Source organism: Granulosicoccus sp. 3-233, assembly GCF_052681095.1.
The window spans coordinates 257,765-348,390 of record NZ_JBQYLE010000004.1; the positions used below are offsets into that span (position 1 = coordinate 257,765).

Genomic DNA, 90,626 nt, shown 5'->3' on the forward strand with positions numbered 1-90,626 from the left:
CTGCCGAAGCTGCCGAAGCTGCCGAAGCTGCCGAAGCTGCCGAAGCTGCCGAAGCTGCCGAAGCTGCCGAAGCTGCCGAAGCTGCCGCCAATGATGTGCTGCCCGATAACACGACGCAAGCCATCATCGAGCCCGAGCGCGTGGACGATGTAGCTACCGTAACCACTTTCCCAACGGTTGACACCAACAGTGCCACCCCGGTGAACATCGACGACGCACCCCAGCCAAACGCCGCAGAAGCTTTGGAAGAACCGGAAAGTGTGCCCGGCAACAGCGCGCAGGACATGCTGGTGCGCATCAAGAGCAGCTTTGCCGACATGAGCGGCATGAATCGTCTGATGACATTGGCAGCTGTTGCCTTGCCTCTGCTGTTGACAGGCTTCTGGCTGTTGATGCGGAATCGTGACAATGAATCGCAGGATGACTACCCGGCGCGTTCATACCCTCTTCGCGAACGTATCGCCTCCTCGGGCCATTCCCATTCATCATGGTCCGAACAGTTCGATGCGGACCCGGAGGGTGAAGCAACGACCATGCGCACGCAACGTGGCGACGCCCGTACAAGAGCCGCAGAAGAGCGCACACGACGTCGATTCAGCCAGGAGGCCGACGAATTGTTCGAGGTTGATCTGTCTGCCGTCAGGCCGACCCGAACGTCGGCACAGGCCAAGGCTGTTCCCGACACCCAGCTTCCCGACACAACATCGGGCGAGCAGCTCCCTGCTCGATCAGTGAAAAGGGTCAGCACGCGGCCATCCGATGCACAAAACGCACAAAACGCACAAAACGCACAAAACGTTAAAACAACCAATACATCAACCGAAAAACCAACTGATACAACTGCCAACACAACTGCCGAACAGCCTGATGCAAGACCACCGCAGCCGGTTCCGGAGACCACACCTGAACCGGAAATGACGACGGATACAGGCTCCGACCCGACTCTCGAAACCGAGACCTCGACAACATCCGATCAGGCTGCGGCAAGCAGCAACCCGCCAACACCCGAGTCGAACATCGACCTTTCTTCCGAAGCCCCTTCCCTGCCCTCGCCCGATCAGTCGATGGCAGAATCCCTATCCACCACAGCCGAAAACCCGCCATCGACGTCGGTGTCAGACCGGCCTACCGTCCAGACAACCGAAAGCACACTCAAGGCAGCCACCGAACGTGATGGCTATCTTGCCTGGTTGAGCGTTCAGGACGAAACTCGACAGCAGACACTGGCGGTCGAGTTCTTCATTTACTGGATGGCCTATGTCGATGAGCGGTTCGAGCCCAGTCTGCGACAGAGGATATTCCAGCAGAAGAATCCCAAGGATCATGATCTGATCAAACGCTGGGCACTCAAACAGGATGTGCATGCCTTTGCCGCCAATGTGCAGTGGGTACAGCAGAATCTGGATTCACGGCAGCATGAGCAGATCATCAGATTGCTGATGGCATTGCTGGTCAGCGAAAACGCACTGACACCGGCGCAGAACACGCTGCTTCGATTTCTGGCCGACGCCTTCGGCTTCGGACCCGACTGGCTGGCCAGATACTACGAATCCGCCTTCGGACAGCCATTACCCCGCTTGCCAAGACCCGACAAACCCCAATGGTGGCAGCAGCAATCGGCCGACAGTCTCAAACGCTGGGACGGTCGATCCGTGGCGCGTCAGACAGTGGACATCCAGTATCGCGTCAAACTGGGTCTGCCCTTTGGTATCGAGCTGGATGAAAAAGCGATTCTCGACAGCTATCACCGTGCCGCGAACCGCTGCAATCCGGAACATTTCGACCGACTCTCGCCACGAGTCCGCACCCTGGTCGAAAATCAACTGGAACGTTTCAGACAAGCCGCCGAATCACTGCTGGAGGTATCGGCATGAAAAATCTTCTGCAAAGAATCGGACTCCCGCGAAGAGCGTCGGAAGCCCAGATTACCGATGCCATTGCCGATGCCCTGGATGACGGCGGCGACAGGCAATCGGTGCTTGACGCCGAGATCGTGCTGACAAAAAGAACGACCCGTGCCTATTACGAACGTACCCATCTGCAATACGAAGCCATCAACGCCGCTGTTGACTGCCTGAAGGCGCCAATTGCGGTGGATTCTCATCATTGGCGAGAGCGGCTGGAAGAATTCGAAACAGACCGGGATCACGATCTGCTCTGACAGATTCCGACTGCTGGCCATCGGCGCGGGGAACCGCGCATCATCCAGGCAACTGCGCGCGTCGGCGCTGACTCAGTCTGATTCGGAAAGCTTGAACGGTTTCGGCGTGTGGGCCTGGCAACGCGACTCAACGGCCAGCACACTCAGACGTGAACCCAGTAGAGAGAACCTCACCGGCTCTGTCGCCGGATCATCTTCCTGTGTAATCAGGTCTTCAGCGATATCAGCCCGCTGAATCTGTAAACGGGATGAGCGATCCAGCAACAAGCGCATGTCCTGCTGTCCGTCATGGCCTGCCAGATAGGAATATTCGAGCGTCGACGAATCGCCATCGATCAAGGCCGGCATATCAAATGGCTCACCGTCAACCACTAGCCTCATCAGTTCCTGACCGGAAGCCGGTACAGGGCCCTGCTCAGGCAAAGTGATGCGCAGCAACGGTGTACACCCGAAGCGAGGGATGAATGTCACTTCAAGAACCGCCCCCTGCCTGTCACGGGAGTACGTGCGGGCACTGTATTCACTGAGAACGGATTGATCGCTCAGTGCCGTCTCGCTGAGAACGCCGTTCCAATCCTGAAAATCGGTGTCGACCAGAGGGGATGCCTGTACGTCAGCAGCACTGGCAGTCAAGGGTGCCAACACAACCGCAAGCCCCGCCAGAGCAGTCCAACGACTGTACATATCTACCTCTATGGAAACATCAATGCCGCAGTGTAGCTGCATTCGGCCGCATGACCACGGACAGATATGCACTTTAATCTGACTAAACAGTAATGGTCAAGGATCAAATCTGTTACAGGTTACGTTCTCTGGCACCTGTTACAAACATGCTGGATCTGCGGGTCAGTCAACACGGATCACTGAACAGGGCATTCATTTTGCTAACAGCTTCTCATTGATTCTGTCGTTTCCGGATACGCCCAATGATCCTGTACCTCTTCAAATACTGCTTGCCCCTACTGCTCGGCTACACCTTGTTCATCGGTCTGGCTGGGCGCATGAACCCGTTCACCAAACCAGAGTATCCGGAGGAGCGACCGTCCTGGTTTCTCGGTATCTGGACCGGTGTGACCGTTGCCCTGGTGCTCGGTGTGGGAATGCACATGGCCTACTCGATAACGCTGGAAAGCGCAAAGGCATTGCTCCCTTCCACAGCCTTTTTCATGGGTGTCTTGTCTCTGCCGGGGATTGCGGGGTATTCCCTGTATCGCAGGCATGTCTCGCGCGAACTGCGTGAGGCCTCGGTGGCGCCGGCAGCGGAACACCAAAGCCTGAAACAGCGCGTGACAGAGGATTATCCCTGGCGCGCGTACGAAGAGGCGTCCCGCGAGGCCGGTAACAGCGATGCGACACCCATACCATTCGCGACAGAGAACTCCGACCCGATTGGCGACCGGAACACGGAGGAAGAGCGACATGCCCCCATCGTCGCAACCTTCCTCGACTCGGCAGAACTGCAGGTATTGGACACCCATGAACACCCGGCAGCCAACGGCGAACCGGAGGAAGCCTTCGAAGCCTATCTCGGCCCCGACTTCGATCTCGACAACGAAACGTCGCTGAACGATTATCTTGACAACACCGTGTTCGAGGAATTTCATTATTCCGACCTGGATCTCGATGACACCCAGCTGGATGCAACCAGGCTGATCGACATGTCGGACATTGCCGGCGCGCAGATCTCCGATGCTGCCGACCACGAAGATGCCGAGCTCAGCCTGTTCGATGAAACGGCATTCGTGCAATCCGCCGAGTTTGCAGACTACGACGACGACCTCGAGACCGAGCCCGCCATTGCCGCCATGGATGCGAGCGACGATGAATTCGCGCTTGCAGAGGAAGCGTCTTCATCATTGCAGGACAGTCCGGTCGATGCATCACTGCCGCAGACTGACGTCAGTCCGACAGCCGACGATGCTGATGCCGAAGCACCGCTGGAGCACTTCGAACAACAGCAAGTCCAGGAGACTGCCGACGCGCACACGCCCGTCACCGGTAGCCACGCAACATCCCTCACCAGCCTCGACCTGAGCAAGCGCCTGTCCGAAGAACTGGCCGCGCATGAAGAGACTTCGCGACAACTGCGCATCACCCGCAAGGTCTTGGCCAGGCTGACCCCATCGGCGCAGGACAACGCGGCAACGCAGACTGCCGATGCCGAAGACAAGGACTCACTGATCAGACTCAAGGAGGAGCTGGCGGCCAGTCTTGCCACGCAGGCATCCACCCTGGCAGACGCGAACAGCGAGAAGGAAAGGCGGCTGCAGTCCGAGGAAGCCTGCGCTCACATGCGTCAGGAACTGATCCAGGCGAAACAGGATATCCGCCGCAGCTCGGCAGCTCGTGCCAAGGCGTTGAGTACGGCCAACAAGGCCATCGCCTTTGCTCGGCAAACCCTTCAGGTTCGCGCCTTGCTCGAAGAAGAGCTGCAGATGGTCAAGAACACCCTGTCCAAACGCCAGGATACGATCAGCAGCGTGATCAGGGAGCTGGAGAACGAAAAGGAAAGAACTCAGGAAGAAGTCGCCTGCATGGCGCGACAACTGGTCTCTCATGACCGACAGGCCATACTGCCGCGCACTGAGGAGACGCAGCACGATGAACTGGAGAAGAATCTACCAACAGCTGCCAATGACAAGATTGCGGAAATGCACCGGATCGGTCCCGAGCTGTAATCCCCTGATGTACTCCCCCTGCCCTGAACAGTCAGCTGTCACAGGGCAAGGGGCCTGGGTACAACACGTGTCAATCGACAGCAAGCTTTGATCTAGATACGAATCTGGCCTACTCTCTTGACTTCGACAGTATTCGAAACCTGGAGATCATTCGCACGTACACGACCGATGAGCGGCTCACGTTCACTGTAATGTGACCCGAAATCCCTTCGCGCTTCAAAGCTCTCCCTTGCTCGTCGCTGCATGCCCAACATGCACCACACAGCGAAAAGGTACACTCCCAGAAACGCCAGCAGAATGTGCACACCCTGCATGGTGAGAAGCGTCACTACCCCCGCAAATACAATCGTACAACACGCGATGATTCCCATGACTTGATAAGGACTCATGGCATCGCTCTTTATTATGACTTCAGTCCGAATATACTCGCCGATATCTAGCATGGCAAGGGTGTAACATTTGTGATTTCCCGGCGAATCCCTTGTTCGCTGAATGCGTGTGTGTTACTTCACGTTTCGCGGCTTGCACTCGACCAAAGACTCGGACGAACGAGGCGATTGCCCAGGCCTCCAGGCGTGAACGAACAGACCCGACAGGGAGTCGGGTCTCATGAAACCAGACGAATCGCGCGGCCTTGCGCTCCGCTTGCAAGACCGACTCTCAGGTCAGCCCCTCTCCTCTCTCAGTCGCCTGCAGACCGCTCCGCATCATCAGCGGTGGCTGACGACTTCCTGCGATGTTCGTGTATCAGGAAGTCATAGGCCACCAGCAAGAGTGTCGCCCCGATGATCAGCCCCAGATCGAGTCGCGGCACATAGACCACCAGAATCACCAGATAGGCCGTCAGTACAGCCAGCGCCAGCAATGCCATCAGCTTGTCAGTCATATCGCTATCCTCGGTTGGCGTCGGCAATCTGCGCTGCCAGCCAGCGCGCGGTTCGCAGCAGTCGCCCATCCTGATGTCGCCTGCCGACCAGCTGCACGCCCATCGGCAGACCCTGTTCGTTGTCGAATACCGGCAGGGTGATGCAGGGATTTCCACACAGCGTCCACAAGCCATTGAAAATGGAATTGCCGGTCGAGGCCAGTCCGGCAGGCGCAGCACCGGGCGCGGCCACTGTCAGGATGACATCACAGCGTTCGAACACCTCTTCCAGCCCGGCATTGAGTACCTGCGGAATATCCATCGCCGACAGATAGTCCCGCGCCGGTATGCGATTGCCTCGCTGCAAAGCGTCCTGCATCTGGCTTGAAAGCCGATCGACTCCGCGTGCTTCATAATGGTGGTAGTTTCTCGCCATCTCGGCAAGATTGATACGCTCTCGAACGCTGCTGGCTTCGGCAAACAGGCCGGCCAACGGCACCTCGAAACACTGTTCGCCCAGAAACTCGACAAGTTCCTCCAGCGCCTGCTGCATATCGGCATCCGCCTGATCCCAGAACGGGGTTTTCACGAAGGCAAAGGTCGGTGTGACCGGCACCTGGGCAGATGCGGTTTCCAGCAGTCGTGGAAACGGTGCCAGTGATGTCGCCGGATCGCCCTCATCGTGGCCGTACAGAACCTCGGCCAGCATCGCCGCATCCTCACTGGTTCGCGCAAACACGCCTATCGTGTCAAGCGATGGCGACTGTCGCAACACACCGCTGCGCGGTATGCAACCGAAGGTGGGTTTGAATCCGACAACGCCACAGAAGGCAGCAGGACGAATGATCGATCCTCCGGTCTGGGTACCCACAGCCAGCGGCACCATGCCGGCCGCCACCGCGGCCGCAGAACCGGAGGAAGAGCCGCCCGGCGTATGCTCGGGGTTGACCGGATTCCGCGTCTTGCCAGGCCCCAGATAAGCCAACTCCGCGCTGACCGTCTTGCCCATGACAAGAGCGCCCGCAGCCTTGAGCCGGGCCACGAGAAAGGCATCGCGTTCAGGCACCCTGCCCTCGTCCAGCACCGTGCCGTTCGCGGTGGGGATACGCGCCGTGTCGATGACGTCCTTCAAGGCCACCGGCAGACCGTGCAAGGGACCGATGGGCGCGCCCGACAGTCTGCGCTGATCCAACTGTCGCGCCTCGGCCAGTACCTGCTCGGCATCCAGCCAGGCCCAGGCCTGAACATCGGGCTCGCGCGCCGCGATCTGCTCGAGATACAGGCGTGCCAGCGCTTCGGCCGACGAGGCGCCACTGGCCAGCCGATCGCGCAGCTCCAGCGCGCTCACCTCATTCAATGCCTTGTTGTTCATCTGTACAGGAGTCACCGATCAGCCGCCGTAGAACAGTTCAGGCAGGTGGAAAACAATCTGAGGGAACTGGTACATCAACAGCATGCAGACGATGACCATGAACAGAAATGGCATGACGCCGCGGAAGATCTGCGTGAGCTGCAACTCCGGCGGTGCTATCCCCTTCAGATAATAGGCCGACATCGCCATCGGCGGCGTCAGGAACGAGGTCTGCAGATTGAGCGCCACCAGAATGCCGAAGAACAGGGGATCGATGCCGAACATGGGCAACAGCGGCAGAAAGATCGGCACAAAGATGATGATGATCTCGGACCACTCCAGCGGCCAGCCCAGCAGGAAGATGATGAGCTGCGCCAGCAGCAGGAACTGCAGCGGCGTCAGATCGAGGCTGGTCACGAACTCGGCGATCACCTGTTCTCCGCCAAGATAGGAAAAGACCGAGCTGAAGGTGTAGGAGCCGACAAACAGCCAGCACACCATGGCCGTGGTGCGCACCGTCAGGTAGACCGATTCACGCAGGCGCTGGAACGACATGGCGCGGTAGATGACCGCCAGCACCATGCCTCCCAGCGCGCCGATGGCTGCCGCCTCGGTTGGTGTCGCCAGACCGAAGAGAATCGAACCCAGCACGGAAAGGATCAGGACCGCCAGCGGAAAGAACGAGGTCAGCAGCATCATGAACAGCTTGCCTCTGGGCACATGTGGCACTTCTTCGAGTGTCGGCTTGGGTGCGGCGCCGGGCTGCAGCAGTGCGCGACCGACGATGTAGAGCAGATACAGTCCGACCAGCGTCAGGCCCGGCAGCAGGGCGGCCGCATACAGTCGCACGATGGACACGCCGGACGAGGCCGCGTAGACGATCAGCATGATCGATGGCGGTATCAGGATACCCAGGGTGCCACCGGCGCAGATGATGCCGGCCGCAAAGCTGGGGTTGTAGCGCGCCTTGAGCATCGCCGGCAGAGCCAGCAATCCCATCAGCGTCACCACGGCACCCACAATGCCCGTTGCGGTGGCAAATAGCGCACAGGTGATCAGCGCAGCCACCCCCATGGAGCCTGGCATGTTGCGCGAGGCAATGTTGAGTGTGCTGAACAGGCGACTGACAATGTTGGCCCGTTCCACCACATACCCCATGAACAGGAACAGCGGTACTGCCGTCAGCACCTCGTTGGACATGACCGTGTAGGTCTGATTGATGAAGAGATCGAAGATCCGGTTGTTGAACAGCCCCTCGATCCACAGCGATATCTGATCCGACAGGGCAGCGTCTTCGGCCAGACGGTTGAATCCACGCCACATGCGACCCGCGTCGAAATAGGCGTAATAGCCGAAACCGATGCCCATGGCCATCAGCGTGAAGGCAATGGGAAATCCGAGAAATACCAGGCCGATGAACAGCCCCAGCATCATGAGTGCAATTTGCGGTTCAGTCATGGGTGTGCATCCTTCTCGGCCTTGGCAGCTTCGGCCATCAACAGGTCTTCGGTCTCGACAACGTCTTCTTCTGCCGTGCGCCAATAGCCTTCGCGGATGCACAGAATGCAACGAAAGACCTGGGCTACGCCCTGTATGAACAACAGGATGCCGGCCAGCACGAGGATGCTCTTGAACTGGAAGATGGGAATGCCGGCCGGGCTGTTGACGCTGACTTCGGTGTAGCCCCACGAACGTGAGGAATACTTCCATCCGGAGAGCACCAGGGCGGTGATGCCGGGAAAGAAAAACAGGATATACAGCAGCAGGTCGACCTTGGCCTGAGTCTGTGGCTTCCACAGGCGATACAGGAAATCGCCTCTTACATGACCGTTGCGTGACAGCGTGTAGGCCCCGCCCACCATGAACAGCGTGCCATACATGATGTAGGAGACATCCAGCGACCATGGCGTCGGCGAATTGAAGACATAACGCACCAGCACCTCGTAGCTGACCCCGAAGGTCATCAGCACAATGAGCCAGGCGAAGGCCTTGCCGAACCAGGCGGACAACTTGTCTGCAAACGTGATGAATCCGATCATGATCACTCTTGTCGATTCAGTGAAAACGAAGGCATCGGGCAAGCAATGCTTTGCCCGCCAATCATCGGGAGCGACACTCGTCGCTCCCGAACACGGCCAGTGTTCGCCGGCAACCGACCGGTAACCGGCGACGAGTGAACTACAGTTTCAGTTTTCCGGGGAAATAATGATCGTAGGCCAGACCGTAGTCCGGTGAATTCATCAGTTCGTAGTAGGTCACACGCTCTACCCAGGCACGCTGGCTGTCCAGCACCTTCTTCATGAAGGCATCCTTTTCCAGTTCCGGAATCAGCGCATCCCAGGCACTGATCTGGGCATCCAGAATATCCTTGGAGGTGCGATGTACCGTAACGCCTTCCTCTTCCTGCAAGGATTTGAGGTCGGCCGAATAGTTGTCCATGGCACTGGCCGTATTGGCGGTGGATGCCGCTTCCACCCCATGTTTCAGGATGGCCTGCAGATCGGGCTCCAGGTCTTCGAAGAAATCCCGGTTGAAGATGAACTCGAACGACTCGGAAGCCTGATGGTAGGAAGACAGGTAGTAGTTCTTCGCCACATCCTGCGCACCGAACCGTTTATCGGAGGAAGGATTGTTGAACTCGAAGGCATCGATGACGCCACGTTCCATGGCCGGCACGATTTCTCCACCGGGCAGCTGGGCCACGGACATGCCCATCGATTGCAGCAGATCGGCTGCCAGACCAACCGTGCGGTACTTGAGGCCATCGACATCGGCAACGGTATTGACCTCCTCCTTGAACCAGCCGAAGGGCTGCGCGAACATCGGAAAGCCCAGATAACCGATGACATTCATGCCCAGGATGTCCTGAGTCAGCTCACGATAGAACTCCTGACCGCCACCGGCATAGAACCACGACAGCATGGTGGTGGCCGAGCCCCCGAATACCGGCCCGGTACCAAACAGGGAGGCAGCCTTGGATTTGCCGTACCAGTACACGGGCACCGAATGGGCGGCATCGATGATGCCGTCGTTGCAGGCATCGATCACCTGAAAGGCCGCGACCACAGCGCCTGCGGGCAGCAGATCGACCTTCAGGCGCCCACCCGACATGGCTTCGACGCGTTCGGTGTACTGGCGGGCAAAGTCCATCCAGATATCCGATGCCGGCCATGAAGTCTGCATCTTGACCACCAGTGGTGCCTGCCCGATGACAGCAGGAGCTGCAAAGGTGCCTGCCGCAGCAACCGTGCCGACAGCCGCGCCTTTTTTCAAGAACGAGCGCCGCGTGGCGCCTTCCTCTTTTTTCACGTCCATAACGATGTGTCTCCAAATGACAAGGTTTCGTCGGCCAGCGAAGTACGATCGGATCGCGAATCAGTGACCGGTGGTGTAAGCCACGGAATGAGACTCTTATTATTTCTGTTGAATCATGACGTCTATTCCCTCAGCTCGAAAGATAGTACATCCGTTAACTGACAGGAACAACTCGGGAAATCCTCAGGAGCGCAATCGGTCTCTGGCACGTATGCCCCAATGGGTCAGCAGATCACTGCTGAAGCATGTGCCGCTGGTAGGTTTCGAAGTCGATATTGCTGCCGCAGGCGATCAGGGCCACACGCCGGCCGGACAACTCTTCAGCCAGTGGACCACGCAGGGCGGCCAGTGCCGCGGCACAGGCCGGCTCGGCTGCCAGCTTCATGTCGTTGAACAGGATGCGCATGCCCTGCCGCAACTCGTCGTCGGAGACGCTGACCACACGATGCACGTATTGCTGAATCACCGAGAAGGTGAACGGTGCGTGCATCGGAGCCCCGAGACTGTCAGCGATGGTATCCACCTCGATCTGCGGCAGTGCCTGCCCTGCTCGCAGAGACTGTTGCATGCCATCAGCGCCTTGCGGCTCCACCCCATAGACCTTGCAATCCGGCTGACAGTGATGAATGGCCGCCGCAATGCCCGAAATCAGGCCTCCGCCCCCGACCGGAACGATGACCGCATCCAGACCGGGCACATCATCACTGAGTTCCAGACCTGCAGTGGCACAACCTTCCACGGTCCGCGGCCCCTCGAAGGGGTGTACCAGGACACGCCCCTCCTCCTGCCGGATCTGCTCGACCAGGGCATACAGATCACTGATCGTATCGCCGAATACCAGCTCGGCTCCCAGAGCCCGAACGCGCTCGACTCGCACAGGATTGGCCGTTCGCGGCATGACCACCTTGGCCGTGGTTCCCAGTCGGGCGGCAGCATAGGCCGTGGCAATCGCATGATTGCCCGCCGAGAAAGCCGTGACACCGGGATGAGGTCCGGGCCCTTCATGCTCGGCCAGAATCTGCATGATCGTGTTGATGGCGCCACGAGGCTTGAAGCTCCCGGTGCGCTGCAACAGCTCGAGCTTGACGAAGCACTCACCGCTGGCATCACTCGGTGCAGGCCAGCTGACAGTCGGCGTGCGCAGCACATGAGCCCCGATCCGCTCGGCCACCTCACGCAAGCCCTGCTCTCCCCTCACCCCCGCAAAATCCGACATCCCACCCATCCAGTATCAATAACAGGCGCGCACGATACCAGACACCCATGAATCATCGCACCACGAATGCCCCCCATCCCCTTCCCCGGTGAGACCAGACACCCATATACCAAGACCAGACACCCACACACCGAAGACCAGACACCCACGAACACGCCAACTCCACACCACACCAGACACCCATATACGCCTCTCCCGCAACATACCCGTCACCCACTATTCATACCTATCCCCTACTCTGTCGCCCCCCGCACCGCTGACGGCAAGCCATGAGTTTTTCTGCCGCATTCGTCAACCAAGCGGCCCCATTCCTCGGCCAAAGTCAGGAAGTGCCGACACGCACACACATCAATTCGTACTATTCTTTCACCCGCCCCTGCTTCTTCACCTCGCGTGTCTGACAACGACGCCGCGGCAGCACAGTTAAAACTGATGAAAAAACGAATAGCCCTCTCTCTGTTAGGCCTGCTGGTCGTGATCGGAATACTGGGTGGCGTGAAAGCGCTGCAAATCAAGGAGCTGATCGCAGCCGGTGCGGAAGCCGTTCCCCCCAAGACTGCCGTGACTGCCGTTGACGTCAGCAACACGAGCTGGGAAACCACCTTCAAGGCCATCGGCACCCTCGAAGCGGCACAGGGGGTGGTCATCACCGCCGACCTGCCAGGCCGAGTCTCGCAATTGTTCTTCGATGGCGGTGAGCGCGTCTCTGCGGGCGATGTGCTGGTGCAGCAGGAAACCAGCACCGAAGATGCCCAGATGAAGGCTGCCGAATCGGATCTGGTGCTGGCCAACAGCAACCTTGACCGAGTCAACCGCTTGTTCAACAGCAAGGTCGTGTCGCGCTCGGAGTACGACTCTGCACGTTCCCAGGCCAGTGCGGCACAGGCCCAGCTGGACAACATCAAGGCAAGTCTGGCCAAGAAGCGCATCGTGGCCCCTTTCGACGGACGACTTGGCCTACGCCTGGTCGACATCGGTCAGGATCTGGCACAAGGCGTCGGGATCGTCTCGCTGCAGGCCTTCGACCCCATGCGCGTGAACTTCTCCTTGCCGCAGCAGGCATTGGCCAGCATTGCAGACGGCCTGCAGGTGCGTGTCACCACCGATGCCGTCCCTGACCGGGTCTTCAACGGCAGGATCACGGCCATCAACACCGAGATCGACAGCTCGACCCGAACGGTTCGCACCCAGGCGACGCTGGATGTCACAGCCGATGACGGCACCTCGGCACCCGCCTTGCTGCCGGGCATGTACGCCAGCGTGGAAGTGGTGCTGCCGGCCACCCGAGAAGTGCTGACCGTCCCATTGACCTCCGTGAGCTTTGCCACGTATGGCGACTCGGTCTTCATCGTGGAAAACGACGAAAACGAGCAGACCGTCGTCCGCCAGCAGTTCGTGCAGTTGGGTGAACGACGCGGGGACTTCGTGGAAGTCACCAAAGGCCTGGAAGCCGGCCTGCAGGTGGCCAATGATGGTGTCTTCAAGTTGCGCAATGGCGCCCCCGTGAATGTCATGGAAGGAGGCTCCGAAGCGAGCACCAAGCCGCAACCCGACAACTCCTGAGAACAGCGATGCGATTCACCGACCTTTTCGTCAAGCGTCCGGTGCTGGCCATCGTGGTCAGCCTGTTGATACTGATAGCCGGCATCCAGGCCATCAGCAGCCTGAGTGTGCGGCAATACCCTCGGAACGACAATGCGGTGGTCACCGTGACCACCGCCTATGTGGGTGCCAGCGCGGATCTGGTCCGCGGCTTCATCTCGACACCACTGGAGCGTGCCGTATCAGGCGCCGATGGCGTCGATTATGTCGAATCCTCCAGCCAGTTGGGCCTGTCCACCGTGCGGGTGCGGCTGGAACTCAACTATGACCCCATCAAGGCTCTGTCCGAAATCAGCGCGAAGGTGAACCAGGTGCGTGGGGATCTGCCCCCGGAAGCCGAGATACCGGTCATCAACGTCGAATCGGCAGACAGCGCCTTTGCCTCGGCCTACCTGAGCTTTACCTCCGACATTCTGCAGCCGAACCAGATCACCGACTTCCTGACTCGTGTGGTGCAACCTCGCCTCAGCGCGCTCGACGGCGTGCAGCGTGCCGATATCCTCGGTGGCCGCAATTTCGCCATGCGCATCTGGCTGGACCCGGAACTGCTGGCAGCCCATGGCATCACGCCGCTACAGGTTCGTCAGGCGCTGACTGCCAACAACTATCTCGCCGCTCTGGGCAAGACCAAGGGCGCCCTGATCGAAGTCAACCTGGCCGCCAATACCGATCTGTCCACGGTCGAGGAATTCGAAAACCTCGTCTTGCGTGCCGCCGATGACGCCGTCATCCGCATCCGCGACGTCGCCACGGTCGAACTCGGTGCCGACAATTACGACATGGAGGTTCGCTACAACGGTGCCGAGTCGATCTTCATGGGCATCTTCCCGCTGCCCAACGCCAATACGCTGGACGTGATCAAACTGGTCCGCGCCGAACTCGATGACATCAAGAGCGCGCTGCCGACCGGCATGACGGCCAATGTTGCCTACGATGCATCCGAATACATCGCCAGCTCCATTCGCGAAGTCATCTCCACCCTGACCGAAACCCTGATCATCGTGATGCTGGTGATCTACCTGTTCATGGGCTCCGTGCGATCTGTCATCGTGCCCATCGTCTCCATCCCCATCTCGCTCATCGGCGCCGTATTCCTGATGCAGATGTTCGGCTTCAGTGTCAATCTGCTCACCTTGCTGGCGGTGGTGCTCTCGGTCGGTCTGGTGGTCGACGATGCCATCGTGGTGGTGGAGAACGTCGAGCGACACATCAGTGAAGGGCTGTCGCGCATGGAAGCGGCCCTGCTGGGTGCCAGGGAACTGGTGGGCCCGGTCATTGCCATGACTGCAACCCTGGTCGCCGTGTACCTGCCCATCGGGTTGCAGGGCGGTTTGACAGGCTCCCTGTTTCAGGAATTTGCCTTCACCCTGGCAGGAGCCGTGACCATTTCAGGCGTTGTGGCACTGACACTCTCACCGATGCTCTCCGGCACTCTGCTGCGTGAAGGTGCCGCGGAACGTGGCTTCCAGAAGAAGGTCAACACCGTCTTCTTCGCGGTGCGACATCGCTATACCCGGCTGCTCGATGGCACTCTCAAGGCTCGGCCAGCGGTCTATATGGTGTGGATCGTGATCACATTGCTGTGCATCCCCATGTTCAGCATGTCGGCCAAGGAACTGGCCCCCACCGAAGATCAGGGGGTACTGTTCGGTATCGTCGATGGCGCCGGTAACACCACCATGGACAATGCCAGCCGCTTCGCGGCACAGGCCGACGAGGCCTTTCGCAGTGTCGATGAAACCACCTTCACCTTCCAGCTGACCTTCCCCTCCTCGGGCTTCGGCGGCATGGTGCTCGAGGACTGGGACGCACGCGAACGATCGGTGTTCGAGATCAAGCCCGAGATTGCACAGAAGCTCAATGACATTCCCGGCATCAGCATGATCCCGGTCACGCCACCGGCCTTGCCGGGTGGTGGGCAGTTCCCGGTGGAATTCATCCTCGCCTCCACCGCCGAACCGGACGCCATCCTGGAATTTGCCCAGCAGATCCAGATGCGCGCCATGCAGTCCGGCCTGTTTGCCTTCCCGCCCATCATCGACACCAAGATCGACAAGGCGCAGTCGGAACTGATCATCGACCGCGACAAGGTCGCCGATATGGGACTCACCATGCAGCAGGTCGGCGCCGATGTCGGCACCTTGCTCGGCGGGGGCTTCGTCAATCGCTTCAACATCGACGGGCGCAGCTACAAGGTCATCCCGCAAGCCAACCGGGTGGATCGTCTGAATCCGGAACAACTCGAGGAACTCTATGTCACCGGACCAGAAGGAGAGATGATCCAGCTCGGCTCGGTGGCCAGCATCGAAGACAGTACGGTGCCACGTACCCTGAACCGATTTCAGCAACTCAATGCCGTCAAGCTCAGTGGCGTGACCATCTCGACCCTCGACGAAGCGCTGAGCTTTCTGGAAACCACGGCCGCGGAAATCCTGCCATCGGGCTATACCGTGGATTACACCGGAGAATCCCGGCAGTTGCGCCTGGAAGGCAACAAGTTCCTGCCGGCCTTCGGCCTGGCCGTTGTCCTGATCTACCTGACTCTGGCCGCTCAGTTCAACAGCTTTCGCGACCCTCTGGTCATCCTCGCAGGCTCGGTACCGCTGGCCATGTTCGGCGCGCTCATCTTCACCTTCCTGAAGATGCCGAACCCGGAGATGCCCTACTGGACCAACAGCTTCACCACCACCCTCAACATCTACTCGCAAGTGGGTCTGGTGACACTGGTCGGACTGGTCGCCAAGAACGGCATCCTGCTGGTGGAGTTTGCCAAGCACATGCAGGAACAGGGCTTGCACAAACTGGCTGCGGTCAGAGCAGCGGCCTCAACCCGCTTTCGCCCGATCCTGATGACCACCGTTGCCACGGTTGCCGGTCACTTTCCGCTGGTTCTGGTTTCCGGCCCGGGAGCCGAAGCGCGTAATTCCATCGGCCTGGTTCTGGTGGGTGGCATGGGAATCGGCACCTTGTTCACCCTGTTTGTCATCCCGTCCATCTACATGCTGATTGCCCGAGACCTGGGAGGCAGCCTGGAGGAACTCCCCGCTCAGCAGCCAGCGTGATCAGCGGCTGAGGACATCGTACGGCTGTGTGTCCTGCCTGCCGAACATCTCCGTCAGCAGGCAGGGCAAGCAGACTGACTGACTGACTGTCAGTATGGTCAGCGGCGGGTGAAATCGAACAGGCCGGTGTAATGGCCCTTGACCAGCTGACCATCCTCCAGCGTCACACTGAAATGCAGTTCGATGTACGGCAGGGTGCCGGTGAAGTCGATGGTGCCACCAACAACCATCCGTTTTTCATCATCCTCGACATCGCCGCTCAGGTCCTCATCCACGCCGACATGGGCATCGGCGAAAAAGGCATTGCCGGCCAGCACGCCGCCCCCATCTCCAAACGGCGAGTAGCTGTAGGTGACCAGTGAGAACTGGTCGCCGGGGCTGTACATCCTGGCGTAGAACAGAGCGCTGGTTGCCACCGGCGTCAGCACATCGTACTGGCGTCCGCTCACCTCCAGCACGTCCGGCTGATACATGCCGTTGGCAAGCGTGAAGTTGACATTGAAGTGCTCACCGGTCTCCCCCCAGATATCCCCCAGCGCCGACTTCAACGGGTAGAGCCGACCATCGACGGACAGATTGCTGTCTCCTTCCGGCCCGACACTCTCAACCGGAACCGGGTCTTCATCGGGCAGGCCATCCACAAGAGGTGCGACCCCCTCCCCGCGCTGTGATCCATCGCCGTCATCCGCCGGCGCACCGGGCTCACTGACGGGATCAAGAGCTTCACTGTTACCATCCGTGGCCGAGGAATTCTGGCAGCCTTGCACCGTCACTGCGCAAAACAGAATAGCCAGGCTTTGATGTCTGAGGCTCACTACACATTCAACCAGTAGGACGTTTGGGAGAACAACTTACCGGAACAGAGAATTTGCTGCCACCTTTCTGTGGCTACATGGAGGAAAACAGGTTTCAGTAGCTACTGCAGTGTGCGGTAACCGAAGTAGATCCGATTGATGGCCGTGATCAGACAGATCGCGGCAAAACTCCAGGCAATGGGCGCAAACCAGGCCGGTAGCAAGCACATCAAGACAAAGCAGAGAATCGTTTCGGTACCCTCGGCCAGGCCGTTGAGATAGTACAGGCTCTTGTACGCAAAATCGGGACTCTCCAGGGAGTGCTTCTGCGCCTGCGTGGCGAAGGCCAGAAAACTGGCCCCGGTACCGACAAAGCTGGCGATCAATACGGCGGCTGGCAGAGCAAAGGCTGCCGGATCCGCCAGGGCAAAGCCCAGCGGAAACACGGCATAGAAGATGAAATCCAGAGTGATATCCAGATAACCTCCGGCATCGCTCGGCTCATCCAGTCTCGCCAGCTCCCCATCGAGCCCATCCGCCAGGCGATTGAGCAACAGACAGATCAGGGCCAACCCGTTGTGACCGGTCGCCAGCAGCGGCACACAGGCCAGACCGGCCACAAATCCGGCGACCGTGAGATGGTCCGCCTTCACCCCGCGCCGTTGCAACTGCCGGGCAACGCCGCGCAACGCCGGTTTCAAGCGCGGCACCAGATATTTGTCCAGCATGTCAGGCCTTCCTCCTCATTGTGCATGGCCCAGATTCAGGATATTCGCCTGCGGTGGAATATCCGCCTCATCATGTGTCACCAACACCACCGGCAGCTCTTTCGCCGATTGCCAGGTGAACTGCCTGATCTGTTCTCTCAAGGTGGCGTCGAGACCGGAGAAGGGCTCATCGAGCAACAGGGCGCAGGGATCGGACAACAGGGTTCTGATCAAGCTGACCCGCGCACGCTGTCCGCCCGAAAGTGTGGCCGGATCGCGATGTTCCATGCCGGCCAGGGAAGCCTCGGCCAGAGTCTGGCTGATACGCAGACGACGCTCCTCCCGACTGCCGCCGCGCAGACCGAAACGCAGATTGTCGCCAACACTCATGTGAGGAAACAGGTAATCCTGCTGCAGCATCAGACCCAGACGCCGCTTCTCGGTTGGCAGACAGGTCAGTTCTCGTGGCCCGAGCCAGACCTCGCCCGTGGCGCACAGTTTCGGCGCGATGGTGCCGGTCAGCCAGCTCAACAGACTCGATTTGCCACAACCACTGGGTCCCATCAGGGCCAGTACCTGCCCGGGTTCCACATTGAATGACAGATTGCGTACCAGCCATTTGCCATTGGGCAATTGCAGGCTCAAGTCTCTTACGCAGAGTTCGTGCATCAGCGATCAGGGGCTCGTGAAGATGAAGGCACTGCCTCGCGGGACACGCGGGAAGAGCGCCAGACAGGATAGATCAGGGCCAGGACAAAGGCCATCAGGGGCAGCAGGCTCTGCAATACCGCCAGTGCCGCTATCACGCGCCGGTCGACCCCGCCGAAACTGGTGACCAGTTCGGTTGCCAGGGTCGAATGGCGTCCCGCCCCCATCAGCAGCGTGGGCAGATACTGCGCCACACTGACCGCCACCGCCACGGCAGCGGCCTGACACAGCGGGCGCCGCAACAGTGGCAGACGGATGTGCAGCAGCACTCGCCAGTAACCGGCGCCCAGAACATGCGCCGCCTGCCCCCACTGCGGAGCCAGCTCACGCCAGGCTACCGCCAGAATCAGAATCACATACGGCAGGGTATACAGCCAGTGGGTGTAGACCACGCTCCACCATTGCCCGTCGATGCCTGCCCAGAGCGCAACCGCCTGCCAGCCGAACAACAGACTGACCTGAGGAATGAGCAAGGGAACAAACCAGATACTGTCCATTCGCGGCACGATGGCACGACGCTCGAATTCCAGCCAGATGATGGCGGACAGCAGCGACAATACCGTCACGGTCACCGCAATGCCAAGCGTGGTCATCGCAGGTTGCAGCAGCATATCGCTTCTGGCTGTCCAGTTGGCCAGCGTCCACTGGCTCGGCAGCGCATCGGGAAAACGCCAGCGACGCGTGAAACTCCAGAGCAGCAGCAACAGCAGTGACGACATGCTGGCCATCAGGATCACCATCACCGCGCTCATGCCAAGGCGGCGGAACAGTTTCATGCCATGGCCTCGCTCACCACTTTGTCGACGCCTTGCCGCAATGCGTGCAACAGCCCACTCCACAACCATCATGGCGATGAAACACAGGGCCACCAGCACCCCCAACAGCACAGCGCCAGCCGATGCTGCAGCCCGCGACCCCGGATCATTCACCAGCGACATCAGCAGGACAGCCAGGGTCGGCGGATTGCCTGGTCCCAGCAGGATGGCCATGTCCACCACGGTCAGGTTGAAAGCCAGAATGATCAGCAGGGTCAGACGGATGCGAGGATACAGTCGCGGCAGGATCAGACGGCTCCAGCAGCGCGCCGGGGCATAGCCGAGGGTGCGTCCGATGCGCAGGGAGGCCGAGACATTCAGGGCCGACAATTGCGACACCGCGGCCAGCAGCAGAAAGGGCGTTTCCTTGATGACCAGACCGATGATCAGCGACCAGCCGACGCTGTCCGGCACCACCCAGGCCTGCGGAGGACGTTCCCAGCCGCTGAGGCCCGGGGAGATCAGACGCACCAGTTCGCCACTGGGCGCCAGCAGAAAAATCAGACCGATGGCCAGAGCTGCGTGCGGCACGGCAAGAACCGGTGGCATGAGAGCGCTCATCCACGACCACCAGCGCGTGCCATGCACACAGACCAGTGTCAGTAGCGTCATCGCCAGAATCAGCACCGTCGAGACAATGCCGGTGAAGACACTGAATGACAGGGCTGGCACGAACCGCGGGTCGTTCAGTATCTGTGCGAAGCCGTTACCCGGTGCCAGCTCGGGAGTCAGCCCGAGGGCCGGCAGCAAGGTGCCCCCCAGACCCAGTACCACTGGCAGCAGGAACAGGACCATCAGGCACAACGCCAGGATTCGCTGCCCCCAGCGACTTGTCGGACTCATGCAACCCGCTCAGGCATACGGCATTCCTGCCGCTTGCAGCTGACTATTGACCGTATCGCTCCAGCCAGGCCGCTTCCAGCGCCTGAGCCCAGGACGCGTGTGGTTCGGGCAGGACCTTGCCCGTGCCGATGGGCAATGCCCAGACACCCGGATCCACCGTATCGAACAAGGCTCGCTGTTCATCGTCCAGGCGTTGCAAATCCAGTACCGTCGGCTCGCCCCAGTATTCCGGATCTGCCTTGCGAGCCTGAGCTTCGGGGGAAATCAGGAAATCGGCGACAACCATCGCACCGGCACTGGCGCTGGCATTCCAGGGTATCGAGACAAAATGCGTATTGCCGATCGTGCCGTTGTCGAACACATAGGTACGTACCGATTCCGGCAGCTGCCCACCTTTGACTGCGGCACTGGCCTCATTCGGATTGAACGATATGGCAATATCCAGTTCACCATCATCCAGCAGCTGACGGGTCATTTCACCACTGGTGGGCCAGCTCTTGCCGGCACCACGCAGCCGAGGATGCAGCTGATCCAGATAAGCCCACAGGGGTGCCGTGACGACGTCGAAATCTGCCTCCTCGACCGGAACGGACAATGCGCTCTCGGTCTCACTACCCGCCAGCAGTTCGATCAGCAATTGCTTGACGAAGGTGGTGCCATGAAAGGCAGGAGGCGCCGGGTAGGCAAAGCGTCCATCCCCATTCACGAACTCCAGCAGGGCCTGCGCGGAACGCGGTGGCTCGGCGACCGTATCCGTATCATGAATGAAGACCAGCTGCGCACCACCCCAGGGGGACTCCAGCCCCTCTACCGGCACGGAAAAATCGTACTTCACTGAGGCCGAATCCTTCAACAATCGGGCGTTCGGCAGATTGTTCGCGAAACTGCCCCACAGCAGCCCGGCTCGTTTCAGCGCAGCGAAGTTCTCGCCGTTGATCCACATCAGGTCGACATTGCCGTTCTCATCGCGTCCTACCAGCTTGGCTGCTTCCAACTGGCCCACGACCTCGGCGATGTCTGCCACCTTGACGTGCTCCAGAGTGACGCCATGCGCTGCCTTCACTTGCTCCCCGACCCAGCCCAGGTAGCCGTTGATGCGATCACTGCCGCCCCAGGCATTGAAGTAGACCGTCTGGCCGCGTGCCTCTTCCAGAACCTCACTCCATTCGCTATCCGGCTCCACCGCAAACGAGCGGCTGACGGCGGCGAACAGCAGAATGCCGACGGCGAATGGCATGCCCTTTCTCGCCCGTCGTTGCGCGCGCCGTTGCACTCGTTCTTGCACTCGTTCTTGCACTCGTTCTTGCACTCGCCCTTGCTGGCGCCCTTGCACTCGCTGATTCACACATTGCATGATCGGCTGAAGCCAGCTGGCGGCAGTGGAACAGGGATTGCGTGGCTGACCGCCATCAGCAGACGAGTCAATGGAATGCGAGTCAAGGATCGACATGCGGTAGAGCGCTCCATGGTTGCGAGGGTGAGAAGGATTCTGATGCACCGGACAGGTGCAAACCATCAGGCAGATACTGCAAACGGTCAATGCGGCGCTATTCTGGCATTGAATTTCGGAAAAGGTTCCAGTATGACTCCGGAGAGGCCTCGTGACAGGTTACGGCGACCCGGTAGCCATTGCTCGCAACCATCGACAGCTGAATCGTACTGCTAGACTCATCACAGAATCGCTGACAATCGTGGAGTATCAATGCTCGACATGACCATGAAATTTCCTTCCTCTCCTGCCATCACTCGCCTGAGCACTGCAGCAGTCCTGCTCCTGGCAGCGGTGGCTCAGCCGCTGCTCTCCACGGCCTGGGCGAACGAGCAATCAGGCGACATCACCCGCAGCTGGAGCATGGCGGAATTCGGAGAACCACTGTACGACGAGAGCATGACGCACTGGCCCTATGCCAACCCGGAGGCGCCTGCCGGCGGGAATATCGTACTGGGCGCTTTCGGCAGTTTCGACAGCCTCAATTCCTACATCCTCAAGGGTGAATTTCCACGCAGCCTCGGACTGGCCAGCGACACGCTGATGGTCGGCTCCGGTGATGAACTGGCATCGGCCTACGGCCTGCTGGCCAGCAGCGTCGAATACCCGGCCGACAAGAGCTGGATCCTGTTCACGCTGCGCCCCGAAGCCCGCTTCGATAACGGTCAACCGATCACGGCAGCCGATATCGAATTCAGCTTCAGGACCATCCGAGAACATGGACGCCCCTTCCTGAAATCCTTCTACAGCGAGGTGGACAGTGTGGAGCTTGTCGATGACCACCAGATCCGCTTCAATTTCAATACCACCAACACCATGAAGCCGCTGATGAAGGTGGCCGGCCTGTCGCCACTGTCGGTCGACTACTGGAAGGACAAGGACATCAGCAAGACCTACCTGACACCCGGACCATCCAGCGGGGCCTACTACATCAGCAATATCGATGCGGGGCGCTCGCTGACCTACACGCGAGTGGAGGATTACTGGGGCAAGGACCTGGCAATGAACAAGGGGCTGAACAACTTCGATTCGATCCGTTATGACTACTATCGTGACCTGGAGGTCATGCTCGAGGCGTTCAAGGCAGGAGAAATCGATTTCCGCGCCGAGAACAGCTCCAAGCGCTGGGCCACGGCTTACCAGATCGAGGAGGTGGACAATGGCGAGATCGTGCTCGATACCCCACCGGACAATACGCCCGGCGCCATTCAGGGTTACTTCTTCAATCTGCGGCGTGAGCCCTTTGGCGATCACCGCGTTCGTCAGGCCATCAACCTGCTCTACGACTTCGAGACCATCAAGCGCACGATTCTCTACAACCAGTACGAACGCATCAACAGTTACTTTCCCAACTCTGACTACGGCAGCTCCGGGGCACCCACTGCCGAGGAGATCGCGGTGCTCGAACCGTTTCGCGAGCGACTGGCCCCCGAGGTAGTGAGTCAGGAATTTCGCGCACCGGTCACCGACGGCAGCGGCCGCAATCGGCGCGAGATGCGCCAGGCTCTGGGCCTGTTCAACGAGGCCGGCTGGCAACTGCAGGAAGGCAAACTGATGAAGGATGGACAACAGATGCGCATGGAGCTGTTGCTGGTCCAACCCGATGGACAGCGTACCGCTGCGCCCTTCATCCAGAATCTGAAGAAGGCGGGTATCGATGCCACGATTCGTATCGTGGACAGCGCACAATATCAGGTACGTGTCGATGACTTCGATTTCGATCTGATCTCGGTACGGCTGAACTTCTTCCCACCTCCCGGCCCGGAACTGCGTTCCTACTACGGCAGTGCTGCAGCCGATGAGCGGGGGTCTGCCAACATGGCTGGTATCAAGGACCCGGTGGTCGATGCTCTGGTGGAACAGATCGTGGCGGCGGAGTCGCTGGAAAAACTGCAAGTCACCACACGCGCCCTGGACCGGGTATTGCTGTGGAACCATTACGTCATTCCGCAGTTCTACAACGCCGAGCACCGCATTGCCTACTGGAATCGCTTTGGTCAACCCGACACGCTGCCCCGCTACATCAGTTTCACGGCCACCGGCTTTCCGACAGGCTGGTGGCTCGACCCGGCGCTGGACGGCAAACTCGACCTGGATCGTTGAAGCGGTTTTCCGCGATGTCGGAGAGCCGTATCCGGCAGTCCGGCAGTCCGGTACTCCGGTACTCCGGTACTCCGGCGGTTCGGCGGTTCGGCGGTTCGGCGGTTCGGCGGTTCGGCGGTTCGGCGGTTCGGCGGTTCGGCAGGATGATTGCTCCTCGCCCGACATGGATCGCCTGATGTACCGTGCTGCTGCGAAGCGCCTGCGCCTGGCCCGCGAATTGTTCGAGAGCCGGCAGCGCGCCCTGTCCGGCACAAACCACTCGGGAGCACGTCGCCTCTGATGCTGGCCTATATTCTCAGACGCCTGCTGCTGATCATCCCGACCCTGCTGGGCATCATGATCATCAACTTCGTGGTCATCCAGTTCGCCCCGGGCGGGCCGGTCGAACAGGTACTGGCCGAAATGCAGGGCAACGCCGCCGATGCTACCTCGGCCTTCTCCGGCCAGGCCGGTGACTTGCAGGAAAATACCCAGAGTGGTGGCAGCCTGCAGTCCGGCAATACCAGCAAATACCGCGGCGCCCAGGGGCTGGATCCGGCCATCATCGAGGAAATCGAAAAACAGTTCGGATTCGACAAGCCGGTGCACGAACGCTTTTTCAGCATGCTGTGGGACTATGCGCGTTTCGATTTCGGCAGCAGCTACTTTCGCGACGAGACCGTGATCAATCTGGTGCTGGAAAAGATGCCCGTATCGATCAGCCTGGGCTTGTGGACCACCTTGTTCGTCTATCTGATTTCCATCCCGCTGGGCATTCGCAAGGCCGTCAAGGACGGCTCGAAGTTCGACATCTGGAGCAGTGGTGCCATCGTTGTCGGCTACGCCATTCCCAGCTTCCTGTTTGCCATCCTGCTGATCATCCTGTTCGCCGGCGGACGTTATCTGGACCTGTTCCCGCTGCGCGGACTGACGTCTCCAGGCTGGGAACAGTTGAGTGCCGTGGAACGCGTACTCGACTATCTGTGGCACATCACGCTACCGGTGACCGCCATGGTCATCAGTGGCTTTGCCAGCCTGACCATGCTGACCAAGAACTCCTTTCTTGACCAGATCGGCATGCAGTATGTACAGACGGCACGAGCCAAGGGGCTCAACGAGCGCCAGGTGCTCTACGGTCACGTGTTTCGCAATGCCATGCTGATCGTCATTGCCGGCTTTCCCAGTGCTTTCATCTCTATCCTGTTTACCGGCTCCATCCTGATCGAAGTCATCTTCTCACTGGACGGGCTGGGCCTGCTGGGTTGGGAGGCGACAATCAACCGCGACTATCCAGTGGTCTTCGCCACTCTCTACTTCTTCACGCTGCTCGGCCTGATACTGCAACTGGTGGGCGATGTGATGTACCACCTGATCGACCCTCGCATCGACTTTGAACGCCGTGACTTCTGACATGCGACTCAGCCCCCTCAATCAGCGCCGCCTGCAAAGCTTCAAACGAAACAGGCGTGGCTTCTGGGCCTTCTGGATCTTTCTGCTCCTGTTTACTCTGTCCCTGGGTGCCGAACTGATTGCCAATGACAAACCCATAGCCGTGCACCATGACGGTGCCTGGTATTTTCCGGTCTTCAAGACCTATCCGGAAACAACCTTTGGTGGCGATCTGGCCTTCGATGCGGACTATACCGATCCCTACATCACCGAGCTGATCGAGGAAAAGGGATCACTGTACTGGCCGCTCATTCCCTTCTCGTATCAGAGCATCGATTTCGAACTGAGCACCAGCCCTCCCAGTGCGCCGACTGCCAGGCACTGGCTGGGCACCGATGATCAGGGCCGCGATGTGCTGGCACGCATCATCTACGGTTTTCGCGTGTCCGTGAGTTTCGGTCTGCTGCTGACGCTGTTCAGCACCGTCATCGGTGTCGCAGCCGGTGCTGTCCAGGGCTACTTCGGCGGGTTGCTGGACCTGCTCGCACAACGCTTCATCGAGATCTGGCAAGGACTTCCGGTGCTGTACCTGTTGATCATCATGGCCAGCGTCATCCAGCCGGGCTTCGTCTCCCTGCTGGTCCTGATGACCCTGTTCAGCTGGACCTCTCTGGTCGGCGTGGTACGGGCCGAATTCCTGCGCGCCCGCAATTTCGAATACATACGCGCCGCCAGGGCACTGGGCGTGGGCGATACCGCCATCATGATCCGGCACACCCTGCCCAATGCCATGGTGGCGACAGTGACCTTTCTGCCCTTCATCCTCAGTGGCTCCGTGACCACACTCACCGGGCTGGATTTTCTGGGACTGGGCTTGCCGCCCGGCTCGGCTTCGCTGGGCGAGATGCTGAAACAGGGCCGTGACAATCTGCATGCCCCCTGGCTGGGACTGACCGCATTCATCGTGCTGGCGGTCATGCTGAGCCTGCTGGTATTCATCGGCGAGGCCGTGCGTGACGCACTGGATCCGCGCAAGACCTTTTCCGGCGGTACGACCCATGACTGAACGTCTGTTGGAGATCGAGAATCTGCAGGTTGCCTTCGGCCAGGGCCCGGACCAGGCACTGGCGGTGGATGGCGTCTCATTGCATATCGACAAGGGGCAGACGGTAGCACTGGTGGGTGAAAGCGGCTCTGGCAAGTCGGTAACGGCCCTGTCCATATTGCAACTACTGCCCTACCCCTTTGCGCACCATCCCGCCGGACGTGTGAATTACCGTGGACAGGAGATGATGGGAGCCGGCCCGAGTGTGTTGCGAGCCGTTCGTGGCAACGAGATCAGCATGATCTTCCAGGAACCCATGACGTCCCTGAACCCGCTGCACAGCATCGAACGTCAGGTGGGTGAATCCCTGAAACTGCACCGTGGCTTGACCGGTGCTGCCGCACGAACTCGCATACTCGAGTTGCTGGAACTGGTGGGCATTCGCAACGCAGCCAGTCGATTGGGCGCCTATCCGCATGAGCTGTCCGGTGGCCAGCGACAACGCGTCATGATTGCCATGGCGTTGGCCAACGAGCCGGACCTGCTGATCGCCGACGAACCCACTACCGCCCTGGATGTGACCATTCAGGCACAGATTCTCGAACTGCTGGCGGAGCTGCAGACTCGCCTGGGCATGTCGCTGCTGCTGATAACCCACGATCTGGGGATCGTGCGCAAGATGGCAGACGAGATTCATGTGATGAAGGCCGGCAAGGTAGTGGAACGCAATCGAAGCGAAGCACTGTTCGCCTCTCCCGAGCACCCCTACACCCGGCAGCTGCTGTCGGCAGAACCCGGACAACTGCCGAAGCGCGCACTCGATGACACCGAACTCATTCTGCAGGGCCAACAGGTCAGTGTGCGTTTTCCGATCAAGGGCGGGTTGTTCGGTCGGGTCATCGATCATGTCGATGCCTGTGTCGATATCGACGTCGAATTGCGAGCCGGTCGCACCGTGGGTGTGGTGGGTGAGTCCGGCTCAGGCAAGACAACATTGGGCCTGGCACTGTTGCGTCTGATCGCCAGTGAAGGCGAAATCCGCTTCAGAGGGGCGCCGATCCATGACAGGTCCGGCAGCGATCTGCGCAGCCTTCGACAATCCATGCAGATTGTCTTTCAGGACCCCTTTGGCAGCCTGAGCCCGCGCATGTCCATCCTGCAGATCATCGAAGAAGGACTCAAGGTACATCAGACGACCATGAGTGCCGATGAACGACGTCAACGGGTCAGTGAGGCACTGCAGGAAGTCGGCCTGGAGCTCTCTGCCCTGCATCGCTACCCGCATGAATTCTCGGGAGGTCAACGTCAGCGCATCGCGATAGCGCGCGCCATGGTGCTCAAGCCCGCACTGGTCGTGCTGGATGAACCGACGTCGGCACTGGACATGTCCGTTCAGGCGCAGATCGTTCAGTTGCTGCAGGATCTGCAGGAGAAGCACGGCCTGGCCTATCTGTTCATCAGTCATGATCTGAAAGTGGTCAGGGCATTGAGTGACGACATCATTGTCATGCAGGCCGGCAAGGTAGTGGAAAGCGGTCCGGCGCAGCAGATTCTGGATCAGCCCCGGGAACCCTATACCCAGGCCCTGATGCGGGCAGCATTCGACATCGAGTCCGTGAACCGAGGTGTGAGTCAGTAACAACAGGCGTGACCGCGTGGCGGTCTCTGTTTCACTCGTCGATCATTGCGGTATGGAGAACCGGGGAACTTGTCAACAGATCGGGCTCTAAGTGGCCTCAATCCATTACCCCCTGGAGTCCATCCCATGTCCAGTGCCCTGATCAAAGGAGCCATCCTCTGTACCAGCATGGCCACCGCCTTCATCAGTGGCTGCAGCAGCGACGACGATGCTGATACAGACACCACAGGCGGTGCAACCGCCTCTGTTGACGGCCTGGTCGCATTCGATAGCGCACGCCCCGTCGGCGAAGCCATGGGCGCCTTGCTGACAGCACTGAACAACAATGACGCGATCACGGCCTTGCCACTGATCGATCATCAGGCCAATGCCGCCGGTATCGGTGAGACTCTGCGCCCCACCTCCGTCCAGCTGTTTGGCAATCCGGCTCTGGGAACACCCCTGATGCAAGTCAACCAGCTGGCAGGTCTCGACCTGCCGCAGAAGATTCTGGCCTGGGAAAACGAAGAGGGTGACACGCAGATCGCCTACAACTCGGCCGATTATCTGCAACAGCGACACGCCATCGTTGGCGATGACTCGGCTGATGCTGCGCTGCAGACGATAGCCGGTGCCCTCGATGCGCTGTCTTTCAACGCATCAGGCAATACCGAAGAAGACAGCGATGCGGAACCGCTTGCCAGCACGAACGTCAGCGCCGGCGAAGGCATCATCACCGTCACCAGTACCCAGGACATGGACAGCACTTACAACACACTGGTGAGCGCCATTCAGAACGCCGAGCCGCTGCTGCTGGTACGGGAACTGGACCACGCCGCCAATGCCGAGAGTGTCGAGATGGATCTGAACCCCACCCGCCTGGTCATCTTCGGCAACCCGAATGCCGGCACACCACTGATGCAGATCGAGCAGAGTATCGGTATTGATCTGCCGCAGAAAATGCTGGTATTCGAAGATGACGGTGGTGTCGTGACCATTGCCTATAACGACCCTGCCTACCTGGCGGAACGCCACGGCATTGAAGGTGAAGACGCACGACTGGCCACGATCAGTGCGGCACTGGCAGGGCTTGCCAGCACTGCGGCAGGCACAGCTACCGCCGAGTAGTCTGCCTGTCTCTCCGGCCTGTCACCAACGGTGTCGCCGAACGACACCGACGTCAGGGCAGGATCACGCTCGGCGGCGCACGAAGCTGCGCTGCCGAGCAGGTTTCGCTGGCAGCTTCCTGCCAATCATGAGCGCTTCAGCTGCACCAGCACTCTGCCAGCCTCGACCTTGACTGGATAGGTTTTCAGGGGCCGGGTCACCGGCGCGAACAGAGCGCGCCCGTCACGGATGTCGAATCCGCCCTGATGCAGCGGGCATTCGATGACATGTCCGTCGAAATAGCCATCGCACAATGGCGCACCGGCATGTGTGCACAAGGCCGCCGTGGCGTACAGACCATCACTGGCATCGTAAATGGCCAGTTTCAGCCGGCCGTGTTGAACCGGCGTGACATCACCGGGCTCCAGCTCCTCGACCGCCAGCAGGTCAACCCACTCACTCATGAGACGGGCTGCCTCTGAGGGGCTGCCGCCATGCTGTCGAGAATGCTGCGATGAGCGTGCAGATAACCCTGCTCTTCCACGTATACATGATCCTTGATGCGCTCATGCAACTGACCCAGTGCATGAAAGGGCACCGATGACGCAAAGTGATGCTCCGCGTGATAGTTCATGTTCCAGGCCAGAAAACGCCACAGGGGAGAAACCTGATTGCTGCGTGTATTGACCCCGCGATCAGTCACCATCGGACGACCGACATGCTCGGTCATGCGAACGAAGCGCATGACCGGCTCGGCCAGCAGCATCGGCAACCACCAGTAGAACACCGGTGCCAGGGAACCACTCAGCCACATCAACAGAACAACCAGGCCATACCCTGCCAGCATCAGACGCGACTCCCGTACCACGGCAGCCTGTTCGACACCCGGAATGAAGCGCTTTTCCTCCTTCAGGATTCTGCCCGTGGCGCGGCGCAGCAGACCACTGAACTGTGAATACCAGTAGGGCAAGGCCGAGAGATACCACAGATACTGCCAGCGGTTTTCCGGCAGCGGAATCAGTTCGGGATCACGCCCTTCGAGATTGGTATAGGTGTGATGGTCGCAGTGCTCGTAGCGAAAGAAGCGTGGCGGGATGAACAACAGGAATCCGCAGACGGTAGCCAGCACATTGCACAGACGACGCGAGCGAAAAGCCGTGTAATGGCTGCACTCATGCTGGAGCGCGAAGTGGTGCACCATGACGATGCCGTGCATGAACATGGCAGGCAGCAGCAACCAGAGAGTCTCCCGGCTGAGCCAGACCAGTGTTGCGGTGAACCCCAGCAACAGGATCCACAGGGCCAGATGGATCAGTCCCGGACGATTGCTGCGTTTCATGAGGGCCTTGAGTTCGCGACGGCTGATGATGGCGGTGCCATCGGCAAGGACGTCGCTCATGGGAGTCAGAACTTCGGACATTGTCAGTACTCGAAAAGCCGGTGCAAAGAGCCGTTATACCCGAGCATTCGTTGTCGGGCTCGGTATGCAGTGTAAACCGAAAACCGGGTCGATTCTGCATACCGACAGCCGCCAGCGGCCGACTGACGAGCAGGCAGGCACCGCTGCTTCGGCGGCGGCGACATCGACATCGACATCGACATCGACATCGACATCGGCATCGGCAGCGGCAGCGGCAGCGGCAGCGGCGACGGTGACGGTGACTTACATTACAGCGTCAACCGCACAGATAGGGTATGGTCACTGCGATCATGAAAGACATCACTCTGGCCACCATCAATGCCCGCTATATCCATGCCTCCCTGGGGCTGCGATATCTGTACGCAAACATGGGCGAGCTGCAAGCACGCACCCGTCTGCTCGAATTCACCCTGCAGCAGCGACCGGAAGACATCGTCGAACTGCTGTTGTCGGCGGAAACGAGGATTCTGGGATTCGGGGTGTACATATGGAACGTGCTGGAGACCACGGAAGTCATGCGGCTGATCCGGATTCTGCGACCGGACATCACGCTGGTGGTGGGAGGCCCGGAGGTCAGCTACGAAATCGACCAGCAGCCCATCTGCAAACTGGCCAATCACGTCATAACCGGCGCTGCCGATACCGCCTTTGCCGAGCTTTGCCGGGAGCTGGACCGAGGGGAACGTCCGCATCAGCTGGTATCCCCCCTGCCCCTGAAACTCGGCGAACTGGCCTCTCCCTATGGCTACTACAGTGACGAGGATGTCGCCCATCGCGTCATCTATGTTGAAGCGTCTCGCGGCTGTCCGTTCAAATGCGAATTCTGCCTGTCATCACTCGACAAGACAGCGGTCGCCTTCGATTTGCCCGCTTTTCTGCAGGAAATGCAGTTGCTGATCGATCGTGGCGCGCGGCAGTTCAAGTTTGTCGACCGGACCTTCAACCTCAAAGCCGATACCAGCCGCCAGATTCTGGAATTCTTTCTTGCACATATCGACAAGGGCCTGTTTCTGCATTTCGAACTGATTCCGGATCGGCTGCCGGACGTGCTGCTGGATCTGCTGCCACGCTTCCCCGAAAATTCCCTGCAATTCGAGATCGGCATTCAGTCGTTCAATCCGGAGGTGCAGAAGCGTATCAGTCGGCGTCAGCAGCATGAGCGCACCTGTAGCAACATGAAGTGGCTGCGCGAACACACTACCGCACATGTGCACGCCGACCTGATCTTCGGCCTGCCGGGGGAAGACCTGCAGAGCTTTGGCGAAGGCTTCGATCTGCTGCATTCTCTCGGACCGCAGGAAATACAGGTAGGCATTCTCAAGCGTCTGCGAGGCACCCCCATTGCCAGACATACAACCGACTACGACATGCGCTACATGAGCACCCCGCCGTACCGCATCCTGGCACACAAGGATGCGGATTTCGACACCGTACAGCGCATGGTGCGATTTGCACGCTACTGGGACCTGGTCGGAAACTCCGGGCGTTTTCCAGCCACTCTGCCACTGCTGCTCGGCACCTCGCCGTTCAAGCACTTCATGGGCTTGAGTGACTGGTTGTTTCGTACCACCGCGCAGACACACCGTATTGCGCTGCCCAGACTGTTCGAGCTGCTGCGCAGCCACATGGTGTCAGAGCTGCATCTGGATGATGAGAAAGTGGAAGCGCAGCTGCTCTCCGACTTCAGGCACAACCGCCTGAAGGGACTACCGGCCTTCGCTCGAAAGCCGGACCCGCTGGTGGTCGGAAGCGCCCGTCGAGACAACGCTGCGGTTGCACAGCGCCAGCAACGACATCTGTAGATCTGGCCTGTCAGGCTTGGCTGGTTTTTGCGGGGAACGGTTCGTGGTGATCGTGGTCATTCGCAGTGATTCGCAGTGATTCGCAGTGATTCGCAGTGATTCGCAGTGACTCGTAGTGACTCGTAGTGACTCGTAGTGACTCGTAGTGACTCGTAGTGACTCGTAGTGACTCGCGGTGACTCGCGGTGACTCGCGGTGACTCGCGGTGACTCGCGGTGATTCTCAGTGACCAAGGTGAGCACGAGCTGATGACACGACTCCGAGCTCGCTCAGGCAAACCACTGACCTCTGCAGACAGACACCGCAGACTTTGCCTGCTCAGTACCCCAGACCTCTGCCTATGCCGCTGGAAAAACTGCCACCGATCCCGTCCAGCCCACCGGAACCCTGCATGACCGTCAATGCGACGATCAATAGCGCAATACCGGCAATGGCGGCCAATGCGATCTTGATCATACTGTAGGGGCGCTCACCTTGAACCTTGCCGGTTCGTCCATTGACCACGAAACGATAGGTCTTGCCACGGAACTGGAAGCCGGCGGTCCACAGTGGTAGCAGTACATGCTTGAAGGTGGTATCGCTGTGTCGAGTACTGATGCGAGAGATGCGCTGCTGGTCGCCGCCAATGGCATGTCGCACATCACTGCGTATCACCTTGTCCATGATCTGCTGTGCGATATTGAAGCCTTCGTCCAGATCCACCTGATAGACCTCGCTGCTGAATCCCGCCAGATAATCTTCCGTATAGGGCACCAGGTTCTCCAGATCCCAGGGTGCCAGCCAGTCGGTTATCTTGCGTGGCAGCGTCCGGCTGGCACCAACCAGAACATCATCGAAATGCCGGGATGTGCGACCACTGGCGGGATACCAACGTATCTTGGGCACTTGCCGACTGCGCGTGACACGACGCCCGTTGACGGTCGTGGAATAGCGCTGCGTCACGTAATAGATTTCACCCCGTTGTCCACTGTATGCCGTCGCGGTATCGCTGTCATAAGTCCAGTACGGGATGTACACACCGTTGAGGGACGCGTCGCTGCGTGCATATTTCTTCAGTGCATTCGGTGCGAACCAGCGACGCTTCAACCAGTTGCGATAGGATTCACGGGCTTCGTCATCACTGATGGAGAACGGCAGAAGCCCCTTTGGCTTCAAGGGTCTGGAATGACTGGTTTCTGTGACCACACTGGTGCCGCAGAAGGGGCAGTCACCCGCATGAATGTGTGCATCAAGAGCAAACTGCGCCGCGCAGTTCGGGCAACTGATGATATTGGTTTCGGGCTTGACGGTAGGGGAATCTTGCAGCTGCTTCAGAACGCTGTGAAAATCCAGTTCTTCCAGCTGCTCGGCACTCTGCTCGATGGCATTGCTGTGACCGCAGTACTGACATTCCATGGAACGAGTCCCAATGGCATACTGCAAGACGGCACCACACTGTTCGCAAGGGAAACGCTTCTCGGTCAAGGCACGTGTCGTGGCTTCCCCGATGCCTCGTGCCGGCGATGATTCATCCGGCCAGTGGTAGCTTTCCACCGCCGGTGAATCGGCATCCTGCCTGGCCAGTCGCTCATTCAACCGAGACTGCAAGCGCTCAACGAGACTCATGCCTGCTCCGCTTGTCGCTGTGCTGCGAAATCAGGATAATGCAAGTCTGAGGTCACCATGATACACCTGAGTGAATTGTCGTTAATCGTCACGGCAGTCTGCCATGGCGTCTTGATCCGCGGACTGTGGTCAGGCGCCCGGGATGGGCGGCGGCGAGGCAGCCGACTGTTCCCACAATTCGGACAGCGCTGCCACACTGGCGGCCGGCTGCCATTCCGCCATACCCTGGGTCCATACCAGCGTATCCTGATCAAGCGTACCACTGGCTTTCTGCTGTTTCAGAAGGTCAAGCGAATACGGCCCACGAGAGGTACCGTCTATCGCCAGATGATAGACAGCATTGACAGCCCCCGGCAGCGGAGGCGGGCTTGCATTGGAAGCTGATGACAGATTATCATTCATGCGATTGGCCATGGCCAGACCAATCCCCATACCGATGCCATCGGAGGCCCCGCCTCCGGGATTGCTGGCTCCCGCCTCCATCGCTGCACCGGTCTGATACTGCAGATAGCGATCGAGATTGCCAGTCATTCCCATGCTGGTACGCTTGTCCAGCGCTTCGGATACCGCCGGCGGCAGAGAGATGTTTTCCACCAGGATACGGGTCAGTTCCAGACCGTATTCACCGAACTCCGGTGCAATGCGGCGCGTCAGAAATTCGCCCAGTTGATCGTAGTTGCCGGCCATGTCCAGCACCGGTATGTTGGCACTGCCAATGATGGTGGCAAAGCGTGACGTGATCAGATTGCGCAACTGCGAGCTGATCTCATCGGTCGTGAACACACCGTCGGTTCCCACGATCTCCCGGATGAATGTCAGGGCATCGGTAATGCGGACACCGTAGGTCCCGAAGGCACGAATACGCAACCCTCCGAACTCACTGTCCCGCAGCATCAAGGGGTGCTTGGTCCCCCATTTCATATCGGTGAAGCGCCGGGCATTGCAGAAATACACCTCGGCCTTGAACGGACTCTGGAAACCGTGATGCCAGTTCTGCAAGGTCGTGAGGATAGGCAGATTCTTCGTTTGCAGCTCATAGGTGCCGGGACCGAGCACATCGGCCACTTGTCCCTCATTGACGAATACCGCAATCTGCGCTTCACGCACGATCAGCTTGGCACCGTACTTGATCTCGTTGCCATAGCGCTCGAAGCGATACACCATGGTGTTGCTGCTGTCATCCACCCACTCGATGACATCGACGAACTCATGGAAGAGCTTGCTGAACAGTCCCATGATCAGACTCCGGCAACCGGGGCGCTCTGCGTACGAGCCGAGGCCGCTTTCAGGGTCTCCTTCAGTTCGGCTTCCATGCTGGCCAGCTGCACTTCTGCCTCGGCACGCCTACGCTTGCCTTCATCGGCAATCTGCAGACTCTCCTCGACGGTTGCGATGAGGTTTTCATTCGCCCGTCGCACGGCATTGACGTCGAACACTCCGCGTTCCAGCTCCTCGCGAACTGTCTTGTTTGCCGTTCGCAGGTTCTCGGCGTTCTTCTCCAGCAGCTCATTGGTCAGGTCACTTGCAGCCCTGACGCTTTTCGCCGCTTCCGCCGAGCGGAAGATGGTCACGGCCTGCGCCAGTTGCTGACGCCACAACGGAACGGTGTTGACCAATGTCGAATTGATCTTGTTGACCAGGCCCTTGTCGTTCTCCTGAATGAGGCGAATACTGGGCAGTCCCTGCATCGCCACCTGGCGCGTCAGGCGCAGGTCGTGAATGCGTCGCTCCAGATCATCGCGACCACTTCGCAGGTCTCGCAGTTCCTGAGCCTGCAGGACATCATCGGCATTGGCTGCCTTCTGCTCTGCAGCCGGCACCATGTGCTCATCGATGTGCTTCAGCTTCTGCTCACCGGCCTGAATGTAGGCTTCCAGATTATGAAAATAATCCAGATTGGCACTGTAGAGTTTGTCCAGCGATTTGATATCTCGCAGCAGCAGGGTCTTGTGCTTTTCCAGGTCATCGGTCACGGCATCGACCTGACGTCTGACGCCTTCGTATTGCTGGATGAACTTCGCCACGGGTGTCACACCGCCGAACAGTTTTCGGATCAGCCGCATCAGGAAACCGGGGCGATTGTCGGGGTCGAAATCCTCTACCTCGAAACCACGCAGTACCGACACCATCTGATTCAGGGAAGCACCGGCCGACCCCAGATCCTTGTTGCGTACGCCTTCGAGCATATTGTCCGATATGCTGGTCAGCTCCTGCTGCGCCTTGCTACCGAAGAAGATGATCGAGTTGCTGTCACCCAGGTCGATCTCGCTCATCAGCTTGTCGATACGGGCACGTTCCGCCGGTTCGACTTCTTCATAGGTCGCAATATCATGCTTCAGGTCTGGCAGCAGCTCGGTACCTGGCAGCACATCCAGTTCAGTGGCAACATCAGTGGTATTCGCGGGCATCAGTAGTCTCCGTCATTTGAAATCGGTACAGGCCGTCTACCGGCTTCGGCAGTGGCGGTCGGGTGTCATGCCCGGGCACGGTCGGCAAGGTCTTGCCAGGTGTCGCGGATCAGGTGACACCCTCTTTCTCGATCTGCATCTGCAGCACTTCGATAGTGACATCAAGGTCGGACAGATTGTTTTCCCTGAGCTTCACTTGCTGCTCTGCAATCACCGTCTCTATGGTGGTCAGCACTCGCCGGAAGTTGTCTTCCAGTGCATGTTCTTCACCCTCCTGGTGAGTCCTGGCATAGCCTTCGGTAACCTGTTGAGCACCGTCGAGATAGACTTTCAGAAACTTGCGCGCCCGTCTTGCATCCACCGGGTCATTCTCGATGGTATCCAGAATCACCCGAGCCTCCTTGACGATGCGGCGCAATCTGTCCCTGAATTCGACATTGTTGATGCGGCGACTGGCACTTTCGATACTCTGCAGGCGGCCTTCGGCCTCGTCCAGCAGATCGACAAGTTCCTCCGTGGTTATGCCCACTGCTGCAATGTCCGGGTCCTTGCGCGCCGGATCGAAGTCGTAGTACAAGTAGCAACCAAGCAGCACCGCCAACGCCCAGAGTATGCTTTCGAACAGACCGTACTGATTGGACACGCCCAGCCAGGCAACCAGAAACATGCCGACCGATACCAGCACCGCACCGATCATGCGGTACTGGATGGTACTTGCGCGACGGCGCAGTCGACGTCTGCGTGCCTCGTTGTCCAGGCGAATGCCCTTGCGGATGAGTGTTGCAGCGGTCATGGTCAGCACCAGGCCGGCACCGCGAGCAATTGCCTGCAAGGGGTTGCCATCCATGAGTGACAGGAAGGTGGCCGGCAACAGCGGCAATGCCAGCACATACAACAGGAATCCGCGCCACAGTACCTTGGGCTTGGCGTTCGGATCGATGCGAGTAACGGCAGCCATGATCAGTTCAGCAGTGCCTGGCAGGACACCATTCCGACCGCAATCAGCAAAATGAAGAAACCGATGACTCGTTGCAGGGCTTTGGGCATGTCTCGTCGCTCAAGTAATTGACTTTTCTAGGGATTACGGGTCAGTACATAGACCCGTTCATCCAGCGTTTCAAGTCCTCTGTCGGCCAGGTTGCCCAAACGTTCGGGGCCGCTGTAGTGAGCCAGTTCGCCGATATCGAAGTGCTCTCCCAGCAATTCGTGCACGTTTTCCTGCGGCACCGAAAAGGGAGGGCCTTCCATGCGGCCTTCGTCGTAGGAGATAGCCAGCAACAGGCCGCGGGTGCCTGGTGCGAGCAAACGCCCCAGATGAGCCGCATAGGAACTGCGCATGTCCTGATTCATGGCGATAAGCGATGCGCGGTCGTACAGGGCCTTGCAGTGGTGCAGGTGATCCGGTGTCAGTGAAAAATAGTCACCCACCAGTATCTGGATGCCTTGCGCTTCGGCGGTGCCGGTGAACACGAGAAAACCGTCCGACTCATGCTGTTCGCAGGTCAATGCGTTGTCACTGAAGAACGACTGAACGGCCTTTTCACTCAGCTCCACCCCCAGCACGGAAAGGCCCTGCCGGTGCAGCCACAACATGTCCAGTGATTTTCCGCAGAGGGGGACGAACACGGTTTCATCGCCAGCCAGTCCCAACTCGGGCCAATGGTGCTCCAGGCGCTTGTTGGCGCGTTCCTGATGAAATCCGATCTTGTTATCGGCCCATTTCTGATGCCAGTAATCCGCCTGCATTGTCGCCCCTGTCAATCAAGACTACTCATCGCCCGAGAGCGGCGGTTGCCACTCCCGCCATGCCTTCAGCAGTGGAAAGTACAATCCCACGCGGATCGGACGCCCATCCATGCGACTGATGATATCAGCATAGCGGTTGAGCTGAACGGCATAGCGCTGCTGTTCATTGTCAAGAAAGGTTTCCAGCTGCCCACCCTGATGCGCTCCGGTCTTGAAGTCCACGATCCAGCGCGTCCCATTCTCATCCACAAACGTGCGATCAATCACCACCTGCCGCACCTCCCGGTTCCAGACACCCACATCGCCACCAGACCGGACACCCATGTCTTCCGCCGTCCCAGACAAGACACCCATATCTTCTGCCACGGTCAGGGCCCATTCCGAACGGGCTTCCAGGTGATTCTTCAGCACCCAGCGCCCTCGCGGATCATCCAGTGTGTTGCGCACAGCCTCGCTGACCGTGGCGACGGCCTCCGGCAAGGCTTCGTTCTGGACACCCATATTCTGCAGCTGAACGCGAGCGATCCCTGCCAGCGATGCCATATCGACGTCATCGAGGCTATCGGCCCTCTCGGCGAGCAGCTGTAATTGCTGGTGCACAACAGTCCCGATATCCCGTGCTGTGCGCCCTGCCCAGGAAAAAGTCAATGAATCTGCTCTGGAGTCTTCATTTTTTTGCTTCCTTTTCCAGCTGAAGCAGTCGAATGTCGGAATGGAAGTCGCCAGAGGCAGCCTTTCCAGCAAAGGAGCAGGCTCAGTGGCGGTGATCGCTGGTGGTTCATGGGTGTCTGCTGATGAACCAGTGACAGATTCATGGGTGTCTGCTGAAGGTGCTACAGGTTCATGGGTGTCTGCTGACTGCGCTGTCTCGGCTTTGTGGGTGTCTGCTGGTTGTTCCCGGGATGGTTCATGGGTGTCTGATCTCAGGAAATCGGATTCGAACAGGGGCCACAGAGGCTTGAGAAGGGAGGAATTGATGGGTGTCTGGTAGTCGCCGGTGGTGGAGCGGGAGATGCGGGCCAGGAGGTGGAGATGGCGCTTGGCGCGGGTGCAGGCGACGTAGAGCAGACGCAGTTTTTCCTGTTCGTCGCAGCGTTCGCGGGCCTTGCGCACCAGACGATTGATGCGGTCGCGGCGGCCCGGCGGCAGACCGGACTGCTCCAGTGGCGCCAGCAGCATCTGTGGCCTGCCATCGAGCGTGCTCTCGAACCAGTTCAGCAACTGCGTGGTATCCCCACGAGGCTGCCGATCCAGAGCCGGCAGAATGACCGTATCGAACTCCAGTCCCTTTGCCTTGTGCAATGTCATCACCTGAATCCGGCACTCGCCCTCCTCGGCATTGGCCGCGTACAGCTTCTGCATGGTTTCCGCCAGAATGCTCTTGTCCCACAAGCGCCCCTCGGCCTCCAGTGCCCCCAACCGCGCCAGGGCCCTTTCAGCGGCGTCCCGATCCACGGCATCCCGACACACCGCCGGACCACCGAGCTGCAACCACAGCGCCTCCACCCAGGGCAGCAGGCGACTGCGGGATGCATGCTTCAAGGCAGGCTCCATCAGCGGCATGAATCGCTCGATCCGCTGCCGGCCATCGGCCGACAACGCAGCCACACGATCGCTTTCGCGCAGCAACTCGATGACCGCTTTCCGCGAATCGTCACAATCCATCAACACATGCAGATCCTTGAGCGTCAGCCCGACAAATGGTGCACGCAATATCGACAGCCAGTGCAGACGATCATGCGGATAGCGCAGAGCCAGACACAGTGAGATCAGGTCACGCACCACCCCGCGTTCGCCCACCAGGTCCATGTCGATGGACTCATAGGGCAACGAACGGGCGCGCAGCGCATCGAATATCTCTCCCGCCTGCGAGCGAGTTCGAACCAGGATGGCTACCGTATGCTCCGGGTCCGTTGCCAGTGCATCGGCAGCCAGAGAGGCGACCCGGGCAGCTTCATCATCCCGGCCTCGATCAACCAGGCCGTGCAACTGCACGTTGCCTTCGCTGGTTAGGTGTGCCCGGGATTCCGAATAGGTGATTGCCCCGGTATCCGCATCCGCCCGCTTCGGAAAGATCGCCGAAAACGTCTCGTTCACCCAGGAAATGACATCCGGCGCTGCACGGAAGTTGACCTCCAGTACCAGCGATTCCAGTGCCACCGGACCAATCCCCTGATCACTGACCTTGCCGAACAAGGCGACATCGCCGTCTCTGAAACGGTAGATCGACTGCATCGGATCACCCACGGCAAAAAAGGTGCGGCCATCGTCAGGGCTCCAGCCACTGACCAGTCGTTCGAACAGGCGAAACTGGGTCTGCGAAGTATCCTGGAACTCATCCACCAGAATGTGCTTGAGCGACAGATCCATCGCGAGGGCCAGATCGGTTGGCGCCTCTTCGGTCCCCAGCGCCCGCTGTGCTCGCTCGGACAGCTCGGCAAAGTCCACTACCCCCCGCTCGGCAAACACCAGCTGCAATTCCAGCAACAGATCCGGCAACACCTTCAGCAGTTGCGACAGCAGATCCCACTGCTCATCGGCATAGCGCGGATACGGCAGATTGCAAACCTCGATCAGAGCATCGATGAATTCCGGGCAGAGTGCCACCCCTTCCAGCAGATCCTGCATCTGTTGTTTGTGAGACACCAGTACGGCAGCCTCGACACCGCGCTTCCTGGCATCGGATTTCGCCGGAAAACCTTCCGCCCGGGTCAGACGTTTGCGCAGACTCCCGCCCTTGGTGAGCAGGGCGGCACCGATACAGCACCAGCGATTCAGATCTTCCACCGAGGCACCGGGAAGCTCTTCGAGATCCAGCCAGCCTTGCATTTCCCAGGGCAGCTCGTCCAGATCGCCTTCGGCATCCTCCAGCAGAAAGCTGCAAGCCAGCCGCAATCGCGCGGTCAACGCCTCCTCGAGACCGTCAGGAAGCAGCACACACAGATTCTCCAGGCGTGACTCGATCAACTGCCCCAGCATGCCCTCCAGGTGTTCGCGCAAGGCATCATGGTCTTCGTCATGATAGACATAGCGTTTCCATTGATCCCGGTTTGCCAGCAGACTGGCCAGCAGGGAACGCACCTGTTCCAGGCGATTGCCAACCTGCAACATCACCAGATCGAGCGACTCCATGCTGGACTCGATGAAACGGGCAGCCACCTCCCGATACAGGGCACTGGCATCTTCCACGATCCCGGTGGGGGCCCCCAGCGCGGAGGTGACCGGCAGACGATGCGCCAGTTGCGTCGCGAGTGAATCAATGGTGCGCAGGTTCAGACGCTGTGGGTTGCGTATCAGCTGCCACTGTCTCTCGGCATCGCGTTGCAGCACATCGTGCGCCAGCGCCAGACCCTCCTGCTCGTAGTCATTGGCAGCCTCGACGCCGCTGGCGGCTCTGACCAGTGTTTCCACCACACGCTGCCGCATTTCACTGGCCGCCTTGCGAGTGAAGGTGATGGACATGATCTCTTCAGGCTCATCCACACTCGTCAGCAGCGTCAGTACCCGCCGGGTGAGCAGCTCTGTCTTGCCCGAGCCTGCAGGCGCCTGCACGATGAAGGACTGGCGTGGGTCCAGAGCACGTTGACGAACGTCCGCATCAATCGGCTTTCTCATGATGACACCTCCATCCCGTCCTCTGAATCCAGCTCTGGCACCACAGCCTGTTCGTCGATTCGGCACAGGGATTTCAGATCACAATGCAGACAGGCCGTCTTCATCGGCGTCACTGTGGCCAGTCCCTGGCGGACCTCGCTGGCCACCCCGTCCAGTGCTTCGCGCCAGTGCGCACGCCAGTCGCTCCAGTTCTCCAGTGGTCGATCCGTTGCCTGCCCGCCGCGTGAACGAGTGACGCTGGTCTTGACCTTGGGTAACAGCGACGAATCGCTGGCCACTCCCTTGAAGGTGCACTGGTGTCGCGCGACCTGCGCAAAACCGGCCCCTTCGATCTCATCATTGGTCAGTACATACAGGGGCAGCTGTGGGTTGACGATACGCTGATCAGCCCAGGTGTTGATTCTGCTGGAGGTGCCGGTCTTGTAATCGATGACGACCAGTGCTTCACCTATCCGATCGATCCGGTCCAGCATCACGTTCATGACGACGCCACCGTGCTCGATGCTCTGTCGTTGTTCCAGTGATACGACCTCGAACGCCTGGCGTGGCATCTCGCATTGCACCAGCCATTCGTCAAGCAAGCCCTTGAGACGAATGGTTTCCAGCCTGCGCAGCGAGTCCGGTACCTGATATTCCTCGACAACCGCGTCAATCACCCGTTCCAGCTCCTGCAGGCGCTGCTCGTCACTCAAGGCCAGCAGTGCGGCATGACTGCCCACCGTCTGCCAGAACTGCTCCAGCGCGCTGTGCAGCAAGATGCCGTGCTGGCGAGGATCCAGCCCCAAACCGGCTTCCTCCAACGGCCGGATGGCCAGCCGGTGCAAGGCAAACGCACGGAAGGGACACAGCGCCTGATCCTCGAACAGGCGCGCCCCGCCACGCACTTCACTGCCCTCGGGCAAGGCCGGCCCATGATCATCCACGATGGCCTCCAGACGCAGAGAGGCCTGCAGTACCGTCGCAGGATCGATCAGTGGTGGCAGGTTCTCGAGTCGTTGCAGGCGTTCGGCAGCCGCCGCCAGACTGGCCGCCGAGGCTTCGAAGTCGGGTACCGATGCCACATCCAGTGACTTGCCGTCGCGCGCCCTGGCATGACTGGCAATCAGCAGCGGCGCCTGCGAGCCCCACAGACGGAACTCACGCTCTGCCAGCGCCAGTCGCGCCGTTGCAGAGGCGACGGGCACCCCTTGAGCCTTCTGCGAATCGATGGAGACAAAGGGACTGGGAGACCCCGTGGGTGGCCATTGCTCGGTGTCCAGCCCGGCGACCCACAGGCAGTCGAAGTCGATGCCATGGCTCTCGAGCCGCCCCATGATCTGGATGGGTGTGCTGGGCGTCTCCAACTGGAAGATGCGGTCGCGTGCCAGGCGCTGGATCAGACGCAGGGCGTCGCTGACGTTGACGCTTTCCCCGTCATCGAGCAACTGCATGTCATCGAGACACTCCATCCAGGCAGAGACAGCCTGGTACTCTTCGGTGTCGATCGACTTGCCGGGCCAGCCCAGCAGGCTGAGGCTGTCGCTGAAGCGTCGCGCCCATTCGCTCAGCGTGACACTGCTGAAGCGCGTGCGCTGCAGCAGCTGCTCGACCGGCTCTCGCAGGCGGCTGCCAGCGTACAATCTGTTCCTGAATTGCTCCAGCGTCAGGGACCGCACTCGCTCATCACGCAGACGGCGATCAAGTTGCTCGCGACGCCGGGCTTCACTGGCCGAGGCTTCCGTGTACGGACTCAGCAACACCGCTGACAATTCACTGCCCTGGATGCTCCCCAGGCTGAGCCTGATCAGAGACAGGGCGGCGCTGACCACCGCGGTATCGCGCAGCGGCGTGCCCAGTGACAGATCATAGGGCCGGCCCTGCTGGCGTATCTGTTCCGGCGACATGCCCGGAAAGAACACGCGATCGAAAGCACGCATGACCGACGCCCTGCGTTGTTGCAAGTCTGACACCACCAGACCCAATGACTGCTCGACATCGTGCTCGAGTTCGGCGCGCATGTGATTCGCAATGGACAGTATTTCCTGTTCATCGTCCACGTACTCCCGGCTCAGCACCTGCGCCCGCGGCTGGCGCTGTGCCAGCTGCACGTTGACACCGGCCTCGCTCAGCATTCGGGTGAACTGCAGCAACTGTGGCGGCAGTTCGAGGAAGCCTTCGAAGATCACGGTATCCGGCAACAATGGCGCAGCCGCCGGCTGACTCAGCACCTCGCAAAGATGATCGGCGAGCGATGCCTCATCGATCCGACTCTGCGCCTCCAGCGCGTCGGTATAGCTGTGACACCAGCGCTGCCAGGTATATTGATCGTGCGACAGATAGTCGTCTTCCGGGTTGGCACACTGCCAGGCACAGGACATCTCCCAGGCCGACCTTGCGGCCACGGTGGCGGCATCCTTGTCCAGCAGTTCCAGATGCGCATCATCCTCGATGCATTGCCGCCACAACTTCTGCTGCAGCAGATCGGGCAGCAGCGTGCGCTCACTCAGCCCCGCCGCCAGAGCCGCATCGTGCAATGTGCGCAGCCAGGCGCGAAACGGCAGAATGGCAGGCGTTTCCCACCACTGACGCCCCTGCTGCAGCTGCCACCGGCTGTAGCGCGACAGATGATGGCGCGCAAGGCGCTGGTTGACGGTGAGCAGCAAGGCACCCTCAGCTACCTGTTCACTATGATCAATCACGATACGGTCTAACCCGGATAGTCTGCAGCACAGCGATGATGGCACAGCTCCGGCTGAATTAATCGGCATCGAACGATACAATACCGATCAACCCATATCGCAACTGCAAGGCGGCCAGTGTCAACCATGAACAACAAGCCCATACTCGTTACCGGCGGAGCCGGTTACATCGGCAGCCATGTCGTCAAATTACTGGGAGAACGCGGCGAATCCGTGGTCGTACTCGATGATCTGTCAACCGGCAACGCCGATGCCGTACTGCACGGTGAACTGGTCGTCGGCAAGACCGGGGATATCGAACTGGTCAGCCAGCTCATCGCCGACAAGGGCATCGACACCGTGATGCATTTCGCGGCACACACCATTGTTCCCGAAAGCGTCGAGAACCCGCTCAAGTACTATGCGAACAATACCTGCAGCACCCGCAACCTGCTGCAAGCCTGTCAGGACAACAAGGTCGCGAACTTCATCTTTTCCTCGACGGCCGCCACCTACGGTGTGCCGGATCCGAGCATCGGTGCCTGCCATGAAGAGCTGCAGACCGCCCCCATCAACGCCTATGGCACCTCCAAGCTGATGTCCGAAGCCATGCTTCGCGACCTCAGTGCCGCCACCGACCTCAAGCATGTGGTGCTGCGCTACTTCAATGTGGCGGGTTCCGACCCGGATGGTCGCATCGGCCAATCCACCCCCAATGCCACTCTGCTGATCAAGGTCGCCGCGGAAGTCGCCCTGGGCAAGCGTGAACAATTGTATGTATTCGGCACCGACTATCCGACGGAAGACGGCACGGGGGTCAGAGACTATATCCATGTGTCCGACCTGGCAGCCGCCCACCTCTCGGCGCTGGATTATCTGCGCAAGGGGGGTGAGTCCACATTACTCAACTGCGGCTATGGGCATGGCTTCAGCGTACGCCAGGTCATCGACGCGGTGGAGCGCGTGCACGGAGCGCCCCTCAAGGTCATCGAACAACCGCGCCGAGCCGGTGACCCGCCGGCGCTGATTGCCGCTGTCGACAAGATCCACCAGACCCTGGACTGGAAACCGCAATTCGATGAACTTGACACCATTGTCAGGACATCACTCGACTGGGAAAAGAAGCTGATGGCACGCCGCCACAACAGTGACAGCGCCAGCTGATCCCTGCGTCAGCAATCAGTCATTCACAGCAGGACATCGCACTCGGCCGTATCGGCGAGTGCGTTGCCTGCCCTGAGCAGCTCGGACACATGTCGATAGAAGTGCAAATGGACTTTCGACGGCAGCTTGCTCAATGAACCCGCAGACAATTCCAGCGCCTTGACATCGGTCAGTGCCACGACATCATGCGACGCAGGAGCGCCGCTGATGAAACTGGCTTCGCCAAGACTGTCGCCTTCCGACAACAGTCGCAGATGGCGGTCCTGCGCCCGGATACTGGCAAGCCCGTCGGTGATCACCAGCAGACGACGTACCGTTGTCCCGCACGCTGTCAGCGTGTCCTGTGGACCAAAGCGGCGCACCTGCACACGATCGAGCAACTGACTGATCTCGGCCTCGGAAAACGGCCTGAAAAAGGACTGCTGCCGAAGCCTGCGTATGAGCCTCTGCCGGGCCAGGGGGCGGCGACTCTGCACGCCGAATTTCTCGATGAACGGGCGCAGGGCACGCGCCATGTCCTGGCCTGTCTGGTAGCGAACCTCGGGTTTCTTTTCCAGCGCCCTGGCCAGCACACTGGACAGTTCCGCAGGCAGGTCCGGACGTATCTGACGCAGACGCGGTGCAGGTCGGTGAACGACCGTGCGGAACAGATCCTTCACCTTCTTTGCCTTGAACAACTGACGCCCGGTGAGCAGTTCGAACAGCACAGTTGCCAGCGAGTAGAAATCGCTGGGTGGCCCCAGATCACGCCCCAGAATCTGCTCAGGCGACATGTAGTTGGGCGTGCCCAGTGTCGGCCCCTTGCGATTGAGCTCACCCTCATCTCGCAGGCCCACGGCAATACCGAAATCCAGCAACTTCACCACGCCATTGTTCGCCAGCATGATGTTCGCCGGCTTGATGTCTCGATGAAGAATTCCCTGCTGGTGCGAGTAGTCCAGCGCCATGCAGCACTCGGCAATCACACGCAAGGCCTCATGTACCGGCAACAGGGTCTTGCCCTTGCCGTATTCCTTCAGGGACTTGCCTTCAACCACCTCCATGACCAGGTAATTGAGCTCTTCGAATTGTCCGGCATCGTGTACGGTGACGATATTCTGGTGCGTCAATCGACCGGCGGCAATGATCTCGGTCTGGTAGGCACGTTGGGCCCCGGGTACCTTGCCAGTGGACACATGCGCCTCACCCATTGGCGATAGCTTGATGGCCACTTCCCGTCCCAGCAGATTGTCCAGCGCCTGATGCACGACGCCGCAGGTACCGGAACCGATTCGTCGACCAATGGTGTAGCGACCGATCTGATCAGGCACCACGATATCCAGCGGCTTGATCGAGACCGGCGCCAATTTATCGTCGCCCTCCGGCTTCACAGCCGAGCCGTTCTCGCCCTTGCCGCCGGCAGATGCCGCATCGGCGCTGGATCGGGGCGTCTGTCTGGAAGCGGCAGGCTTTACCATGCCCGCATCCACTGCTCGTTGCTGCAACCGAGGTTCATTGCAGGCAAAAGCACGCCGGGCGAGACGTGAGGACGCTGAGGAGCGTTGTCGAACAGGCACGGACACGGGTGACGTTGTAAACCTTTGGCACGACGAACGAATCGCGGATCATATCATTCTCGCATCAGTATCGAACAAGCCTCTCATTACCTCAGACTCCTGCGAAGCCAGACGCCAAGGTCATTGGCCGTACATCCGGGCCACTCGGCAGCGAGATCTTCTCCCTGTCCGTGCTCAGCTCGGGTACCGGCCAGATCGAGGCCACCACGGCCGACAGCACGATGAAGAATGCCACCGACATCACGACGCTCACGAACATCCTGACCTCGAAGGTATGCCTGATGACATGCGCCATCAGTGACAGCCCCCAGACCAGCAACACGAAATCGGCCACCGTACTCGTTGCCATGGCCGCACCCGTGGCATCGGGGCGCAAGGCGAACAGCGGCAGGGCTGCAAGGTTGATGAAGGTGGATGCCCCGCACAGACCACCAAACGCCTGCTCGAAGCGGGCCGTGCGACCGACGATACTCAAGGCTATCCAGATTGCAACTCCGGTGCAGCCCAGATCGATCACAGCCTGCAGAAACGCCCGCTCCACACCGAATGGCACAGCCACGGCCATGACGTAACTGACCAGCGCCAGTCCAGTCCCTATCTGCATCTGCTCACGGCCAGGCGGCAAGTCTTGCGGCTTGCCCATGAGAAACGCAATGTTGAAATACTGCTGAAGCAGGTTACGCACAGTGCAGAACGTCGCGTATTCGGGAAAGGTTCGATGGTATCACTACACCGGCGTGTATGATTCTCCGCTAAGTTAACCTCCCTATCCTTTAATCCGCACCGCTCAGGAGCGCTTGGCGTATATGTATCAACCCGGAAAAGCCTATTCCCTCAGTGAACGTTTCAGAGGCTATCTACCCGTCGTCGTGGATGTCGAAACCGGGGGCTTCAACGAGCGCAATGATGCCCTGCTGGAAATTGCCGCCGTTCTGCTGGACGTGGACGATCAGGGCAAGCTTCGCCCGGTCAAGAGCTACACCACCCACGTCGTCCCGTTCGACGGCAGCAACATCGAACCCAAATCACTGGAGATCAACGGCATCGACCCCTACCACCCGCTGCGGGCCGCCCGCGAAGAGCGTGAAGCTCTTGCGCACATCTTCAACCCGGTGCGCGATGCGGTATCGGCGGCCAACTGCACACGTGCCATCCTCGTGGGGCACAACGCCTTTTTCGACCTCAAGTTCGTCAATGCTGCCGCCGATCGCTGTGGCATCAAGAAGAACCCGTTTCATCCCTTCAGCTGTTTCGACACGGTATCCCTGTGCGGCCTGGCCTACGGGCAGACTGTACTGGCACGCTCCGCCGTGGCGGCAGGGATGGAATGGGACACCTCGGAGGCACACTCCGCCATTTACGACACACGCATGACCGCCGATCTGTTCTGCTCGGTGGTGAATCGCTGGGAAGAACTGCATGCAGGCATCGACGCACCCATCGCGGATGGGTCCTACGTGCCCCGCTGAGGACCCGCTGGAACCGTGCTGAAGATCAATGACACCTTGTCCATACCACTCGAGGAAATCGAGTGGCAGGCCATCCGTTCACAGGGAGCAGGTGGCCAGAATGTCAACAAGGTGGCATCTGCGGTGCACTTGCGATTCGATATCAGCGCCTCGAGCCTGCCGGATCACATCAAGCAGCGCCTGATGAACATCAAGGACAAGCGACTGACCAAGGATGGGGTGATCGTGATCAAGGCGCAACAGCACCGTCGGCAGGAACAGAATCATGCCGATGCTCTCGAACGATTGGCCGAACTGATTCGGCTGGGGGTGCATGTGCCGCAGAAGCGTCGACCAACCCGACCGACACGCAGTTCGGTGAAGCGACGCCTGGAGCACAAGACCCGCCACTCACGGCTCAAGGCCGGACGCGGCAAGGTCGATTTCGATTGAGATGAGGAACTGCCGGATGCAGGACAATCAGCCTGCCCGGCATGTTCTCGAACGCTTCAGTCTGAAGGTCGGGCCGCCTTGTCGATCATCTTCTGCAGCTCACCACTTTCTGCCAGCTCCATGACGATATCGCAGCCACCGACCAGTTCCTGTTCGATGTAGAGCTGCGGGAAGGTGGGCCAGTCGGACACCTGAGGCAGGGTTTCGCGAATGGCGGGGTCGGCAATGATGTTGACGAATGCAAATTCCTTGTTGCATTGCTTCAGCGCTTCCACGGTACGCATGGAAAAACCGCACATGGGCAACTGCGGTGTGCCTTTCATGTACAGGATCACCGGGTTCTCGGCAATCTGCTGCTCGATACGGGTACGGACGTCGGACGCTTGATCACTCATGGTGCTGCTTGCTCACGGTCAGATACGAATTCATGGACAGACACGACAGTGTACGCCCGCCGCCTGGCAGGTACACCGGAATGAATCGTAATGTGGGGAATCACCGACAGAACTGCAAGAGCCCGACAAGGGACTGCAAGGACTTTTTCCGTGAAAAGTCGAGGTCGGCAGGGTGATACAGGGACAGAACCCGCCAGGTCGGTCAATGCCGACCCGGCAGGCAACAGCGAAGCCGAATGATCAGCTGGCTGCTGCGAAACGCTCGGAGGTCTTCGCCCAGTCGACCACTTCCAGCCAACCGTCGATGTAATCAGGACGCTTGTTCTGGTACTTCAGGTAGTAGGCATGCTCCCACACGTCCAGCGCCAGAATGGGCGTACCCTGCTTCTCGGCCACCTGCATCAGCGGGTTGTCCTGATTGGGAGTGGAGGTGATCTCCAGTTTGCCGTCCTTGACGATCAGCCAGGCAAAACCGGAACCGAAACGACCGATACCGGCCTGCTTCAGACCGGATTTCAGCTCATCCATGGATCCGAAGGCCGAGTCGATGGCAGAGGACAGCTCGCTGCTGGGAGCACTGCCGCCGTTGCACATGGAGTTCCAGTACAGGATGTGGTTGTAGTAACCACCACCGTTGTTGCGGACTGCAGGCGATGTGCTGGCGTCCACCATGCCCATGACTTCTTCCAGGGACTTGTCAGCCATGGGCGTGTCGTCGACTGCGCCCGTGAAATTGTTGAAGTAAGTGCGGTGATGCCGGTCATAATGGATTTCCATGGTCTGGGCATCCACATGTGGCTCGAGAGCCGTGAAGTCGTAAGGCAGGTCTGGAAATGAAAAGGACATGTAAATCTCCTGAAGGGTTGACCGATAAGACTGCCGCCGCCACGCTGCGCGTCGGCTCTACTGGTGACCGAGAGCATACCAAGACACAGCCGCAGGTGGCAGTCTGGTGTAAATCGGCATCTCCCGGGCGCAAATACAGCGGTAATGACCCGCATATGGTCTCACCGGAGTTTCCGCCTTGGCAAGCGTGGGGACCGACGAAAGCATATTCTGTATCGATCAGACTCATCGCCCCGCCATTTCAAGGGCCTCAACAAGCCCTGATGGGTTGGACTGCGGCCGCAACTGTAATAGTATCAAGCGCCTGTTTCCCATAATAACCAAAGGCTTTTTCCAATGGCTTCACTGATGGCCGCTTACGGTCGCCTGCCTGTCACCATGCAACGCGGTGAAGGTGCTCGCCTGTGGGATGATCAGGGACGTGAGTACCTGGACGCCCTGGGTGGCATTGCCGTGTGCGCGCTGGGTCATGCCGATCCCGCCATCAGCGAAGCCATCGCCGAGCAGGCGCGCGAACTGATGCATGTCAGCAATCTGTACCACATCCCCCAACAGGAGGCTCTGGGAACAGAACTGTGTCGCATAGCCGGCATGGACAAGGCCTTCTTCTGCAACTCCGGCGCCGAGGCCAACGAGGCCTGCATCAAGATTGCACGTTTGCATGGCCATGCCAAGGGCATTGAGACACCGACCATCCTGGTCATGGACACGGCGTTTCATGGTCGCACCATCGCCACCATCTCGGCCACGGGCAACCAGAAGATCAAGGCCGGCTTCGGCCCCATGGTAGAAGGCTTCGAGGTCGTGCCATTCAATGATATCGACGCCATCAAGGCGGCAGCGGCAAGTCGTGACGATATCGTGGCCATCATGGTGGAGCCGATTCAGGGCGAAGGCGGTGTCAACATCCCGGATGAAGGCTATCTGCAAGCGCTGCGCAGAGTGTGCGACGAGCACGACTGGCTGCTCATCTGCGACGAGATCCAGTCCGGCATGGGCCGTACCGGTCACTGGTTTGCCTTCCAGGCGGAAGCGATCCAGCCCGATCTCGTTGCCGTTGCCAAGGCGCTGGGCAACGGCATGCCCATCGGTGCCTGTCTGGCCCACGGCACCGCAGCCGAGCTGATCCAGCCAGGCAGTCATGGCACCACCTTCGGTGGCAATCCCATTGCCTGCCGCGCAGGACTGACTGTCATTCAGCAAATGGAAACGCGGCATCTGGTGGCCCGTGCCGGCGAACTGGGGACACGCATTCTCGACGGCTTCAGCAACAGCCTGCACAACCAACCCGGTATTCGCGACATCCGTGGTCGAGGCATGATGCTTGGCATCGAACTGGATGTTCCCTGCGCCGAACTGGTCGGCAAGGCGCTGGAGGCCGGCATTCTGTTGAACGTCACCGCCGGCAATGTCATTCGCCTGCTCCCGCCCTATATCCTCTCCGACGCCGAAGCCGATGAACTGGTGCGACGCATCAGCGATCTGATCATCGACTTTCTGCAACAATCCGACCTGCCTGATGGCAGCGACGCCGCTGCCCACGCCTGAACACCCCAACGACATGCGACACTTTCTCTCAGAAAACGACCTGACCGCGGACGAATTCCGCGCCATCATCCAGCGTGGCAGCGAGTTGCGCAAGCAGTGGGAATCCCACAGCTGTGAAGCCACTCTGCCGCGTCGCGTCCTGGGCATGATCTTCGAGAAATCCTCGACTCGTACACGTGTCTCCTTCGAAGCCGGCATGACACAGCTGGGCGGCCACGCCATCTATCTGTCACCCGAAGGTACGCAGCTGGGACGTGGCGAGCCGCCCGCCGATACCGCGCGGGTACTGTCGCAGATGGTCGATGTCATCTCCGTGCGCACCTTCTCGCATGACATGCTGGAACGCTTCGCCGAGATCGCCACCGTACCGGTCATCAACGCCTTGACCGATCTTCTGCATCCCTGCCAGTTGCTGGCCGACATGCAGACCTACCTCGATCATCGCGGCGACATCCGCGGCAAGCGGGTTGCCTGGATCGGTGACGGCAACAACATGTGCAACTCCTACCTCAATACGGCAGCCCTGCTCGGCTTTCACCTGACTTACGCCTGCCCCGACGGCTATGAGCCTGATGCCGGGATCCTGGCCAACGCCGGCAATCATGCCAGCCGTGCCGACTCACCGGCCGAAGCCTGCAAGGATGCCGATCTGATCGTCACCGATGTCTGGGCCAGCATGGGCCAGGAAGCCGAACAGAAAGCCAGGGAGGCGGCTTTCGAGGGTTATGAAATCACTACCGACATGATGGCACTGGCGCAGAAGGACGCCCTGTTCATGCACTGCCTGCCGGCCCACCGTGGCGAGGAAGTCTCGGCCGAGGTCATCGACGGCGCACAGAGTGTGGTCTGGGAGGAAGCAGGCAATCGTCTGCACGCGCAGAAGGCCCTGCTTGAGTTCCTGCTGCTGCGGGAAGAGTGAACCGTTTGCGCACACAGACCAGCACGCAAGCCGACACTGCCATGACCATCACGCAAGCCGAGACTGCCATGACCATCAAGGATGCCTTCAACGACGACGAATGGTTTCTGCTCAGCGCCATGCCGGGCATGATCGGCGCGGCCATGAGCAATGCAGCCCCCAGCGGCATCATCGGCACAATCAGGGAAATGAGCGCCGGTATGCGTGCCTCCGTGCACGCACGCGAAACTCATCCGGACAGCGAGTTGATCAACGCATTGTTGAGCAAGGCCGACAACTGGGATCAGGCCAGGAACAAGATGGCCGATTATCGTGAGCGGGCCCAGCAGCGCGTCAGTTCAGCCAACATCAGCAGCCGCGAGGAACTGCAGGCCATGGCCATCGAGGATTGTCGAGCAGCCACGGCGCTGGTTGGCGAACGCTGCAGCGAAAGCGAGGCCCATGCCTACAAGCAATGGACGATCGACATCGCACTGGCGGTAGCCAAGGCCGCCAAGGAAGGCAGCATCCTCGGCATTGGCGGGGAACGAATTTCAGCCGCCGAACGCGAGCTGCTGCATCGTATCGAATCCACGCTGGGTGTGCAGTCCGGCATCCTGTTTGCCTGAGACTCGGCCCTGATCGATCAGGGCGCCTCGTCTCGAATGGCCGTTCTCAGCGGTCCGCCTGCCCCTGGAACATGGTCTTCAGGTCCACCGTGTTTCTCTGACCGATGTCATCGTAGTGCTGCTCCAGCCAGGTGCTTGCACTCTGCCGACCGATATCGCGCAACAGACACAGAAAACCCCACTCCGCATTCAGCTTGGAAGAGGCTCCCAAAGGTCGCAGGGCCTCCTGATTCTCGATGATGTGAATGAACTCCCGTCGATATTGATGCCCATCCACCTTGCCGGCCTCGAGCAGGCGATCCACGAATTCTATCGACCGAAGCTCCTTCAACAGACTGGCATTGAAAGTGATTTCGCTCACCCGGTTCTGGATCTCCATGGGCGTCCTGGGAACTCCCTTGCGCTCGATGGGATTGATCTGCACCACCACGATATCCGCCGAGTCCGTGTGGTGATGAAAAGGGAACAGTACCGGATTGCCCATGTACCCGCCGTCCCAGTACGGCACGCCGTCGATGACGACAGCCTGTGACAGTTGCGGCAGACAGGCGGATGCCATGACCATGTCCGCTGTCAGATTGTTGCTGTCGAACACCTTGACACGACCGGTCTCCACATTGGTCGCCGAGATGTACAGCTGAATATCCGTACAGTTCTGCACACAGTCGAAGTCGACACAGGACTCCAGTATCTTCTTGAGGGGATCGATGTTCAGTGGATTGAACTGATAGGGCGACAAGGTGCGAGTCATGGCGTCCATGGCCTGATACCCCACGGAATTTTCCATGGACCAGGTCCCCATCAGATAGTCCAGCGGGGCTCGTTGAACGGGGCTGCAACGGGCTGCCTCGCTGACCGCTCGCCAGAATTCTTCCAGCTTTTGACGCGCCTGTTGCGCCCCCCCGTTCACATGACCATGGGCAAGTACCACGGCATTCATGGCTCCCGCCGAGGTGCCGGAAATAGCCGCTATTTCCAGTCGCTCATCTGCCAGTATCCGATCCAGTACTCCCCAGGTGAAGGCGCCATGCGACCCTCCCCCCTGCAGGGCCAGATTGATTCGTTTACGTGGTGCAGACCTGGGCTTGTTCATGGATAGGGAGAGTCTTTCCTGTTGCCTGACATTCGGTTGATCCGGCAAGGATGCCGGGTATGGATCGTGGGCGCTACCGTTGCATGGACCATCAGACTCGCTTCGAGGTTTCATGAAGATGGCGTATTCGTTGCTTGGCAGTGCGTTGGTTCAACGCATCATCGAGGACGCAAGCACATGACACGCTCTCTCCCCTGGCCCTCCACAGGCCCGACGAAGGGTGTCGCATTTGCCATTCACCTGACGCTGAGTCTGCTGGTTTTTTCCGTTCTGGTCATCGTCATGCTGCTCTACTGGTTTCCCGGCGAGCTGTTCTTTCTCGACGGTGGCTGGCAGGGCCTGAAACTGGTCGCAATGATCGACCTGGTACTGGGGCCGGCTCTGACCCTGATTCTGTACAAACCCGGCAAACCCAAACTGTTGCTGGACATGTCTCTGATTGCTCTGTTGCAGATCGCAGCACTGGGTTATGGCTTCTACACTACCCACCAGCAACGTACCGTGGCCATCGTGTTTGCCGAAAACGGCTTCAACACCGTCTCGGCCAGTGACAACCGGACATCCGATCAGCAATTGCTCGCCATGAACGAGGAACCTCGCCCCCTGCCGCCGGCAAGCCTGCTGCATTTGCCCCTGTTGCTGACCCCGGAGCCTGACGATTTCGGTCAGTTTCTGGCAGACATCCTCAACGGTTATCCCGGCCCGCAGGGACGCAGTGACCAGTACGTTCCGCTGACACAACATCATGCGGCCATACAGAAGGATGCGCTGGACTGGCCGGCGATTGTTCAACGGGGCGCAGACGCCGCCGTACAGAACGCACTGGAGAAGCGCCAGCTGCAGGCCGAGGATGTCGAGTTCTACACCTTCAAGGCCCGCTATGCCAATGGCATTGCCCTCTTTGATCCCTCAAGCATGACGATCCTGGATTACGTACCGGACGAAGCCCCACCAATTGCCGCCGCTGCACCTGCCTCCGATGAGACAGAGACAGGGACGGCGCAACCGCTCGACTGAACCGCCTTACAGCCCGTTGGCTTCAGCGGCATCCCGGACTTCCGAGGGTGGCGTGTATTTCAGTGCCAGCAATATGGCATTGCTCTCGGCCGATACCGGATCGATCTGCGCCTTCTGTCGGCGGTAGCGATAGGCGGCCGACACTGTCCAGTTGCGTGATGCCTTCCACTCGATCTTCGGCTGGAAACTGATGAATCGACGGGCAAAACGGTCATTACTGATGGCTCCCAGGCGATCCGGCTCGTACGCTCTGGCACGCACGGACAGGTTCAGGCGTGGCGAGAGAACCCGATCCAGCGTACCGGTCAGCTCATGGGTTTCCACCTGTGTACCGGAACTGCTGGGCTCCACATCCACGGCAAACTTGCCTGCATAGCGGGTCACGCCGGCATCGTAGGTCAGCGAGACACTGGCCAGCCAGCCGTCGGTTTCAGTCTCGAGTGCATCCAGGCTCTCCTGGGGGATCGGGCTGCCACCTTCGGGGATGTCCGTGGCACGCAGCGTGTCACTCAGGTCGGTGGTATTGGTGTAGACACCGCCATCGACACCCAGCAGCAGCGTGCGCGTCAGAAAGCGTTCGATACCGAGCTTGAAAGTCGCCGTGGTCGAGATGGAATCGCGTCGCGCCTTGCGCCGGATGTCCTTTTCATCCGGGTCCGAGATCAGATCCTCGAACGGAATGAAGGCCAGGGTATCCGGCTCTACCTCAGCCGTGTAGTGGCTGTAGGATGCGGTGACGCTGAACGTGGTGATGGGCGTGTACTTGTAGCGGAATCCCATTTCCAGTTCGGCTTCCTCGAAGTCATCCAGTTCGCCGCTGGGGGTGAAGACGCTGCCGACATCATCGATGGTCACCTCGTTATAGGACAGGGGAACACCGTCGAAACTGCCATCCGCCGACCGCGGAAAGGTATCGATATACCGCCGATAGATCGCATCCTGAGGGTCAGGCAGGTCGTGATCCACCGTGGTGTAGGTAAGCTGCGAATCAAACGCCAGTCGACGTGTCAGATCGTACTCGAAGGACGGCTCGATCACCCATTCCTGCCGCGCCACATTGCTCGATTGTGTCAGATCGAGGCCGGTATCCGACGCCAGACTGCTGCTGTCACTCAGATCGGCTGCAATATCGCGGCTCGGGGTATCCTGGGTGAAGGTCACCAGTACGCCGTAGCGTGAGCGAGCCGTGCGATGCACCGCTTCGGCCGCGGCAATCTGATTTGAATCCAGGCCTTCATCACCGTTGTCGTTGCTGGTCGTCAGCAGACCATCGACCCTGACCAGACCGCGATACGAAGTCGCCTGCGATTCACGGCTGAGGCCCAGTTCACCCACGGCGCGCGTGGCGCTCAGCGATCCATCACCGGCCGGAATGAGGTAGTAGTTGTCGTCGAAGCGCTGATCGAGAGAGATCGAGGGCTCGAAGACCCAGACATCCGCCACCGCAGGCAGCGAGACCAGCGAGGCCGACAGACTCAATATCGTCAAGGTACTGACGCAGTTGTTTCCGGACCTGTTGAACAGTGCCATGCGTGTAATCCCGATGCGTTAGGAAGCCGAAATTGCCGGAGACAGACGATCTCCGGGTTCCACTCAGGCGATGCCTTTCCCGAATCGGCGGAAACGGGAAACCATCAGCTAGGGAACGAGGACGACATCTCCACTTTGCAGGATTATATTCTGTTCCAGGTTGCGACCGCGCGATACATCACGGAAGTCGAATTCATAGGTCACTTCGCGACCGTCCTGACGACGCAGCACCTGAATGTTGCGGTTGCTGGCGTAAGGGGTGAAGCCGCCGGCCAGGGTCAGAGCCTGAACGACATCCACATAGCGTCCCAGGGTGAACTGACCCGGCGCTTCCACTTCACCAAGCACGAATACGGTGTAACCGGAGATCTTGTCGACAGAGACCGTGACCTCGGCATCGGGGACATAGCGCTGCAGACGTGAGCGGATCTCGTCCTGAACTTCCAGCGGCGTCCGGCCGGAGACCTGGATGTCCCCCGCCAGAGGGAAGGAAATACCGCCATCGGGACGCACAAGTACCTTGCGATCAAGGTCCTCTTCCCGCCACACCGAGATGTGCAGAACGTCCTCTGGACCGATGCGATACTCCAGGCCATTGCCAGCCTGGGCATTGACCAGTGTCGGCACTGCCAGCAGCAGCGACAGCAGCGCACCTGCGAACATGGACAGACGGGACTTCATGGAACGGGTGGTGGGCATTGGAAGGAGCTCCTGAGCGTGGACAGGCACCGTGGGCCACGAGAGCCCACTCATCTGTCGAAGATTCAATGCCGAGCAGTATAGCCGATCAATCAGAACTGCAAGTGAGAGCGGTAGCACCTTACTGCATGATCTGCGTCGCCGTATCAATGACTTCATCGCGCAATGTGGTGTTGTCGTACATGGTGCGGAACATGTCGACCTGATCGACCCGGTCGCCCTGAGTCCACAGTTTCTGCAGGTGACCATAGCTGAGCGACTGGTATCGCAATTCCGCCGACACGGTATAGACCTCGTTGCTGCCAACGGCGATTCGATAGCTGACGGTGTCCTCACCGTTGTTGAAATCATCGTCGGTCAGCGCCGCCCCGAAGACGCCAAAGGTGTCCGGCAGAGAGTCGTCATTCAGGATCGCCCCCTTGTTCATGCCAGCGGGCGTCAAGCGGTTATCCTTCAGGTAAAAGCTGCTGGCCAGTAGCGAATGGGTACGATCTCCGTCGGAATTGCCGGTAATGGCCTGATAGACCTGCACCTGGGTTTCCGAGGTGATCACGTCATGATGCGGCTCCCAGGTAGCCGAATTCACATCCTCGGCCACCCCCACGATACTGCCATCGGGGCGGATCCGGCCGCTCTCGAAGATCAGCTCGCCACTGCTGTCCAGCACCTGTACATGCAGATAGACACGACGTGAATGATAGCCGGATGGCAGGCGATGGCCGGTCTGGTTCCTGACGTGCACATCGAACTGCAGCTCGCCGTTGACGACACCATCACCACTGATGGTCACGTCCGCGGAAGTTTTCAGAAATTCACGATTGCGCTGGATGGATGCCTCGAAATCCATGCCCGGTTTGAGGCCCAGCTCTTCGCTGTAGTTCATCAGCATGGTCTGCACGACCGTATTGGCACCCAGGAAGGTATGTTCGGAAAAGTCCGGACGTTTATCGGGAGCACCCTGTCCGATGTAGACATCCTGATCGAGCCTGGGCATGTGACAGCTCTGGCAAGTGGCTTCCTGCGGCCCACCGATAGCGTATTCGCTGTTCTGCCATTCGGTGAAAGTGGCTTGCTCGGCAAACAGCACGTCTTCCAGCGGCTCACCGTCCTGGCTGATCGAGTGCACATTCAGATTGTGGCAGGTAGCGCAGCTTTCGGACGTACTGATATGCAGACCCTGCTGTGCCAGATAGCCCACCTGCTGACGCATGTAACTGACCTCCGGATCGGCATACTGACCATAGGCCGGTCGATCCATGGGATCACCGGTGGGTGAACCGACGATTTCGAACCCACCGGACATGCTCTCTTCGGTGCCCAGATTGGTACCGTCCATCTGATGACACAATGAACAGCTGACACCATCCATCGCATGGTTGAAGACTTCATTGCTGTCATCCATGGAATACAGTCCCGGATTGATCACCGTGACACCATTGGCCGACAACTGGTCGTAGAGACGCAGGTCCAGTCCTTCCTTTTCGGTCAGATCATGAGCCAGCGGCGCGTGACAGACGATGCACTCGTCATTGATCACCTCTTCCAGATGCGGGTAGTTGTCCAGCTCGGAGGCCACGACGGCGTGCCAATACGGATCACGAGTCGAATTGGCCATCATGCTGGTTTCCCAGGCAGTCCCTATCGAGACATTGCGGGTTTCACCGGCAATGGGGGTCGTGATCTCCATGGACGCATCGTTGTGACAGGTGGAACAGGCCTCACTGCCTGCATGGTGCTCGCCTTCGAAGCTGGCAATCGATGGTGACAGTGATGGCAGCAGTCCTCGAGCTTCGGGAACCACATCCTTCTCGATGATATCGACATCTCCACCATCATCTCCGCCTCCATTCACGGAGTCACCGCCACTGCCGCCACAGGCACTGAGCAGGAACATGAGCAGCAGCAGACTGGCCTTGCCCAACGTGCGCGTCGACACGGTTTTTTCGATATCCATAAGTAGCTCTTGATGAAAACCACGATCCCGGCATGTACCCGGCCGGAGCGTCTATAGCGAAAGGCCCTGCTACGTGCAGGGACTCCAGTTCTGTTCAGGCTCTGTTATCGGCCCGGATCGCGCGGACATTGAGTGCTTCAATAATCACTGGGCTCGAGAATCCGAATCTTCTTGTCGATGTTGTCGACGATCCAGATCGTGCCTGGAAAGACATCGCCATCGCCCTGGGTAGTGAGATCCAGAGGGGTGGTGCCCTGGCCTTTCAACAGCAGGGATTTGGAGGTTATGGCTGTCCCGTTGCCATTGAGCTGGACGCGGAATATCTGTTTGCCGAATGCCGCCGCTATCAGATCGCCTTTCATGGCGCCACCAAAGTTGCTGGCAGTGTATTCATCCAGGCCATTGGTTGACGGGTCATTGGTCACCAGCGCACCATCGTTCTGGCCGGGCGTCTTGTAGATGCATTCCTCCTCGTTCGCAGGCCCCTCGATGGGCGACTGACCGCCAAACTTGTTGCCCTTGTTGCCTCGCGTCGGGTTGGGATGCCCCCCGTAATAGCCCTCCTCGATCAGGTGCAGACCATCTTCATGAGTGTCTCCATTGTTCTTGATCGCATTCGAGCAATTGGCACCCGGCTGGGCGCCCCAGCCCGCGTTCGGCCCGTTGTCCCAGACATAGAAGCGACCGGACTCGGTGTAGACAATGTCATAGGCGTTGCGAAAGCCGGGAGCGAAGATCTGCACCGGTCCGTTTGTCTCCAGAATGGCCTGATTCAGGCCGTCATGCCCGCCGAAGGGGTCGTGCTGATCGGCAGGTCCGTCCAGCGTTGGCAGATCGTAGGTTGAGTTGCCGATTGCATCCAGATCGATGACCAGCACGGCGGCGGAGAGTGCAAACTCGGGGAGCTCGGCAAAGTTGTTGGACGGTGAGCCCATGTTGGTATGACCACCCACGCTCACATACAGCTTGTTGCCTATCTTGACCAGACCATTGGGACCGTGATTCTCCTCGGAGCGCGGCAGACCCCGTACCAGGTCCTGCTTGGTCCACTTGTTGCCGTTCAGAGTTAGCTTGTGCAGCATGCCGGAGTTGGTGTCGAGGTTCGAATCCGTGCCCGACGGTCCGGCTGCCTGCCGCGGATCGCTTGACGAGACATAGATCACCGGTGCCGCTGCCGTTCCTTCCACGTACAGCCCCGTCATGGTGCGGGTGTTCTGGTTGTTGTTGGGTGTCCCATCATCGTCGTGGTTGGGTACGTTCTTGACCAGGTTGATGGTCTGTTCCAGATTGCCGACGTAGTTGTCCTTGCCATTGCGTGTGATATCGAACACGTGGATCGGCCCGGCCATTTCACCGACGTACAGCTTGCCGTCCGGCCCGAACTGCAGGGTCGTGCCCCGGGTGATCTGCTGGCTGGTGTTCAGTTCACTCAGGGAGAAATTCACCGGCACCGATTGCGGCGTGACCACGGTACCCTCCAGATCCAGCTCCAGCGCGCCGTTGTTGCCATCGTGGAATATCTCGACTTGAGCCGAGCGGAAGCCGACCGTATCGGTAGCCATGTCGATCTTGACATCCAGGTCTTCGCCGGGACTGAGCGTGACCGGAGAGAAGTTGATGGTAAAGGCATCGGCGTTGGTGCCACTGAGCTGCATGGCTGACACATTGATGGCCGGGCCATCCGCATCACCGTTATTGCTGAGAATGACGTTCTTCTGCGAGTCGGTATCCTGCAGGGCTTCACCGAAATCGAGTTTCTGGTCAGACTGCCCCAGATCCGATGTCAGGGGGTAACGGGCCGTACCGGTGAAGAGCACCACATAGGGCGATGTCGAGCCACTGATGTCGAGCCGCAATCCAGCCGATTTATCGCCTGGCGACAACGGGACGAAATCGACCGTGACCTCGATGGACTGACCGGGTCCGAGCGTCTGGTAACCCCCGAAACCCGCTGCGAACTCGCTGGCGCTCTTGCCGAACAGGGTGGCCTCACCGATCTCGATGGCAGCGGCATTGTCGCCCCCCTGATGAGAGAGCACGAAAGTCTTGCTTTGCGACTGACCGACATCGACCAGGCCGATCTCGACCTGGCTCGGCGATATGGACAGATTGTCGATGCGACTGACAGTGGCCGTGCCCGACAGAGGCACCGTGATGCGCCCACTCCCGTCACCTTCAGCCACTGACGCAGCCTCATCCCCCGTATCCTGAGCCCAGCAGACACCCATAGACGCAAGCAACAGCACAGTGCTCGCCAACGGCGCGCGACCGCGCCTGACCAGGAACTTGTTCGCCATCTGTATTCTTCTCTGACTTGATTTCATGACTGCGCCGAGCGCAGCTTTCATGGCGCAAGGTCCTGCAATATTCGTGACAAAGTCGATAAGTTCAGCTCACACCTGCCTGCCTGTGAATGAATAGCCAGCCAATCCGGTCGCTATCAGCCATACTTGACAGTCATGTCTGTTGTCCGATATCCATCCATGCCTCGTTCGATCTCGCTGTTCATCGCCGCCCTGTTCCTCCTTGCACCTCTCGGCAATGCCCTGGCAGATACTGCCGAGCTGGATGCCGGCCCACTGGATCGACCGCTGTCGATCGATGGTGAGACCGGAGTCACCACCTCACTGAGACCATCAAGCGTATCGGTCGATAATCCGATTCAGTCGCAGGAAGCATTGCGAGAGGCCGTGGTAGAAGAGCAGGAGATACTGGAGAAGCTCCCTCGCGAAGAGCTGGAGACCAAGGCTGAACAGGGTGAGCGCGCTGCCCAGGTGGTACTCGGTGCCGATTTTGCAAGAGAAGCGACACTGCTCTCATTCGCCCCGGCGGCCGCCAATGATGCGCTGAGTGACGCCGCTCGCTGGTACTCGCTGGCCGCCAGTCGCGGTTTCCCGGGCGCTCCCTCACTCGATCAGTCAGGCATTCGCTTCTTTCCGATCCGGGTGCAGCGCGACCCGGCACCCTGATTGATCATCGGGCTCCAACAGCCCGGGCGCAGACCAGTGCGGCAATTCGCGCGCGCTGCCGTAAACCGTTGCGACCGATCCGGGTCATGCTCAGCGCGGCGGCACCCTCATCGCCTTTGACCGTCGCAAACCGGAGCCTTCAATCGTTCAGCTGTTGATACACATCCTGTAATCGCTGCTGCAGGATCGGACTGTCCGGCTCCCAGCCACGCCGATGCTCCAGAGTCTTGCGAGCCGCCTGCCAGTCACCCGCCCGCAGGCGCGCATCCAGCAACACCTGCTCGAACAGGTCGCGTTGCGCATGGCTACCTCCGATGCGCCACAACTCATGCCGTACCGACGCCAGCTCGCGCGCGGCCCGATCATGCTCTCCACGTGCATGCGCCACCATGCCTTCGGCCGCAGGAATGGCCACATCGCGCCACAGGATGCGATCCTGCTTCACGACAGGCTGCTCTGCCTGCGCACGAATGAGAGTCAACAGTTCGTCGGTCAGCGCCGAGCCGGCTCTGGCCAGGCCATACAGATACTGCAGACTCAGAAAGGGCTGAATGACATCGTCCCGACGCGTTTCGAGAAACGGCAGAAGGTCCTGCCAGCGATCCCCGACGTCCACGGCAGCCAGTTCCAGTCGGGCCAGCAACGACACCGCACCGATCTGATCCTGACTGTAATCCGGCTGTATCCCCCAGCAGCGCTCATCATGGATGCGCAAGGCCGTCACGACCTCTCCTCTGGCGATCTCGAACAGGGCGACATGCCACCAGTTGTGTGTGAACATGAACGAATTGAGTCCGTCCCAACTCGGCGCACTGGCTTCCAGCAAGGCCAGACCTTCCTTGCCGGTGCCTCGCCCCAGATGCACATGCGCCAGCGCATGATGGGCCCAGGGCTCGTTCGGATCGATCGCCAGCGCCCGATGGGCGGCAGTTTCAGCCTCGGCAAGGTGGTGTGACTGTTCATGCCCGAAGGCCACCATGCTGTGCACGGCGGCCAGATGACCATTGTGCGGCTCTGCCGCCAGCGCCAGCCGCAGCATCAGCGCTGCATCGCCGGCATTGAAGGCGTGATACTGCACCACTTTGAGCAGTGGCAGATCACGTGGGTATTCGGCGCACAATTGCGTGCCGATCGCCAGCACCTGCTGATGATCGTACTGTTGCCAGGCCTGCAGCAGGGCCAGCATGCCCCGTTCACGGGCGTTCAGCCCACCGACCCGTTCAGCCCGCTGCGCGTAGGGAATCGACTTCTCCGGTGCTTCGGGTCGTTCCAGAAACATCCACAACATACCTGCATAGATATTGGCCAATGCGCTGTCCGGATGGTTGTCGGCGCATTCCAGCACGTTCACGGCCCGAGTCTGATACGACACGAAGCCTTCAGCGAAATCGTTGATGCCGGGCAGTGCGGCCTGTGGACTGGTGGTCGTCGAACCGAAACTGTCCGTGGATTCGCCGGAGCTTGTGTTGTGCTTCATGAACATTTCCGTTCCGAGTTGTCTGTCATCATATTGCCTTCCATCATCGAATCTGCACAGCCATGCCGTTTCTCGACATCAATGATATCTGCCTGCACTTCGAGCAACATTCCGCTGCTCGATCAGAAGCGCCTGAACGACCGCCCCTGCTGATGCTTTCCGGCATGGCCAGTGACAGCGCCAGCTGGCTACCGCTTGTCGATGGTCTGAGACAACAACAGTCGCTGTTGATTCCGGACAATCGCTGCACTGGCCGAACTGGTTCGGGCTCCGTTGCCAGCTCACGCGATGTGATGATCGCCGATATCCTGGCGATGCTTGACGCGCTGGGTATCGAAAGAGTCAATGTGCTGGGGCATTCCATGGGTGGCATGCTTGGCTGGGCGCTGGCTTGTCAGGCACCTGAGCGTGTGTCGCGACTGGTCTGCGCTGCGGCCCTTCCACAGATCATTCCGGCGCGTATTGCTCTGTTTCAATCACTGCTGGCCATGCGTACCGAAGACAACGAAGCACACTGGTTCGCGCTGTTGTACCAGTTCCTGTTCAGGCCTGAATTCTTCGCGGATCCCGACGCTGTGGCCGCGGCCCTCGAGGCGTCCCTGGCCTACCCGTACAAGCAGAATCTGACAGCCTTTGGACAGCAGGTGGACGCACTACCGAGTTTTCTGCCGCCGCTGCCATTGGCGCAGCGACGCTGCCCGGTCACCCTGTTGACCGGCAGTCAGGACATGCTGATGACACCGCAGATGCTGTTCGACTTCCGGCAGCAGCACCCCGACGTGACGGTCCAGATCGTTGACGGAGCGGCCCATGCGCTGCATTGGGAGCAGGCCGGTCGCGTGCTTGCCATTGTCGAAGATGCCCTGAGTCGCCCCCTCGATTGAGACCGCCTCCTGAGGAATCGATCGGTTCCGGTCACGGATTCGCGAAGCTCTGCTGCCAGGTCGGCAAGGTGTCGCCCGCAGCCTGCTGCGCCAGATAGACGCCGCGGGCGATGGCTCTGGACAGGCATACCGCTGCCGCGTGGCCCAGGCGCATGGGATCCTCGGCCGGCTTCTGCATCTCGACCTCGGCTATCGACAGGGCGAAGATCAGATCTCCATCATAGGGTGTATGCGACGGCACGATGGCACGTGCCATGCCATCCTGGGCCGCTACCGCCATGCGTTGCAGCTGCGCCTTGTCCAGGCGCGCGTTGGTTGCCACGATGGCAATCGTCGTATTGCTACCCGCAGGGCTCGGCTCTGCACCATCAGGCAGACCGTGCATGGCGGCGTAGGCGCGCAACTTGTCATTGCGCGGCAACAGGAACGGGTCGGGAGCCGGAGCCATACCCACGCCACCGAATTCATCCTGCATCTCGAACGGTGCAGCCCAGAACGAGCGACTGCCAGGCACCACGACACTGCCATGCGGATTGGCCACCACAAGGGCCCCCACGACGATGCCGTCGGGCATGACCAGAGAAGCGGATCCCAGACCTCCCTTGAGCACTGCCGTGGTCGCACCGGTACCGGCACCGGCCGTGCCGAGCTCGAACGCTTCATCGGCCGCAGAATAGGCTTCACGACCAAGCCTTGCGTAAGGGTTCTGCTGCCAGTCGGATGCGCCGCCGTTGAGCAGATCGAAGATGATGGCCGTCGGCACGATCGGCACCTGCACAGGCCCGATGGTAAACCCCCTGCCCTGTTCCCGTAATGCCGCCACCACCCCGGACGCCGCTTCCAGTCCCAGCGCCGAGCCGCCAGACAAGACCAGCGCATCAACCTGTTCGACCAGTTTGTCCGGTGCCAGACAATCGGTCTCCCGGGTACCCGGAGCACCGCCCATGATGTCGACACTGGCGATGAAGGGCTGTTCTGCGGTGAGCACGGTAACACCGGATTTCACCAGGGGATCAGCCGCATTGCCGACCCGCAGGCCCGGCACATCGGTGATGAGATTTCGTGGTCCGACCTGCCAGCGCAGCTCGGGAGGCGTGTTTTCCATGGGATTCTTCACAGCGGTTGATGTCCGTTGATCGCAGATCTGCCTGGTCTGGCAGGTCTGGCAGGTCTGGCAGGTCTGGCAGGTCTGGCAGGTCTGGCAGGTTGACATGATAGGTCGCGGAGGACTCCGTCCGGTTCGACCGGATAGCAAGCGGTCACGACGAGGCAATCCGCAATTGCGGCGTGGCAGCCAGCAGCTCCCTGGTGTAGGCATGCCGCGGACTGGCAAAGACAACAGCTGTGTCCCCCTGCTCAACGATCTGCCCCTGTTGCATGACCAGTACTCGCTCACTGACTCGACGCACCACGGACAGATCGTGCGAAATGAACAGATAGGCCAGACCCTGTTCACTCGCCAGCGTGTCCAGCAACTGCAGCACCTGAGCACGCACGGATACATCCAGAGCAGACACCGCTTCGTCCAGAATGATCAGGGAAGGCTGGACGATCAATGAACGAGCAATCGCGATCCGCTGACGCTGACCGCCCGAAAACTCGTGAATGAACTTGTCAGCGTCATCGGCGTGCAAGCCGACACTCTCCAGGACCCGGGCCACGCGCTGCTTTGTGTTTCTGCGTCCCGCTGATGTGTCCAGCAGATGCAAGGGCTCACTGACCAGTCGGCCGACGCGATGACGCGGATTGAACGATCCGTAGGGATCCTGAAAGACCACCTGCATCTGACGTCTGGCCGCCCGTGAAACCACCTTCGCCGCGCTGACCTCTTCCCCGTTGAGGCGGATACGACCGCCCTGCAAGTGCATCAATCCCAGCAATGCGCGGGTCAGGGTGGATTTTCCACAACCGCTTTCACCCACCAGACCAACGCTTTCGCCCGGTCGAATGTCGAAACTGACCCGGTTCACCGCGCGAAAGGCCGGGGCATGGGAAAGCAGACCGGTGCGCCGGCCGGGGTACTCGCAAATCAGGTTCTCCACCTGTAACAAGGGTGTGGCAGCAGCCTGGGTAGAGGGTAGATTCCGGGGCGCACTGCCTGGCGTGGAAAGCGCCGAAGCCTCGAACAGCATGCGCGTGTAGGCATGCGCAGGACGAGCGAACACGGCCCCCAGATCGCCCTGCTCGACAACACGCCCCTGACGCATGACCACGACATCGTCGGCCATGTTGGACACCACCGCCAGATCATGACTGATCAGCATCAGCGCCAGCCCTTCATCCTGCTGCAGCGATTTCAGCAATTCCAGGATACCGGCCTGGGTGGTCACGTCCAGCGCCGTCGTCGGCTCGTCGGCGATCAGCAGACGCGGCTGACAGGCAATGGCGATGGCAATGACGACGCGCTGACGCTGTCCACCCGAGAGTTCATGCGGATAGCGGTTCAATGGAAACTCGGCATTGGGCAGCCCCACCCGCTGCAGAGTCTGCCGGGTCAGCGCCTGCGTCTCATCGCGCGACAGGCCTCGGTGCAGGCGAATACTCTCACTGACCTGCTCCCCGATGCTCTTGACCGGGTTCAGTGCCGTCATCGGTTCCTGGAAGATCATGCCGATATCACTGCCGCGCAGTTCACACAGCTCGGCTTCGGACATCGCCTCCAGAGCCTGTCCCTGAAACCGGATGCTGCCTGATTGCACGGATCCGCGTGGCAGCAGCTGCATGATGGACAGTGCCGTCATCGATTTGCCCGAACCACTTTCACCAATCAGCCCCAGTGCCTGACCCGCCTGCAGCTGCAGCGAGATGTCCTGCAATATGGGTGTCTGGTGTATGGACAGGGTCAGCTTGTCCATGTGCAGCAGTGGCGACTCAGCGTTCACGGCGCAACCTCGGATCCAGCCAGTCCCGCAGCCCATCGCCCAGCAGATTCAGTCCCAGCACGGTGATGACGATGGCCAGACCGGGAAACAGCGCCAGATGGGGTGCCAGGCTGATCAGTGTCTGGCTCTCCGCCAGCATGCGGCCCCAGCTGGGAATGGGTGGCTGCGCTCCCAGACCGACATAGGAAAGACCCGCCTCCGCCAGAATGCCCAGCGAGAACTGGATGGTGCCCTGCACCACCAGCAGATTGCTGATGTTCGGCAGCAGGTGCTCCAGGGAAATGCGCAGCGGCCCCTTGCCGGCGACGCGTGCTGCCAGCACGAATTCCCGGTTCCACAGACTCATGGCAGCCCCCCGGGTCAGACGGGCAAAGACCGGAATGTTGAAGATGCCGATGGCAATGATGGCGTTGACCGCTCCCGGACCGAAGACAGCCGTGATCATGATGGCGATCAGCAGCGCCGGAAAGGCGAACACCAGATCGTTTCCTCGCATGATCAGTTCATCCAGCCAGGAATGGGCGCGTGCCGCCGCCAGCAGACCCAGGGGCACGCCCAGGCCCATGCCGATACCCACCGCCACCAGAGCCACGGCGATGGAGGTGCGAGCCCCCACCATCAGCATGGAGAGAATATCCCGGCCCAGATGATCGGTACCGAGCCAGTGCACGGAATCGGGCGAGGCAAACTTGTTGCGAATGTCCAGGGAGGTGACGTCGAAGGGCGTCCACAGATAACTGAGCAGTGCTGCCGACACCACCAGCAATACAAGCACCGCCCCCGGCACAAGGGATCTCAGCTTCATCGTCGCTGCTGTCGCAGACGTGGGTCGACCCAGGCATAGGCCAGATCGATCACGAAGGTCACCAGGACAACCGCGAAGACCAGCAGCATGACGACACTTTCCACCACGATCAGATCGCGCTGCGCGATGCTCTGAAAGATCAGACGCCCCAGCCCCGGCAGAAAGAACACGTTCTCGATGATGATGGCGCCGGCGATCAGAAAAGAGAACTGCAGTCCCATGATGGTCAGCACCGGAATCATCGCGTTTCTCAAGGCGTGTCGCAGCAAGGCCTGTCGTGCGCTGAGCCCCTTGGCTCTGGCGGTGCGCATGAAATCCTCTCCCAGGACATCCAGCAGGGATGAGCGCATGACGCGTGTCAGTATGGCCGCCTGTGGCAGCGCCAGCGAGATTGCCGGCAGCGTCAGGGACTTCAGTCCAGCGAACAGTCCGCTCTCCCAGCCGGCAAACCCTCCAGCGGAAAACCAGCCGAGATTGACGGCAAACAACATCACCAGCAACAGGGCAAACCAGAAATTGGGAACGGCGATTCCCAACTGGGTAAACCCCATGACGGTGGTATCGGCCACCCCGCCACGATGACTGGCCGCCCAGATACCTGCCGGAAAAGCCAATACCGTTGACAGCAGCAAGGCATACAGGGCCAGAGGCAGAGAGACCCACAGGCGATCGGCCACCATGTCCACCACGGGTGTCCGGTAGGTATAGGACTGCCCGAAGTCACCCTGTACCATGCCGCCGATCCAGTGCAGATAGCGGGCCGGCCCGCTCTGGTCCAGACCTAGCTCGCTGCGCAGCGCCGCGACTGTATCCGGCTGCGCATTCATCCCGAGCATGTAGGACGCCGGGTCACCCGGTACCACCTCGATGACGAGAAACACGATGAGACTCGCCACCAGCAAGGTGGCCAGCAGGGAGCCCAGTCGCCTGAAGAGATAATGCAACATGTCAGTCAGCCCTGCGCGCCGCCAGACGCCACCAGCAACGCACAGGCTGAATCCCTAGTCTTCCCAGTACACTGCCGTCAGGTCGTTGGCCTGCGTGGGGGAGTTCGGCCACAGACCCTTGAGCTTGCTGTTTGCAACTCCGGTACGAGCCAGTTGAAACAGATAGGCGTTGACATGATCATCGGCGATGATCTGCTGCGCCTGCTGCAACAGAGCCAGACGCTTGTCCGGATCGGTCTCGCCGCCCAGTGTTGTCATCAGCGTCTGCAGTTCGGGGTTGTCATACTGGAAGTAATATTCGGGATTGGCATAGATGCCGATATCCATCGGCTCGGTGTGCGAGACGATGGTGAGATCGAAGTCCTTGCCCTTGAAGACCTGCTCCAGCCATTGCGCCCATTCCAGATTCTCGATCTCGGCCGTGATGCCCACATCGCGCAGCTGGGCAGCAATGATCTCCCCGCCACGTCGCGCATACGCCGGCGGCGGCAGTTTCAGGGAGACTGTCAGGCCCTCTTCCAGACCAGCCTCCTTCAACAGGGCTCTGGACTTGTCGGGATCATAGGCCGACTGCCCGGTCAGATCGACATAGGCCGGATTATGCGGCGCGAAATGCGTGCCGATGGGAGTGCCGTACCCGTACATCGCACCGTCGATGATCTCCTCTCGATTGATGGCATGCGCCACTGCCTCACGGATGCGGATATCGTCGAACGGTGCAGCCGCATTGTTCATCGCCAGGATGGTTTCGCCTTCGGTGGAACCGAGCACCACCGAATAGCGTGGATCGGCGTCAAGCTGTGCCAGATTCTCTGGTGCCGGATAGTTGGGGAAGGCATCAAGATCGCCGGCCAGGATGGCGGAATAAGCGGCAGTCGGCTCACTGATGAACTTGAACGTGGCCTTGTCCAGCCTTGCCTGCTCACCCCAGTAATCGGCGTATCTGACGATCTCCACGCGATCACCCTGCACCCACCGTTCGAAGGTGAATGGGCCGGTACCCACCGGCGAGGTGGCCGCATCGGCGGCCGATGCAGGATCGAGAATGACGGCATCGCCCCAGGCCAGGTTGAACAGCAGATTGCCGTCGGCCTGCGTCAGATTGATCGCCACAGTGTGTGGATCGATGACGTCGACGCTGTCGATATTGGCAAACAGCTGCTTCTGCGCATTGGTGGAGTCTTCAGCCATGGCGCGTTCGATCGAGAACCTGACATCCTCGGCCGTGAACTCGGCACCGTCATGAAAGGTCACGCCGCTGTGCAATGTGAACACATAGCGTGCCCCGTCGTTCTCGATTTCCCAACTGCTGGCCAGTGCCGGTATGACACTGCCGTTGGCATCGAAGCGCGTCAGACCTTCGAAGATGTTGGCATAGACCACCTCGTCGATCGCCGCAGCCGCACCCCCGGTCGGATCCATATTGGGTGGCTCCAGCTGCATGCCCAGAGTCAGATCGGTTCTGGCCGCTTGCGCCTGGTTGACTACCGTGGCCAGCAGCAGCATTACCGGCAGGCGAAATCGATTCTTCATAGTCTCTCCATCAGTCGGAATCCGTCAGCAGCAGGGCCTGTAAGGAACGCCCCATGACCTGTGCGGCAACAATCATATCCTGTATTCCGACATACTCGTCAGGTTGATGCGCCAGATCCAGAATGCCGGGACCATAGGCGATGCAATTGTGCAGGCGGCCGATACGATCGACATGTTTCTGATCGTAAGTTCCCGGCGAGACCACATATTCCGGCTCCTGTCCCAGACGCTGGCGAATGGCATCCGACACGGCGTTCACCACCGGCGCATCTCTGTCGGTCATGTTGGGCAACACCGAAAACAGCTCACGCACCTCGTAATCGAAGCTGTTGCGCTCCGACTTCACGCGCTCCAGCAAATCATGCAGTTCGGCCTGCACATCCTCCAGGTTCTCTTCGATCAGGAATCGTCGGTCCAGCACCAGGCGGCAGCGATCCGGCACCAGCGCCGAGGGCATGCCGGTGTAGTCACTGGCGGCCTCGGCCAGTCCGCCGTGAATGGAATTGATGTTCAGAGTCGACTGGCGCGCCTGTTCGGGTACCACCGGCATGGCCGTCTGGCGAGTCGCCAGCTGCGGTATGAGGGTGTCCTCCAGCGCCTCCAGTACGGCCCCCATGTGGCGAATGGCGCAATCACCGAGAAACGGCATGGAACCGTGTGCGATGTGCCCATGGGTCTCGACCTCTGCCCACCAGACGCCGCGATGACCCAGGCAGATGCGCTCCTTGTTCAAGGGCTCGGGAATGATCACATGCTGGACCCGCTTCGGATTGAACCATCCCTGTTCCGCCAGATAGGCCACCCCGCCAAAGCCTCCGGATTCTTCATCACAGGTGCCGGAGATCTCGATGGCACCGGCATAGCCGGGGTGTTCCGCGATGAAGCAGACTGCCGCCACGATGGAGGATGCCAGACCGCCCTTCATGTCACAGGCACCGCGCCCATACACCCGGCCATCACGTACGACGCCGGCGAACGGGTCGACACTCCAGCCTTCCCCCACCGATACCACATCGGTATGGGAATTGAAGTGCACGCATTCTCCGGCATGACGCCCTTCGTGTCGCGCAATCAGGTTCCAGCGAGGGTACTGCTCACTGTCACCCAGTGCGCCCACGGCTCGCACTCGTTCGATGGCGAATCCGTGTGGTGCGAGCATGCGCTCCAGCAGGTCACAGATGTCCGCATAACCCTCGCCTGGCGGGTTGATGGTCGGCACGCGAATCAGCTGCTGCGTCAGTTCGACGAGCCATGACTCGGCATCGGCTATGCGCCTGTCCAGAGCCGATTGCGGCCCCGGCTGCTGACCTGCGTCGCTCTGTGTTTCCTGCCCGGCGTCAGTCACTGACGATCCTCGCTGATGGTGGCCTGTTGAATCCTGCAGCTCACTGTTGTGCCTGTTGCCGGCAAACTTGTCAAATGGGACTGAGCGTGATTTCCCGCAAAGCGGTAGAATTCAGCGGTTAACGATGGCTTGTCGTTTTTCCGAACCAGCCTATTGGCAGCTCTTGAGACATGAACCAAAACCTGCGCGACCTGTTACCACAGGCTTCACACGCTACTCGCTTCTGGTGGATCCGCCACGCCCGTGTGCCAGAGGTCTCGCACCGCATGTATGGCAGCCTGGATGTAGACTGTGATACCTCGGATGAGGCCTTGTTTCAGGGAATTGCGGCGAAGCTGCCCAGTGACGCCCTGTGGGTGACCAGCCCGCTCAAGCGGACTCGGCAAACCGCCGAGGCGTTGATCGGAGCCGGTGCCAGCGCTGCGGACTGGGCTCAGGATGCGGATATCAAGGAGCAGGATTTCGGGGACTTCAACGGCATGACGCATGAAGAACTGTTTGCCATGCGCGAGGATGCCTACCTGGGCTTCTGGCCTCTCCCCCCCGAACAGCAGGCACCCAATGGCGAGAGCTTTTCCATGTTACGCAGTCGGGTCGAAGGCTTCATCGAGCGCATGAACAGCGAGCACCAGGGCAAGGATGTCGTCTGCGTTGCCCATCGCGGCACCATACTCGCCGCACTGCAGATCGCGCTGGACCTGCCACTGCGCAACAGCGTGAGTTTCGATATCGGCAACGTCTCCCTGACGCGCCTGACCCATCACGCTGATGTGCCCGAGGGTGGACCGCAATGGCGAGTGGTGGACGTCAGCTGGCTGCCTTGATTTGTCACCTGCGGCAGTAGAGACACCGAAAGCCCCGGCCCCTGCAGAACAGGCGCTCGGGGCATACCGGCACTATTGAAGCGCGGTCCTTTCCTTACTTCAAGCGTTCGAAGACCGTGGCAATACCCTGCCCCATGCCGATACACATGGTGGCCAGACCCAGCTCTCCATCATTCTGCTGCATCACGTTCAGCAAAGTGGTGCAGATGCGCGTGCCGGAACAGCCCAGGGGATGACCCAGTGCAATGGCACCGCCATTCAGATTGACTTTCTGATCCATATGCTCGATCAGCCCGAGGTCCTTCAGCACCGGCAGGGACTGTGCGGCAAAGGCTTCATTGAGTTCGACGTAATCGATGTCGTCAATGGACATGCCCGCCCTTTTCAAGGCCTTTTTCGTCGCAGGAACCGGTCCGTAACCCATGATGGCCGGATCACAACCACTGACGGCCATGCTGCGGACGCGGGCTATCGGCTGCAGGCCCAGACTCATGGCCTTTTCGCCTGACATCATCAGCATGGCGGAGGCACCGTCGGCAATGGCCGAGGAACTGCCGGCAGTCACGGTGCCGGTTTTCGGAATGAATGCCGGCCGCAAGGATGCCAGGGCTTCCAGCGACGCATCACCGCGAATGACTTCATCCTTCTCGATCAGGGTCAGCGCACCATTGGCATCGTGTCCTTCGATGGGCACGATCTCGTTGTCGAAGCGCCCCTCATCGGATGCTGCCTGAGCGCGTTGATGAGAGCGCAGGGCGAACATGTCCTGCTCTTCACGCGAGATGCCGTGGATCTGGCCCAGCATCTCGGCTGTCACGCCCATCATCATGGAGGCCTTGGCCGCGTACAGACTGACCGATGGATTGATATCAATGCCGTGCATCATCGGTACATGCTGCATGTGCTCGACCCCGCCGACCACGAAGACATCACCATAACCCGTCATGATGCCCTGGGCGGCCGTGTGCAGGGCGCTCATCGATGAACCGCACAAGCGGCTGACCGTCTGTGCTGCCACCTGCTTCGGCAAGCCGGCCAGCAACCCCACACTACGAGCGACGTTGAATCCCTGCTCCAGAGTCTGGTTCACACAGCCCCAGATGATGTCCTCGACGTCACCTCTATCCACCGACGGGTTACGCACGAACAATGCATCGACCAGTGCCGCGGACAGGTTTTCAGCGCGTACATGGGTGAAACCACCACCCTTGGATCGGGCCATGGGTGAGCGAACGCCATCGACGATGACGACATCGCGTGCCTGATAGCTGCTCATGACTGTGCTCCTGAGTTGTCAGCTGCACCTGCGGCAGCCTTTGCGTGATACGTCTCCCCGTTCTGTGCCATCTTGCGCATGGTCTCTGTCGGGTGATACAAGGCACCCAGCTCGGCGAATTCATCGGCCCGCTGGCAGAAGGCGGCCATGCCCATCGTATCCACATGATGCAGGGCACCACCGCGGAACGGCGGAAAACCGACTCCGTATACCAGGCCCATATCCACTTCGAACGCTGCGCTGACTATGTTGTCTTCCAGGCAGCGAGCAGCTTCGATGCACAGGGGAATCATCAGGCGATCGACGATATCCTGCTCATTGAACTCGGCACTGGCCGTCTGCACACTGGCGACGATCTGGTCGACATCCGGATCAGGCAGCTTCTGCGGCTTGCCACGCTTGTCGGCTTCGTAACGATAGAAGCCCTTGCCGTTCTTCTGACCGAGGCGATCGGCTTCATACAGCGCATCGACGATGGTCTTGGTCTCGCTGGCCATGCGGTCGGGAAAACCTTCGGCAATGACATCAGCCGCATGCTTGCCGGTATCCATGCCCACCACATCCAGCAGGTAGGCGGGTCCCATGGGCCAACCGAACTTCTCCAGTGCCTTGTCAATGGCCCGAAAATCCGCACCATCGGCAATGAGCTTGTTGAAGCCGGCAAAATAGGCAAACAGGATACGGTTCACCAGAAAGCCCGGACAGTCATTGACCACGATAGGTGTCTTGCGCATGGCCTGGGCATAGGCCACGGTGGTGGCAATGGCTTCTTCCGACGAGGTGCTGGCACGAATGACCTCAACCAGAGGCATCGCATGCACCGGGTTGAAGAAATGCATGCCACAGAAGTTCTCGGGGCGCTTCAGCGCAGAGGCCAGCAGATCGACCGAGATGGTGGAGGTGTTGGTGGTGACGATGGTGTCGTCGCTGACCTGCTCTTCCACTTCGGCCAGCACCGCCATCTTGACTTTCGGATTCTCGACCACGGCTTCGACCACCAGATCCACCGCACCGAATTCGCCATAGCTCAGCGCCGGTTGAATGGCGTTGAGTACCCCGGCCATGCCCTCGGGCTTCATCCTGCCACGACTGATCTGCTTCTTCAGCAGCTTGCCCGCTTCATCAAGACCTGCCTGCAGGGCCTCCTGGCGAATGTCCTTCATGATGATGGGCACACCATTGGATGCTGATTGGTAGGCAACCCCACCTCCCATGATTCCGGCTCCGAGTACTGCCGAGTGTTTCACGGGTCGTGCATCCTTGCTCTGCTTGCGAGCCAGTCGCTTCAGGGCCTGATCATTCAGGAAGATGCTGACCAGGCTGGCGGCGACGTCGGTCTTGCCCAGCTTCACGAAGCTGGCGCTTTCGATCTGCAGCGCCTCATCACGTGACTTGCCCGCATGCCTGGCCACGGTGCCGACAATCGTCAGGGGCGACGGATAATGTGGCCCGGCCTTGGCGCCAACCACGCCCTTGGCCGATTCGATGGCCATATTGAATTCCAGCTCCGAGAGTTTCAGAGGAGACTTCTTCAGGGCGCGGCGTGAGGCCACTTCGATCTTGCCGTCACGCACCTGCTCGATGATGGAGATAGCGGCGGCGCGAACATCACCATCATGAACGACCGCATCGATTGCACCATCCTTCAAGGCATCAGCCGCCTTCTTCGATACACCGGTGCACATCCATTCAAAGGCATTGTCCACACCGATGAGCCGCGGCAAGCGGATGGAACCACCCCAGCCCGGCATGATGCCGAGCTTCACTTCCGGCAAGCCCATGCGGGCGCCGGGAGCAGCGACGCGAAAATCACTGGCCAGACAGATCTCGAAACCGCCACCCTGGGCCTCACCGTTGATGGCAGCCACTGTCGGGAAGGGCAGATCCTCGAAGCGATTGAACATGCCGTTGACTTCATCGAGCATGGTCATCAGCACTTCATCGGGTGATGCGAAGTAGCCGAGAAACTCGGTGATGTCCGCGCCTGCAATGAACACACCCTTGGTGCTGGACAATACAAGTCCTGCCACTCCTGATTCCTTTTCGATCTCGGTCAGAACCTGACCGAATTCCGTCAGGGCATTGCGATTGAAGACATTGACCTTCTGCCCTTCGCTGTCGAAAGACAGCTCGAGGATGTCATTGTCGCGTGTCAGCTTGAAGGCTGCGCCGTTGAAAAGCATGAGCGAAAGCTCCTACGGTTATTGTACGAATGGGCAACAGCCCGGCGCTTCGTGAAAGCATACGGGCTGCTGCAGAGTGATTGCCTGCACCAGAGAGTGAATGTTACGCCGACCCCGAGCTGGCAGACAACCGAACATTCCTGCCATGTTACGTGCATGGCAATGCTGCTGGCTACCCGGGCTCGCCGAGCGCCGCGACGATCAGAGCGCGAAGTGGGCCTCGTCCAGATCCATCAGATTATCGGCACCCGAGCTCATCGTGATGGCCAGGGTGCTGGTGCGTGGCAGCAGGCGCTCCATGTAGAAGCGCGCCGTGAACAGCTTTGCTCGCAGGAAGACCGCGTCTCCCTCACCAGCTTCCAGCTTGCGTTCGGCGGCGACGGCTGCTTGCGCCCAGAAATAGGCCATGACGACATAACCCGAATACATCAGGTAATCCACCGATGCTGCGCCGGCTTCCTCCTTATCCTGAATGGCGGCCATGCCGATGCGCTGAGTGATGTCTCCCCATTGCCTGTTGGCCTCGGCCAGAGGGCGGATGTAACGCTGCAGCTTCGGTTCATCCTGATATTGCCTGCAGAACTTGTGGACCTGCTTCGTGTAAGCGCTCAACAGAGCACCTCTGGAACCCAGTACCTTGCGTCCCAGCAGGTCGATGGCCTGAATACCGGTCGTGCCTTCGTAGATCATCGATATCCGCGCATCGCGAACATTCTGCTCCATGCCCCATTCCTTGATGTAACCGTGTCCGCCGAATACCTGCAGGCCGAGATTGGCGGCTTCAAAACCGGTTTCGGTCAGGAAGGCCTTGGCGATGGGCGTCAGCAGTGCCAACTCCTGCTCCGCTGCGGCGCGCGCCTCTTCACTGCTTGACTGGTGGGCGATATCGACCAGCTGTGCACAGCGATAGATGAACATTCTTCCCCCTTCGGCCAGGGCCTTCTGGGTCAGCAGCATGCGCCGGACATCCGGGTGGACAATGATCGGATCGGCGGCCTTGTCGGGCGCTGCATCGCCGGAGAGCGAACGCATCTGCAGACGCTCCCGGGCGTAGGCCAACGAGCCCTGAAAGGCCAGTTCGGTGTGCGCCAGCCCCTGTATGGCTGTCCCTATCCGGGCGGTGTTCATGAAGGTGAACATGCAGTTCAGGCCCCGATTCGGCGGTCCGATCAGAAACCCTTTCGCCCCATCGAAGTTCAGCACACAAGTGGCATTGCCATGAATCCCCATCTTGTGCTCGATCGAGCCGCAGCTCACCTGGTTTCGGACACCCACATCTCCCTCGTCGGTCAGAGAGAACTTGGGGACGATGAACAGAGAGATGCCGCGAGTGCCCTTCGGCGCATCCGGCAGACGGGCCAGTACGATGTGCACGATATTGTCGGCCATGTCGTGCTCACCGGCAGAGATGAAGATCTTCTGCCCGGTAATCGCGTAACTGCCATCCTCATTGGGCTCGGCACGTGTCTTCAGCAGACCAAGATCGGTACCGCAGTGGGATTCGGTAAGGCACATGGTGCCTGTCCACTCACCGGAGACCAGGCGTGTCAGATAGGCTTGTTGCTGGGCTTCAGTGCCATGGGCAGCCAGCGTGTTCATGGCGCCGTGGGACAGGCCCGGGTACATGGACCAGGACCAGTTGGCCGTGCCATTCATCTCCGACAGGACGGTGCCGAGCGATTCGGGCAAACCCTGACCGCCAAGCGCTTCGGACTGTGTCATGGATGGCCAGCCGCCATCGACAAATTGCTGATACGCATCGCGAAAACCCTCGGGCGTCGTGACTTCTCCATCCTTCCAGGTGCAGCCCTGCTGGTCACCAATCGCGTTAAGCGGGCTGAGCACCTCGCGAGCAAATTTCGCCCCTTCCTCGAGAATCGCATCCACCACATCCGGCGTCGCATCCTGTCCGCCCGGCAATCCGGCGTAGTGCTCATCGAAACCCAGAACGTCCCGCATGGCGAAGCGCATATCCTGCATCGGCGGCTTGTAACCGGTCATTGGCAGACACCCATTGATTCGTACCCACTCATTGGCAGACACCCATAAATTTGAACTACCCGAAGTGTCGGCCGATCTCGGTTCGAACTCAATGACGAATAGAGGCGAATTTACTGACAAAATCGTTCATTGATGGAATTTACCGCTGCCAGATCACGCCAATTCAGCTAGTTACGTGACTTTCTGTCGTGACGGAAAATTGACTTTATCGGGCAAGGAAGGCTGGCTGGCGTGTGGGTGTCTGATGGTGGGCGGATATGGGTGTCTGGTATCAAGGGGGGGGGAGCCGGGAGCGCATGGGTCTGTTCGCACGGGGATGGGAATCAGGATGCTGCCGGCCGATATGGGTGTCTGATATCGGCCGATAACCGTACTGGATTCATGGGTGTCTTGTGGCGGCCGGGTACTGCATTGGATTCATGGATGTCTGATACCGGCACGAACCTGCATCCGGTTCATGGGTGTCTGAAATCAGCCCGAGCCTGCATCCGATTCATGGGCGTCTGATATCGGCCTGGAGCTGCATCCGGTTCATGGGTGTCTGTTCTCCAGCATGGCTTTCAGGGTGGCGATTTCAGCAGACAGTGCGCGGACTTCGGCGCGAGTCTGATCATGCTGGTCTTCGACGTGTCTGGCATTGTCGACATCGTGTTCGGCCTGCGTGGCGTTGACGATGACCGCGATGAACAGATTCAGCATCGTGAAGGTCGTCACCAGAATGAAGATCACGAAGAACACCCAGGCAAACGGATAGGCCTCGATAACCGGCCTGGCAATCCCCATCGACCAGCTCTCCAGAGTCATCACCTGAAACAGGGTGTAAGCCGTTTCGCCAAGGCCACCAAACCATTGCGGAAACTGCCCCCCGAACAAGCCGGTGGCAACCACAGCCGCAACATAGAAAATCAACCCCATCAGCAGCACAACCGAACTGAGACCGGGTATCGCGCTGACCAGACCACCAACCACACGACGCATGGATGGCATCAGAGTCAGAATTCGCAGCACACGCAGAACTCGCAACGTTCGCAGCACGGCCAGTGGACCACTGGCAGGCACCAGCGCGATGGCGACTACGGCAAAATCGAACAGACTCCACGGATCTCGAAAGAAGCGACCACCGTGAGCAATGATACGCAGTGCCAGTTCGACCACGAAAACCGACAGTATCAGCATGTCCAGCGCCTTCAACCAGCTTCCGTGTACCGCCATGATGCTCGGTGACGTTTCCAACCCGAGAATCACGGCATTGATGATGATCAACGCAATCAGCGCACGTTCGATTCTCGGCTGTGCAATCCAGTCACCCAGCTGTTGACGCCACATTGGTCGAAGTCGGGATTCGGAAGTCATCGGTCTGAAATATCGCCAGGTTGGAAACGAACGCAGATGGTAGATCAGCGCCACTCGCAATGGCACAACCGATAGAAAAAAACCCTACAGGCTGGCCCTGTAGCCTGACGGGGTCGTGCCTGTCCAACGTCGAAATGCCCGAAAAAAGGCACTGACTTCATCAAAGCCCAGCAAACCCGCAATTTCGGTGTAGGTCAGCTCACCCGTGGCCAGATATTGCATGGCCGCCGCTTGCCTGCATTCATCCTTCAGGCGCTGGAAAGAGGTCCCTTCGTCGAGAAGTTGGCGTCTGAGCGTACTGACGGACATGCCAAGCTGATGGCTGACTTGTTCAGCACCAGGCAACCGTCTCGACAGATCATCGCCAAAGATCCCCAGCACCCGATCACTCAATCGTTGATCATGATAGGACGGCACAATCAGACGATAAGGCGCCGATTTGAGGAACACGGACAATGACTGCTCAGACTGCACGTTCGGCAGATCAAGAACTGACTTTTCAAACCTCAACAAGGATTGTTCGCAGGAAAACTCCACCGGGCAGCGAAAGAGCTTGCTCCACTGTGCCCCATTCACGGGCTTGTCGAATTCGAATTCGACACGCTTCAATGCCAACGAACGGCCGGCGAACCAGCTGAGCAAGTTGTACCACATGAATAGTGACGTCCGGACACGCATGGGCCCATCGGCTTCCAGTATCTGCTTCAAGGTCCGACTTTGTCCTTCGCTCACGGTAGCAAAGCCCACCGCAACACTGTCGTAGGTAGGCAGAATGCAGGGTTTGATCGCCATCCCGTTACAGATGTCCAGAAACTCACCGGCGCGCTCGATGACGGCTCGCAAAGTGGGCCGGTGGATGACGCACAAGCACATCATCCGAAACGTGCCCGTCGCCACACGCCCTCCACTGACCATACCCAGTGACTCATCCTGCAACAACAACATGGCCCGCTGATACAAACGACCAAACAACTGCGCAGGCAGCTCATCACAACTTTCCAGCATCTCCAGTGTCACACCTTCATCGGCAGCAAACTGGCGAGGATCGTGTCCCTGGTCGGTTACGGCGCGCAACAAGGCACGCACATAGGATCCTGAAATGAGACTACTGGATATGGAGGATCGGACAGTTGCCACGCTGCAAGTCAATCTCTGGAAAAACCTGAATCCTGCCAGCATAACGCTTCCCATGAACTTGCGCGCAACAGGAGCGAATCGATGCCCGTATCTCCACGCAGCGCTTTCACCGACCGATGATCGTTTCGGTAGAAAAACATGGCGCGTGCCTGCCAGTGTCCCGACAGTCGATTCAGCCGGTTAGCAGCGTTGACAGTCACTCGAAGAAACGGCGGAGCAAATCGCCAGCACTTTTCTACTTTGTCAGTACCGGGCTTCGCATGATCTTGTTCACGGAACCCTCACTTGATCGGCAATCGCTGCCAGGTCAGAGCGACAGCGATGAGCTCGAAGAGACATCAGGCTACGATAGTTTCAGCCAATTTCCATTCAATTCATCCTTACGCCTGCCGATGCCTTGGACATGCAAGCCAGACAATGACGTTCACCGACCGGTCAAGCCAGCAGACTCATATCAGGAACATGCCGCACGGGGAGCTCTTGGGAGGCCAACTCAGCAGTGAGTTCTGAATCACAAGATCAATCGGATCACACAGGAATCGCTCTGGATGTCTCGTCCACGGCCGTTTGCACCGCTGGACCTCTTCTGGCAGAAACGGACTCCTCGCTGCACTCTCTGCAGAACGACAACACGCTTCTGAAGACAGCACTCGCCTTCATGCCACTGGGCATCTGCGTGTTCGACAAGCAGGATCGCCTGTTACTGTGCAATCAACAATACCTCGACATCTGGAAACTGCCCAGGGAACTGGGGCAACGCGGAACCTCGTTCTCTGACATCATGGCAGCGAGCCGGGGACAGGAAATGGAGCTCCCCGATCAGCCTCTTCCCGGAACAGCCGGACATCGGCGACGAGAGTTCGTAACCGAAGCAGGCGCAAGAATTCAGGTTCTGGTACATGTTCTTGATGATGGCACTGTCGTGGCACTGCACAGAGACATCACGGAGAGTCATCAAGCCCAGGAAAGAATCTCGTTTCTGGCAATGCACGACACCTTGACCGGTCTCTGCAACCGAGCAACGCTTTACGAAAGATTGAACGATAGCCTGTTACCCACGGCAGTACCTGGCACCAGGATACTTCTGTATCTCGACCTCGACGCTTTCAAGCAAGTGAACGACCGCAGAGGACATCCGGCCGGAGACGAGCTGTTGCGTCAGGTAGCGGATCGATTACGGAACTGCTGTCGATCAAACGACCTTGTGGCGCGCCTGGGCGGTGATGAATTCGCTATCCTGATGGACCCAGCGGAGACACAGGATGAACACGGGGCGCAGGCTCTATCGGAAAAGATAATAGCATCTCTTTCCAGGCCATTCATCATCGAGTCTCACCCAACACGAATTGGTGTCAGCATAGGCATATGCTGTAGCTCTGAAACATGCACTACAGCTGCACATCTCCTGAAAAATGCAGACATGGCACTCTACAGTGCCAAGTCGAAAGGTGGAAATCTACTGGAATTCTTCCATGCCGATCTCGACTGCAAAGAGCGCGAACGCCAGGCTTTCAACGCCGACTTCTGCCAGGCGCTGGAGAACGAGGAGTTCGAACTGTTTTATCAACCCCAGCTCGATGCATCCTCGATGGAGATCTGCGGAGTCGAGGCCATGATACGCTGGAATCATCCCGTGCGCGGCTTGATCGGGCTCGAAGAACTCATGCCGATTGCAAAAGCCACCGGATTCATCATACCCATCGAACAATGGGCACTTCGCCAGGCCTGTCTCGAAGCAAGCCGTTGGCCGAATCACGTCAAGATTACGATCAACATATCAGGCATTCAACTCCCACCACCCATGCTGCTCGATGATGTCGACAAGGCACTTGCCTCATGCAATCTGCCCGCACACAGACTGGAGCTTGAAATCACCGAGCCAGCCATGATGGAAGACATCAATGCTACCCAGGCCCTCTTGCACGAATTCAAGCTGCGTGAAATCAGTATTGCCATTGACGATTTCGGATCCGGAGCTTCCTCATTGCAGCACCTGCACAAGTTCCCGACGAACAAGCTCAAGATCAATCGCTCTATCGTCTCCCTCATGGATACCGAACCCGCGATCAATCCTACCGTGCGAGCAATCGTCGATCTTGCGAACCGTACTGGAAGGCAAGTCACGGCGAAAGGCGTCGAAACCCGAGCTCAGCTCGAGATAGCCCTGGAGCTCGGTTGCCATTTGGTTCAAGGAGACCTGATTTTCCCGCCCTGCCTTGCTACAGACATTCAAGCACTCATGAGATCCTCACGTCCTTACCGCAAGAAACACGAAACAAGTCGAAGATCTTGACTGACACTCGGAAACTCATTACGAGGAAGGACGGGATTCGTGCCATTGGCCACGAGTAGCTCCTATCAACGCCCTGCCCTGTTGATGCCCGACGGTACCGTGCTGGCGGTGACAATCTGAGCGCATTACCGTCAGGCATCAACGACGACAGACACCAACTCCGTGACAAGGCCCAACCTCGAGTTGCGCTCCAGTCGATTGCAACCCTGCTTCTTGCAAGTGCCGCACAACTGCCTGGATGTCGAATGACACAGGAATCTGCTCATCCGGCAATCGACGAGCGCTCGGCTTCATCGCCTTTCTGGCAGCGATCTGCCAAACGTGTTCATTGGTAGTGATCTGCTGCTGAAGTGGTGAGCTGATTAGTGGGTGAGTGCGTGAGTGCGTGAGTGCGTGAGTGCGTGAGTGCGTGAGTGCGTGAGCTGATGGTCTTCGTGCCTGCGCAATGTTTCAACACAGGCTTACCCGCCTACCTGCGCTCGCCATTCTGCATGAAATACGAACACGAGGGGGTCGAGGAAGCGCCAACAATCGCAGCAGCTCGGGTTGCCACCACACCGTTGTCACACATTCATGCAAACAGGAAGAATTCATTGTCGAGAAATACGCTGGCACTGTGCCAGGAAAACCGAGATTGACGTCTGTGGATGCCTCGAGATCCGGCCAGCCGGTCTTGACTGATGAGCGTGGCAAAGGAATGCAACAGATCGCTAGTCACTGAAATATGGTGCCGGCACCAAGAGTCGAACTCGGGACCTACTGATTACAAATCAGTTGCTCTACCAACTGAGCTATACCGGCACTGCGTCTTGCTGAAGTACTTTCTGAAAGTACAACTGACGACTGATGTCGCTGACTGAGATACGCCGCTTGACATCAAGGCGCCAAGTTTATGCACTTCAGAACGATTTGGCAACGGACTAGCGGCCTGAATTGAAGTTTTTTTTCGTTCCGGAGGTAGAACAAGAGTTATTCGGGGAGAAATGGGTGTCCAGTCTGCCCCTGACGCTGAAAAAGCATGTCTGACATCTGCCTGATCTTCGCCACCAGGGGACCTGGCTGTCTGCTACCAATGCCGACTCATCCGGGTGACTACCGGGCTGATGATGATTGTCTGCCTCTCCAAACATGTGGGTGTCTAATCCTGCCCAACAACACAGTGCATATTGGAGTCTTCTAGCCCTCCCGCAGCGCAATGTTTACGGGTGTCTTCTGAGCCCTATGACGCAACGCATATGGGTGTCTGCTGATACCCGCCAACGCAGGAACATGGGTGTCTGCTGATCCTTCAAAGGACGCGCCCTTGGCGGGAATATGGGTGTCTGCTGGGTATCAGCTGTACATGACGTTGTCGCAGCAGGAGGCGAGGCCTAGCTCATCGGCACTGAGCTGGCCGCCCATGACTGAAACGCCCTTCAGAACCAGCAGCGGATCGCGTTTGACTGGACTTCGCATGAATGACTCGAGAATGCCGGACTCCCCGCCGGTAATGACCGTTGTCAGCGGGCTGACGCGTCGCGAAGCTTCGAAGACCAGGCGCTCCATGGCTCCGATCGAGGCAAACCCAGTGCCTCCGGCAATGCCGCCGGCCGTGTTGTCCGAGAAAGGGCTGATATCACCATCGGCAGCAAACAGGGCTGAGGTGTATTTGCCCAGTGATCGACGCATCGTGTAGATCCCCGGCAGGATCGCTCCCCCCAGATGCATCCCGTCTGCATCAATCAGATCCACGGTGGTCGCAGTACCCGAATCAATGACGCACAGCCCACCGCTATACAGTGATCGTGCCCCGATCATGGCAGCCCATCGATCAACCCCAAAGGTTTCCGGTTCGGGATAGGCATTTCTGAGCCCTTGAAACTCGGCAGACGACTGGATTGCCACGGGCTTTACACCGAAATTCTTGCAGCACCAGGCTGACATGTTGGGAAGCAATCGTTCACCGGCCACATTCGACACATGCACGCTGTTGGGTCGTCTGTTACCCAGCCCCCCCAGCCAGATGTCATCCAGCACTTCATTCAGGAATATATCTTTCCAGGCAAAGGTCTCCAGAGGATGTAGTCCGTCCTCATCCTCGATCGCCGACTTGCAGCGAGAGTTGCCTATGTCTACCAGAATTCTCATACGGTGGGCCTTATGGATACGTTGCCGCTATAAACAGGAGTGATTTCACCGGCGCGCTCCACAAGTAAAGCGCCCTGTTCGTTGACTCCTCGGGCGACGGCTTGTTCCGTCGATTTATCTCGATGAATCAACACTTCCTTACCCCGAAGCCAATCCAATGCAGCCCAACGCTGTGCAAATGCCGACCATCCGGCTTCCTCGAAGCGATGATGTGCCGTCAATATGCCAGCAATCAGCCTCGCCGCCATTGCATCTCGATCCATTCGTGAACAAGCCACACCGGCGGCCTCCAGCGAAGTCGCACCAATACTCAACCGGAGGATTTCTTCGTCATGCAGCAGGTTGATGCCAATGCCTGTCAACAACTGGGTGCCCTGCATACTTTCCGGCAACGACACTGGCGAGAGCTCGGTAATCAGGCCGCCCAATTTGGCATCAGCAAGGATGAGATCGTTGGGCCACTTCAACTGCACCCGAATGTTCGCAGTAGCCTGCAGAGTCTCTGCAACCGCGATGCCGGTTACCAGGCTCAAGCCGATCAGCTCCCGCGCAGGCTTGTCGGAATGAGCAAGCAACGAGAACATCAGGTTTCCCGCCTGCGCCTGCCAGGCTTTCCCTCGGCGCCCCACGCCTGCACTCTGCCAGTCAGTAATACACACATGCAGGGCTGACTCACTTGCCATGACCAGATCTCTGGCATGCTCTCGTAACCAGACACTCGTGGAGTCGAGCTGCTCGAACGCGTGAACTTCCACATTTGCAGAGCAGAGAGCCCTTACCTGCTCCTGTATCAGGCTGGCATTCGGCAATTGCGTGTTCATCGGCACTTGACCACCAGTCATCAAACAGCGCCCGCCTGCAGTCGAAAACATCCGGCACCTTCCTCGACAGATGCTGCGCTCATACTGATAACCGCGCGTCTTTCAACCAACTGTCAAGACGAGCCCCATCCACTATCCGCAAATCGGCAGTGTCCTCGGGAGGGGGCTCGACGGGCAATACGGAACGATGCAGCTGGCCAAGCCTGAAGAAATGGATATCGAATTCTGCGAGATCGGCATGCCGAGCCAAGTGCCTGTCCACATCAGCCACACTGACCGACAGATTGTTCATGGCAATCAACAGATCCCCACCAGCCAATCCGGCCCGTTCCGCGGGCCCGCCCTTCATTACCTGAACAAGCCGCACCCCTCCTGGCGCATCCGTCACGGTGGCCCCGAGCCAGGGGGCGACGGGCGGCACCGGATCAGCCGACTCCTCCGACGACTCAGAGACTCCTCCCGCATCCGTGCTCGATGTTCGCGAGCGCCATTGTAAACAGACACCCATAAAGCTCAATGCCTTTTCAACCGGCAGCTCCTGCGTGGAGTACAACGCCCGATCGAAGAACTGCGACAGATCCGTTTCAACCAGGGACGCTGCCAGGCGCTGCGGCTCATCTTCTTCCAGCCCCCGACCTGTTTCCTGCCAACGCGACCACATCAACCTCATCAGGGTGTCCAATGTCTGTTGGTCATCGGACGATTCGCGTAACAGGGCATCCAGACAAAGGGCCACCAAAGCGCCTTTCGCGTAGTAACTGACTATGGCATTCGGTGAATTTTCATCCTGCTTGTAAAACTTGTGCCAGGCATCGAAACTGGACTCGGTGACACTCTGAACAAGGCGACCGGCTCCTCGCTGGACACGAGTCAACGTCTTCGCCAGTACCGTCAGGTACTTCTTGCGGTCGATGAGTCCCGCACGCACCAGGATCAGATCATCGTAGTACGAAGTCATGCCTTCAAAGAACCACAGAAGCTCCGTGTACGATTCTTCGCGCAGCTCGAAAGGAATGAAACGCGCGGGTTTTATGCGCTTGACGTTCCATGTATGAAAGTACTCATGGCTGCACAGACCCAGAAAGTTCAGATAGGCATCGCTGATTTCCGCATCGCCAACGACCGGCAGGTTCTCTCGGGTAATCATCAAGGCGGTTGACGAACGATGCTCCAGACCGCCGTAACCGGCATCAACCACCATTACCAGAAACAGGTAGCGGTCCATTGGTGCCGGCTGTCCGAAGAATTCGATTTCGTATTCGCAGATACGCTGCAGATCATCTACGACCCGCTGCTCATCGAAATGACAGGCTCCCGTGAAGATGATTTCATGTGGCACGCCGCCCGCTTCGAAACGCAAGCGCTTGAAGGTGCCCAGTTCAACCGGGTGGTCGATCAGTTCATCATAGTTGCCTGCCACATAGCGGCCGAAACCGGTTTCATCCGTGTTCGCTGCGGGCAATGACGTGGCCAGCTCAAAGCTTTTCCGGGTGTCGTGAACGGGGCGTTCGAAATCGACCTCATGAGGAGCTTCTTCCTGCCCTTTCACCGCCAGAAAAACGCTGGTGCCATTGAAGAAAGCATGTGTACTGTCGACATGGGCTGCTCGAACCGATAAATCCCAAGCGTAAACACGGTAGCGAACGGTCAATTGGGTCAGACCTGCCGGCGCCTGCCAGCTCGACTTGTCCTGCTTTGTCAGCACGATGTCTTTGCCCATACTCGAGGCATCGATCTGCACGATATTTCTGGAAAAATCGCGAATCATGTAACTGCCCGGGATCCAATTGGGCAGCGTCAACTGCTGACCGGCAGGATCCGGCGTATCCAGCTCCAGTTGCACATCGATCAGATGTGCCACCGCATCCGAAATGCTCACCCTGTAAGTTATCATGCGTCGACTCTCAAACAAGACTCCATGGCCTGATGCCACCCCCAACCGACTGTTGCCATACCGTTCATCTCCAACCACTGCTGCGCTGCTGCCCCGGCAACGTTCATACCACTGCCATGGGACACCCATGAACCTCATTGTAGCAACGCAACATCGGACATCCGCGTAACCAGACACCCAAGTCACAGCCAATCAGTTGATCGCGTCCCAGTATCAGACACCCAAGTCACGACCAATCGGTTGATCGAAAACCGGCATTCAGACACCCATGTTCTGTCACGCTCAACGACCCACCCCAACTTCACGTAAACCGGACACCCACATCCGTTGAAAACGGTCCTTAACTGGAAACCAGCCCCTCAGCTCCCAGTATCAGACACCCACATCGCGTGACGCAGCGACACCTCACGCCAAGACCAGACATCCACATCCACATCCACAGCCACAGCCACAGCCACAGCCACAGCCACAGCCACAGCAACAGCAACAGCAACAGCAACAGCAACAGCAACAGCAACAGCAACAGCTACACATGATCTCCCCAGACGCCTCAACCCCGCCCGCACATTGCCGTCAACAGGGAAAACGAATCAACAGGAGCGCGTGAAGGCTATACTTGCGCACCTCTGCCAATTTTGCGTTTCCTGCCCCACAAACATGTCCAGATCCGAGCCCGTAGAAGCCAGTAACTTCATTCGAAACATCGTTGACAAAGACGTCGCGGCCGGCAAGAACGACGGACAGGTAGTCACGCGCTTTCCACCGGAGCCCAATGGTTATCTTCACATTGGACATGCGAAATCCATCTGCCTGAATTTTGGCACCGCAGGGCGTTACAACGGACGTTGCAATTTGCGTTTCGACGACACCAACCCGGTTCGAGAGAGTGAGGAATATGTAGATGCCATCAAGGAAGATGTCAGTTGGCTGGGCTTCGAATGGAGCGAGCTGCGCCATGCGTCGGACTACTTCGACGAGCTGTATGAATTCGCCCGCGAGCTGATCCGCCAGGACAAGGCTTACGTTGACAGCAGTACCGCGGAAGAAGTGCGGGAAATGCGCGGAACGCTGACGGAACCCGGCACGCCCAGTCCGTATCGGGACCGCAGTGTCGAGGAGAATCTTGACCTGTTTCAGCGGATGAAAGAGGGCGAATTCGACGACGGGCAGCACATCCTGCGTGCGAAAATCGACATGGCATCGGGCAATATCAACATGCGTGATCCCACCCTGTATCGAATTCGCAAGGTTCACCATGTTCGTACCGGTGACAAGTGGTCCATCTACCCGATGTATGACTACACCCATTGCGTCTCGGATGCCATCGAAGGCATCACCCACTCGCTCTGTACACTCGAGTTCGAGGATCACAGACCCTTGTACGACTGGGTTCTGGACCAGTTGCAAACCAGTTGTCACCCGCAGCAGATCGAATTCGCGCGTCTGTCTCTTGAATACACGATGCTCAGCAAACGCCGCATCATCCAGCTGGTGGAAGATGGTCATGTCCACGGCTGGGACGATCCACGCATGCCAACGATCATCGGCATGCGTCGGCGAGGCTATACACCGGCCTCGCTGCGTGATTTCTGTGAGCGGATCGGCATCACCAAGAACGATGCATGGATAGAGATGGCCGTACTGGAAACCTGCATTCGTGATCAGCTGAACAGGGAAGCACCAAGACGCATGGCAGTGCTTGACCCCATCAAGGTGACCATTACCGATTTGCCGGAAGATCATGAACAGATTTTTTCGTTCGCCAATCACCCACAGGACGACAGTGCCGGGTCACGGGATGTGCCATTTACTCGCGAGGTTTTCATCGATCGGGACGATTTCGCCGAAGTACCTCCCCCCAAGTATCAGCGACTGGTACCTGGTGGCGAGGTTCGACTTCGCGGCTCTTACGTCGTCAAATGTGAAGAGATCATCAAGGACGACGCAGGCCAGGTCCTGGAGCTGCGCTGCACGCACGATCCAGCCACCCTGGGAAAGAAGCCTGAAGGCCGTAAGGTCAAAGGAGTCATTCACTGGGTGTCCGCAACACACGGCGTTGCAGCCGAGGTGAGACTGTACAACCCTCTGTTCACTCTTCCCGACCCAACCAAAGCGGCATCTCTGGAAGAAGGGATCAACCCTGAGTCGGAAGTTGTACTGAGTTCTTGCGTTGTCGAGCCGGCCTTGCAGCAGGCTTCCGCAGAGCAACACTTCCAATTCGAGCGAATCGGTTACTTCGTCGCCGATCGACATGATCACGGTAGCGACAAACCGGTGTTCAACCGTACGGTGACATTGCGGGATACCTGGGCAAAGTAGTCACCGCGGCCATGCGCTGCAGACGAGCGTAACCTGAATAATCTGCTGGTCGTAGATTCTTCAGGGCGGAGCCTGCTCTACCAGTCTTCCTGATAATGGCTTGCGAAAGTCACTTTCAGGAAGGCCCTGGAGGACTGACAAGCGCTTCCTGGAACACCAGACACCCATGAATCGAGGAGGCAGTGGACTCGACTCTGTGGCTCTGTGGCTCTGTGGCTCTGTGACT

At 59.1% G+C, this 90,626-nt stretch carries 69 protein-coding genes and 1 tRNA gene; 22 read left to right on the plus strand and 48 right to left on the minus strand.

The window, feature by feature from the left end:
* Nucleotides 1-119: hypothetical protein (locus tag ACUNV4_RS13100; protein ID WP_430879223.1), on the minus strand; the 119-nt coding region annotated here is incomplete at its 3' end.
* 1,751 nt (nucleotides 120-1,870) lie between these two features.
* On the opposite strand from ACUNV4_RS13100, the gene ACUNV4_RS13105 reads away from it, so the two are divergent.
* Entirely contained in the window at nucleotides 1,871-2,161 is a 291-nt protein-coding gene (locus ACUNV4_RS13105) for a hypothetical protein (RefSeq protein ID WP_430879010.1), read from the plus strand.
* Nucleotides 2,162-2,233: 72 nt separating this feature from the next.
* Here the strand turns inward: ACUNV4_RS13105 and ACUNV4_RS13110 are convergent, their stop codons facing one another.
* Entirely contained in the window at nucleotides 2,234-2,845 is a 612-nt protein-coding gene (locus ACUNV4_RS13110) for a hypothetical protein (RefSeq protein ID WP_430879011.1), read from the minus strand.
* 242 nt (nucleotides 2,846-3,087) lie between these two features.
* Here ACUNV4_RS13110 and ACUNV4_RS13115 point away from each other — a divergent pair, with 242 nt between their 5' ends.
* Nucleotides 3,088-4,839, plus strand: coding sequence for a hypothetical protein (locus tag ACUNV4_RS13115; RefSeq protein WP_430879012.1), 1,752 nt, complete (start codon nucleotides 3,088-3,090; stop codon nucleotides 4,837-4,839).
* 682 nt (nucleotides 4,840-5,521) lie between these two features.
* Here ACUNV4_RS13115 and ACUNV4_RS13120 read toward each other — a convergent pair.
* From ACUNV4_RS13120 to ACUNV4_RS13145, 6 genes are all read right to left on the minus strand, one after another.
* The gene (locus ACUNV4_RS13120) at nucleotides 5,522-5,725 is read right to left on the minus strand and encodes a hypothetical protein (RefSeq protein ID WP_430879013.1); all 204 of its coding nucleotides are present in this window, start codon (nucleotides 5,723-5,725) and stop codon (nucleotides 5,522-5,524) included.
* Between the two features lie 4 nt (nucleotides 5,726-5,729).
* On the minus strand, nucleotides 5,730-7,076 hold the full coding sequence (locus ACUNV4_RS13125) for an amidase (protein WP_430879014.1): 1,347 nt from the start codon (nucleotides 7,074-7,076) through the stop codon (nucleotides 5,730-5,732).
* Nucleotides 7,077-7,094: 18 nt separating this feature from the next.
* Complete coding sequence (locus ACUNV4_RS13130) at nucleotides 7,095-8,513, minus strand: TRAP transporter large permease (RefSeq protein WP_430879015.1); 1,419 nt, start codon at nucleotides 8,511-8,513, stop codon at nucleotides 7,095-7,097.
* Nucleotides 8,510-9,094: a TRAP transporter small permease subunit gene (locus ACUNV4_RS13135; protein WP_430879016.1), complete on the minus strand. Its 585-nt coding sequence runs from the start codon at nucleotides 9,092-9,094 to the stop codon at nucleotides 8,510-8,512. The genes ACUNV4_RS13130 and ACUNV4_RS13135 overlap by 4 nt, the downstream gene beginning before the upstream one ends.
* A 139-nt stretch (nucleotides 9,095-9,233) precedes the next feature.
* Nucleotides 9,234-10,370: a TRAP transporter substrate-binding protein gene (locus ACUNV4_RS13140; protein WP_430879017.1), complete on the minus strand. Its 1,137-nt coding sequence runs from the start codon at nucleotides 10,368-10,370 to the stop codon at nucleotides 9,234-9,236.
* Nucleotides 10,371-10,602: 232 nt separating this feature from the next.
* On the minus strand, nucleotides 10,603-11,586 hold the full coding sequence (locus tag ACUNV4_RS13145; protein WP_430879018.1) for a threonine ammonia-lyase: 984 nt from the start codon (nucleotides 11,584-11,586) through the stop codon (nucleotides 10,603-10,605).
* A gap of 432 nt (nucleotides 11,587-12,018) precedes the next feature.
* Between ACUNV4_RS13145 and ACUNV4_RS13150 the strand changes: the two genes are divergently transcribed.
* Both ACUNV4_RS13150 and ACUNV4_RS13155 read left to right on the plus strand, forming a co-directional pair.
* Nucleotides 12,019-13,149: an efflux RND transporter periplasmic adaptor subunit gene (locus ACUNV4_RS13150; RefSeq protein ID WP_430879019.1), complete on the plus strand. Its 1,131-nt coding sequence runs from the start codon at nucleotides 12,019-12,021 to the stop codon at nucleotides 13,147-13,149.
* An 8-nt stretch (nucleotides 13,150-13,157) separates the two neighbouring features.
* Nucleotides 13,158-16,250 carry an efflux RND transporter permease subunit gene (locus ACUNV4_RS13155; RefSeq protein WP_430879020.1) on the plus strand — a complete coding sequence of 1,031 codons (3,093 nt, stop codon included), beginning with the start codon at nucleotides 13,158-13,160 and terminating at the stop codon, nucleotides 16,248-16,250.
* A gap of 98 nt (nucleotides 16,251-16,348) precedes the next feature.
* On the opposite strand, the gene ACUNV4_RS13160 is transcribed toward ACUNV4_RS13155, so the two are convergent.
* The 5 genes from ACUNV4_RS13160 to ACUNV4_RS13180 form a co-directional block, all read right to left on the minus strand.
* Nucleotides 16,349-17,065 (minus strand): hypothetical protein, encoded by a 717-nt coding sequence (locus ACUNV4_RS13160; protein WP_430879021.1) that lies wholly within the window; start codon nucleotides 17,063-17,065, stop codon nucleotides 16,349-16,351.
* Nucleotides 17,066-17,166: 101 nt separating this feature from the next.
* On the minus strand, nucleotides 17,167-17,772 hold the full coding sequence (locus ACUNV4_RS13165; RefSeq protein ID WP_430879022.1) for a CDP-alcohol phosphatidyltransferase family protein: 606 nt from the start codon (nucleotides 17,770-17,772) through the stop codon (nucleotides 17,167-17,169).
* A 15-nt stretch (nucleotides 17,773-17,787) separates the two neighbouring features.
* Complete coding sequence (locus ACUNV4_RS13170; RefSeq protein ID WP_430879023.1) at nucleotides 17,788-18,420, minus strand: ATP-binding cassette domain-containing protein; 633 nt, start codon at nucleotides 18,418-18,420, stop codon at nucleotides 17,788-17,790.
* On the minus strand, nucleotides 18,420-20,117 hold the full coding sequence (locus ACUNV4_RS13175) for an ABC transporter permease (RefSeq protein ID WP_430879024.1): 1,698 nt from the start codon (nucleotides 20,115-20,117) through the stop codon (nucleotides 18,420-18,422). Before ACUNV4_RS13175 ends, ACUNV4_RS13170 begins: the two co-directional genes overlap by 1 nt.
* A gap of 43 nt (nucleotides 20,118-20,160) precedes the next feature.
* Nucleotides 20,161-21,354, minus strand: a complete 1,194-nt coding sequence (locus ACUNV4_RS13180; RefSeq protein WP_430879025.1) for an ABC transporter substrate-binding protein — start codon at nucleotides 21,352-21,354, stop codon at nucleotides 20,161-20,163.
* 480 nt (nucleotides 21,355-21,834) lie between these two features.
* Between ACUNV4_RS13180 and ACUNV4_RS13185 the strand changes: the two genes are divergently transcribed.
* The 5 genes from ACUNV4_RS13185 to ACUNV4_RS13205 all read left to right on the plus strand — a co-directional run bounded on the left by ACUNV4_RS13185 (nucleotide 21,835) and on the right by ACUNV4_RS13205 (nucleotide 28,868).
* Nucleotides 21,835-23,709 carry an extracellular solute-binding protein gene (locus ACUNV4_RS13185; RefSeq protein WP_430879026.1) on the plus strand — a complete coding sequence of 625 codons (1,875 nt, stop codon included), beginning with the start codon at nucleotides 21,835-21,837 and terminating at the stop codon, nucleotides 23,707-23,709.
* Between the two features lie 279 nt (nucleotides 23,710-23,988).
* On the plus strand, nucleotides 23,989-25,098 hold the full coding sequence (locus tag ACUNV4_RS13190; protein WP_430879027.1) for a microcin C ABC transporter permease YejB: 1,110 nt from the start codon (nucleotides 23,989-23,991) through the stop codon (nucleotides 25,096-25,098).
* 1 nt (nucleotide 25,099) lies between these two features.
* Nucleotides 25,100-26,143 (plus strand): ABC transporter permease, encoded by a 1,044-nt coding sequence (locus tag ACUNV4_RS13195; RefSeq protein WP_430879028.1) that lies wholly within the window; start codon nucleotides 25,100-25,102, stop codon nucleotides 26,141-26,143.
* Nucleotides 26,136-27,761 (plus strand): ABC transporter ATP-binding protein, encoded by a 1,626-nt coding sequence (locus tag ACUNV4_RS13200; RefSeq protein ID WP_430879029.1) that lies wholly within the window; start codon nucleotides 26,136-26,138, stop codon nucleotides 27,759-27,761. The genes ACUNV4_RS13195 and ACUNV4_RS13200 overlap by 8 nt, the downstream gene beginning before the upstream one ends.
* A gap of 126 nt (nucleotides 27,762-27,887) precedes the next feature.
* Complete coding sequence (locus tag ACUNV4_RS13205; protein ID WP_430879030.1) at nucleotides 27,888-28,868, plus strand: DUF302 domain-containing protein; 981 nt, start codon at nucleotides 27,888-27,890, stop codon at nucleotides 28,866-28,868.
* A gap of 125 nt (nucleotides 28,869-28,993) precedes the next feature.
* Here the strand turns inward: ACUNV4_RS13205 and ACUNV4_RS13210 are convergent, their stop codons facing one another.
* Complete coding sequence (locus ACUNV4_RS13210; RefSeq protein WP_430879031.1) at nucleotides 28,994-29,311, minus strand: non-heme iron oxygenase ferredoxin subunit; 318 nt, start codon at nucleotides 29,309-29,311, stop codon at nucleotides 28,994-28,996.
* The gene (locus ACUNV4_RS13215; protein ID WP_430879032.1) at nucleotides 29,308-30,246 is read right to left on the minus strand and encodes a fatty acid desaturase; all 939 of its coding nucleotides are present in this window, start codon (nucleotides 30,244-30,246) and stop codon (nucleotides 29,308-29,310) included. The genes ACUNV4_RS13210 and ACUNV4_RS13215 overlap by 4 nt, the downstream gene beginning before the upstream one ends.
* A 311-nt stretch (nucleotides 30,247-30,557) precedes the next feature.
* Between ACUNV4_RS13215 and ACUNV4_RS13220 the strand changes: the two genes are divergently transcribed.
* Entirely contained in the window at nucleotides 30,558-32,069 is a 1,512-nt protein-coding gene (locus tag ACUNV4_RS13220; protein WP_430879033.1) for a B12-binding domain-containing radical SAM protein, read from the plus strand.
* A 318-nt stretch (nucleotides 32,070-32,387) separates the two neighbouring features.
* Here ACUNV4_RS13220 and ACUNV4_RS13225 read toward each other — a convergent pair whose 3' ends face one another.
* From ACUNV4_RS13225 to ACUNV4_RS13255, 7 genes are all read right to left on the minus strand, one after another.
* Nucleotides 32,388-33,674, minus strand: coding sequence for a hypothetical protein (locus tag ACUNV4_RS13225; RefSeq protein ID WP_430879034.1), 1,287 nt, complete (start codon nucleotides 33,672-33,674; stop codon nucleotides 32,388-32,390).
* Between the two features lie 129 nt (nucleotides 33,675-33,803).
* Complete coding sequence (locus tag ACUNV4_RS13230) at nucleotides 33,804-34,910, minus strand: SPFH domain-containing protein (RefSeq protein ID WP_430879035.1); 1,107 nt, start codon at nucleotides 34,908-34,910, stop codon at nucleotides 33,804-33,806.
* Nucleotides 34,911-34,912: 2 nt separating this feature from the next.
* The gene (locus ACUNV4_RS13235; RefSeq protein WP_430879036.1) at nucleotides 34,913-36,082 is read right to left on the minus strand and encodes a toxic anion resistance protein; all 1,170 of its coding nucleotides are present in this window, start codon (nucleotides 36,080-36,082) and stop codon (nucleotides 34,913-34,915) included.
* A gap of 109 nt (nucleotides 36,083-36,191) precedes the next feature.
* On the minus strand, nucleotides 36,192-37,040 hold the full coding sequence (locus ACUNV4_RS13240) for a 5-bromo-4-chloroindolyl phosphate hydrolysis family protein (RefSeq protein WP_430879037.1): 849 nt from the start codon (nucleotides 37,038-37,040) through the stop codon (nucleotides 36,192-36,194).
* Nucleotides 37,041-37,156: 116 nt separating this feature from the next.
* Nucleotides 37,157-37,843: a thiopurine S-methyltransferase gene (locus ACUNV4_RS13245; RefSeq protein ID WP_430879038.1), complete on the minus strand. Its 687-nt coding sequence runs from the start codon at nucleotides 37,841-37,843 to the stop codon at nucleotides 37,157-37,159.
* 6 nt (nucleotides 37,844-37,849) lie between these two features.
* Nucleotides 37,850-41,443 carry a UvrD-helicase domain-containing protein gene (locus ACUNV4_RS13250; protein ID WP_430879039.1) on the minus strand — a complete coding sequence of 1,198 codons (3,594 nt, stop codon included), beginning with the start codon at nucleotides 41,441-41,443 and terminating at the stop codon, nucleotides 37,850-37,852.
* Nucleotides 41,440-44,121 (minus strand): PD-(D/E)XK nuclease family protein, encoded by a 2,682-nt coding sequence (locus ACUNV4_RS13255; RefSeq protein WP_430879040.1) that lies wholly within the window; start codon nucleotides 44,119-44,121, stop codon nucleotides 41,440-41,442. Before ACUNV4_RS13255 ends, ACUNV4_RS13250 begins: the two co-directional genes overlap by 4 nt.
* Before the next feature lie 126 nt (nucleotides 44,122-44,247).
* Here ACUNV4_RS13255 and galE point away from each other — a divergent pair, with 126 nt between their 5' ends.
* On the plus strand, nucleotides 44,248-45,264 hold the full coding sequence (gene galE, locus ACUNV4_RS13260) for a UDP-glucose 4-epimerase GalE (RefSeq protein WP_430879041.1): 1,017 nt from the start codon (nucleotides 44,248-44,250) through the stop codon (nucleotides 45,262-45,264).
* Between the two features lie 23 nt (nucleotides 45,265-45,287).
* On the opposite strand, the gene ACUNV4_RS13265 is transcribed toward galE, so the two are convergent.
* Together ACUNV4_RS13265 and ACUNV4_RS13270 are read right to left on the minus strand one after the other, a co-directional pair.
* Nucleotides 45,288-46,721 (minus strand): protein kinase domain-containing protein, encoded by a 1,434-nt coding sequence (locus ACUNV4_RS13265; RefSeq protein WP_430879042.1) that lies wholly within the window; start codon nucleotides 46,719-46,721, stop codon nucleotides 45,288-45,290.
* 190 nt (nucleotides 46,722-46,911) lie between these two features.
* A complete protein-coding gene (locus ACUNV4_RS13270) occupies nucleotides 46,912-47,505 on the minus strand; it encodes a hypothetical protein (RefSeq protein WP_430879043.1) in 594 nt (197 codons plus the stop codon).
* A gap of 121 nt (nucleotides 47,506-47,626) precedes the next feature.
* Here ACUNV4_RS13270 and rnt point away from each other — a divergent pair, with 121 nt between their 5' ends.
* The gene (rnt, locus tag ACUNV4_RS13275) at nucleotides 47,627-48,289 is read left to right on the plus strand and encodes a ribonuclease T (protein WP_430879044.1); all 663 of its coding nucleotides are present in this window, start codon (nucleotides 47,627-47,629) and stop codon (nucleotides 48,287-48,289) included.
* A gap of 15 nt (nucleotides 48,290-48,304) precedes the next feature.
* Nucleotides 48,305-48,721, plus strand: coding sequence for an alternative ribosome rescue aminoacyl-tRNA hydrolase ArfB (arfB, locus tag ACUNV4_RS13280; protein ID WP_430879045.1), 417 nt, complete (start codon nucleotides 48,305-48,307; stop codon nucleotides 48,719-48,721).
* 56 nt (nucleotides 48,722-48,777) lie between these two features.
* Here the strand turns inward: arfB and grxD are convergent, their stop codons facing one another.
* Together grxD and ACUNV4_RS13290 are read right to left on the minus strand one after the other, a co-directional pair.
* Nucleotides 48,778-49,116: a Grx4 family monothiol glutaredoxin gene (gene grxD, locus ACUNV4_RS13285; protein WP_430879046.1), complete on the minus strand. Its 339-nt coding sequence runs from the start codon at nucleotides 49,114-49,116 to the stop codon at nucleotides 48,778-48,780.
* Nucleotides 49,117-49,356: 240 nt separating this feature from the next.
* Nucleotides 49,357-49,962, minus strand: a complete 606-nt coding sequence (locus ACUNV4_RS13290) for a superoxide dismutase (RefSeq protein ID WP_430879047.1) — start codon at nucleotides 49,960-49,962, stop codon at nucleotides 49,357-49,359.
* 336 nt (nucleotides 49,963-50,298) lie between these two features.
* Here ACUNV4_RS13290 and ACUNV4_RS13295 point away from each other — a divergent pair, with 336 nt between their 5' ends.
* From ACUNV4_RS13295 to ACUNV4_RS13305, 3 genes are read left to right on the plus strand one after another with little or no spacing between them, the layout of a single operon-like run.
* Nucleotides 50,299-51,510, plus strand: coding sequence for an aspartate aminotransferase family protein (locus tag ACUNV4_RS13295; protein WP_430879048.1), 1,212 nt, complete (start codon nucleotides 50,299-50,301; stop codon nucleotides 51,508-51,510).
* Nucleotides 51,482-52,429, plus strand: coding sequence for an ornithine carbamoyltransferase (argF, locus tag ACUNV4_RS13300; protein ID WP_430879049.1), 948 nt, complete (start codon nucleotides 51,482-51,484; stop codon nucleotides 52,427-52,429). Before ACUNV4_RS13295 ends, argF begins: the two co-directional genes overlap by 29 nt.
* Before the next feature lie 5 nt (nucleotides 52,430-52,434).
* A complete protein-coding gene (locus tag ACUNV4_RS13305) occupies nucleotides 52,435-53,037 on the plus strand; it encodes a hypothetical protein (protein ID WP_430879050.1) in 603 nt (200 codons plus the stop codon).
* 46 nt (nucleotides 53,038-53,083) lie between these two features.
* Here ACUNV4_RS13305 and ACUNV4_RS13310 read toward each other — a convergent pair whose 3' ends face one another.
* On the minus strand, nucleotides 53,084-54,130 hold the full coding sequence (locus ACUNV4_RS13310; protein ID WP_430879051.1) for a patatin-like phospholipase family protein: 1,047 nt from the start codon (nucleotides 54,128-54,130) through the stop codon (nucleotides 53,084-53,086).
* Between the two features lie 177 nt (nucleotides 54,131-54,307).
* Here ACUNV4_RS13310 and ACUNV4_RS13315 point away from each other — a divergent pair, with 177 nt between their 5' ends.
* Nucleotides 54,308-55,147 (plus strand): hypothetical protein, encoded by an 840-nt coding sequence (locus ACUNV4_RS13315; RefSeq protein ID WP_430879052.1) that lies wholly within the window; start codon nucleotides 54,308-54,310, stop codon nucleotides 55,145-55,147.
* Between the two features lie 6 nt (nucleotides 55,148-55,153).
* On the opposite strand, the gene ACUNV4_RS13320 is transcribed toward ACUNV4_RS13315, so the two are convergent.
* The 4 genes from ACUNV4_RS13320 to ACUNV4_RS13335 form a co-directional block, all read right to left on the minus strand.
* Nucleotides 55,154-56,677, minus strand: coding sequence for a hypothetical protein (locus ACUNV4_RS13320; RefSeq protein WP_430879053.1), 1,524 nt, complete (start codon nucleotides 56,675-56,677; stop codon nucleotides 55,154-55,156).
* A 108-nt stretch (nucleotides 56,678-56,785) separates the two neighbouring features.
* On the minus strand, nucleotides 56,786-57,376 hold the full coding sequence (locus tag ACUNV4_RS13325) for a polysaccharide biosynthesis/export family protein (protein ID WP_430879054.1): 591 nt from the start codon (nucleotides 57,374-57,376) through the stop codon (nucleotides 56,786-56,788).
* Between the two features lie 121 nt (nucleotides 57,377-57,497).
* Nucleotides 57,498-59,330 (minus strand): hypothetical protein, encoded by a 1,833-nt coding sequence (locus tag ACUNV4_RS13330; protein WP_430879055.1) that lies wholly within the window; start codon nucleotides 59,328-59,330, stop codon nucleotides 57,498-57,500.
* Nucleotides 59,331-59,467: 137 nt separating this feature from the next.
* The gene (locus tag ACUNV4_RS13335) at nucleotides 59,468-61,627 is read right to left on the minus strand and encodes a choice-of-anchor D domain-containing protein (protein ID WP_430879056.1); all 2,160 of its coding nucleotides are present in this window, start codon (nucleotides 61,625-61,627) and stop codon (nucleotides 59,468-59,470) included.
* 186 nt (nucleotides 61,628-61,813) lie between these two features.
* Between ACUNV4_RS13335 and ACUNV4_RS13340 the strand changes: the two genes are divergently transcribed.
* Nucleotides 61,814-62,299: a hypothetical protein gene (locus ACUNV4_RS13340; RefSeq protein ID WP_430879057.1), complete on the plus strand. Its 486-nt coding sequence runs from the start codon at nucleotides 61,814-61,816 to the stop codon at nucleotides 62,297-62,299.
* 139 nt (nucleotides 62,300-62,438) lie between these two features.
* Here the strand turns inward: ACUNV4_RS13340 and ACUNV4_RS13345 are convergent, their stop codons facing one another.
* Nucleotides 62,439-63,776, minus strand: coding sequence for a tetratricopeptide repeat protein (locus tag ACUNV4_RS13345; RefSeq protein ID WP_430879058.1), 1,338 nt, complete (start codon nucleotides 63,774-63,776; stop codon nucleotides 62,439-62,441).
* Nucleotides 63,777-63,838: 62 nt separating this feature from the next.
* Here ACUNV4_RS13345 and ACUNV4_RS13350 point away from each other — a divergent pair, with 62 nt between their 5' ends.
* Complete coding sequence (locus ACUNV4_RS13350) at nucleotides 63,839-64,660, plus strand: alpha/beta fold hydrolase (RefSeq protein WP_430879059.1); 822 nt, start codon at nucleotides 63,839-63,841, stop codon at nucleotides 64,658-64,660.
* Nucleotides 64,661-64,691: 31 nt separating this feature from the next.
* On the opposite strand, the gene ACUNV4_RS13355 is transcribed toward ACUNV4_RS13350, so the two are convergent.
* The 6 genes from ACUNV4_RS13355 to ACUNV4_RS13380 form a co-directional block, all read right to left on the minus strand.
* Nucleotides 64,692-65,765, minus strand: coding sequence for a P1 family peptidase (locus ACUNV4_RS13355; protein WP_430879060.1), 1,074 nt, complete (start codon nucleotides 65,763-65,765; stop codon nucleotides 64,692-64,694).
* Nucleotides 65,766-65,919: 154 nt separating this feature from the next.
* On the minus strand, nucleotides 65,920-67,542 hold the full coding sequence (locus tag ACUNV4_RS13360) for an ABC transporter ATP-binding protein (protein WP_430879061.1): 1,623 nt from the start codon (nucleotides 67,540-67,542) through the stop codon (nucleotides 65,920-65,922).
* Nucleotides 67,532-68,347, minus strand: coding sequence for an ABC transporter permease (locus tag ACUNV4_RS13365; RefSeq protein WP_430879062.1), 816 nt, complete (start codon nucleotides 68,345-68,347; stop codon nucleotides 67,532-67,534). Before ACUNV4_RS13365 ends, ACUNV4_RS13360 begins: the two co-directional genes overlap by 11 nt.
* The gene (locus ACUNV4_RS13370; RefSeq protein ID WP_430879063.1) at nucleotides 68,344-69,294 is read right to left on the minus strand and encodes an ABC transporter permease; all 951 of its coding nucleotides are present in this window, start codon (nucleotides 69,292-69,294) and stop codon (nucleotides 68,344-68,346) included. The genes ACUNV4_RS13365 and ACUNV4_RS13370 overlap by 4 nt, the downstream gene beginning before the upstream one ends.
* Before the next feature lie 54 nt (nucleotides 69,295-69,348).
* Nucleotides 69,349-70,827 carry an ABC transporter substrate-binding protein gene (locus tag ACUNV4_RS13375; RefSeq protein ID WP_430879064.1) on the minus strand — a complete coding sequence of 493 codons (1,479 nt, stop codon included), beginning with the start codon at nucleotides 70,825-70,827 and terminating at the stop codon, nucleotides 69,349-69,351.
* A 10-nt stretch (nucleotides 70,828-70,837) separates the two neighbouring features.
* Nucleotides 70,838-72,172, minus strand: coding sequence for an acetylornithine deacetylase/succinyl-diaminopimelate desuccinylase family protein (locus ACUNV4_RS13380; protein ID WP_430879065.1), 1,335 nt, complete (start codon nucleotides 72,170-72,172; stop codon nucleotides 70,838-70,840).
* 170 nt (nucleotides 72,173-72,342) lie between these two features.
* Between ACUNV4_RS13380 and ACUNV4_RS13385 the strand changes: the two genes are divergently transcribed.
* Nucleotides 72,343-72,996, plus strand: coding sequence for a histidine phosphatase family protein (locus tag ACUNV4_RS13385; RefSeq protein WP_430879066.1), 654 nt, complete (start codon nucleotides 72,343-72,345; stop codon nucleotides 72,994-72,996).
* A gap of 94 nt (nucleotides 72,997-73,090) precedes the next feature.
* Here the strand turns inward: ACUNV4_RS13385 and fadA are convergent, their stop codons facing one another.
* The 5 genes from fadA to ACUNV4_RS13410 all read right to left on the minus strand — a co-directional run bounded on the left by fadA (nucleotide 73,091) and on the right by ACUNV4_RS13410 (nucleotide 80,946).
* Complete coding sequence (gene fadA, locus ACUNV4_RS13390) at nucleotides 73,091-74,272, minus strand: acetyl-CoA C-acyltransferase FadA (RefSeq protein WP_430879067.1); 1,182 nt, start codon at nucleotides 74,270-74,272, stop codon at nucleotides 73,091-73,093.
* Entirely contained in the window at nucleotides 74,269-76,455 is a 2,187-nt protein-coding gene (gene fadB / locus ACUNV4_RS13395) for a fatty acid oxidation complex subunit alpha FadB (RefSeq protein WP_430879068.1), read from the minus strand. The genes fadA and fadB overlap by 4 nt, the downstream gene beginning before the upstream one ends.
* A 201-nt stretch (nucleotides 76,456-76,656) precedes the next feature.
* A complete protein-coding gene (locus ACUNV4_RS13400) occupies nucleotides 76,657-78,456 on the minus strand; it encodes an acyl-CoA dehydrogenase C-terminal domain-containing protein (RefSeq protein WP_430879069.1) in 1,800 nt (599 codons plus the stop codon).
* 531 nt (nucleotides 78,457-78,987) lie between these two features.
* Nucleotides 78,988-79,782 (minus strand): ion transporter, encoded by a 795-nt coding sequence (locus ACUNV4_RS13405; RefSeq protein ID WP_430879070.1) that lies wholly within the window; start codon nucleotides 79,780-79,782, stop codon nucleotides 78,988-78,990.
* A 111-nt stretch (nucleotides 79,783-79,893) separates the two neighbouring features.
* Nucleotides 79,894-80,946 carry an AraC family transcriptional regulator gene (locus ACUNV4_RS13410; RefSeq protein ID WP_430879071.1) on the minus strand — a complete coding sequence of 351 codons (1,053 nt, stop codon included), beginning with the start codon at nucleotides 80,944-80,946 and terminating at the stop codon, nucleotides 79,894-79,896.
* Nucleotides 80,947-81,445: 499 nt separating this feature from the next.
* Between ACUNV4_RS13410 and ACUNV4_RS13415 the strand changes: the two genes are divergently transcribed.
* Nucleotides 81,446-83,239 (plus strand): putative bifunctional diguanylate cyclase/phosphodiesterase, encoded by a 1,794-nt coding sequence (locus tag ACUNV4_RS13415; protein ID WP_430879072.1) that lies wholly within the window; start codon nucleotides 81,446-81,448, stop codon nucleotides 83,237-83,239.
* A gap of 725 nt (nucleotides 83,240-83,964) precedes the next feature.
* On the opposite strand, the gene ACUNV4_RS13420 is transcribed toward ACUNV4_RS13415, so the two are convergent.
* The 5 genes from ACUNV4_RS13420 to ACUNV4_RS13440 form a co-directional block, all read right to left on the minus strand.
* Nucleotides 83,965-84,040, minus strand: a tRNA-Thr gene (locus ACUNV4_RS13420).
* Between the two features lie 531 nt (nucleotides 84,041-84,571).
* Nucleotides 84,572-85,366, minus strand: a complete 795-nt coding sequence (locus tag ACUNV4_RS13425) for a type III pantothenate kinase (protein ID WP_430879073.1) — start codon at nucleotides 85,364-85,366, stop codon at nucleotides 84,572-84,574.
* Entirely contained in the window at nucleotides 85,363-86,238 is an 876-nt protein-coding gene (locus ACUNV4_RS13430) for a biotin--[acetyl-CoA-carboxylase] ligase (protein WP_430879074.1), read from the minus strand. The genes ACUNV4_RS13425 and ACUNV4_RS13430 overlap by 4 nt, the downstream gene beginning before the upstream one ends.
* Nucleotides 86,239-86,266: 28 nt before the next feature.
* Complete coding sequence (locus tag ACUNV4_RS13435) at nucleotides 86,267-88,081, minus strand: M61 family metallopeptidase (RefSeq protein WP_430879075.1); 1,815 nt, start codon at nucleotides 88,079-88,081, stop codon at nucleotides 86,267-86,269.
* A 340-nt stretch (nucleotides 88,082-88,421) separates the two neighbouring features.
* The gene (locus tag ACUNV4_RS13440) at nucleotides 88,422-88,604 is read right to left on the minus strand and encodes a hypothetical protein (protein ID WP_430879076.1); all 183 of its coding nucleotides are present in this window, start codon (nucleotides 88,602-88,604) and stop codon (nucleotides 88,422-88,424) included.
* 134 nt (nucleotides 88,605-88,738) lie between these two features.
* Here ACUNV4_RS13440 and ACUNV4_RS13445 point away from each other — a divergent pair, with 134 nt between their 5' ends.
* Nucleotides 88,739-90,400: a glutamine--tRNA ligase/YqeY domain fusion protein gene (locus tag ACUNV4_RS13445; protein ID WP_430879077.1), complete on the plus strand. Its 1,662-nt coding sequence runs from the start codon at nucleotides 88,739-88,741 to the stop codon at nucleotides 90,398-90,400.
* Nucleotides 90,401-90,626 lie beyond the last annotated feature (226 nt).

What these genes read in the sequence shown, in the direction of transcription:
- ACUNV4_RS13215 (WP_430879032.1), bottom strand. Translation starts at nt 30,246, where the DNA reads ATGAGCGACGTCCTTGCCGATGGCACCGCCATCATCAGCCGTCGCGAA.
- ACUNV4_RS13335 (WP_430879056.1), bottom strand. Translation starts at nt 61,627, where the DNA reads ATGGCGAACAAGTTCCTGGTCAGGCGCGGTCGCGCGCCGTTGGCGAGC.
- ACUNV4_RS13135 (WP_430879016.1), bottom strand. Translation starts at nt 9,094, where the DNA reads ATGATCGGATTCATCACGTTTGCAGACAAGTTGTCCGCCTGGTTCGGC.
- ACUNV4_RS13350 (WP_430879059.1), top strand. Translation starts at nt 63,839, where the DNA reads ATGCCGTTTCTCGACATCAATGATATCTGCCTGCACTTCGAGCAACAT.
- argF (WP_430879049.1), top strand. Translation starts at nt 51,482, where the DNA reads ATGGCAGCGACGCCGCTGCCCACGCCTGAACACCCCAACGACATGCGA.
- ACUNV4_RS13445 (WP_430879077.1), top strand. Translation starts at nt 88,739, where the DNA reads ATGTCCAGATCCGAGCCCGTAGAAGCCAGTAACTTCATTCGAAACATC.
- ACUNV4_RS13330 (WP_430879055.1), bottom strand. Translation starts at nt 59,330, where the DNA reads ATGGATATCGAAAAAACCGTGTCGACGCGCACGTTGGGCAAGGCCAGT.
- ACUNV4_RS13230 (WP_430879035.1), bottom strand. Translation starts at nt 34,910, where the DNA reads ATGGGACTGTTCAGCAAGCTCTTCCATGAGTTCGTCGATGTCATCGAG.
- ACUNV4_RS13180 (WP_430879025.1), bottom strand. Translation starts at nt 21,354, where the DNA reads ATGCCATTCGCCGTCGGCATTCTGCTGTTCGCCGCCGTCAGCCGCTCG.
- ACUNV4_RS13120 (WP_430879013.1), bottom strand. Translation starts at nt 5,725, where the DNA reads ATGACTGACAAGCTGATGGCATTGCTGGCGCTGGCTGTACTGACGGCC.
- ACUNV4_RS13225 (WP_430879034.1), bottom strand. Translation starts at nt 33,674, where the DNA reads ATGAGTCTCGTTGAGCGCTTGCAGTCTCGGTTGAATGAGCGACTGGCC.
- fadB (WP_430879068.1), bottom strand. Translation starts at nt 76,455, where the DNA reads ATGCTTTTCAACGGCGCAGCCTTCAAGCTGACACGCGACAATGACATC.
- rnt (WP_430879044.1), top strand. Translation starts at nt 47,627, where the DNA reads ATGTATCAACCCGGAAAAGCCTATTCCCTCAGTGAACGTTTCAGAGGC.
- ACUNV4_RS13240 (WP_430879037.1), bottom strand. Translation starts at nt 37,040, where the DNA reads ATGGCTGCCGTTACTCGCATCGATCCGAACGCCAAGCCCAAGGTACTG.
- ACUNV4_RS13370 (WP_430879063.1), bottom strand. Translation starts at nt 69,294, where the DNA reads ATGTTGCATTATCTCTTCAGGCGACTGGGCTCCCTGCTGGCCACCTTG.
- ACUNV4_RS13425 (WP_430879073.1), bottom strand. Translation starts at nt 85,366, where the DNA reads ATGAGAATTCTGGTAGACATAGGCAACTCTCGCTGCAAGTCGGCGATC.
- ACUNV4_RS13165 (WP_430879022.1), bottom strand. Translation starts at nt 17,772, where the DNA reads ATGCTGGACAAATATCTGGTGCCGCGCTTGAAACCGGCGTTGCGCGGC.
- ACUNV4_RS13195 (WP_430879028.1), top strand. Translation starts at nt 25,100, where the DNA reads ATGCGACTCAGCCCCCTCAATCAGCGCCGCCTGCAAAGCTTCAAACGA.
- ACUNV4_RS13365 (WP_430879062.1), bottom strand. Translation starts at nt 68,347, where the DNA reads ATGAAGCTGAGATCCCTTGTGCCGGGGGCGGTGCTTGTATTGCTGGTG.
- ACUNV4_RS13355 (WP_430879060.1), bottom strand. Translation starts at nt 65,765, where the DNA reads ATGGAAAACACGCCTCCCGAGCTGCGCTGGCAGGTCGGACCACGAAAT.
- ACUNV4_RS13290 (WP_430879047.1), bottom strand. Translation starts at nt 49,962, where the DNA reads ATGTCCTTTTCATTTCCAGACCTGCCTTACGACTTCACGGCTCTCGAG.
- fadA (WP_430879067.1), bottom strand. Translation starts at nt 74,272, where the DNA reads ATGAGCAGCTATCAGGCACGCGATGTCGTCATCGTCGATGGCGTTCGC.
- ACUNV4_RS13320 (WP_430879053.1), bottom strand. Translation starts at nt 56,677, where the DNA reads ATGGCACTGTTCAACAGGTCCGGAAACAACTGCGTCAGTACCTTGACG.
- ACUNV4_RS13250 (WP_430879039.1), bottom strand. Translation starts at nt 41,443, where the DNA reads ATGAGAAAGCCGATTGATGCGGACGTTCGTCAACGTGCTCTGGACCCA.
- ACUNV4_RS13435 (WP_430879075.1), bottom strand. Translation starts at nt 88,081, where the DNA reads ATGATAACTTACAGGGTGAGCATTTCGGATGCGGTGGCACATCTGATC.
- ACUNV4_RS13155 (WP_430879020.1), top strand. Translation starts at nt 13,158, where the DNA reads ATGCGATTCACCGACCTTTTCGTCAAGCGTCCGGTGCTGGCCATCGTG.
- ACUNV4_RS13145 (WP_430879018.1), bottom strand. Translation starts at nt 11,586, where the DNA reads ATGTCGGATTTTGCGGGGGTGAGGGGAGAGCAGGGCTTGCGTGAGGTG.
- ACUNV4_RS13325 (WP_430879054.1), bottom strand. Translation starts at nt 57,376, where the DNA reads ATGCCCACCACCCGTTCCATGAAGTCCCGTCTGTCCATGTTCGCAGGT.
- ACUNV4_RS13115 (WP_430879012.1), top strand. Translation starts at nt 3,088, where the DNA reads ATGATCCTGTACCTCTTCAAATACTGCTTGCCCCTACTGCTCGGCTAC.
- ACUNV4_RS13295 (WP_430879048.1), top strand. Translation starts at nt 50,299, where the DNA reads ATGGCTTCACTGATGGCCGCTTACGGTCGCCTGCCTGTCACCATGCAA.
- ACUNV4_RS13340 (WP_430879057.1), top strand. Translation starts at nt 61,814, where the DNA reads ATGCCTCGTTCGATCTCGCTGTTCATCGCCGCCCTGTTCCTCCTTGCA.
- ACUNV4_RS13400 (WP_430879069.1), bottom strand. Translation starts at nt 78,456, where the DNA reads ATGACCGGTTACAAGCCGCCGATGCAGGATATGCGCTTCGCCATGCGG.
- ACUNV4_RS13125 (WP_430879014.1), bottom strand. Translation starts at nt 7,076, where the DNA reads ATGAACAACAAGGCATTGAATGAGGTGAGCGCGCTGGAGCTGCGCGAT.
- ACUNV4_RS13345 (WP_430879058.1), bottom strand. Translation starts at nt 63,776, where the DNA reads ATGAAGCACAACACAAGCTCCGGCGAATCCACGGACAGTTTCGGTTCG.
- ACUNV4_RS13220 (WP_430879033.1), top strand. Translation starts at nt 30,558, where the DNA reads ATGAAAGACATCACTCTGGCCACCATCAATGCCCGCTATATCCATGCC.
- ACUNV4_RS13130 (WP_430879015.1), bottom strand. Translation starts at nt 8,513, where the DNA reads ATGACTGAACCGCAAATTGCACTCATGATGCTGGGGCTGTTCATCGGC.
- ACUNV4_RS13375 (WP_430879064.1), bottom strand. Translation starts at nt 70,827, where the DNA reads ATGAAGAATCGATTTCGCCTGCCGGTAATGCTGCTGCTGGCCACGGTA.
- ACUNV4_RS13200 (WP_430879029.1), top strand. Translation starts at nt 26,136, where the DNA reads ATGACTGAACGTCTGTTGGAGATCGAGAATCTGCAGGTTGCCTTCGGC.
- galE (WP_430879041.1), top strand. Translation starts at nt 44,248, where the DNA reads ATGAACAACAAGCCCATACTCGTTACCGGCGGAGCCGGTTACATCGGC.
- ACUNV4_RS13430 (WP_430879074.1), bottom strand. Translation starts at nt 86,238, where the DNA reads ATGTTTTCGACTGCAGGCGGGCGCTGTTTGATGACTGGTGGTCAAGTG.
- ACUNV4_RS13105 (WP_430879010.1), top strand. Translation starts at nt 1,871, where the DNA reads ATGAAAAATCTTCTGCAAAGAATCGGACTCCCGCGAAGAGCGTCGGAA.
- ACUNV4_RS13205 (WP_430879030.1), top strand. Translation starts at nt 27,888, where the DNA reads ATGTCCAGTGCCCTGATCAAAGGAGCCATCCTCTGTACCAGCATGGCC.
- ACUNV4_RS13405 (WP_430879070.1), bottom strand. Translation starts at nt 79,782, where the DNA reads ATGTGGCGTCAACAGCTGGGTGACTGGATTGCACAGCCGAGAATCGAA.
- ACUNV4_RS13235 (WP_430879036.1), bottom strand. Translation starts at nt 36,082, where the DNA reads ATGCCCGCGAATACCACTGATGTTGCCACTGAACTGGATGTGCTGCCA.
- ACUNV4_RS13210 (WP_430879031.1), bottom strand. Translation starts at nt 29,311, where the DNA reads ATGAGTGAGTGGGTTGACCTGCTGGCGGTCGAGGAGCTGGAGCCCGGT.
- ACUNV4_RS13310 (WP_430879051.1), bottom strand. Translation starts at nt 54,130, where the DNA reads ATGAACAAGCCCAGGTCTGCACCACGTAAACGAATCAATCTGGCCCTG.
- ACUNV4_RS13190 (WP_430879027.1), top strand. Translation starts at nt 23,989, where the DNA reads ATGCTGGCCTATATTCTCAGACGCCTGCTGCTGATCATCCCGACCCTG.
- ACUNV4_RS13140 (WP_430879017.1), bottom strand. Translation starts at nt 10,370, where the DNA reads ATGGACGTGAAAAAAGAGGAAGGCGCCACGCGGCGCTCGTTCTTGAAA.
- ACUNV4_RS13170 (WP_430879023.1), bottom strand. Translation starts at nt 18,420, where the DNA reads ATGCACGAACTCTGCGTAAGAGACTTGAGCCTGCAATTGCCCAATGGC.
- ACUNV4_RS13185 (WP_430879026.1), top strand. Translation starts at nt 21,835, where the DNA reads ATGAAATTTCCTTCCTCTCCTGCCATCACTCGCCTGAGCACTGCAGCA.
- ACUNV4_RS13110 (WP_430879011.1), bottom strand. Translation starts at nt 2,845, where the DNA reads ATGTACAGTCGTTGGACTGCTCTGGCGGGGCTTGCGGTTGTGTTGGCA.
- ACUNV4_RS13385 (WP_430879066.1), top strand. Translation starts at nt 72,343, where the DNA reads ATGAACCAAAACCTGCGCGACCTGTTACCACAGGCTTCACACGCTACT.
- ACUNV4_RS13150 (WP_430879019.1), top strand. Translation starts at nt 12,019, where the DNA reads ATGAAAAAACGAATAGCCCTCTCTCTGTTAGGCCTGCTGGTCGTGATC.
- grxD (WP_430879046.1), bottom strand. Translation starts at nt 49,116, where the DNA reads ATGAGTGATCAAGCGTCCGACGTCCGTACCCGTATCGAGCAGCAGATT.
- ACUNV4_RS13265 (WP_430879042.1), bottom strand. Translation starts at nt 46,721, where the DNA reads ATGGTAAAGCCTGCCGCTTCCAGACAGACGCCCCGATCCAGCGCCGAT.
- ACUNV4_RS13175 (WP_430879024.1), bottom strand. Translation starts at nt 20,117, where the DNA reads ATGAGTCCGACAAGTCGCTGGGGGCAGCGAATCCTGGCGTTGTGCCTG.
- ACUNV4_RS13315 (WP_430879052.1), top strand. Translation starts at nt 54,308, where the DNA reads ATGACACGCTCTCTCCCCTGGCCCTCCACAGGCCCGACGAAGGGTGTC.